Origin of the sequence: Ensifer sp. Root423, from assembly GCF_001426275.1 — a bacterium.
Lineage (GTDB): Bacteria > Pseudomonadota > Alphaproteobacteria > Rhizobiales > Rhizobiaceae > Ensifer > Ensifer adhaerens.
On record NZ_LMEG01000023.1, the window covers coordinates 1 to 114,480 of the forward strand.

The 114,480-nt window shown below is 63.4% G+C and carries 99 protein-coding genes and 1 pseudogene; 57 read left to right on the top strand and 43 right to left on the bottom strand.

The window, feature by feature from the left end:
• Together ASD01_RS36885 and ASD01_RS19490 are read right to left on the bottom strand one after the other, a co-directional pair.
• Positions 1 to 236 (bottom strand): annotated as a pseudogene (locus tag ASD01_RS36885) (molybdate ABC transporter permease subunit); the annotation flags it as partial.
• Positions 237 to 358: 122 nt separating this feature from the next.
• Positions 359 to 1,360, bottom strand: a complete 1,002-nt coding sequence (locus ASD01_RS19490) for a sulfate ABC transporter substrate-binding protein (protein WP_370689622.1) — start codon at positions 1,358 to 1,360, stop codon at positions 359 to 361.
• Positions 1,361 to 1,555: 195 nt separating this feature from the next.
• On the opposite strand from ASD01_RS19490, the gene ASD01_RS19495 reads away from it, so the two are divergent.
• Positions 1,556 to 2,071 (top strand): dihydrofolate reductase family protein, encoded by a 516-nt coding sequence (locus tag ASD01_RS19495; RefSeq protein WP_082584657.1) that lies wholly within the window; start codon positions 1,556 to 1,558, stop codon positions 2,069 to 2,071.
• Positions 2,072 to 2,128: 57 nt separating this feature from the next.
• Here ASD01_RS19495 and ASD01_RS19500 read toward each other — a convergent pair whose 3' ends face one another.
• Positions 2,129 to 3,187 carry a D-TA family PLP-dependent enzyme gene (locus ASD01_RS19500; protein ID WP_060644288.1) on the bottom strand — a complete coding sequence of 353 codons (1,059 nt, stop codon included), beginning with the start codon at positions 3,185 to 3,187 and terminating at the stop codon, positions 2,129 to 2,131.
• A gap of 162 nt (positions 3,188 to 3,349) precedes the next feature.
• On the opposite strand from ASD01_RS19500, the gene ASD01_RS19505 reads away from it, so the two are divergent.
• From ASD01_RS19505 to ASD01_RS19520, 4 genes are all read left to right on the top strand, one after another.
• The gene (locus tag ASD01_RS19505; protein ID WP_060521812.1) at positions 3,350 to 4,189 is read left to right on the top strand and encodes a transporter substrate-binding domain-containing protein; all 840 of its coding nucleotides are present in this window, start codon (positions 3,350 to 3,352) and stop codon (positions 4,187 to 4,189) included.
• A gap of 66 nt (positions 4,190 to 4,255) precedes the next feature.
• Positions 4,256 to 4,918 carry an amino acid ABC transporter permease gene (locus ASD01_RS19510; protein WP_060644289.1) on the top strand — a complete coding sequence of 221 codons (663 nt, stop codon included), beginning with the start codon at positions 4,256 to 4,258 and terminating at the stop codon, positions 4,916 to 4,918.
• 5 nt (positions 4,919 to 4,923) lie between these two features.
• Positions 4,924 to 5,586, top strand: coding sequence for an amino acid ABC transporter permease (locus ASD01_RS19515; protein WP_034799100.1), 663 nt, complete (start codon positions 4,924 to 4,926; stop codon positions 5,584 to 5,586).
• Positions 5,587 to 5,599: 13 nt separating this feature from the next.
• Entirely contained in the window at positions 5,600 to 6,370 is a 771-nt protein-coding gene (locus tag ASD01_RS19520) for an amino acid ABC transporter ATP-binding protein (protein WP_034799101.1), read from the top strand.
• A gap of 66 nt (positions 6,371 to 6,436) precedes the next feature.
• Here the strand turns inward: ASD01_RS19520 and ASD01_RS19525 are convergent, their stop codons facing one another.
• The 6 genes from ASD01_RS19525 to ASD01_RS19550 form a co-directional block, all read right to left on the bottom strand.
• The gene (locus tag ASD01_RS19525) at positions 6,437 to 7,522 is read right to left on the bottom strand and encodes an ABC transporter ATP-binding protein (protein ID WP_034799110.1); all 1,086 of its coding nucleotides are present in this window, start codon (positions 7,520 to 7,522) and stop codon (positions 6,437 to 6,439) included.
• Positions 7,519 to 8,454, bottom strand: a complete 936-nt coding sequence (locus ASD01_RS19530) for a carbohydrate kinase family protein (RefSeq protein WP_034799113.1) — start codon at positions 8,452 to 8,454, stop codon at positions 7,519 to 7,521. The genes ASD01_RS19525 and ASD01_RS19530 overlap by 4 nt, the downstream gene beginning before the upstream one ends.
• Positions 8,455 to 8,456: 2 nt before the next feature.
• Positions 8,457 to 9,473, bottom strand: a complete 1,017-nt coding sequence (locus ASD01_RS19535) for an SIS domain-containing protein (RefSeq protein ID WP_090426584.1) — start codon at positions 9,471 to 9,473, stop codon at positions 8,457 to 8,459.
• Positions 9,474 to 9,478: 5 nt separating this feature from the next.
• Positions 9,479 to 10,324, bottom strand: a complete 846-nt coding sequence (locus ASD01_RS19540) for a carbohydrate ABC transporter permease (RefSeq protein ID WP_034799119.1) — start codon at positions 10,322 to 10,324, stop codon at positions 9,479 to 9,481.
• Positions 10,324 to 11,205, bottom strand: a complete 882-nt coding sequence (locus ASD01_RS19545; protein ID WP_060601602.1) for a carbohydrate ABC transporter permease — start codon at positions 11,203 to 11,205, stop codon at positions 10,324 to 10,326. The genes ASD01_RS19540 and ASD01_RS19545 overlap by 1 nt, the downstream gene beginning before the upstream one ends.
• A 173-nt stretch (positions 11,206 to 11,378) precedes the next feature.
• Entirely contained in the window at positions 11,379 to 12,617 is a 1,239-nt protein-coding gene (locus ASD01_RS19550; protein ID WP_060521806.1) for an extracellular solute-binding protein, read from the bottom strand.
• A gap of 232 nt (positions 12,618 to 12,849) precedes the next feature.
• On the opposite strand from ASD01_RS19550, the gene ASD01_RS19555 reads away from it, so the two are divergent.
• A complete protein-coding gene (locus ASD01_RS19555; protein WP_060521805.1) occupies positions 12,850 to 14,079 on the top strand; it encodes an ROK family transcriptional regulator in 1,230 nt (409 codons plus the stop codon).
• A 17-nt stretch (positions 14,080 to 14,096) separates the two neighbouring features.
• Here the strand turns inward: ASD01_RS19555 and ASD01_RS19560 are convergent, their stop codons facing one another.
• The gene (locus tag ASD01_RS19560; protein ID WP_060530235.1) at positions 14,097 to 15,017 is read right to left on the bottom strand and encodes a LysR substrate-binding domain-containing protein; all 921 of its coding nucleotides are present in this window, start codon (positions 15,015 to 15,017) and stop codon (positions 14,097 to 14,099) included.
• A gap of 121 nt (positions 15,018 to 15,138) precedes the next feature.
• Between ASD01_RS19560 and ASD01_RS19565 the strand changes: the two genes are divergently transcribed.
• Complete coding sequence (locus tag ASD01_RS19565; protein WP_060521803.1) at positions 15,139 to 16,008, top strand: pirin family protein; 870 nt, start codon at positions 15,139 to 15,141, stop codon at positions 16,006 to 16,008.
• A gap of 165 nt (positions 16,009 to 16,173) precedes the next feature.
• The gene (locus ASD01_RS19570; RefSeq protein ID WP_034799134.1) at positions 16,174 to 16,851 is read left to right on the top strand and encodes an isochorismatase family protein; all 678 of its coding nucleotides are present in this window, start codon (positions 16,174 to 16,176) and stop codon (positions 16,849 to 16,851) included.
• Positions 16,852 to 16,920: 69 nt separating this feature from the next.
• On the opposite strand, the gene ASD01_RS19575 is transcribed toward ASD01_RS19570, so the two are convergent.
• From ASD01_RS19575 to ASD01_RS19620, 10 genes are all read right to left on the bottom strand, one after another.
• A complete protein-coding gene (locus ASD01_RS19575; protein ID WP_244495271.1) occupies positions 16,921 to 18,174 on the bottom strand; it encodes a Zn-dependent hydrolase in 1,254 nt (417 codons plus the stop codon).
• Entirely contained in the window at positions 18,171 to 18,701 is a 531-nt protein-coding gene (locus tag ASD01_RS19580; RefSeq protein ID WP_034799136.1) for an L-2-amino-thiazoline-4-carboxylic acid hydrolase, read from the bottom strand. The genes ASD01_RS19575 and ASD01_RS19580 overlap by 4 nt, the downstream gene beginning before the upstream one ends.
• A 204-nt stretch (positions 18,702 to 18,905) precedes the next feature.
• Entirely contained in the window at positions 18,906 to 19,886 is a 981-nt protein-coding gene (locus ASD01_RS37440) for a spermine/spermidine synthase domain-containing protein (protein WP_200954159.1), read from the bottom strand.
• Between the two features lie 1,645 nt (positions 19,887 to 21,531).
• Complete coding sequence (locus ASD01_RS19590; RefSeq protein WP_082566557.1) at positions 21,532 to 23,178, bottom strand: arylsulfatase; 1,647 nt, start codon at positions 23,176 to 23,178, stop codon at positions 21,532 to 21,534.
• 135 nt (positions 23,179 to 23,313) lie between these two features.
• Positions 23,314 to 24,702: a BatD family protein gene (locus ASD01_RS19595; protein WP_060601595.1), complete on the bottom strand. Its 1,389-nt coding sequence runs from the start codon at positions 24,700 to 24,702 to the stop codon at positions 23,314 to 23,316.
• The gene (locus ASD01_RS19600) at positions 24,699 to 26,270 is read right to left on the bottom strand and encodes a vWA domain-containing protein (protein ID WP_060644290.1); all 1,572 of its coding nucleotides are present in this window, start codon (positions 26,268 to 26,270) and stop codon (positions 24,699 to 24,701) included. Before ASD01_RS19600 ends, ASD01_RS19595 begins: the two co-directional genes overlap by 4 nt.
• Positions 26,267 to 27,271: a vWA domain-containing protein gene (locus ASD01_RS19605; RefSeq protein ID WP_034799141.1), complete on the bottom strand. Its 1,005-nt coding sequence runs from the start codon at positions 27,269 to 27,271 to the stop codon at positions 26,267 to 26,269. The genes ASD01_RS19600 and ASD01_RS19605 overlap by 4 nt, the downstream gene beginning before the upstream one ends.
• Positions 27,258 to 27,785, bottom strand: a complete 528-nt coding sequence (locus ASD01_RS19610; RefSeq protein ID WP_060521799.1) for a DUF4381 domain-containing protein — start codon at positions 27,783 to 27,785, stop codon at positions 27,258 to 27,260. The genes ASD01_RS19605 and ASD01_RS19610 overlap by 14 nt, the downstream gene beginning before the upstream one ends.
• Positions 27,785 to 28,780, bottom strand: a complete 996-nt coding sequence (locus ASD01_RS19615; protein WP_082566555.1) for a DUF58 domain-containing protein — start codon at positions 28,778 to 28,780, stop codon at positions 27,785 to 27,787. The genes ASD01_RS19610 and ASD01_RS19615 overlap by 1 nt, the downstream gene beginning before the upstream one ends.
• 16 nt (positions 28,781 to 28,796) lie before the next feature.
• Positions 28,797 to 29,768 (bottom strand): AAA family ATPase, encoded by a 972-nt coding sequence (locus tag ASD01_RS19620; RefSeq protein WP_060521798.1) that lies wholly within the window; start codon positions 29,766 to 29,768, stop codon positions 28,797 to 28,799.
• A gap of 277 nt (positions 29,769 to 30,045) precedes the next feature.
• On the opposite strand from ASD01_RS19620, the gene ASD01_RS19625 reads away from it, so the two are divergent.
• From ASD01_RS19625 to ASD01_RS19650, 4 genes are all read left to right on the top strand, one after another.
• Positions 30,046 to 31,011: a formylglycine-generating enzyme family protein gene (locus ASD01_RS19625; protein WP_082566554.1), complete on the top strand. Its 966-nt coding sequence runs from the start codon at positions 30,046 to 30,048 to the stop codon at positions 31,009 to 31,011.
• A 77-nt stretch (positions 31,012 to 31,088) separates the two neighbouring features.
• A complete protein-coding gene (locus ASD01_RS19630) occupies positions 31,089 to 32,120 on the top strand; it encodes an HAD family hydrolase (protein WP_082584670.1) in 1,032 nt (343 codons plus the stop codon).
• A gap of 446 nt (positions 32,121 to 32,566) precedes the next feature.
• Positions 32,567 to 32,827, top strand: a complete 261-nt coding sequence (locus ASD01_RS19640; RefSeq protein WP_060521795.1) for a hypothetical protein — start codon at positions 32,567 to 32,569, stop codon at positions 32,825 to 32,827.
• A gap of 233 nt (positions 32,828 to 33,060) precedes the next feature.
• Positions 33,061 to 34,827: a tetratricopeptide repeat protein gene (locus ASD01_RS19650; RefSeq protein WP_060601583.1), complete on the top strand. Its 1,767-nt coding sequence runs from the start codon at positions 33,061 to 33,063 to the stop codon at positions 34,825 to 34,827.
• Positions 34,828 to 34,846: 19 nt separating this feature from the next.
• Here the strand turns inward: ASD01_RS19650 and ASD01_RS19655 are convergent, their stop codons facing one another.
• From ASD01_RS19655 to ASD01_RS19695, 9 genes are all read right to left on the bottom strand, one after another.
• Complete coding sequence (locus tag ASD01_RS19655; RefSeq protein WP_034799157.1) at positions 34,847 to 35,872, bottom strand: NADP-dependent oxidoreductase; 1,026 nt, start codon at positions 35,870 to 35,872, stop codon at positions 34,847 to 34,849.
• A gap of 170 nt (positions 35,873 to 36,042) precedes the next feature.
• Positions 36,043 to 37,404, bottom strand: coding sequence for an O-acetylhomoserine aminocarboxypropyltransferase/cysteine synthase family protein (locus ASD01_RS19660; protein WP_082566553.1), 1,362 nt, complete (start codon positions 37,402 to 37,404; stop codon positions 36,043 to 36,045).
• Between the two features lie 45 nt (positions 37,405 to 37,449).
• Positions 37,450 to 38,487 (bottom strand): isopenicillin N synthase family dioxygenase, encoded by a 1,038-nt coding sequence (locus ASD01_RS19665; protein ID WP_034799159.1) that lies wholly within the window; start codon positions 38,485 to 38,487, stop codon positions 37,450 to 37,452.
• A 437-nt stretch (positions 38,488 to 38,924) separates the two neighbouring features.
• A complete protein-coding gene (locus ASD01_RS19670) occupies positions 38,925 to 39,161 on the bottom strand; it encodes a hypothetical protein (protein ID WP_034799160.1) in 237 nt (78 codons plus the stop codon).
• 119 nt (positions 39,162 to 39,280) lie between these two features.
• Positions 39,281 to 40,006, bottom strand: a complete 726-nt coding sequence (locus ASD01_RS19675; RefSeq protein WP_060521792.1) for a TfuA-like protein — start codon at positions 40,004 to 40,006, stop codon at positions 39,281 to 39,283.
• Positions 40,003 to 41,250 carry a YcaO-like family protein gene (locus tag ASD01_RS19680; protein WP_082566552.1) on the bottom strand — a complete coding sequence of 416 codons (1,248 nt, stop codon included), beginning with the start codon at positions 41,248 to 41,250 and terminating at the stop codon, positions 40,003 to 40,005. Before ASD01_RS19680 ends, ASD01_RS19675 begins: the two co-directional genes overlap by 4 nt.
• 7 nt (positions 41,251 to 41,257) lie before the next feature.
• Positions 41,258 to 41,479: a hypothetical protein gene (locus ASD01_RS19685; protein WP_034799164.1), complete on the bottom strand. Its 222-nt coding sequence runs from the start codon at positions 41,477 to 41,479 to the stop codon at positions 41,258 to 41,260.
• A gap of 32 nt (positions 41,480 to 41,511) precedes the next feature.
• Positions 41,512 to 43,383 (bottom strand): hypothetical protein, encoded by a 1,872-nt coding sequence (locus tag ASD01_RS19690; RefSeq protein ID WP_060521791.1) that lies wholly within the window; start codon positions 43,381 to 43,383, stop codon positions 41,512 to 41,514.
• A 27-nt stretch (positions 43,384 to 43,410) separates the two neighbouring features.
• Positions 43,411 to 43,860 carry a helix-turn-helix domain-containing protein gene (locus tag ASD01_RS19695; RefSeq protein ID WP_060521790.1) on the bottom strand — a complete coding sequence of 150 codons (450 nt, stop codon included), beginning with the start codon at positions 43,858 to 43,860 and terminating at the stop codon, positions 43,411 to 43,413.
• 427 nt (positions 43,861 to 44,287) lie between these two features.
• Here ASD01_RS19695 and ASD01_RS19700 point away from each other — a divergent pair, with 427 nt between their 5' ends.
• The 6 genes from ASD01_RS19700 (at position 44,288) to ASD01_RS19725 (ending at position 53,011) form a co-directional block, all read left to right on the top strand.
• Positions 44,288 to 46,885, top strand: coding sequence for an SH3 domain-containing protein (locus ASD01_RS19700; RefSeq protein WP_060644292.1), 2,598 nt, complete (start codon positions 44,288 to 44,290; stop codon positions 46,883 to 46,885).
• Positions 46,886 to 46,993: 108 nt separating this feature from the next.
• Entirely contained in the window at positions 46,994 to 49,129 is a 2,136-nt protein-coding gene (locus ASD01_RS19705; protein WP_082566551.1) for a mechanosensitive ion channel family protein, read from the top strand.
• Between the two features lie 36 nt (positions 49,130 to 49,165).
• Positions 49,166 to 50,620 carry an MltF family protein gene (locus ASD01_RS19710; RefSeq protein ID WP_060521787.1) on the top strand — a complete coding sequence of 485 codons (1,455 nt, stop codon included), beginning with the start codon at positions 49,166 to 49,168 and terminating at the stop codon, positions 50,618 to 50,620.
• 103 nt (positions 50,621 to 50,723) lie between these two features.
• Positions 50,724 to 51,005: a hypothetical protein gene (locus ASD01_RS19715; protein WP_034799172.1), complete on the top strand. Its 282-nt coding sequence runs from the start codon at positions 50,724 to 50,726 to the stop codon at positions 51,003 to 51,005.
• 147 nt (positions 51,006 to 51,152) lie between these two features.
• The gene (locus ASD01_RS19720; RefSeq protein ID WP_060644413.1) at positions 51,153 to 52,250 is read left to right on the top strand and encodes a glycosyltransferase family 4 protein; all 1,098 of its coding nucleotides are present in this window, start codon (positions 51,153 to 51,155) and stop codon (positions 52,248 to 52,250) included.
• Complete coding sequence (locus ASD01_RS19725; RefSeq protein ID WP_060644293.1) at positions 52,247 to 53,011, top strand: polysaccharide deacetylase family protein; 765 nt, start codon at positions 52,247 to 52,249, stop codon at positions 53,009 to 53,011. The genes ASD01_RS19720 and ASD01_RS19725 overlap by 4 nt, the downstream gene beginning before the upstream one ends.
• Positions 53,012 to 53,136: 125 nt before the next feature.
• Here the strand turns inward: ASD01_RS19725 and ASD01_RS19730 are convergent, their stop codons facing one another.
• The gene (locus tag ASD01_RS19730; protein WP_034799175.1) at positions 53,137 to 53,319 is read right to left on the bottom strand and encodes a hypothetical protein; all 183 of its coding nucleotides are present in this window, start codon (positions 53,317 to 53,319) and stop codon (positions 53,137 to 53,139) included.
• A gap of 96 nt (positions 53,320 to 53,415) precedes the next feature.
• Positions 53,416 to 54,249: an MBL fold metallo-hydrolase gene (locus ASD01_RS19735; protein ID WP_034799176.1), complete on the bottom strand. Its 834-nt coding sequence runs from the start codon at positions 54,247 to 54,249 to the stop codon at positions 53,416 to 53,418.
• Positions 54,250 to 54,528: 279 nt separating this feature from the next.
• Between ASD01_RS19735 and ASD01_RS19740 the strand changes: the two genes are divergently transcribed.
• On the top strand, positions 54,529 to 55,722 hold the full coding sequence (locus tag ASD01_RS19740) for a DUF3095 domain-containing protein (protein ID WP_060586103.1): 1,194 nt from the start codon (positions 54,529 to 54,531) through the stop codon (positions 55,720 to 55,722).
• A gap of 35 nt (positions 55,723 to 55,757) precedes the next feature.
• On the opposite strand, the gene ASD01_RS19745 is transcribed toward ASD01_RS19740, so the two are convergent.
• Positions 55,758 to 57,095: a nucleotide sugar dehydrogenase gene (locus ASD01_RS19745; RefSeq protein WP_034799179.1), complete on the bottom strand. Its 1,338-nt coding sequence runs from the start codon at positions 57,093 to 57,095 to the stop codon at positions 55,758 to 55,760.
• A gap of 382 nt (positions 57,096 to 57,477) precedes the next feature.
• Between ASD01_RS19745 and ASD01_RS19750 the strand changes: the two genes are divergently transcribed.
• From ASD01_RS19750 to ASD01_RS19795, 10 genes are all read left to right on the top strand, one after another.
• Positions 57,478 to 58,827, top strand: a complete 1,350-nt coding sequence (locus ASD01_RS19750) for an adenylate/guanylate cyclase domain-containing protein (RefSeq protein WP_060521782.1) — start codon at positions 57,478 to 57,480, stop codon at positions 58,825 to 58,827.
• 8 nt (positions 58,828 to 58,835) lie between these two features.
• The gene (locus tag ASD01_RS19755; protein WP_060521781.1) at positions 58,836 to 59,786 is read left to right on the top strand and encodes a polysaccharide lyase; all 951 of its coding nucleotides are present in this window, start codon (positions 58,836 to 58,838) and stop codon (positions 59,784 to 59,786) included.
• Positions 59,787 to 59,909: 123 nt separating this feature from the next.
• Positions 59,910 to 61,802, top strand: coding sequence for an ABC transporter ATP-binding protein (locus ASD01_RS19760; RefSeq protein WP_060644294.1), 1,893 nt, complete (start codon positions 59,910 to 59,912; stop codon positions 61,800 to 61,802).
• The gene (locus ASD01_RS19765; protein ID WP_060530248.1) at positions 61,799 to 63,700 is read left to right on the top strand and encodes an ABC transporter substrate-binding protein; all 1,902 of its coding nucleotides are present in this window, start codon (positions 61,799 to 61,801) and stop codon (positions 63,698 to 63,700) included. The genes ASD01_RS19760 and ASD01_RS19765 overlap by 4 nt, the downstream gene beginning before the upstream one ends.
• A 1-nt stretch (position 63,701) precedes the next feature.
• Entirely contained in the window at positions 63,702 to 64,700 is a 999-nt protein-coding gene (locus ASD01_RS19770; protein WP_034799190.1) for an ABC transporter permease, read from the top strand.
• Positions 64,697 to 65,872: an ABC transporter permease gene (locus ASD01_RS19775; RefSeq protein WP_090426408.1), complete on the top strand. Its 1,176-nt coding sequence runs from the start codon at positions 64,697 to 64,699 to the stop codon at positions 65,870 to 65,872. Before ASD01_RS19770 ends, ASD01_RS19775 begins: the two co-directional genes overlap by 4 nt.
• Before the next feature lie 70 nt (positions 65,873 to 65,942).
• Positions 65,943 to 67,160 carry a glycosyltransferase family protein gene (locus ASD01_RS19780; protein ID WP_060644295.1) on the top strand — a complete coding sequence of 406 codons (1,218 nt, stop codon included), beginning with the start codon at positions 65,943 to 65,945 and terminating at the stop codon, positions 67,158 to 67,160.
• A 4-nt stretch (positions 67,161 to 67,164) separates the two neighbouring features.
• The gene (locus tag ASD01_RS19785) at positions 67,165 to 68,409 is read left to right on the top strand and encodes a glycosyltransferase family 4 protein (RefSeq protein WP_060644296.1); all 1,245 of its coding nucleotides are present in this window, start codon (positions 67,165 to 67,167) and stop codon (positions 68,407 to 68,409) included.
• Entirely contained in the window at positions 68,409 to 69,545 is a 1,137-nt protein-coding gene (locus tag ASD01_RS19790; protein ID WP_177235716.1) for a glycosyltransferase family protein, read from the top strand. The genes ASD01_RS19785 and ASD01_RS19790 overlap by 1 nt, the downstream gene beginning before the upstream one ends.
• A 497-nt stretch (positions 69,546 to 70,042) precedes the next feature.
• Positions 70,043 to 71,209 carry an SGNH/GDSL hydrolase family protein gene (locus ASD01_RS19795; RefSeq protein ID WP_060644298.1) on the top strand — a complete coding sequence of 389 codons (1,167 nt, stop codon included), beginning with the start codon at positions 70,043 to 70,045 and terminating at the stop codon, positions 71,207 to 71,209.
• Positions 71,210 to 71,306: 97 nt separating this feature from the next.
• Here ASD01_RS19795 and ASD01_RS19800 read toward each other — a convergent pair whose 3' ends face one another.
• A complete protein-coding gene (locus tag ASD01_RS19800; RefSeq protein ID WP_060521771.1) occupies positions 71,307 to 71,981 on the bottom strand; it encodes a methyltransferase domain-containing protein in 675 nt (224 codons plus the stop codon).
• Between the two features lie 302 nt (positions 71,982 to 72,283).
• On the opposite strand from ASD01_RS19800, the gene ASD01_RS19805 reads away from it, so the two are divergent.
• The 8 genes from ASD01_RS19805 to nadE all read left to right on the top strand — a co-directional run bounded on the left by ASD01_RS19805 (position 72,284) and on the right by nadE (position 81,793).
• A complete protein-coding gene (locus ASD01_RS19805; RefSeq protein WP_034799202.1) occupies positions 72,284 to 74,974 on the top strand; it encodes an ABC transporter transmembrane domain-containing protein in 2,691 nt (896 codons plus the stop codon).
• Positions 74,975 to 75,065: 91 nt separating this feature from the next.
• The gene (locus tag ASD01_RS19810) at positions 75,066 to 75,530 is read left to right on the top strand and encodes a cyclic nucleotide-binding domain-containing protein (protein WP_034799203.1); all 465 of its coding nucleotides are present in this window, start codon (positions 75,066 to 75,068) and stop codon (positions 75,528 to 75,530) included.
• A 137-nt stretch (positions 75,531 to 75,667) separates the two neighbouring features.
• Positions 75,668 to 76,429, top strand: coding sequence for an FkbM family methyltransferase (locus ASD01_RS19815; RefSeq protein WP_034799205.1), 762 nt, complete (start codon positions 75,668 to 75,670; stop codon positions 76,427 to 76,429).
• A 208-nt stretch (positions 76,430 to 76,637) separates the two neighbouring features.
• Positions 76,638 to 76,841 (top strand): hypothetical protein, encoded by a 204-nt coding sequence (locus tag ASD01_RS19820; protein ID WP_034799207.1) that lies wholly within the window; start codon positions 76,638 to 76,640, stop codon positions 76,839 to 76,841.
• Positions 76,842 to 76,987: 146 nt separating this feature from the next.
• A complete protein-coding gene (gene asnB, locus ASD01_RS19825; RefSeq protein ID WP_060644299.1) occupies positions 76,988 to 78,925 on the top strand; it encodes an asparagine synthase (glutamine-hydrolyzing) in 1,938 nt (645 codons plus the stop codon).
• Positions 78,926 to 78,948: 23 nt separating this feature from the next.
• The gene (locus ASD01_RS19830) at positions 78,949 to 79,215 is read left to right on the top strand and encodes an acyl carrier protein (RefSeq protein ID WP_034799210.1); all 267 of its coding nucleotides are present in this window, start codon (positions 78,949 to 78,951) and stop codon (positions 79,213 to 79,215) included.
• Between the two features lie 20 nt (positions 79,216 to 79,235).
• Complete coding sequence (locus tag ASD01_RS19835) at positions 79,236 to 80,786, top strand: class I adenylate-forming enzyme family protein (protein WP_060644300.1); 1,551 nt, start codon at positions 79,236 to 79,238, stop codon at positions 80,784 to 80,786.
• Positions 80,783 to 81,793 carry an NAD(+) synthase gene (gene nadE, locus ASD01_RS19840; protein ID WP_034799213.1) on the top strand — a complete coding sequence of 337 codons (1,011 nt, stop codon included), beginning with the start codon at positions 80,783 to 80,785 and terminating at the stop codon, positions 81,791 to 81,793. The genes ASD01_RS19835 and nadE overlap by 4 nt, the downstream gene beginning before the upstream one ends.
• A 25-nt stretch (positions 81,794 to 81,818) precedes the next feature.
• On the opposite strand, the gene ASD01_RS19845 is transcribed toward nadE, so the two are convergent.
• Both ASD01_RS19845 and ASD01_RS19850 read right to left on the bottom strand, forming a co-directional pair.
• Positions 81,819 to 82,931 carry a hypothetical protein gene (locus tag ASD01_RS19845; protein ID WP_060644301.1) on the bottom strand — a complete coding sequence of 371 codons (1,113 nt, stop codon included), beginning with the start codon at positions 82,929 to 82,931 and terminating at the stop codon, positions 81,819 to 81,821.
• Complete coding sequence (locus tag ASD01_RS19850) at positions 82,928 to 83,593, bottom strand: N5-glutamine methyltransferase family protein (RefSeq protein ID WP_082584671.1); 666 nt, start codon at positions 83,591 to 83,593, stop codon at positions 82,928 to 82,930. Before ASD01_RS19850 ends, ASD01_RS19845 begins: the two co-directional genes overlap by 4 nt.
• Positions 83,594 to 83,876: 283 nt before the next feature.
• Here ASD01_RS19850 and ASD01_RS19855 point away from each other — a divergent pair, with 283 nt between their 5' ends.
• The 11 genes from ASD01_RS19855 to ASD01_RS19905 all read left to right on the top strand — a co-directional run bounded on the left by ASD01_RS19855 (position 83,877) and on the right by ASD01_RS19905 (position 97,191).
• Complete coding sequence (locus tag ASD01_RS19855; RefSeq protein ID WP_060530254.1) at positions 83,877 to 85,196, top strand: lipopolysaccharide biosynthesis protein; 1,320 nt, start codon at positions 83,877 to 83,879, stop codon at positions 85,194 to 85,196.
• A gap of 40 nt (positions 85,197 to 85,236) precedes the next feature.
• Positions 85,237 to 86,334: a hypothetical protein gene (locus tag ASD01_RS19860; RefSeq protein WP_060601528.1), complete on the top strand. Its 1,098-nt coding sequence runs from the start codon at positions 85,237 to 85,239 to the stop codon at positions 86,332 to 86,334.
• Positions 86,335 to 86,461: 127 nt separating this feature from the next.
• Entirely contained in the window at positions 86,462 to 88,102 is a 1,641-nt protein-coding gene (locus ASD01_RS19865; RefSeq protein ID WP_060644303.1) for a GumC family protein, read from the top strand.
• Between the two features lie 13 nt (positions 88,103 to 88,115).
• Positions 88,116 to 89,447 carry an O-antigen ligase family protein gene (locus ASD01_RS19870; protein ID WP_034799223.1) on the top strand — a complete coding sequence of 444 codons (1,332 nt, stop codon included), beginning with the start codon at positions 88,116 to 88,118 and terminating at the stop codon, positions 89,445 to 89,447.
• A complete protein-coding gene (locus ASD01_RS19875) occupies positions 89,440 to 90,210 on the top strand; it encodes a polysaccharide deacetylase family protein (RefSeq protein WP_060644304.1) in 771 nt (256 codons plus the stop codon). Before ASD01_RS19870 ends, ASD01_RS19875 begins: the two co-directional genes overlap by 8 nt.
• A gap of 8 nt (positions 90,211 to 90,218) precedes the next feature.
• Positions 90,219 to 91,463, top strand: a complete 1,245-nt coding sequence (locus tag ASD01_RS19880) for a glycosyltransferase family 4 protein (RefSeq protein ID WP_060644305.1) — start codon at positions 90,219 to 90,221, stop codon at positions 91,461 to 91,463.
• Positions 91,464 to 91,807: 344 nt separating this feature from the next.
• Entirely contained in the window at positions 91,808 to 92,908 is a 1,101-nt protein-coding gene (locus ASD01_RS19885) for a glycosyltransferase family 4 protein (protein ID WP_244495283.1), read from the top strand.
• A gap of 173 nt (positions 92,909 to 93,081) precedes the next feature.
• The gene (locus ASD01_RS19890) at positions 93,082 to 93,444 is read left to right on the top strand and encodes a VanZ family protein (RefSeq protein WP_034799228.1); all 363 of its coding nucleotides are present in this window, start codon (positions 93,082 to 93,084) and stop codon (positions 93,442 to 93,444) included.
• A gap of 77 nt (positions 93,445 to 93,521) precedes the next feature.
• A complete protein-coding gene (locus ASD01_RS19895; RefSeq protein WP_060644306.1) occupies positions 93,522 to 94,520 on the top strand; it encodes a glycosyltransferase family 2 protein in 999 nt (332 codons plus the stop codon).
• The gene (locus ASD01_RS19900; RefSeq protein WP_060644416.1) at positions 94,520 to 96,688 is read left to right on the top strand and encodes a hypothetical protein; all 2,169 of its coding nucleotides are present in this window, start codon (positions 94,520 to 94,522) and stop codon (positions 96,686 to 96,688) included. The genes ASD01_RS19895 and ASD01_RS19900 overlap by 1 nt, the downstream gene beginning before the upstream one ends.
• Positions 96,689 to 96,771: 83 nt before the next feature.
• Positions 96,772 to 97,191: a CBS domain-containing protein gene (locus tag ASD01_RS19905; RefSeq protein WP_034799235.1), complete on the top strand. Its 420-nt coding sequence runs from the start codon at positions 96,772 to 96,774 to the stop codon at positions 97,189 to 97,191.
• Between the two features lie 63 nt (positions 97,192 to 97,254).
• Here ASD01_RS19905 and ASD01_RS19910 read toward each other — a convergent pair whose 3' ends face one another.
• From ASD01_RS19910 to ASD01_RS19935, 6 genes are all read right to left on the bottom strand, one after another.
• Complete coding sequence (locus ASD01_RS19910) at positions 97,255 to 97,962, bottom strand: OmpW/AlkL family protein (RefSeq protein WP_060530260.1); 708 nt, start codon at positions 97,960 to 97,962, stop codon at positions 97,255 to 97,257.
• Positions 97,963 to 98,154: 192 nt separating this feature from the next.
• Positions 98,155 to 98,901, bottom strand: a complete 747-nt coding sequence (locus tag ASD01_RS19915; protein ID WP_060644307.1) for an ABC transporter ATP-binding protein — start codon at positions 98,899 to 98,901, stop codon at positions 98,155 to 98,157.
• A complete protein-coding gene (locus ASD01_RS19920) occupies positions 98,895 to 99,707 on the bottom strand; it encodes an ATP-binding cassette domain-containing protein (RefSeq protein WP_060530262.1) in 813 nt (270 codons plus the stop codon). The genes ASD01_RS19915 and ASD01_RS19920 overlap by 7 nt, the downstream gene beginning before the upstream one ends.
• Positions 99,704 to 100,555 (bottom strand): ABC transporter permease, encoded by an 852-nt coding sequence (locus ASD01_RS19925; protein WP_060521747.1) that lies wholly within the window; start codon positions 100,553 to 100,555, stop codon positions 99,704 to 99,706. The genes ASD01_RS19920 and ASD01_RS19925 overlap by 4 nt, the downstream gene beginning before the upstream one ends.
• Entirely contained in the window at positions 100,552 to 101,517 is a 966-nt protein-coding gene (locus ASD01_RS19930; protein ID WP_090426463.1) for an ABC transporter permease, read from the bottom strand. Before ASD01_RS19930 ends, ASD01_RS19925 begins: the two co-directional genes overlap by 4 nt.
• 219 nt (positions 101,518 to 101,736) lie before the next feature.
• Entirely contained in the window at positions 101,737 to 103,281 is a 1,545-nt protein-coding gene (locus tag ASD01_RS19935) for an ABC transporter substrate-binding protein (protein WP_060521741.1), read from the bottom strand.
• A gap of 434 nt (positions 103,282 to 103,715) precedes the next feature.
• On the opposite strand from ASD01_RS19935, the gene ASD01_RS19940 reads away from it, so the two are divergent.
• The 7 genes from ASD01_RS19940 to ASD01_RS19970 all read left to right on the top strand — a co-directional run bounded on the left by ASD01_RS19940 (position 103,716) and on the right by ASD01_RS19970 (position 111,254).
• Positions 103,716 to 104,795: a LacI family DNA-binding transcriptional regulator gene (locus tag ASD01_RS19940; RefSeq protein ID WP_060521740.1), complete on the top strand. Its 1,080-nt coding sequence runs from the start codon at positions 103,716 to 103,718 to the stop codon at positions 104,793 to 104,795.
• Positions 104,792 to 105,814, top strand: coding sequence for an ABC transporter substrate-binding protein (locus tag ASD01_RS19945; RefSeq protein WP_060586131.1), 1,023 nt, complete (start codon positions 104,792 to 104,794; stop codon positions 105,812 to 105,814). The genes ASD01_RS19940 and ASD01_RS19945 overlap by 4 nt, the downstream gene beginning before the upstream one ends.
• Positions 105,815 to 105,918: 104 nt before the next feature.
• Entirely contained in the window at positions 105,919 to 106,746 is an 828-nt protein-coding gene (locus tag ASD01_RS19950; protein WP_060586133.1) for an ABC transporter permease, read from the top strand.
• Entirely contained in the window at positions 106,743 to 107,522 is a 780-nt protein-coding gene (locus ASD01_RS19955; RefSeq protein WP_060586135.1) for an ABC transporter permease, read from the top strand. The genes ASD01_RS19950 and ASD01_RS19955 overlap by 4 nt, the downstream gene beginning before the upstream one ends.
• Positions 107,515 to 108,543: an ABC transporter ATP-binding protein gene (locus ASD01_RS19960; protein ID WP_060644308.1), complete on the top strand. Its 1,029-nt coding sequence runs from the start codon at positions 107,515 to 107,517 to the stop codon at positions 108,541 to 108,543. The genes ASD01_RS19955 and ASD01_RS19960 overlap by 8 nt, the downstream gene beginning before the upstream one ends.
• Positions 108,544 to 108,549: 6 nt before the next feature.
• Entirely contained in the window at positions 108,550 to 109,470 is a 921-nt protein-coding gene (locus ASD01_RS19965) for a nucleoside hydrolase (protein WP_060586137.1), read from the top strand.
• Between the two features lie 26 nt (positions 109,471 to 109,496).
• Complete coding sequence (locus ASD01_RS19970) at positions 109,497 to 111,254, top strand: adenine deaminase (protein WP_060644309.1); 1,758 nt, start codon at positions 109,497 to 109,499, stop codon at positions 111,252 to 111,254.
• A 136-nt stretch (positions 111,255 to 111,390) separates the two neighbouring features.
• Here ASD01_RS19970 and ASD01_RS19975 read toward each other — a convergent pair whose 3' ends face one another.
• Positions 111,391 to 112,566 carry a M20 aminoacylase family protein gene (locus tag ASD01_RS19975; RefSeq protein ID WP_060586142.1) on the bottom strand — a complete coding sequence of 392 codons (1,176 nt, stop codon included), beginning with the start codon at positions 112,564 to 112,566 and terminating at the stop codon, positions 111,391 to 111,393.
• Between the two features lie 156 nt (positions 112,567 to 112,722).
• Between ASD01_RS19975 and ASD01_RS19980 the strand changes: the two genes are divergently transcribed.
• Positions 112,723 to 113,439: a phosphoribosyltransferase gene (locus tag ASD01_RS19980; protein ID WP_280138786.1), complete on the top strand. Its 717-nt coding sequence runs from the start codon at positions 112,723 to 112,725 to the stop codon at positions 113,437 to 113,439.
• Positions 113,440 to 113,509: 70 nt separating this feature from the next.
• The gene (locus ASD01_RS19985; RefSeq protein WP_060644310.1) at positions 113,510 to 113,911 is read left to right on the top strand and encodes a VOC family protein; all 402 of its coding nucleotides are present in this window, start codon (positions 113,510 to 113,512) and stop codon (positions 113,909 to 113,911) included.
• A gap of 96 nt (positions 113,912 to 114,007) precedes the next feature.
• Here ASD01_RS19985 and ASD01_RS19990 read toward each other — a convergent pair whose 3' ends face one another.
• Positions 114,008 to 114,472 (bottom strand): DUF411 domain-containing protein, encoded by a 465-nt coding sequence (locus ASD01_RS19990; RefSeq protein WP_034799270.1) that lies wholly within the window; start codon positions 114,470 to 114,472, stop codon positions 114,008 to 114,010.
• Positions 114,473 to 114,480: the final 8 nt, after the last annotated feature.

Genomic DNA, 114,480 nt, shown 5'->3' on the forward strand with positions numbered 1-114,480 from the left:
GCGGCGATAAAGGCCGTGCCGAAGGAGATCTTCAAGGCATTGAGCGTGCGCGGATCAAGCGCCAGCGCCACGAACTGCGCCCAGCCGAGCCCGCTGGCGCGAAACACCAGACCCGACAGCGGGATCAACACGATCAGAACCAGCCAGCTCAGCGTGATCCCGAGCGACAATCCAAATCCAGGCAAAACACTCGGCTGGCGAAATCGCCAGGGTGCAGTCTTCGTCGCATCCGTCAATGGCACTACCTTTGCAGTCTTTACGCGGCACGATGAAACGCGCTTCGCTCGAGGGCTCGGCCCGGCGCGACGCGAAGCAGCGCGCGCAGCCGGGCTCGCCGGCTGCGCGCGCTGTTCAGGTTTTATTGGCCCGGCTTGTAGAGCGTGTCGAAGACACCGCCGTCGCCGAAGAATTTCGGCTGGGCTTCTTTCCAGCCGCCGAAGTCTTCGATGGTGACGAGCTTCAGTTCGCCGAACCGCTTGATATCGGCCGGGTCTGCCGCTGCCGGCTTGAACGGCCGGTAGTAGTGCTTGGCCGCGATCTTCTGGCCGGCATCGCTGTAGAGGTAGCCGAGATAGGCTTCCGCCACCTTGCGTGTACCCTTGGTGTCGACGTTGCCGTCGACGAGCGCTACGGGCGGCTCCGCCTTGATCGAGATCGACGGCGTGACGATCTCGAACTTGTCGGGGCCGAGTTCCTCGAGCGACAGGTAGGCTTCGTTTTCCCAGGCGAGCAGCACGTCGCCGAGGCCGCGCTGCACGAAGGTCGTCGTAGCGCCACGCGCGCCGGTATCGAGCACCGGCACGTGCTTGAAGAGCTCGGTCACATATTCCTGCGCCTTGGCGTCGTCACCGCCATTGGCGGAGCGGCCATAGGCCCAGGCAGCGAGGAAGTTCCAGCGCGCGCCGCCCGAGGTCTTCGGGTTTGGCGTGATCACCTGGATATCGGGCTTGACCAGATCGCCCCAGTCCTTGATGCCCTTGGGGTTGCCCTTGCGCACCAGGAACACGATCGTCGACGTGTAGGGCGCGCTGTTGTTTTCGAACTTCGTCTTCCAGTCTGCCGGGATCTTGCCGGTTTCCTTGGCGATCGCGTCGATGTCCGCTTCGAGCGCCAGCGTCACGACGTCGGCCTGCAGGCCGTCGATGACCGAGCGGGCCTGCTTGCCCGAACCGCCGTGCGACGTCTGGATCGTCACGGTCTCACCGGTGTCCGCCTTCCACTTCTCGGCAAAGGCAGCATTGAAGTCCTTGTAGAGTTCTCGTGTCGGATCATAAGACACGTTCAGGATCGTCGTGTCGGCAAACGCAACACTTGCAGCTCCCAGCTGCAGGCCTCCGAGCACGATTGCCAGTCCCACCATTCCGGTAATTCGTCCAAAGACCATTTCGACCTCCATTGGTTACCAGATAAAACTATCAATTTTGTCGACTGCTACAACGTAAACCGATGACGCCAGAAGCAGCTATGGGGAAATGTCCTATCGTTTTGTCGGGCTTTTCGGGAACGGTTTGCCTGCAACCGCCTCCGCGACCGCGCCAAACCAACGACAGAATACATGGAGAGCGCGAAGCGGCTGTCCAGAAAAAATGCGCGGCGGCGGAAATATTTGGCGCGCATCTGCGAGGAGGCGACGACGGCCGTGCTCGGCCGGCTGAACGCCGAAGACTTCCTCGGTTACTGGTCGGCGGTTGCCGGGGACGAAGCGGCCTGCTCTCGCGACCGCGGCTATGCGGACGGGCTGGTCGTGGCGGAAAAGGTGGTGTTTTCGAGGATGCTGACCGAAGCTCCCTGGGAGCGCACGCGGATCGCGAATGGATCGGTGATGGACGTCGTTTCAGACCTCAAGGCGTCCGGCGAAGGTGACATTCTCGTCAACAGCAGCGCCAGCCTCATCAAGTCGCTCCTTTCGGCCGACATGATCGACAGGCCCTATCTGCTGATCTGCCTGGAGATTGCAGGAGGTGGCGCGCGGCTCTTCGAGGACGGCCTGCCGGGCACGACGTGGCGCGTTGCGCACCAGGAGACGGGTGAGCGGGGCAAGATCGCGCTCGTTTATGACCGGGTCCGCTGAGCGCGGAGCGTCAAGAGTGGCGGCGCGGCAAACGCGCCGCTCAACTATGGCGACCGGCTAAAGCACGTGGCCGCGCGCCACTACCGGCCAGATATCCTTCAGCCTGTCGCCTTCGACGATATGGACGGCGTCGAACATGTTGGTCACGACGCAGGCGTGGTTCGGCACGATCCTCAGCTGCTCGCCGACCTTGAGCCCGATTGGCCCGTCGGTGACGAGGCGGCCGTGTTCCTCAGAGAGCTGGTCGATGCGGATGTCGTCGCGGCCGAGCACGTGGCCGTAGCCGGTGAGGCCGAGTAGATCCGAGGTCAGCACCTTGCTGCCGGCATCGATGATGGCGCGGTTCTCGGAGGGGACCGAGACGACGGTCGCAAGCACCGTCAGCGCGCACTCGTCCCAGCCGGCGACGCCGCGCGAAACCAGCGAGCGGTCGTTGTAGATATAGGTTCCGGGGCGGTATTCGCTGGCAACAGGCGCGCCGTCGGCATGCATCATGCTCGGCGTGCCGCCTGAGGTGATGGCGGGGACAGTGATGCCGTCGGCCTCGATCAACTGCTTCGCCTCGCTCATGAAGGCCTGGACCTTCGCCTGGCCGTTGACGGGCGGATAGGTCATCAGGCCGCCGAACACGAGCCCCTTTGCCTCTTCGATCCGGCGGGCGAGCTTGGCGGCCTCTGCCGGGGAGCCGACACCGCAGCGATCGGCGCCGGTGTTGCATTCGACAAGCACGTGCAGCGGCCTGTCCTTGTCGGCGAAATAGCCGGCGAGCCCGTCGATGACCGTTTCGCTGTCGGCGACGACCGAGAGCGAAACGCGGTCATTGAGCCGCTCCAGCCGCGCCATCTTGGCGTCGCCGAGAATGTTGTAGGTGATCAGCACGTCCTTGATCCGGTCGCTGCCCGCAACCATTGCCTCCGCCTCGGTGACCTTCTGGCAGGTGATGCCGATGGCGCCGGCTTGAAGTTGAAGCTCGGCCATCTGCGGCAGCTTGTGCGTCTTGATGTGGGGGCGCACGCGAATGCCGTGCTCATCCGCATAGGCCTGAAAGCGCTCGATGTTGCGCTTGGCAATTTCAAGATCGACGAGAACGGCCGGGGTTTCGATCGGCAGGGGCATCGCGACTCAACTCCTCTTGGGCGGCGCAGGATCGGGGCGAAACTACCTCAACTGCCCTTGACAAGATATGACCGCGGGCCTTTGATACGTCAATCCATTATTCAAGATTATGATGCATAGTAATAGAATAATGGTGGGGAGGCTAAAAAAGGGAGGAATGAAATGAGCAAGACCGTTTTTGCAGCGGCTGCCGTCGCAGTCATGGCTATGGCCGGCTCGGCCTTGGCCCAGGAGCCGGCGAGCAAGCTGGACGAAGTTATCGCCCGCGGCCATCTGGTCATGGGCACCGGCAGCACCAATGCGCCGTGGCATTTCAAGAGCGCCGACGACAAGCTGCAGGGCTTCGATGTCGACATGGGGCGCATCATCGCCAAGGCCCTCTTCGGCGATCCGGAGAAGATCGAGTTCGTCAACCAGTCGTCCGACGCCCGCATTCCGAACATCACCACGAACAAGGTGGACATCACCTGCCAGTTCATGACGGTGACCGGTGAGCGCGCGCAGCAGATCGCCTTCACCATTCCCTACTATCGCGAGGGCGTGGGCCTGATGCTGAAGGCCGACGGCAAATATGCTGACTACGCTGCGCTCAAGGCCGGCGGCTCGTCCGTCACCGTATCCGTCCTGCAAAACGTCTATGCCGAGGCCATGGTGCATGCCGCCTTGCCGGAAGCGACGGTCGACCAGTACGAGTCCGTCGACCTTATCTATCAGGCGCTGGAATCCGGTCGTGCCGACACGGTCGCCACCGACCAGTCGTCGCTCGCCTGGTACATGACGCAGAACCCCAACCGCTATAAGGATGCCGGCTACGGCTGGAACCCGCAGACCTATGCCTGCGGCGTCAAGCGCGGCGACCAGGACTGGCTGAACTTCGTCAACACCGCACTGCACGAGGCGATGACCGGCGTCGAGTTCGATTTCTATGCGAAGTCGTTCAAGACCTGGTTCGGCAAGGACCTTGCTCCGCCGCAGATCGGATTCCCGGTCGAGTACAAGTAAGCCTCTCCGGGGCGATCCCGCCGCCTGCGGGGTCGTCCTGCGTCCTTCGGCATGGGTGGCTGAAACATGGGCTATACTCTGAATTTTGCCGCCGTCTGGCGCTCTTTCGATCTTCTGCTCGAAGGGCTGGCGCTCAGTCTCGGCCTCGCCTTCGCGGCAATCCTTGCGGGTTGCCTGATCGGTCTCGTCACCGCTTTCGGGCTGGTGTCGAAAAACCTGTTCCTGCGCAAGCCGGCCGGTCTCTATGTGACCGTCATCCGCAACACGCCGATCCTGGTGCTGGTACTGTTCAGCTACTTCGCCTTGCCGCAGCTCGGCGTCAGGCTCGGCAAGATCGAGAGCTTCGTGCTGACGCTGGCGATCTATTCCGGCGCCTATCTCGCCGAAGTCTTCCGCGGTGGGCTGCTTTCAGTTCCGCCGGGGCAGCGCGAGGCGGGGCTGGCGATCGGGCTCACGGAAATGCAGATACGCACCTCGATCATCCTTCCCTTGATGCTGCGCAACGTCCTGCCATCCTTGAGCAGCACGATGATCTCGCTGTTCAAGGACACTTCGCTTGCAGCCGCGATCGCAGTACCCGAACTGACCTTCGAGGCGCGCAAGATCAATGTCGAGACCTTTCGGGTGATCGAAACTTGGATCGTTGCGAGCTGCCTCTATGTCGCCACCTGCTCGGTATTGGCCGCCTTGATGCGCGCGGTCGAGAGCCGTCTCTCCGTGCCGAGGTGATCGCCATGGATTTTCCAGCATTTCTCGACCAGCTCTGGCTCGCCCGCATTCCCTTGCTGAAGGGGCTTGGTGTCTCGATCTCGATCTCCTTCCTGTCGATCGTCGTCGGAACGGTGCTCGGCGTCTTCGTCGGCCTGGCGCTCACCTATGGCTATCGCCCGGTGCAATGGGTCGTGCGCGGCTATACGGATTTCATCCGTGGCACGCCGGTGCTGGTGCTCGTTCTGGCGAGCTACTATGTGCTTAGCACCGTCGGTATCGATCTCGGGCCCTTCCAGGCCGGCATCCTGGCGCTCTCGGTCTTCTGCAGTTCGCATGTCGGCGAGCTCGTCCGCGGCGCCCTGCAGGCGATCCCGAAGGGGCAGACGGAGGCGGCGAAAGCAATCGGCCTGACATTCTCGCAGACCTTCGTCTACGTGCTCGGGCCGCAGGCGTTGCGGCAGGCGCTGCCGGCCTGGGTCAATACGGCGGCCGAGATGGTCAAGGCCTCGACGCTTCTGTCGATCATCGGCGTCGCCGAGCTTCTGCTTCGCACCCAGGAGCAGATCTCCCGCAGCTTCATGAGCCTGGAGTTCTATTTCTTCGCCGGCTTCCTCTATTTCGTCATCAACTACAGCATCGAGCGTTTCGGCCGTTACGTCGAACGCAAGACCGCTGTCCCATCCTGAGGCTTCGGCTCCGATGACCCAGACACTGCTTGAAATCCGTGACCTCCACAAACGCTACGGCGCCGTCGAAGTGCTGAAGGGCGTCGACTGCACCATGGCACAAGGGGAGGTCATCTCCATCATCGGCTCCAGCGGCTCGGGCAAGACGACGATGCTGCGCTGTATCAACATGCTGGAGGAGTTCCAGGGCGGCTCGATCCGCATCGACGGCCAGGAGATCGGCTACGAGACCGTGGGCGGCCAACGCCGCCGCAAGAAGGAAAAGGAAATCGCCCGCCAGCGGGCGATGACCGGCATGGCCTTCCAGCAGTTCAACCTCTTCCCGCATATGACCGCGGCCAGAAACATCATGCTCGGCCTGATGAAGGTCCGCGGTATGGGACGCGATGAGGCGCGGGCGGTTGCCGAGAAATGGCTGGACCGTGTCGGGCTGCTCTCACGCATGGATCACTATCCCGGCCAGCTCTCCGGCGGCCAGCAGCAGCGCGTGGCGATCGCCCGGGCGATCGCAATGAACCCGAAGCTGATGCTGTTCGATGAAGTGACCTCGGCGCTCGATCCGGAACTCGTCAACGAGGTGCTGCAGGTGATCAAGGGGCTTGCCGAAGACGGCATGAGCATGCTGCTCGTCACCCACGAAATGCGCTTTGCCTATGAGGTCTCGACGCGCGTGATCTTCATGAACCAGGGCCGCATCGGCGAAGAGGGCAACCCGAAGCAAATGTTCGTGAAGCCGCAGACCGAGCGCCTGGCGGAGTTCCTGAAAAGCTCGTCGTTCAATTGATGTGGGGGCTATGATCGGGCCGGCCGCCGCGGCAGCGACGGTCGGCTCTTGTTCGTCGCGAAAGGCTCAGCCTTTCGCCAGCGACCGGCCGCTTTGCGGATCAAAGAGATGCAGCGCATCCGCCTCGATGCTAAAGGCGCGCTCGTCACCGGCCAGAAGCGAGCTGCGCGGTGGCAGGCAGGCGGTGATGCGCTGCTCACCGATCCGTGCCGTGGTGACAAGTTCTGGGCCTGTCAGTTCGACCACTTCGACGCGCGCCTTGAATTGCGGCCCAGTCTCGTCGCTGGAGGCCAGCCGCAGCGCTTCTGGGCGGATGCCGATCTTGACGCGCTGACCATCGGAGACCACACCGCGAAAATGGGACGGCAGGGCGATTGCCTGATCACCGCCGGCGATCGTCACCTGACCCTGAGCAACAGTCGCATCCAAGATGTTCATCGGCGGCGAGCCGACGAAGCCGGCGACATAGAGCGTGGCGGGCCGGTCGTAGATCTGTTCCGGCGTGCCCAGTTGCTCGATCCTCCCGTCGCGCATGACGGCGATACGGGTCGCAAGCGTCATCGCCTCGATCTGGTCGTGGGTGACGTAGACGACAGTCGTCTTCAGCATCTGGTGCAGGCGCTTGAGCTCGGTGCGCATTTCCATGCGCAGCTTGGCGTCGAGGTTGGAGAGCGGCTCGTCGAAGAGGAAGACCTGCGGATTGCGCACCAGTGCGCGGCCGATCGCGACGCGTTGGCGCTGGCCGCCGGAGAGCTGGCTTGGCTTGCGCTCGAGCAGGTTCTCGATTTGCAACAGCTTGGCGGTTTCTTTTACCGCCTTCTCGCGTTCGGCGACCGGAACCTTGCGCATCTCCAGGCCGAAGCCGATGTTCCGCGCAACGCTCATGTTCGGGTAGAGCGCATAGGACTGGAACACCATGGCGATGTCGCGATCCTTCGGATGCGCGCCAAGAATTGAGCGCTCGCCGATGCGGATGTCGCCGCCGCTTGGCTCCGCCAGTCCGGCGATGATGTTGAGAAGCGTGGACTTGCCGCAGCCGGATGAGCCGAGAAGGACCAGGAACTCGCCGCTTTCGAGCGCGATGTCGATGCCCTTCAGCGTCTCGACTTCGCCATAGCGCTTGTGAATGTTCTCAATCGCAAGTGCGCTCATGCGCCGGTCTCCTGAAGGTAGGACGAAAGCGGTTGGCCGTAGCTGCGCGGCAGGGTGGAGATCGCCTCGGAAGCGATGGCGACGCCGGTGCGCAGACAGGCTTCGAGCGGCATCTCGGCGGCAAGTGCCGCGAGGAAGCCTGCATTGAAGACGTCGCCGGCGCCGATCGTATCGACCACGGTGACGACGGGTGCTGGCGACGATGAAAGGCGGCCTTCCGCGTCAATGGCGATCGCGCCGTGTGGTCCGCGCTTGACGACGACGATCGCGCCTTCGGGCATATGTTTTCGGAGTTCGCGTGCCGCCTCGGCCGGGTCGGTGACACCTGTCAGCGTCGTCGTTTCGACCTCGTTGAACAGCGCGAGCCGGCAGCGCTTCATCCAGCCGATGGTCGCGGCGCAGTTCGCCTCCGTCCAGCCGTCGAGCGGCCAGCCAGTGTCGAGTGCCACCGCAATGTCGTGCGCATCGGCCCAGTCGAAGAAACGATCGTATTCGGCCGTCAATGCGTCCGTCAGGAACGAGCCGGTCAGAAGCGCGTAGCCGCCGCGCAGCTTCTTGCCGTCGAGCATCGCCCAGACTTCCTCGAAGGTGAGGAGCGGCAGATGTCCGCGCGTGGTGAAGAAGGTGCGCTCGCCGTCCGGATGGGTGATGCCGACGGAGAGCGTGGTGCCGACGCTTTCGACCGGCCAGGACACGGACCGCTCGGGAAAGGCCTGCCTCAGCCAGGTGCCGAACTGGTCGTTGCCGACATTGGCTGCGATTGCGTAGTCGACGCCGAGCGAATCCCAGGCGAGCGCGCTGTTGCCGGCGCAGCCGCCGACGCGCAACTCGTCATGGTCGACGATGATTTCGGTTCCGGCTTTCGGCCAGGGGGCCGCCGGCCCGAGGATGAGGTCGACATTGGCGTTGCCGACCACGGCAAGAGGACGCATCGTTATTCGCTCCGGGTAATCTTGGTCGAGCGCACCGGAGTGCCGGCATTCTCGACGCGGGCCGCCGCAAAGGCGATCATGAAGGACTGCGCGACCGGCAGCATGGCGAAGATTGCCGCGAGGCCAGTGGCCGGCGCAAAGGGAATGGTGGTGACACCATCGCTCGCCGCCTCGCCGGAAGCGTCGAAGACGATGACCGGCGAACCGGCTTCGGCGGCCGAGATCGCCATAGCGCGAACGAGCCCGGCGGTTGCATCCGCTCCACGGAAGAGAACGACGCCAACCGAAGGGCCGAGCATTTCCATAGGCCCATGCCGGAGCTGACCGCCTTCGAGCGAGAAACAGGGCAGGCGCGAGAGTTCGGTCAAGCCGAGACCGATCGCCTCTGCGAGGCCCTGCAGGCGACGGCCTGAGGTGACGACGGAGCGGACGTTGCTCAGGGCCGCAAGCGCTGCGGACGTATCCGGCGATTGCGGGTTTTCCAACGCGGAAAGCGCTTCGCCGGTGTCATCGCCGAGGGCTGCGAGGACGGAGAGGTGCAGGGCGAAGCTGATTGTCAGGCTGCGGGTAGCAGCAAAGGCCTTTTCGGTGCCGCCGACGCCGACCAGCGAAGGCGCGTTGCTTGCGAGGAAGGAGCCACCTTCCAGCGTCAACCCGAACGTGTGCGGCGTTCCGCCATCGGTCTCGGCGAACCAGCGCAGCACTTCGGCGCTTTCGCCGGACTGCGAAGTGATGAGGATCGTCTTGTCCTCGATCGACAGCGGCTGGCCGAGCTGCTCTGAAAGCGGCAGGGCGACGGCGTCGATGCCATGAGCGCGGTAGAGCGGTTCGACAGCGCGGCCGACCGCATGCGAGCCGCCCATGCCGAGCAGCAAGAGTTTGCCGGTCGCTTTCAGCGAGCGGGCGATCTCTGCGGCGCGCGGCGCTGCGCCGCGGACGGAGGCGACCGCATCGGCGGCCTGCCACGCCATTTCACGATCGATTGCGGCGAGCCCTGCGGGGCGTTCCGAAGTGGTCATGGCCGTCATCCCTTCACACCGCCGCTGGTAAGCCCGGAGATCAGGGCACGTTGCATGACGAGGCCGATCAGTACCGGGGGCAGGGCGGCCAGCACCCCGGCTGTGGCGATCAGCCCGTAATCGGAGACACGGCCGCCGGCGAGATCGGAAATGGCAACCGTAAGCGTCTTGGCGCGCAGGTCCGACGTGAAGAGCAGCGCGTAGAAGAATTCATCCCAGGCAAGCAGGAAGGCAAAGAGTGCCGATGTCGCCATGACGGGTGCTGCGAGCGGCAGGGTGATGAGCCTCAGGATCTGGTCGAGGCGGGCGCCGTCGATCATCGCGGCACTCTCGATCTCCTTGGGGATGGAATCAAAGCCGGATTTCAGCAGCCAGGTGGTGAAGGGCGCCAGAATGGTGAGGTAGACAAGGGCCAGGCCGAACACAGAATTCAGAAGCCCGAGATAGGCAAGCCCCATGTAGAGCGGCACTGCGAGCGCCACCGGCGGCAGCATGTAGGTGGCGATCACCGCATAGAGCGACCAGGAGACATTTGACGTGCGCGACACCGCCCAGGCGGCCGGAATGGCGACCGCGATCGCTGCCAGCGTCGCCATGCCGGCGACCTTCAGGCTGTTGAACAGCGAAGCGGTAAAGGCCGCACCCGCGCTGTTCTCGATCGTCGACAGAAGCAGCCGGTAGCGCGAGAGGTCGATTTCCTCCGGCCACCAGTTGAGCGGCTTCGCCGAGAGGTCGGCGGCCGACGAGATGCTCATGACGAAGAGCCAGAGGATGGGGGCGAGAATGATTGCCGCCAAGAGCAGCGCTGCCGCATAGACGAAAACGGTAAAGAGTGGGCTTTGGCGTTCCATCACGAGGCTCCCGCGGCTTTGCGCACCATGGCCGCGTAGGCAACGGCGAGCACGGTTACGAGCAGGGTGACGATCAGCGCCAGCGACGCGCCGGATCCCGCCCGCTGGAAGGAGAAGGCTTCCTGATAGACCAGGATCGACAGGGTGCGGGTGCTGTTGGCCGGACCACCGCGCGTCATCACCCAGATGAGGTCGAAGACCTTGAACGCCTCGATGGTGCGCAGCACCAGCGCAACCAGCAGCGGGCCTGCGAGATAGGGCATGATCACGTAGCGGAAACGGTTGAAGGGGCCCGCGCCATCGACGAGCGAGGCGGCGGTGATATCTCGCGGCACGGCCTGGAGGGCGGCAAGCGCGATCAGCGCGACCAGCGGAAAGTTCTTCCAGCAATCGGCGACGATCAATGCCGCCAGCGCCGAGCCGGGTTCGCCGAGCCAGGAGCGGTAGCTGTCGATCACTCCGAACTGCAACAGGGCGGCGTTGAGCGCGCCGTATTCCGGGTTGTAGATCAGCCGCCACAGCGTGGCATTGACCACGGTCGGCAGCGCCCAGGGCAGGATCATCAGGGCTCTGAGCGCCGTGCGGCCGCGGAATTGCTGGTTGAGCAGTAGGGCTGCGAGCACGCCCAGCACCATTTCCGCGGTAACGGAGACGACCGCGAACCAGGTCGTCGTGATGAACGCACGCTGGAAATTCGAGCCGCCAAGCATCTTGGCATAATTGTCGACGCCGACGAACGTGCCTTCGGTGCCGACGAGCTTGGCGTCGGTGAAGGAAAGCCTGATCGTGTCGATCAACGGCCAGCCGATGACGGCGATCATCACCGCCAGCAGTGGCAGCATGAGCAGCCATGCGCGCGTTGTTATCCAGGTGCCGGACATAGGATGGAAACCTTCTCGGGCCTAGGGAGCCCCGTCATGCTATCGTTTATTGCCCCGGACCGTAATCGACCCAAGCGAATGATGCGCCAAATCAAAGTGTTAAAGCGTTGCGGCGGCGCCGCCAATTCCCGCGGTCCCCGGGCGGTTTCCCGCCCGGGGCTTGGGAGGGCGGCTCAAAGGCCGCTGTTTTCGGCCGCCGTCTTCAGGGCGTCTTCGGCCGAGGCCTGGCCGAGAAGCGCTTCCTGGATCGCCTGTTGAAGGGCGGTCGAAAGTTCCTGGTACTTGGGGGTCGTCGGGCGCGGATACATGGCAGCGAGGCCAAGCTTGGCAGCACCGATCAGCTCTTCCTGGCCCTTGGTGACGCTGGCGTCCTCATAGGAGGAGGCCCAGATCGGCAGGCTGAGCTTGGCGTAGGCGTTCTGCGTCTGCTGCGAGGTCATGTAGACGATGTACTTCCAGGCATCGTCCGGGTTCTTGCTGGTCGAGGTGACGCCGAGGCCCATCGAGCCGTTGACGGCCGAGACTTCGCTCTTGCCGGCCACGCCCGGTGCCGGCACGACGCCGACCTTGCCCGCGACCTTGCTTTCCTTCGGATCGTTGGCGAGGTTGTACATGTAGGTCCAGTTGAGAGCGAAGGCGGCTTCGCCGTTCTGGAACACCTTGCGCACGTCCTCCTCCAGGAATTCCTTGGAGTTCGGGTTGGTCAGGCCCGAGGTGTAGCTCGTCACCATGTAGTTGAGCGCGTCGAGACCGCCGCCAGAGGTGAAGGCCGGCTTGCCGCCATCGATGAACTTGCCGCCATAGGCGCTGACAAGCGTGGTGTAGTCGCAGATCGCGGCTTCGGCCTGCGACCAGCTCCAGGCGATCGGGGTTGCGAGCAGACCCTTGTCCTTGATGACCTTGGCCTGTTCGGCAAGCTCGTCCCAGGTCTTCGGCGGTGCCTTGATGCCGGCCTTCTCCAGGATTTCCTTGTTGTAGAACAGGTACTTGGTGTCGAGGATCCAGGGCATGCCGTAGCGCTTGCCGTCATATTCGACCGTCGTCCAGGCGCCGGGCAGCACGCCGGACTTCATCTCGTCGGTGATGCGGTCGGTGACGTCGACGAGCACCTTGTTGGCGGCATATTCGGCCGGCCAGATCACGTCGAAGAGCACGACGTCGTAGCCGCCGCCGGAGCCCTGTGCCAGCACGGTCTTGTCGTGCAGGCCTTCATAGGGAACGAATTCGAGATTGACCTTCACATCCGGGTTGGCCTTGGTGAAGGCCTCGGTCATGGCGCGTACATCCGCCTCGCTATAGGCGGCCTGCGCCATGAACAGTGCGTTGAGCGTCGTTTCAGCATGCGCGTGGCCAGCGAATGAGACGCCGGCAAGGGTCGCGCAAAGCAGCGTCGTTCTTATGGATTTCAACATTCCTACCTCCCAATGACATAAGCGTTTCAGATTTCCCGGCATGCCTTATGCGGCACGCCGCATGCGAGAAGTCCGCTCTTCACAAAGCGGCTGTCGACATAACAATTGGAGCGCTCGCGGTCGGTCCTGCCGCCGCTGTCGTTCCCCCGAAGCTCTTTTCGGCTTCTATTAAGTCAATTGTCTTGACTTATTTTTTGTTCAATATTCTAACAGTGTCAAGAGGGGTTTTTGGATGAACGATATGCGCCTGATCCGGGCGAAGAGCGGCACCAATCAGGAGGGGACGAGCGCGCATAACCGCCGCGTCATGATCGACGCGTTGCGACTGAACGGCCAATTGTCCCGCGCGGAACTTGCCCGCGCGACGGCGCTGACGAAGCAGACCGTTTCCAACATCATCGAAGATCTGGAGCGCGACGGGCTGGTCGAGTCACTGCAAGCAGTGCGTAATGGCCGCGGGCAGCCTTCGACGCCCTACCGGCTGGTGCCGGAAGGCGCGTTCGCAATCGGGCTGCAGATCGACCGGCACGTGACGCGTACGATCGCGGTCGATCTCGTCGGCCGGGTGCTCGCCCGCGGCGAGGCCAACCTGCCGGCCGGCGGGCCGGCGACCGGGGTCAGGACCATCCTGGAGCTGATCGAAAAGACCCGCCGTGACCTGACGGCGCTTGCGCCGCATTCGGAGGATCGCCTGGTCGGGCTTGGCGCTGCCATGCCGGGTCCCTTCGGCGTGGAGGCCGATGCCGACGACCCCTGGATGATGGCCGCCTGGCAGAACTTTCCGTTGCTCGAAACGCTTGCGGCGGGCACCGGGCTCGATGTCGGCCTGCAGAACGACGCCGCTGCAGCCGCCACCGCCGAGCGTATGGTCGGGGCGGCGCATGGCGTCGATCATGCGATCTGCATTTACTTCGGCTATGGCCTCGGCGCAGGCCTGATCCTCAACGGCGAACTCTATCGCGGCGCGAACGGCAATGCCGGCGAGATCGGCATGATCCTCAGCTTGCCGCGCGGGGCCAGTTCCGACGAGCGCATGCCGCTCGAACACCGCGCCTCGATCGCTTCGCTGTGCAAGCTTCTGGACCTCGACCCCGCCGATCCGGACCTCTATGCACGCATCGATGCTGTGGCAGAGAGCCCGGACCAAAGGCTGCTGCGGTGGATCGATGCCGCTGCCTTTGAAATGCGCGCGGCTGTTCAGGCGCTGGAAACGATCTTCGACCCGCAGACGGTGATCCTCTGCGGTGGCCTTCCGCCGGGCCTTGCGCGCCTGTTGACCGACGCGATGATGCCGCTGCTTCCGTCGATAGCCGACCGGCGAGACCGTACACTTCCTCGGCTGCAGGTCGGCTTCACCGATCCTTGGGCGGTGGCGATCGGCGCTGCCGCCGAGCCGATCAGCCGGACCTTCGATCCGCGCTTTTCCGCGATCCTCAAGACCCGGGCTGGCGCCGCCATCTGACCGCCGGCTTTAGACGATCAGGTCCGGGGTTCGTCCAGACGGGCGAGTTCCGCAAACTCGGTGCCGAGAAAATCGAGCAGGGCGCGGACGGAGGGAAGCAGGCCGCGCCGCGACGGGAAGGCAGCATGAATGATGCCGGCCTTCGGCGCCCAATCGGGCAGCACGTCGACAAGCGTGCCGTCTTTCAGGTCCTGCCGCACGACCATGGTCGGCAGCTGGCAGATGCCGACGCCGTTGAGCGCGGCCAGCCGCAGGGCCACCATGTCTTCGGTTACGAGGCGTGGCCGATGTCGGACGATCGCGGTCGCGCCGTTGGGACCGTCGAGCCGCCAGTCGTGGCTTTGGCGGTCGGGGTTCCAGGCAAGGCTCGGCAGGCCGCCGAGATCCGCCGGTGCCGGCGGGTTGCTCAAACCGGCAAGCAGCCTGGGGCTGGCGACCAGCCTTTGTTTGCTCTCGGCGAACCGCTTGACGACGAGATCGCTTTCCTCGAGCGGCGGGAAGCGCACGCGGATGGCGACATCGATGCCTTCACGCAGAACGTCGACGCGGCGATTGGTGCTTTCGAGCACCACCTCGACCTTCGGGCATTCGGCCATGAAGCGCGCGATCATCTCGCCCACCTGGAAATAGACGACCGACGACGGGCAGCTGACATGAACCACGCCCTGCGGTTCGGAACGGGTGCGGTCGATCATTTCCTGCGCCGCCTCGGCCTCCACCAGCATGGCGACGCAGTGGCGGTAATATTCCCGTCCGATCTCGGTGATGACGAAGTGGCGCGTCGAGCGCTGCACCAGCCGCACCCCGAGGCGCTCTTCGAGAAGGCCGATGCGACGGCTCAGGCGCGAGCGCGGCATGTTCAGTTTCCGGGCCGCGGCAGCAAAGCCGTTCTGTTCGACGACGTCGACGAACAGCTTGAGATCGTTCAAATCCTGCATGGGCGTTTGTCCTGTTTTCAGGACACTGTAGACCGATAGGGCTGTCTAGCGCCAGATTTGGTGCAGGCATATCTTCCCTCCAACGCTCTCGCTGACATGGCGAGACCAAGGAGAAACAGCCATGAGAAAGATACTCGGCATCTTCGGGAATGCGCATCCGCATTGGGTTGGCGATGGCTTCCCGGTCCGTTCGCTGCTGGCGCGTGACCGCGCCGGCGATCATGTGAGCCCGTTCCTTCTGCTCGACTATGCTGGGCCGATGAATTTTGCCCCTGGTGTCACGCCGCGCGGCGTCGGTGTGCATCCGCACCGCGGCTTCGAGACGGTGACGATCGTCTACCAGGGCGAGGTCGACCATCGCGACTCCGCCGGCAATGGCGGCCATATCGGTCCGGGTGACGTGCAATGGATGACGGCTGCGGGTGGTATCCTGCATGAGGAGTTCCATTCGGAGCGCTTCACACGCGAAGGCGGCACGCTCGAAATGGTGCAGCTCTGGGTCAACCTGCCGGCCGCCCACAAGAGTGTCGATCCCGGCTACCAGACGCTGCTCGACCGCGACATTCCGACGGTCAGCCTGCCGGATGGTGCGGGATCGCTCAGGGTGATCGCCGGAAGCTACGCCGGAACGCAAGGGCCGGCGCGCACCTTCACGCCCGTCAACCTCTGGGACCTGCGCCTGAAGCAGCGAGGCTCGCTCAGCCTCGATCTGCCCGAGGGCCATTCGCTCGGACTGGCGGTCCTGCGCGGTAATGTGCTCGTCAACGGTAGCGATCTTGTCGGAGAGGCGCAATTCGTTCTCTTCGGCCGCGACGGTGGCGGCATTACGCTGGACGCCAATTCGGATGCGACGGCGCTCATCTTGACCGGCGAGCCGATCGACGAACCGGTCGCCATGTACGGCCCCTTCGTCATGAACACCGAACAGGAAATCAGGCAGGCGATGACGGACTTCCAGTCCGGTCGATTCGGCAAGATCGCGAGCGTTTAGCCGCGCGAGACCGCATCGCGAACACGGAATGAACCACGACTGAACAGGAGACCGGGCGGTACCGCCCCTCAATCCCAACGCCGAAGCGCATGCGCTTCGGGGAACCCGAACGCATGCCTGCTTCCCGAATGCAGCCATGCAATCAAGCCAGCAAGGAGCAAGACCATGACACCTGCAAACTTCAACGGACAGCGCCCGGTTATCGATCCCGATGATGCGGTGATGCTTTTGATCGACCACCAGAGCGGCCTGTTCCAGACCGTCAACGACATGCCGATGCCGAAGCTTCGGGCCCATGCGGCAGCGCTTGCCAGCATGGCGACGCTGACGAAAATGCCGGTCATCACCACGGCCTCCGTGCCGCAGGGCCCGAACGGCCCGTTGATCCCGGAAATCCATGCCAATGCCCCGCATGCCAAGTATGTCGCCCGCCGCGGCGAGATCAACGCCTGGGACAATCCGGACTTCGTCGCCGCCGTCAAGGAAACCGGCCGCAAGACCCTGATCATCGCCGGCACGATCACCAGCGTCTGCATGGCCTTCCCGGCGATCAGCGCCGTGCATGACGGCTACAAGGTCTTCGTGGTCGTCGACGCTTCGGGCACCTATTCGAAGATGGCTGAGGAGATCACCCTTGCCCGTGTCGTTCAGGCCGGCGTGGTGCCGATGGATACGGCAGCGGTCGCCTCCGAACTGCAGCGCACATGGCACCGCGACGACGCCCAGCAGTGGGCCGAGATCTACACCAAGATTTTCCCGGAATATCAGCTGCTGATCGAAAGCTACCTCAAGGCCCAGCAGGTCGAGAAGGATCAGGAACAGCTCGACTCGCAGCGCGGCTAAGGCCCGCGTCGGGCAAGAGAATGAAACACCCACGGCAGATATCCTGCCGTGGGTGTTTTGTCTTGATGATTAGCGGCGGTCGATTTCCAGAATGGTCTGGAACAGCACTTCTGCGCCGCGGGCGCATTCCTCGGGCGCGGTATATTCCGCCTCGTTGTGCGAGAGCCCGTCCTTGGATGGCACAAAGATCATGGCAGTCGGGGTGATTGTCGCGATATGGGCGGCATCATGCCCGGCGCCGGAGACCATGTCGGTCGCCGAATAGCCGAGCGCTTCCGTGCTGGCGCGCACGGCGTCGATGATTACGGGATCGAAAACGACAGGCGCCTTCGACCAGATGTGGTTCAAGGCGACACCTGGCCCAGTCTTGCGGACAGCCTCTTCAAGGGCCGCTTGCATCTGATTGAGCCCCGTCTCGGAAGGATGGCGCATGTCGATCTGGAGCCGAACGGAACCGGGCACGACATTGCGCGAATTCGGCCCCACCTCGACGAAGCCGACGGTGCCCACACCCGGCGGGTTTTGACGGGCGATGTCGCGGACGGCAAGGACGATCTCGGCCGCCGCAACAAGTGCATCGTCGCGCTGCGCCATCGGCGTGCTGCCCGCATGCGCCTCCGTGCCCGTGATAGTGACATCGAACCAGCGCAGCCCTTGGATGCCCGTGACGACACCGACCTCGGTCGCCGACGCTTCGAGCAGCGGCCCCTGCTCGATATGGAGCTCGACATAGGCGGCAAAGGAAGCTGGATCGATCTTGGCCTCGCCGCGATAGCCGATCGCATCGAGCGCCGCACCGACCGTGATACCTTCGCGGTCGGTGCGCGCCTGGGCGTCATCGAGCGCCAGCGCGCCGGCAAAGACGCCGGAGCCCAGCATTGCCGGCGAGAAGCGGGAGCCTTCCTCGTTCGTCCAGTTGACGACCACGAGCGGATGGCGAAGCCGGGTGGCGCCTTCCTTGAGGGTGCGCAGGATTTCGACACCGGCGAGCACGCCGAGGATGCCGTCGAAGCGGCCGCCCTGCGGCTGGGTATCGAGATGGCTGCCGACGGCGATCGCCGGCAGCGACATGTCCTCGCCGGCATAGGTCGCAAAGATGTTGCCGATGGGGTCAATCTCGACCGTGCAGCCGAGCGCGCGGCATTCCGCGACATACCAGTCGCGGACTTCACGATCCTCCTCGGTCAATGTCAGCCGCGTGACCCCGCCCTTGTCCGCAGCACCGAAGCGCGCGGTCGAGACGATGTCGGCCCACAGCCGGTCGCCGCTTGTCGCCGGCGTGTTGATGCGGCTGGTTTCGCTGCGCATGGCTTCGGCGCTCATTTCTGCTGCTCCGGCGCGTCCTTGTTGAGCCGATAGCGGAAATCGCAATGGGAGGCGCCCTGCATTACAGTCTGGGTGCGCTCCAGCGTGATGCGCGGGTCGTAGCCGGTGCAGAAGACGCCGTCGCGGTTGCAGGACAGCAGGTGTCCGATATGGCCGAGGCCCATCTCGCGATAGGTCTCGGCGTAGCGACAGCGCTTGACGTTGTAGTGGAATTCCTCGTCCGTCGCCTTGGTGACCTCGATGACCAGCGCGTCGTCCTGGGTCCAGAGATCCTGAAGTTCCTGGAAGGTGCGCAGGTTGGTGCCGCCGGGTGTCTTGGCGGCAAAGGTCCGGCCCGCCTCGATCGCGGCCTTGGTGATCGCCTTGTCGAGGATCGCCTGGGCGCGCTCCTCGCCGATCTCCTCGCGCATCGCCTCATAGATTGGCGCGATGATGCCGGCCTCGATGCGGCGGCGCGCGAGAATTCCGATCTCGCCATCCATCGCGACGCGCGAGTCGGCGTTTTGATTGTCCGTCTTTTCCATGCAATGCCTCCCTGTCTGCCTAAGGGCAGAAGAACAGGGGCAGTTTACTACGCTGTCGATGCTTCCGTGTTGCAAATCCGTACCGGAACGATCGAATGCTGTGCAAATATTTTGCGCCAATCTCCGACCGCGCAGGAATCATTCCCGCTTTTTGGGGAATATGCATAGCCGCGTGGTGTAGCGCCCGGAATCGGCGCTGTGCCGTCAGCGCTCGCTGCTTGAAACGAACCAGCGGTAATAGGGATTGGTCGGCTCTACGCGCATCAGCAATTCCATGTCGCGCGCCCACTCGTCGCGGTAGCCGGCATAGGCATTCAGCGAGGCCTGGTAGAACAGCATCAGCCGGTTGTGGGCATCCGTCACGGATTTGTCGAACGCCGGGTCCGCGCCGAGAAGCGGAGCCTTGCTGCGGAGGGCAACCAGGGCCGGCAGCGTGCGCTGCAACTCGTCGGGGCGAACCCAGCTTGCATATTCGATCCGCGGTTGGTCGTCGGTGACCGGCAGGGCCGAACCGGCATAGCGCTCCAACCCGGTGCGATCGGACATCCAGGTCGCGAGCAGGTCGGCCGGTCCGGAAATGCCGACGTCGCGAAGCGCTGCTGCAAGCGTCGGGTCGGCGAGCCGGGCGGCAATGCGGGAAGCGTCAAGCTCCTGCGGCTCGACGGAGCCAATGAGCAGCATCTCGTGCAGTTCGGTCGACCAGAGTGTCGCATGCGGGAAACTGTCGAGGAAGCTGCGCACGAGCGCGCGGGTGTCCTCGTCGTTCTGAGTGGCGATCGGCAGCCATTGGGCGACAAGCCCGTTCGGCGCGAGGCGCTCACGCGCCAGGCGATAGAAGTCGGACGAGTAGAGGTTGACCACGCTGGCGGCCGAGGGCGGCGGCGGTTCGAGCGTGATCAGATCGTAGCGGGATTGGCTCCGCATCAGTTCGCGCCGGCCGTCGGCTACGCGCACGTCGAGACGGCTATCGCCAGCCGCATTGAAGTTGCCGGCAAAGAGCGCCGAGGCGCGGGCGACCGAGGGCAGGAGTTCGGCGGCAACGCGCCGGTCGAGGCCGGGATAGGCGAGAAGCGACCCGGCGGTGATGCCGGTACCGAGACCGATGACCAGAGCCGATTTCGGTTCGCCCTTGTGGATGACGAGCGGCAGCAGCGCCTGCAGCCGCATGTAGCGCAGCGACGGCATGGCATCGCCGGTGTTGGAAACGCCCTGGATGTAAAGGCGGCGGAAACGGCGGTCGGGCTGCCCCTGTTCGATGACGGCGACGGTGGCGCCGAGACCCTCTTCATATAAACGATCGTGCCATTGCCGCGCGAAAGGTTGAGCAGGCTCGCCAGCCGATCCGACGGCACGATGACGGCGATCAACACGGTGAGGGTGCCGAGAGCCGGTGCGAGTAGCCGCCGGCCCATCCAGCCGCCCTGTCCGCGACTGACGGCGACGAGCCCGATTGCTGCTGCGGCAATGGCGAGGACGGAAAAACTTCTGACGATACCGAGAGACGGGATCAGCACAAAGCCGGTCAGAAGCGTGCCGAAAATGCCGCCGAGCGTGTTCAAGGCAAGAACCCGGCCGGTGTCGCGGCCGGCGTGTTCAGGGTCGACGGCGAGCCTGAGGGCGACCGGGAAGGCGGCGCCGAGGATCAGCGTCGGGATAAAGACGATCGTCAGCGCGGCAACCAGGAAGCGCGCGCACATGCCGGCAAAGATGCTACCGGTGACGTCGGCGACGGCGGCCTCAGCGCTGGTCTGCAGCGCCGTCAGCCAGGGGCCAAGCAGCGCAAGCTCGGCCAGCGCGACCAGGCCGGCGAGCGTGATCAACAAGCCGAAGGCGCCCCAGGGGTCGGACAGGCGCTCGCTCCGGCGCGCAAAAAGGGCGGCGCCGAGGGCAAGGCCAGAAAGATAGGTGGCAAGCACCACGGAAAAGGCGAAGGAGCGGGTGGAGATGAACTGCACGATCGCCTGCGACCAGGCCACTTCATAGCCAAGGGCGATACCGCCGGCGATGGCATAGAGGACAAGCGCCAGCCGCGAACCGTTAGCGCTACGCGTTTCCCCAGGGAGTGTCCCTTGAACAGGTTCCCGGGCGATAGGCACATTCAGGGAAAGCGCGATCGCTGCGGCGACAAGGCCGAGCCCTGCTGCCGCAAGCCCTGTCGCCTGAACGCCGAGGGTGGGAATAAGGACGAAAGAGACCGCCAGGCACCCGGCGATCGCGCCGAGCGTATTGGCGGCATAGAGCCTGCCGCCCTTTGCGGCGACGCTGCCTGCTGCGGCGTTTAGCGCCCGCAGCAGGACCGGCAGGGTGCCGCCCATCAGGAAGGCTGGCGTTGCCACGATCAGGACCAGCAGGGCCCAGGCGGCCATCGGGCTGGTGCCCTCAATCGCGACGAAGACCGGCGCGATTCTGGAAAGGATGAAGGTGACGCCGGCGCCGAGCATGGCGACCCCGGTTTCAAGCAGGGCATAGAGGCGGAGCGGCTGGCGGGAACGGTCGCCGGCACGGCCAAGGACAAAACTGCCGAGCGCAAGGCCGAGGAAGAAGGCGCTGACCCCGGTGCTGACCGCATAGACATCGACGCCGGTGACCAGCGAAAGCTGCTTGATCCAGAGAACCTGAAAGACCAGGGCGGCGGTGCCGGAGAGGAAGAGCATGAAGGCGGCGATTGCCGGCCGGAAGGCCTGAATCCGTTGCCCGGTCATCGGGCCTCCAGTCGTCTCGCCAAGAGCGATCGGTCGCATGGGCGGGCTGTTCTTCGTCGTCATCGCGTCATGCCATTGTTAGGAAAGGCAAGATAGAAAAGGCGGCGCTTCAGCGCCGCCTTCGCGCATTACTGGGCAGCCGGGGTCTTCGCCAGGATAGCATTGATCTTGGCATGCACGCCTTCTTCCACCTGGTCGACCGAGAAGCTGGCGGGCTTCTGGCTTGGCGGATACTCGATGAAGGTCTCCAGGAAGGTTGCGGCCTTCATGGTAGCAATCCCGACAAGATAGACATTCTTCGTTCTCCAGTCGTTGTACTGATCGGAGACGATATCGGCCCTCTCATAGGGGTCCATGCGCAGGTTGAACATCTTCGGCACGCGCAAGCAGACAAAGGGGTCCTGCCAGACGTCGAAGCCACCGGGCTTGCGCATCTCGCAGAAGACCGCCTTCCAGTTGTCAAAGCGCATGCCGACGAGCTTGGCATCGTCGTTGAAATAGTAGAACTCGTTGCGTGCGCCCTTCGGCTGCTCGCCAAGCAGGTAGGGAAGTTGGTTGTAGCCGTCGAGGTGCACCTTGAAGTCCTTGTCTCCGAGCTTGGTACCCTTCAACAGCCGATCCTTGATGTCGTTGTCGCCGGCTGCGGCAAGCAGCGTCGGGAACCAGTCGAGGCCGGAGACCATTTCGTTGGAAACACCCGGCTTGATCTTGCCCGGCCAGCGAATGATGGCGGGAACACGGAAGGCGCCTTCCCAGTTCGAGTCCTTTTCGCTGCGGAACGGTGTGGTTGCCGCGTCCGGCCAGGAGAACTGGTTGGGACCATTGTCGGTCGCGTAGATGACGATGGTGTTGTCGGCGATCTTCAGGTCGTCGATCGCCTTCAGGAGCTTGCCCACGTCATTGTCATGCTCGACCATGCCGTCGGCATAGTCGTTGCCCGGCATCCCACTCTGGCCCTTGTACTGATCGCGCACGTGGGTGAAGAGGTGCATGCGCGTGGTGTTCATCCAGGTGAAGAACGGTTTACCTTCCTTGACCTGCTTTTCCATGAAGCCGATGGCTGCCGACGTCGTCTCGTCGTCGATCGTTTCCATGCGCTTGGAGTTCAGTGCGCCTGTATCCTCAATCTTGCCATCGGCAAAAGAGTGCAGCACGCCGCGAGGTGTGGCCGCCTTGACGAAGGGATCATTGGGATCCTTCGGCCAGTATGGGCGCTCCGGTTCTTCTTCGGCATTGAGGTGATAGAGATTGCCGAAAAACTCATCGAAGCCGTGTGCCGTCGGCAGGAAGCGGTCCTGGTCGCCAAGGTGGTTCTTGCCGAACTGGCCGGTGGCGTAGCCGAGAGGCTTCAGCGCCTGCGCAATGGTCACGTCGCGGTCCTGGAGTCCGACCGGAGCGCCGGGCACGCCGACCTTGGACATGCCTGTGCGCAGCACTGACTGCCCGGTGATGAAGGTCGAGCGACCGGCTGTACAGCTATTCTCCGCATAGTAATCCGTGAACATCACGCCTTCTCTTGCGAGCCGGTCGATGTTCGGGGTCTTGTATCCGACAACGCCGAAGGAGTAGGCGCTGATATTGGTCTGGCCGATATCGTCGCCAAAGATGACGAGGATGTTGGGCCTGGCGGCATCCTGCGCGAAGGCCGGCAGCACGGAGGCGGAAATCGACGACATTAGCACGGCGCCGGCGAGCGCCAGCGCTTTCGGTTTCGCGGCATGCCCGATGGTACACGCGGCGAGCCGGCCAAGCCTGTTCTTCAGATCGATACTCATCTCATGTCTCCCTGAGGCAGCAAGCAAACACTCTCGGAATGCAGCCAAAGTTTCGGATTTACCGATGCAACTTCTACCGGCGGGCGTCCGCGGGTAAGTACGTAACAGTTACGAAGACCGGCGACGGCGGGTAAATCAAGTCCGGCTGACGGCTCCGAAGCGCCTTGGCGGCGCGGCCTCCAGACCGGGATTAAGATCGGGCAAGTCCGATGTCGGGCCGCCGCTATCAGCGGAGGTTTCGGCCAGCCAGCGCTGTCTCGCCACGTTCAGACCGCTGCGTAACCGCAGGAGATCTGGCCCGCCCTGATGGGAGCTGCTGCTGCCATAGCGGCTGCGGCGATAATCGGCAAAAGCGTTTGCCGTCGCCGGGTCGGCGAAGCTGTCGAGCCAGCGCGAGACCGGCGTGTTGCCAGTCCGGCGTGACCAATGGTCGACCGCCGTCTCCAGCCGCGTGGGGTCGTGATCCCGACAGGCGTCGAGCACGTGGCGAAATGCCGTGGCCTCGGATTGCGCCCTCTGCTCGAGCGCGGTTTCCAGCCAGGTTTCGAGGCGGCCGAACAGATTGGCGGCCAGCTGGATAAGCGCCGCGAGAGCGGCGATCGATGTCGCGATGCCGAGCCACCACAACCAGTCGAAAGGTTCCTCAGCGGGCGGCGGCGCAGGCGGGGCGAGTGCGGGCGCAGCCGCTGGGGCAGCGTTGACGCTGACGGTCACTCTGGCCGCCTCGGCCGTCTGCATCGATCCGCTCGCCGGGTCGAACCAGGGCAGGCTGATCGCTGGAAGCGCGTAGGTGCCGGGCTTTGCAAAGACGTAGGTTGCCACGTCCTTGCGCAGTCCCGCCGTGATATCCCCGCGTGACGTGCGCTCCTCCGAAAGCACCGGATCGTGCCGGTAAAGCTGCACGTCCGCGGGGGCGTCGAAGGTCGGTTCGGGGATCATCATCGGCGCCAGGCCGGCGGCGCGGATGGTGATGGTCCGCACCAGGGCATCGCCTGCCTTTAGCCCCGCGGGATCCCGGTCGAAAGACTGGGTGAGGGTGATTTCTCCGGCGGTGACGCCGGCCTCTCCACCTGCGCCTTGCGGAACGGCTTCGACCGTGAACTTGAGCGAAGGCAACGTCACCTGACCCTTGCTCATCTGGCCGGGTACGGCGGCATAGCCGAACGGAATGATGGCGGGCGGCAGCACGTAGTCGCCTGCCGCCTGTGGGTTGATCGCGTAGGTTTTGCGGATGCCTGAGAAGGCCTCGCCGTTGACGGTCTCGTTGAGGTTCATGCCGCGTTCGTCGGGCATGGTGACGACAGTGCCGGGAAGATCGAACAGAGGAAACTGCGGCGGCGAAAGGAAGTAGTTCGGCACGAAGACGTCGACGTCGACCTCGATCTGCTGGCCGGCATAAATCGGCGCCTTGGTCGTGAGCGTCGCGCGGGCAAAGGGATCGGCGGCGAAGGCCGTGCCTGCAAGCCAAAGCGACAGGCCGAGGAGCCAGATGATCAGCCGCGGCAGGGCGGCGAGGGCTGTCACGGGGCCGCCTCCTTTGCTTCGATCGCAAATTTTCGTGCCAGCAGTTCGGCCGGCGACACCTGGATGTTGCGCATCCACATGTCGGCCGTCTGCGGTCCGCCCTGAACGGTCGCTTCCGTTCCCTTCTTGCCCTTGTCGTCGAACTGGACCTGGTCCGGGTCAATGCCCGCCTGTTCCTGCTGTGCGTCCTGTTCCTGCTTGTCCTTGTCGGCCTTGCGCTTTTTGGCGATCTCGAGGTTCTTTTGGGCGTCGGTCCAGTCGGGGCGGCGCTTTAGCGCCTGCTCGTAGGCGGCGATCGCCTCCTCGGCCTTGTCGAGGTGCAGGAGGGCATTGCCCTGATTGTAGTAGCTTTCCGCCGTATCGCTCTCGGCAAAGGTGTCGATCGCATCCTGGAAACGGCCGGCGCGGTAGAGCGCTGCGCCGCGCCAGGCGGGATCCGCGAACGTTTCAGAGGCCCCCTGGAAATCGCCCTGTTCGAAGGCGCGACGGCCCTGCTGGTCCGGAGTGAGCCAGAGGTCGATAAAGCGATTGTCCGCCGCCTCCACCCGTTCGCTGCCCATGAGCGAAGTGGCCGCGAGCAGATAGACCGCCCAGCGTATGGTCCAGCCGCGTCGGAACCAGAAGAGGCCGAAGACGGCGATCGGAATCGTCAGCCACCAGCCGAGATCGTACCAGCGCGTCAGCCCTTCGGCCGTCTTCGCTGCAAAATTCGTCTGGATGCGCCTGATGATCCAGCTGACGTCGGCGTCGTCGGATGTGACCGACGCCACCTCGGCCTTGGATGCGGACTGCAGCGCCTTGAGGCCGTCGACATCGAGCTTCGCCCTGACATGCGCGCCGGTGGCGTCGGTCAGGAACCCGCCGTCCGCCGTCTTGACCGGACCGCCTTCTGCCGTGCCGATGCCGAGCACCATCAGCGAGTTGCGCCCCTGATACCCACCGAAGGCCGGGAAGGCGGAACGCTCGACGCCGTCGGTCATGAACAGGATGGTGCCAGGCACCGTTTCGTTGGCGAGCGCTTTTTCGACCTCCTGGAGGGCCTTGGCTGTGTCCTTACCCTCGACGGGCATGATCTGCGGCGACAGCGCGGCGAGGTAGGATTTGACCAGCGCGGCATCGTCGCTGAGCGGCAGCACCATGTGGGCGGAGCCGGCATAGGCGAACAAGGCGGTGCGCGAGCCTTTCCTCCTGTCGAGAATGTCCTGGACCTTCAATTTGGCGCGTTCGAGCCGCGTCGGCGAAACATCGGTCGCGTTCATCGTCGGGTTGAGGTCGATGGCGATTGCCAGAGGTGCGGTGTCCTCGACGAAGGGCGGCCGTTCACGCTGCCAGGTCGGGCCAGCGGCTGCGATCGCCGCAACGGCGATCAGTGCGGCGGTGACGTGCACCGGCTGGAAGCGCCGTTTCCCGCCCTTGTCGATCAGCAGGTGATCGAGCAGATGCGGTGCGATCATGTCCTGCCACTGCGAGCGGACATCGCCGCGCCGGGTGACGAGGTAGATCAGCAGCGGGACGGCGGCGAGCGCCAGCAGCCACAGCGGCCGCAGAAAGTGAAAATCGGCGATCATGGCGCTGCCTCCCGGCGCTGACGCCGGTCACCGAGCGAGGATAGGAGCCACATGACGGCGTGATAGGCGAGCACCAGCAGGAGTGCCGCACCCAGCGGATAGTAGAACAGCTCGATGCGCGGCCGCCAGGAGAGCGTCTTCTGGTTTGCCGGCGTCAACTGGTCGAGCAATTGGTAGATGTTCTGCAGACCGGCCTGATCCTGGCCGAAGAAGTAGCGCCCCTTCGTCGCTTCGGCGATCTGCTGGAGTGCCGCGGTGTCGAGCTTTTGCTCTCCTTGGGCATTGGGATCGCCGATGCCGACCGTGTGGATCACCACCTTTCGCTCGGCGGCGATGCCGGCGGCCTTGTCGGGCGGCATCTTGCTGGCGGTGTCGTTGCCGTCGGTCAAGAGGATCATCACCTTGTCCGGCGCGGTGCTGGCGTCGAACATTTTGATCGCCAGCCCGATCGCATCGCCGACGGCGGTGCGGGGACCGGCCATGCCCGGCAGGCTGTCGGCCAGCATCAGCTTGACGGTCTTGTGGTCGAGCGTGAACGGTACCAGCGGATAGGGCGCATCGCCAAAGGCGATCAGGCCCAACCGGTCATTGGGCCGCCGGTCGATGAAGTCGGCGACCACCGCGTGCACCGCTTCGGCGCGGGTCTGCAGGTTGCCGGCGGGATCGCGAAAGTCGCGCGTGTCCATCGACTGTGACAGATCGATCGCCAACATCAGGTCGCGCTGCGGTTCGACCTTTTCGATCGGCGGCTCGACATATTGCGGCCGCGCCAGCGCCAGCACGATCAGCGTCCAGCAGATGGGTGCGATCACCTTCTGGCCGAGATTGGTTCTCGGAACGACGGAGCCTTCGGTCGGACCGAGATTGGCCGCCGCGGTGATGTCCTTGAAGAACGGCACCCTGACGGCGGCCGACTGCTCGCGGTATGGCGGAAGCAGCCACCAGACAAGGAAGGGCAACGGCAGAAGGATCAGTGCCCAGGCGTGGTCAAGCACGTACATGATGCGCCTCGATCCAGTGCCGCGCTGCCGCGATGTAGGCCTTTGCCTCAGCCTCCGGAACCGCGGCGAGCGCCTGGCTGCCACGATACTCGGCTTCCTCGAAAAAACGCGCAGAGGCGATCGGAAAGACGGGGCCGCCGGAATGAGCGTCGAGATATTTGGTCCAGCCGGTGCCGTGCAGGCCGGCAATGGCTTCGCGTGGCCAGACCGAGAGCGCGGTCCGCTTCAAAAGGACAGGCAGGGCCGCGAGCGCCTCGCCACGCGATCCGGTGGCGGTCAATCCGGCTTCTATCTTTCTGAGGTCGGCGAGCGCCTCGCGGCGGTAGCTGTTGGCCTCCCAGCGCCGGTACCAGCGCCAGCAGGCAAAGGCCGCCATGAGGAGGACAATGCAGCCGAGCACCACCCATGCCGGGGTCTGGGGCATCATCGAGACAGGCTGCGGCAAGGCGATATCCGCGAGCTGCCGAAGGGCGGCGTCGAGTATCGGATCTTTCGCAGGTGCCGCTGTCGCCATCATCGCCTCCGCTGCCGGCTGGCGAGCTGGCCGAGCATGGTGCGCAGCTGCGGCGCCACCTCTTCCGCCGCAGAGATCGGCAGCATGGGCAGGCCGAGCTCCTCCTGCCAGGCGCGCAGCGCTCGCCCGCGCTTGCGGGCAAAGCTGTCGATCGCCTCGCGCACATTGCCGTGGCCGAACTGCACTTCGGCCTGAAGCAGCCCGCCGCTAAAGACGATATCGCCCTTGCGCGGCAGTTCGAGCAGGAAGGGATCGTAGATCAGAACGCAGATCACATCGTTGTGGGCCGAAAGCTTCAAAAGCATGTCGCGGGTTTCGAGGCTGTAGCCGTCGAAGTCGCTGACGACGATGATCAGGTGATCGTGCCGGGCGATGTTGGCGACGGTCGTCAGCACGACGTCGAGCTGCTCGGCTCCATGCGGCGCCTGCGAACCGGCCTGCAGTGCGGTATTGTGGCGAACGATGCTGTCGGCGAGCCGGATCACCGCTTCGCGGCTGCGGTATGGGCGCGTTTCGGTCACCTCCTCGTCGCCGAAGACGAAGCCGCCGACACGGTCGCCAAGGGCCAGCACGCGCCAGGCGGAGAGCGCTGCCACTTCCGCCGCGGCGACCGACTTCATCGCGCGGCGGCTGCCGAAGAACATGTTGATGCGCTGGTCGACGAGGATGAGGGCCGGCCGGTCCTTCTCTTCGTCATAAACGCGGACGACCGGCTTGCCGGTGCGCGCCGTCACGCGCCAGTCGATGGCGCGGATGTCGTCGCCGGGCAGGTAGTTGCGTAGTTCCTCGAAGGAAAGTCCGCGGCCGCGCATGCGTGATTCGTGACGGCCGGCAAGCAGGCGGCGCACCGGCGCCTTGCGCAGGAACGTCAGGTCGCGGGCCATGGCTTCGAGGCCGACAAGTGCGTCCACCGAGGTGTAGACGCCGGTGGTGTCGGCGGTGCGGGGCTTTATGATGCCGCGTGAGCGGGCGAGGGCCGGCAGGGATATGGCCATCGGCGAACCTCCATCCTCAGGCGACCGCGACGAGCTCGACGATGCGGTCGATCACCTGGTTGGCGGTGGTGCCGCCGGCATGCGCTTCGTAAGAGAGCACCAGGCGATGGCGAAAGACATCGTGCACGGTCGCCTGCACATCGTCGGGCGTGACGAAATCGCGGCCGTTCAACCAGGCGTGCGCCCGCGAAACCTTATCGAGGCCGATGACGCCGCGCGGGCTCACGCCGACCTGAAGCCACTTGGCCAGATCCTTGTCGACCTTGTCGGGATAACGTGTCGCCATCACCAGCGCGACGATGTAGTTCTCGATCGCTTCGGAAACGGTGATCGCCGATATTTCCTTGCGTGCGGCAAAGACCGCGTCCTGGGCAAGCTTCTCCGTCGCATGATTGTTGGACTTGGCGTTGGTTTCCTCCGAGCGCACGAGCCGCATGATGTCTGCCTCTGAGGCTGCGTCCGGATAATCCACCTGGATGTGCATGAGGAAGCGATCCAGTTGCGCTTCGGGAAGCGGATAGGTGCCTTCCTGCTCGATCGGGTTCTGGGTCGCCATGACCAAAAAGAGATCGGGCAGCACATGGCTCTTGCCGCCGATCGTGACCTGGCGTTCCTCCATCGCCTCGAGCAGCGCCGATTGCACCTTGGCCGGCGCCCGGTTCACCTCGTCGGCGAGGATGAGATTGGCGAAGATCGGCCCTTCCTGGAACTGGAACGCGCCCTTGCCGCCCTCGGAAAAATAGATCTCGGACCCCGTGATGTCGGCGGGCAAGAGGTCGGGTGTGAACTGGATGCGCGAAAGCTCCGCATCGAGGTTTTTGGCCATGCTCTTGATCGCTCGGGTTTTCGCAAGTCCGGGCAGGCCCTCGACCAGCAGATGGCCGTTGCTGAGCAGCCCCAGCAGCAAGCGCTCGATCATGCCCTCCTGGCCGATGATCGCTTCGCCGATGCGCTTGCCGAGTTGTTGGATATCGTCGCGTGCACCCATGAAGTCCTGCTCCCTTGCCCCGCCGGCAACATCAGTCGTCATGAACTTTCGCGAGAGCTTATTGTTAAATCAGGCCAATTGGAAAGAACGTAACAGTAACGAAGGCCTGAGCGGCGATGGCGGATACCTCTTGTGGCACGCGGCCTGCGCCCCGAGGGCTTTGGGCGATTGCGTAACGGTTACGTACTTTGGGCAGCGGTCATTTGGCGCTAACGTGTGCAGACCGTCCGCGCGCGTGCTAGCCGACGGTGCCAAGGGAGATCAGAGCCACATGCAAATGTCCCCGAAAATGCCCCTTGTCGACGAAACGCCGGCGGCGATCAGCGCCCGCGAGCAAATCTGGATCGAGGGCGGGACCTTTCTCATGGGTTCGGACAAGCACTATCCGGAGGAAGCGCCGGCCCATCCGGTGAAAGTTGACGGCTTCTGGATCGACGTCACGCCCGTTACCAACCGGCAGTTCGCCGCCTTCGTCGAGGCGACCGGCTACGTGACCGAGGCGGAGAAGACGCCCGATCCGAAGGACTATCCGGGCGCGCTTCCGGAAATGATGCGGGCGGGTTCAGTGATCTTCGACCCGCCGAAGCGGGTGACCAGCAACAGTCCGTCGCAATGGTGGAACTTCAAGTTCGGCGCCGACTGGCGGCGGCCCTATGGGCGGCAGAGCAACATCCGCGGCAAACTCGACCATCCGGTGGTGCAGGTCTCCTACCTCGACGCCAAGGCCTATGCCGCCTGGGCGGGAAAGGACCTGCCGACGGAGGCCGAATGGGAGTTCGCCGCGAAAGGCGGGCTCGAAGGCGCGGAATTTGCCTGGGGGGACGAACTGGTGCCCGAGGGACGTTTCATGGCAAACACCTGGCACGGCATATTTCCGACGGAAAACCTGAAGCCCGACGGCTTCGAGCGGACCTCGCCGGTCGCGAGCTTTCCCGCCAATGGCTACGGCCTCTACGACATGATCGGCAATACCTGGGAATGGACCAGCGACTACTGGTCCACCCGCCACCCTGCGCCGGCGCAAAAGAGCTGCTGCATACCCGCCAATCCGCGGGGCGGGGACCGGGAAGCGAGTTTCGATCCGCGGCAGCCGACGATCCATATCGCCCGTCGCGTCGTGAAAGGCGGATCCCATCTCTGCGCGCCTAACTATTGCCGTCGGTATCGTCCGGCGGCGCGTCACGCGCACGAGGAAAACGCGGCGACGACCCATATTGGGTTCCGTTGCATTCGGCGGCCCTGATCCGGCCGGAGGACTTGAAAACCGTTCCGCCAGGAGGATGGATGATGACGGCAACAGCGATGCGTCTGGGGTTCGTGATGGACGAAAGGGCTTGCAAACCGCGGCGTCGCGCAAGGCTCGCTGGCCTGCTGCTCGCGTTCGTTGCGGCCTTCGCCTCACCTGTTGCCCTTGTGGCGGCCGATGCGCCGGCCGACATTCTGCCTTCGTGGAACGATGGCGAGGCGAAAACCGAGATCGTCGATTTCGTCACACGGGTCACCAGCGAGGGCAGCGCCGATTTCGTGTCGCCGGCAGAGCGGATCGCCGTCTTCGACAATGACGGCACGCTGTGGACCGAGCAGCCGAACTATTTCCAGGGCATGTTCGCCATCGACCGCGTCAAGGCGATGGCGCCCGAGCACCCCGAATGGAAGGACAAGGAGCCTTTCGCATCGCTGCTGAAGGGGGACATGGCAGGCGTTGCCGCCGCCGGCGAAAAAGGCATCGTCGAGTTGGTCATGGCGACCCATGCCGGCATGACGACGGACGCGTTCACGAAAACGGTCACGGATTGGTTTGCAACCGCCCGGCATCCGCGCTTCGATCGCCCCTATAACGAGGTCACCTTTCTGCCGATGCGCGAGTTGCTCGATTATCTCAGGGCAAACGGCTTCAAGACCTATATCGTCTCGGGCGGCGGCATCGAATTCATGCGGCCGATGACCGAACAGATGTATGGGATCCCACCCGAGCAGGTGGTCGGCAGCAGCATCACGACGAAGTACGAACTCGACGGCGACGCGCCGGTGCTGATGCGGGAGCCCAAGATCGACTTCATCGACGACGGTGCCGGCAAGCCGGTCGGGATCAACACCTTTATCGGTCGCCGCCCGATCTTCGCCGCCGGTAATTCCGATGGCGACTATGAGATGCTGCGTTGGGTAACGGCGGGCTCCGGCCCGCGTTTCGGCATGATCGTGCACCATACGGACGGGGAGCGCGAATGGGCCTATGATCGGCAATCCCCTGTCGGCAAGCTGGACAAGGCGATGACCGAGGCCGAGCAGCGAAACTGGCTTCTGGTCGATATGAAGAACGACTGGCGCAAGATCTACGCCTTCGAAAAATAGGTGGCTGCACGGCTGGCGCCGTGCGCCTCAGCTATCGATGTCGGGGCGAGGGCCGAGTGCCAAGTGCGACTTTAGCGCGGGGCCGTGGTCGACTATCGTCGCGCGGACGATGGTGCTCTTGCTCGTCTTTCCCGCCGCGGAACATCTCTCAACATCGATCGCGATATCGCGTGTGCCGCCTGTGCGGCTGCTGACGGCCGGAATCATGGGATTCCAGGCGAAGATTGCCAAGGCGCCGGCAATCCGGGCCAATGTTACTGTTACGTACTTCCGAAAATCGGCGTTCGTGCCACTTTTCGCTCAGGGGAGAGGTAAGCGAGGGCCGGATTGGCCACAAGCACCGACCGGCGAGCCGGCCCCCGCCCGCAACGGTGTCTGGTCGTCGCTGACACCTTGGGGAATGCAAAGGCATGAGCATCGATTGTCGTTCAAACGGATGGTAACCCATGCCCAGCGCAGCCTCTCAACGGGGACTACTGAAGCTTATGCTCAGGCTGCCGGCTCTGCGCGGCCAGTTGCAATTGCTCTGTGCCAAGAACCAGTCCCTGGCAAGCCTCTGCGAAGCCTATGAGGAAGCGAGCTCTATGCTTGACCGGCAAAGGCGTCTCGCCCCTCTGGATCATCCGATGATCTCGGAGTATGAATTGATCTGTCGCGAGATCGAAGAAGAGGTCATTTCCGTCTGTATCGCCGATACGGGGACGTGAGCGTAGTCCGTTGTGATTAACAAATAGCTCGCTTGAGCTTGTCAGAGCGACGAAAACCCCACAAGAATTCTATGGGAATGATCGAGCGTTCCTGTTCCAACTTAAAATGATTCAATTCTTCGATGAAAATATTTTGTGACGCTGCGATATTCTTCTTTCCGCCACGGAAGCTCTCGTCTAGAGTTCGCCTCGCGTTGCACTCTCTTTGGGGTTGTGGCAGTTGGGAGCGCATCATGGAAGCCAGCAGAAATGCGGGTCATACGAACTGCATTGCCGTTGCAGAATGCGAGGCGCGAGCCGCCCTTGAGCGCATTCTTGCCGACAGCCAGTTTCACGCGACCGAGCGTCATCGCAAGCTGTTGCGGTACCTGGTTGACGAGTTTTTCGCTGGCCGTTCGGGCCAGGTGAAAGCCTACACGATCGCCATTGACGTCTTCGGACGGCCCGCCTCCTTCGATCCTGCGACCGATCCGATCGTGCGTGTGGAAGCGTCGCGCCTGCGCGCGGCCCTGGCGCAGTATTACGAGGCGCTCGGCGAAAGAGCGGAGCTTCGCATCGAGCTGCCGAAAGGCAATTACGTTCCGCAATTCGTGATCAGCGGTGAGCCTTTGAGAGGGGTGCTCGAGAGCACGACGCCGGTTGCTGAGGCGGCAGCCGAGCAGCCCATCGAGCTCGCGATTGCGCCTGCCGTTCTTGCCCGCAAATGGCGCCCGCTTGCGGGCTTCGCGGCACTTGGAGCCGGCGTGGCGGTCATGGCCGGGGCCTTCTACGTGTCCGTTGCCGACCACCTTCCCTGGCAGCCGGTTTTCTCGGCCAAGCCGACGATCGTCGTTGACGTGCCGACGCGGCTCGGGGCTGACGACGAGGTGCAGAAGAAGGCGGGAGACTATCTGGTCCACGCACTCTCGCAGTTTTCCGCCGTCCGCACTCTTGCGCCGGTCTCGCCCGCGGGTGTCGACGTGGCGTCGATAACCGGGTGGGTTTCGTCCGCGCCGCCGGTCAAGCTGCAGGGCAGCAAGGAGTACAGGCTTTCCATCGCCTACAGCACCGACGAGCGCCGGCATGAGGTCTCCTGGCAGGTGATCGATGTGCAAAGCAACGAGGCGCTGAGGTCCGGCAGCTCTAAGGTGGCGCTCGATAGCGGCGATGCGCAGGAAATACAGGAAAAGCTGCTTTCTCGTCTGGCCCTTTCGCTTGCCGGCGAAGAGGGCGTCATTGTCAGTCTGGAGGCTGCGCGGCAACTGGTGACGCCGTCGATCGGCTTCGGCTGCGTGCTTCAGGCGGATGTGGCACTGGCGCGGATCGACCCTGAGGGACTGGTTTCGGCCCACGGCTGCCTTGAAAAATCCGTCGCCTACCAGGCCGCCGACGCCGATGTTTTGGCGAGCTTGGCGATGGTGTTGGTGGCAACCGGTGAAGCGAGCGCCGCGCCGACGGTGGCTGAGCGTGCGCTGAAGCTCGCCGACAAGGCCGTTGCGCTGGCACCGCAATCGAGCCAGAGCTACGTCGCCCAGATGCAAGCGCGCTTTGCAGCCGGCGACAGGGAAGCGGCGTTCATTTCCGGTCGGCGCGCGGCGGCACTCAATCCGCTCGACGACGCCATTCCGGCACGGCTAGGCCTGCTGCTTTTCGTCAGCGGCGCCTATTCGCAAGGGGTGAATCTGGCCCGTGTGGCGGATGCCGGCAGCGAGTATCTTCACCACGATGCCGCGCTGACCCTGGCGCTGGAAGACTACCGCAGCGGGCGCTACCGCGAAGCGCTGAGGCGCGCACGCGAGCTTGCCAATCCGGCGGACATGGCGGTCAATCTCCTGCGCGTGGCAGCGGCAGGCCAACTCGGCCTGACGCGGGAAGCGACCAGCGCCTTGGACGGATTGCGCCTGAACGAAACGCGCGCGTCGCAGCCGTACGATACGGAACTGGTCGCTCGCGGCTACGCGCCGGACCTGATCGCGTTGCTTGATGACGGTCTCGCCAAGGCCGGCTTCGCCCAGCAGTAACGCCGGGCCCGAGCCCCTTTTAGTTTTCGGCGGCGACCCGGATCACCAGCTTGCCGAAATTGCGGCCGTCCAGCAGACCGATGAAGGCTTCCGGCGCATTCTCGAGCCCGTCGACGATGTCTTCGCGGTAGCGGACTTCGCCGCTTTTGATCCAGCCGGCCATCTCCTGATAGAAGAGCGGCCTCTGATCGGCAAACTCGCGCTGGATGAAACCCCGGATGAGCAGGCTCCGGCTGAGCACTTCGCGCATGACGCCGGGCAACCGGTCGCTCCCGGCTTGCGCGCCTGCGGGCTGGTTGTAGTGCGCAATCAGGCCGCAGACGGGCACGCGAGCGAAGTCGTTCAACAGCGGGAACACCGCATCCCAGACATGACCGCCGACATTCTCGAAATAGACGTCGATGCCTTTGGGGCAGGCGGCGGCGAGCTGTTCGGCGAAATCAGGCGCGCGGTGATCGATCACCGCGTCGAAGCCGAGCGTGTCGCGAACGAAGGCGCATTTGTCCGCCCCGCCGGCAATCCCGACTGCGCGCGCACCCTTGATGCGGGCAATCTGCCCGACCGCCGAGCCGACGGCGCCGCTTGCAGCCGCCACGACGACCGTTTCGCCCGGCAGCGGTTTGCCGATCGTCAGCAGCCCCGCATAGGCGGTGAAACCGGGCATGCCGAGAATGCCGAGTGCCGTCGAAAGAGGTGCGGCCGCCGGATCGAGCTTGCGCAAGTCAGTACCACGCGACAGCGCATAGCTTTGCCAGCCGGAGTGGGAAAGAACGAAATCGCCGTCGCTGAAATCCGGGTGACGCGAGCGGAGGACGCGGGCGACCGTGCCGCCCTCCATGACAGCACCGATCTCCACCGGCTTGGCATAGGAGCGGCCGGCATTCATGCGGCCGCGCATATAGGGGTCGAGCGAAAGGTAGAGGATCTTCAGGAGAACCTCGCCTTCCGCCGGCTCCGGGATAGCCGTTTCGACGACGCGGAAATCGCTCGGCACCGGTTTTTCGGATGGCCGCGCGGCAAGCAGGACCTGGGTATTCTTGCTCATAGTCTTTTCCTCCTGTGCGTGTCCCGATGCCCCGCGACGGCTGACGCGCGACGAGAAGCTCTTTTCGCATGAAACGAAACAAAGGCCTACAGACGTGTTTTGAGCCGCAAACGGCTCCGCGGGCTCGCCCCTGTGGACGAGCCCGCGGAAAATGCGAAAGCGTCTTACGCTCAGGCGGCGTCGATCGCTTGTCTGAGATCGCCGATGATGTCGTCCGGATGTTCGATGCCGATCGAAAGCCTGACATAGCCGGGCGTCACCCCGGTCTTTAGCTGGTCGATCTCCGACAGCTGCGAGTGCGTCGTCGTGGCGGGATGAATGGCCAGTGAGCGGGCGTCGCCGATATTGGCGACATGGTAGAGCAGTTTCAGCCCGTCGATGAAACGCCGTCCCGCCTCGCGACCGTCCTTCAGCTCGAAGCCCACGAGCGCGCCATAGTGGCCGTTCAGCAGATATTTCCCGCCGCGCGCTTTTGCCTCGCCATCCTGGAACTTCGGGAAGATCACCCGCGCCACCTTCGGGTGGGTGCGGAGGAACTCGGCCACCTTGATGGCATTCTCGTTGTGCTGCCGGATCCGGAGCGGCAGCGTTTCCAGACCCTGGATGAACTGGAATGCGTTTAGCGGGCTGATCGCGGCGCCGAGGTCGCGCAACAGCACCGCGCGGGCGCGCAGGATATAGGGATGAAACGCGATCGCGGCCGCTTTTTCGAGCCAAGTCTTGCCCTGGTAGCTCGGGTCAGGCTCGTGCAGGTTCGGATGGCGCGCCTCATGCTCGTGCCAGGGAAACTGGCCGCTGTCGATGATCGCGCCGCCGATCGAGGTACCGTGCCCGCCGATGTATTTTGTCGTCGAATAGACGACTACCGCAGCGCCGTGGTCGAAGGGCCGGATCGTCAGCGGGGCCGCCGTGTTGTCGACGACCAGCGGAATGCCGAAGCGCTTGCCGATCTCGGCGACCTCGGCGATCGGAAAGACCTCGAGCTTCGGATTCGGCAGGGACTCGGCATAATAGGCACGTGTCCGGTCGTCCGTCGCCCGGGCAAACGCCTCGGGATCAGCCGCATCGACGAAACGAACCTCGATGCCGAAACTTTTCAGGGTGGCGGCAAACAGCGCCCAGGTGCCGCCATAAAGGCCGGCGGCGCTGACGACGTTGTCGCCGGAGCGCGCAAGGTTCAGGAGCGCGAAGGCTGATGCCGCCTGGCCGGAGCCAAGTGCCAGCGCGGCTGCTCCCCCTTCGATCTCCGCCAGCCGCTGCTCAAACGCGTCTTGCGTCGGGTTGGAAACGCGGGTGTAGAGATGCCCCGGCGCCTCCAGCGCAAAGAGCTTGTCGGCGCCGTCGGTGCCGGGCAGTTGATAGGAGGTCGTCTGGTAGATCGGCACGGCGACGGCGCCGCTTGCCGGATCGAAGCGATAGCTGCCGCCGTGGAGCGCCAGCGTTTCGGGATGCAACCGCCCGCCGGCTTCGCGCAGGCCGTTCGGCGTCTTGATCTCGACTGCCGGTTCTTCCGGCTTCTGATGGATCGTCATGCCATTTCTCCTTGGCTCTCAGGTTGATCGGCGCTGTCCGGTTGATCAGGCGGGCACAGCCGCCTTTGGCTGTTCCAGCAGGTCTGCGTGGTGCGCGGCGGCGACATCGGGGTGCGAGCGCAGCCGGGATTTCAGCACGTTGCGGCCGACCTCGTGGAAGAGCGGGTTCTGCGGATCCTGGGTGACGCCGCGGACCTCGGCTGCAAGCTGTGGCGGGAGATCGAGCACCGGGATGGTCGAGGCGAGATTGGCGCCGAGGAAGAAGGCGACCGAGAGCCGATCGCCGCCAGCTGGCGGCGTTACCACCCGGTGGATGTTGGCGAGCAGATAGCCGTTCGATGCCAGTTCCAGGAGTTCGCCGACATTGATGACGAAGGTGCCGCGCTTCGGCGGTGCGTCGATCCAGCCGCCCTTGCCGTCGTCGACCTGCAGTCCGCCGACCACGTCCTGCAACAGGATGGTGACGAAGCCGCCGTCCTTGTGGGCGCCGACGCCCTGATCGCTTTCGGTCTTGTCGCGGCCGGGATAGCGGATGATCTTCAGCAACTGGTTGGGGCCATCGCGATAGATCGGCCCGAAGACATCGGGCTTCTGCCCGAGCGCTTCGGAGAAAATCTCGATCAGCCGGATACCGAGCCCGGTGACGGCTTCGATATAGCCAAGGATCGCAGGCTTCAGTTCCGGCAAGGCGTCCGGAAACTGGTTCGGGCCGACAAGCCGCTTCCACGGCGCATCGCCGGACGCGATATTGAGGCTCTGGCGCTCGGGACCAAAGTCGACCTGTTCGCGCCAGTCCTGCGTGCCGCGCGTGTATTCGAGGCCGGCGCGATTGTAGCCGCGGAAGTGCGGCGACTTGCGCATCTCGATCGCCAGCTTGTCGTCCTCCGGCAGCGCGAAGAAGCGGCGCGAAAGCGAGAGAATGCCGTCGATTTCGTCCTGCGGGATCCCGTGGCCCTCGAGATAAAAGAAGCCCACCGAGCGGGCAACGCTGCGCAACTCGTCGAGCGCTGCGGCCCGCTCGGGGTGGCCCGCCGCAAAGCGCGAAAGGTCAAGGACGGGCAGGGTTGGATTTGTCTGGCTCAAGCTGGTCTCCCTTTGTCGTTCAGGCGGTGGGCCAGTCGATAAGGGCCCTGCGCCGGTTCGCACATGATGGGAGAAGCCTAACCGGAGGTGGCTCGCTCACTCAATATTGTCTATGGAAATTATGGACTAAATTTCAACGAAAGCGCGAAGCGGGCTTTCGAACGGAACTGGTTTGCGGGGAATATCCGTCCCGGCCGTCTGTTTTACGGATTCCCTGAGCTGTCTCATGCGGTGCGAGAGCAACGATCGTTCGGCGACGAAATCCGCTTGCGGCGAAACGCGGGGAGCGGCAGACGCTATGCCTAACAACGACCAAAACCCCGCTTCGCCTTCGGCCAAACGGGGCTATCTTCGTGTCATCGCTCAATCGCAAAGCCACCGGTCCGCGCAGGCGGACCAATCGCGGGATGACCGCAATCCCAAAAGCGGCGTGGAACTCAGCAGCGGCCGAGGCTCGGGCGCGTCAGCAACTCGTTGGTCAGATGCGCTCTCTGGCTGCCGCAGTCCTCGGCCTCCTTGAGCAGCGATGCGAGCGCGAGTTCGAGACAGTATTGCACGCCTTCGACGTTGAGGGTCTTGGCGGAGTCGCGCGCATAGGTGACAAGACGAGCCAGTGCCAAGAGCTCCTTTTCCTTGTCTTCCGGTTCTACTGGCACAGCAAATGAAGATAGCATGATTTTCCCCAGCTTCCTTTGGATCCGCAGATCCAGCCCACCGTGGCCAATCATAGCGTGACTTCGCGGCATTGCGCGTGACATGAGCGTGACACACGTTGTATGTGAAAACCACATCCTTAAGATGAAGCGTCAGGTTGACCGAACAACCTCTTCCACATGCTGGTAGAATTGAATTTCCAGCCTTGCGTTGCAACCGTCCGTTGGGTTGGCGTGTGTCGCAGTGCGTCCAGTAAATGTCGCGCGTCGATGCCCTTCTGGTCGACATATTCGCTCGCGAGCAGCGCGGTGAGACGGGCGGGGTTCGTCCCCGCCGGCAGTGCAACGCGCGCGACGATGCCCGCCCAGTTGCGCTCCTTGTAGAACATGGCGGACGCCGTCGCGCCCATCAATGCGATGAGCGCTGGGGCAAGGGCTTGGGTCTGCGAGAGGCGCTTGAGCGTCGCATCGACGTTGACCAGCGGGAGTGTCAGCGGCAGATAGCCGAGTTCGGCCGGGCCGTGGATCAGCGCAACATCGGCGTCGTCCACGCGGGCTCCTTCGGCGTATTGCCGGTAGATCTCGCCAATGCCGACCATGCCGAAGGGCGCGCATTCCGCCGCGCGCAGCGCGCCCATGCTGGCCGCGCCGAAGACCTGCACGCCCAGCGACAGCGCATAAAGGATTTCCTTGTGCCAGACGGGCGCAGCATTTTCGAAGTTGCCGTCGATAAGCCCGATCGCGGTTGCACCGCCCTCAACTTCGCGCAGGACGTCGCCCTGAACGGCAGGCGGGAGGATTAGGACGCTCTTGTCCGCCGCGTTTCGTGCGTCCGGCAGCGTCGGGCCAACAAAGACAACGTTCATCCGGCCTCCAGAGCACGGGCGAGCGCGCGTTCTCCGAAGCGACGCTTGCGCAGGCCGTCGGGATTTTCGAGGGCCGGAACGATGACCTTGACCACCGAGAAAGGTGCAACGCCTTCCATCAGCGGAACGACGACAACCGTCCGGACGCCAGCCACTTCAAGCCGCCGCAGTACGTAATCGAGCTGCGCCTGAGGCCCGGCCGGGACATCGGGGGCCGCCACGCTTGTCCGGAGCGGCACGGCGGCAAACAGGCCTCGCGTTTCCTCGGGAAGGTCGCGGGTGAAGGTTTCCGGGAACACATCGTCGCGGGCGCCGCTGATATAGGTAAGCCGCGACTGGGCGGCCTCGGTCACGGCACGGATGGCGGCGCGCCGCGCCACGGGGTGGGCACCGTGGCCGATCGTGACGTCGTGATAACGCGGCTGCCTGGCCGAGAGAATGCCCGCTTCGGCGAGGGTTGCGGCATAGCAGGGGATGCCGATGTCGCTGGTCATGTCGAACAGGCGCAACTCCAGACCTGAAGAGGCGATCCGTTCCGTAAGGGCATCGAGGACAGGATCCTCCAAACTTCCCGGATCGATGCAGCCTCGGTGCTTGCCGTTCAGCGGCAGCATTCGCCACAGCGTTTCGGCGTCGCGCTCGATGCGCTCGAGCAAGCCGTGCAGGGTCGCCTCGGTCTCGGTGTTGCCCGAGGCCAGGCCATCGGAGGACTGCCAGTAACGACAATCGACGATCGTCCGGTCGAGGATTGTCGCTTCGCGCGGGACCCAGGTGGTTGCGCCGTCAAAGAGGTCGAAGCCACGGAGCCAGTCGATCGTTTCGTCGTTCTGAAGGTCCGCTTGCCCCGCCGAGATGAGCCCCGGCAGATGCAGCGTTCGATCGCCCGTTTCGGAAAGAGCCCGGCTGGTGGCCGTTCTTGTCGCGGCCGACGGCGCGCAGGCCACTGCCCGCTCGATCGCCTCCATGGCCGCCGAAACCTTGGCGTCAACGTCGGTGATGCCTTTTCCCTGGTTGATGACGATCGATCGGGCGTTGGGCGACACGGCGCTCCACACGGGAATGCCGAGCCGGTCGAGGCCGGTCAGCCGCGCGAGCCGGGTGACGCCGAGCGCCGGCAGGAATGCCTCGATCCGCCGGAACGTTTCTTCTGGCGGGCAGGCGCGATCGCTGTAGGAAAGCGGCTCGGCCGCCGGACGGCTGGAATGCTCGTCCGACGGCCGGCCAGTTTCAGCGGCTTGTGCCACGCGTGGACTAGCCGTCCATGAACCCGCCGGAAACGGAGCCGGACGAGGCCGCAACCACGGCGAGATTGACGCCCTTGTGCACCATTGCCCCGCTGTTGTTACGCAGGTCGTTGGCCGCAGCCAGCGGCCCCTGCGTCGGCGTTGCGATCTGCGAGACCGTGCCCGCATCCAGATCCGCAACCCAAAGCCGGTTGTCACCCGCCAAACCGATCACCACTACTTTTGCCATTTTCCCCTCCTGGCCGTTGCTGATGTGAGAAATTAGAAGCCCGCCTTGCGCAGGCCCTCGCAATAATGAACGCGCTGCCATTCTTCCCTAAAGGGAACGATGGTCATCCACTTGTCGAGATCAAAGTCCGGATGCACGTCGAAAGTCTTACGGACGAACTGGCGCGCTTTTTTCCGGTTGCCGAGCATGCCCCAACTTGCCGCCGACAGCCGGTCGGCAGGGGTCGGATCGCGCATGCGCTCGATATAGGCGATCGCCTGCTCATACTGGCCAAGCGAGTAGCTGGCGCCGGCCGCGGTCCAGAAATATTCGTCCGGCGCAATCGGGTTGAGATCGATTGCTGCCTGGATCTTGCGCAGGCCACCCTCGGGGCGCGAAGCTTGCACCAGCGTGTCGGCGTAGCTCGCAATCACGTTGGCGTGCTGAGGGCTCAGCGCCTCCGCCTTGTCATGGTATTCCATGCTCTCGTCGAACTGTCTCAAGTAGAGCTTGACGACGCCAAGCTCGCGATAGCCCGTTGCCAGCGTGTCGTCGGCCACCACCGCATCGCGCGCATGCCGTTCCGCAAGCGCCAGCAGCTCTGCGTCGCCGCGGGCTGTCAGCAGCCACTCGAAAAAATAGCTGCGGGCGAGCCCGCTCATCGCCGGCGCAAAGCCGGAGTTCTCATAGAGCGACTGGCGGAAACTCTTGCGCGCGCGCCGCAGCTCCGGAAGGTTGAGCTGCTTGAGATAGCGCTGCCCGAGGAGGAAGCTGCGGTACGAGCCGACATTGGTCTCGTAGGTCTGGCGATGGGTCTCGTTGCGCTCCACCTGGTTGGCGATCGCCAGCGCGATCTGGCGGGCGATTTCCCGCCGTGAGGCCATCAGCCCGTCGCCATCGAGATTGAAACGGTCGGCCCAGATCACTTCGTCATTGGCAAAGAAGATCAGTTGCGTGAAGAGCGTCAGCCGGCTGCCTTCGTCGGTCAGGCGCGTGTCGAGAATGTAGCTGATGGCGTGCTTCTGGTAGGTGCTGGCCTTGTCTGCCTGCAGGCTGATCTGTGCGGCCGTGTAGGGCGCGATCACCGAAACCGAGCGAAGCGCGCAAAGCCCGATCGTCACGTCCTCGATCAATGCGCTTGCAAATTGTGTTGCCGGACTGTCGTTCGCGCCGTTGTTCGGCGGCAGAAGCACGACGCGCGGCGGGCGCGAGTCGGCTGCCGGCTCCGACGTCGGCGCGATTATCGTCGAGACCGATCGCAATTCCGGCCTGTTGATCGCGATCGCGCCGCCGCCATTCGAGACAGCCCGTGCCTCCAGATGGTTGCCCTCAAGCTGAAACGCCTGGGTCAGGATCTTGCGCACGTCCTCGTCGAGCGGGTTGCGCTCGAGCAGCCGGGTCGCTGCCGCCTTGACCAGCTTGCGATGATTGTTCGTCGCCTCCGCTGCCGCAAGAAGCAGGCTTTCGCGCAGCAGCGCCATATGCTCGCCACGCTGCCGCTCGATCCAGCCATGCAGCGCCTGGCCCTGGGACTTCAAGTCCTTGAGGAAGTCTTCCTGGAAGGTTTCGACGGCCCACTGGAGACGGGAAAGTGGATCGCCCGCCTCACGCCCGATGGTATCGAGGTCGCTCTTGAGCCGGCTGGCGTCGAAGCGCACGGCCGACGGCGAGAAACTCAGGAAGTGACAGCCGAGTTCTTCCTGGCGCGCGCTGATGCGGGAGACCGTCTTGCGCAGATTGACGAAGGCCTGGCTCGGGACGATCTCGTCCCAAAGGAGCTTGGCGACATCGTTTCTTGACTGCTCGCTGTGGCCGCCGACGATCAGATGACACAGGATCAGCAGACCCTTTTCGGGAAACGCTACCTCACGCCCGCCGTTATCGACGAGCCGCAAGCGCCCGAGGGTCTGCAGTCTGAATGTCATCCGGTCATTCCTGTCGGGCGCGGGTGCTTAGCCGTGCAGGTCCTGAGCGTGGCTCGTGCTTGAGCGGGCGGTCTCGGTCTCCGGCGTCTGGGCAACGGCGGCGACCAGCGAGATGATCTTCTTGCGCAGCACCGGGTCCGTGATCTTCAGGAAAGCGCGGTTGAGCGCGATGCCTTCCTTCGACGAAACGAAGGACGAGATTTCGCTCGGCTCGCGCGTTGTGTCGCCGTTGCGTGCGCCGGCAGGGTCTTCACCCTCCTGGAAGAAGAAGCTCGGGTGCACGCCGAGGATATCGGCGATCGCCTGCAGACGGCTCGCGCCGATGCGGTTGGTGCCTTTTTCGTACTTCTGTACCTGCTGGAATGTGATCCCGAGACCGTCGGCCAGCTTCTCCTGGCTCAGTCCGGCCATCAACCGACGCATCCTGACGCGGGAACCGACAAAGACATCGATCTGGCTGGGGGCTTTCGTGTTCACTTGTATTTCCTCCGCACGTAGGAGTGGTCAAATCATACATATGAGTTTGCTTGAATAAATGACTCTATGCAATCACTACGGGCTAAAACACAAAGATTTGCGACGCTTTAATGATTTTACCCGGGGAGACGGGATAGCGACCGTCGCGATCGGGACAGAAGCGGGCAACCTGAAGGACCGGGGAGGGGTGGTGAAACGACATGCGCCCCTGCGGCGCTCCGAATCGTTCCGGTATCCGGCGTTTGCTGCGGCACGCTCCGCTCCGTTGCGTCTAACTTCTCGGCGACCCGTTACGGTCGCCGTTACTGTTACGTACTTGCGCTTTGGCGATGGGCAAAGATGTCTATGGCTCAACCAGTTCCGGTGCCAGCTTCGGCTTCAGTCGTTGCGGGCGCGGGTCGGCCGCCCGGGATCTCGGAGAACCGTAATGCGCAGACTGACACTCGCCTTCACCCTCCTCGCGATTGCCGCGGTTCCGGCGCGGGCCGGGCCGGCAACGACGAGCGCCTCAGTCAATTTCCGGGAAGGACCGGGAACCGCCTCCAACAGTCTGGGGACGATCGCCGAGGGAACCGAGGTCGATGTCAAGGAATGCGACGATGCGGGCACCTGGTGCGCGGTAAGCTTCAATGGCCAGAACGGCTTCGTGAGCGGCAAGTACCTGAACGATGCCGATCCCAAGGGGCTCGGTTGGCCGCGCGCCTACAAGACCGATAGTGGCGCGACCATCACGCTCTATCAGCCGCACATCAACGCCTGGAAGGATTTCACCGAACTCGATGCGCTGATCGCCGCCGAATACAAGCAGTCCGACGACGCCAAGCCGATCTTCGGCGTGGTTGGCGTTACTGGCAAGACCGATGCCGACAGCGCCTCCGGCCAGGTCGTCGTTTCTGATATCAAGATGACCGAGATCAACTTCTCCGTCCTCGACCGGAAGGAACTGGCGGATCTGACGCTCGAGGTCGGCAAGCTGATGCCGGTCGGGACGATCACCATTTCGGAGGACAAGCTGACGGCGAGCCTCGCCGACTACCAGCGGCTCGGCAATGTCGAGGGGTTGAAGGCCGACGCGCCGCCGATCTTTATCAGCAAGAAGCCGGCGATCCTGGTGCAGACCGACGGCAAGGCCGTGTTTGCCCCGGTCAAGGGCGTCGAGGGGCTCTCCTTCACGGTCAACACCAATTGGGATCTGTTCAAGGTCGAGGCTGACGCCACTTATTACCTGCGCAACGACAAGTCATGGCTGCAATCGAAGGATCTCGCCTCGGGATGGCAGTCCGCCTCGTCGCTTCCCGACATACTCAGCAAACTGCCGGACGACGACAACTGGAAGGATGCCAAGGCGGCGATCCCGCCGCAGGCGGACAAGGTGATCGTGCCCGACGTCATCTATTCGGACAAGCCGTCGGAACTGCTCGCCTTCGACGGTGAGCCGAAACTCGAACAGGTGCCGGGCACCGGTCTCAAGGTTGCGACCAACACCGAGAGCGACGCCTTTTACCGTGACGTTGACTCAAGCTGGTACATCCTCGTATCCGGTCGCTGGTTCGCGAGTACCGCGCTCGACGGCCCCTGGACCTTCGCGACGCCCAAGCTGCCGCAGGACTTCCAGAACATTCCGCAGGATGCCGCCTATTACACGGTGCGCGCGTCCGTTCCCGGTACCTCCGAAAACGCAGAGGCGCGGCTGAAGGCGAGCATTCCCGAAAAGGCGCGTGTCTCGCTCGATGGCTCCGTCACGGTGGACGTCGCCTATAGCGGCGACCCGAAGTTCGAAACGATCGACGGGACGTCCCTGACCTACGCGGTCAACACCAACGAGACCGTCATCAAGGTCGGCGACAAGTATTTCGTGCTCAAGGACGGGGTCTGGTTCGTCGGCGATGCACCGACCGGGCCGTTCGCTGTGGCAAAGGCGGTGCCGGACGAGATCTATACCATCCCGCCGTCGTCGCCGATCTACAATGCCACCTATGTGCGCATCTACGATACCGAGCCCGACGCGGTCTGGTTCGGCTATACGATGGGTTACCTGGGTGCCTATCTCGCCTGGGACACCTTCGTCTACGGCACCGGCTGGTACTATGACGACTATTGGGATTACGGCTGGGCCGGTGGCGGTTACTGGCCCTATTATCCACGCCCGGTAACCTATGGGGTCGGCGCCTTCTATAATCCGGCCATCGGTACGTTCGGCCGCTATGGATATGCCTACGGGCCCTATCGCGGCATTGCTGCCGGTGCGGCCTACAATCCGCGCACGGGCACCTACGTTCGCGGCGCGGCCGGCTACGGACCGAACGGAGACCGCGGCTTCGTCGCCGCCTACAATCCGCGCACCGGCAACGCGGCGATGGCCCGCGGCGGACATAACGTCTACGGAAGCTGGGGCACCGCGGCCGTCAAGCACGGGTCCGATTTTGCCCGCATCAGCGGCGGCTCGACCGCCAATGGCGCCGGCGTCAATTGGCGCACGTCGGACGGGAACCATGGCTTTGTCGCCGGCGGCAAGGGCGGCGACGTCTATGCCGGCCGTGACGGAAACGTGTATCGTCGTGACGACGGACAATGGCAAAAGCGTACGCCCGACGGTTGGCAGCCAGTCCAGAAGCCTTTGATCCAGGATAGGACCAAGGTGGGCGAGCAATTCTCCGCCAATCATCCGGATGCGGCGGCGAACCTCAACCAGCGGATCGACACGCGCCAGCAAGCCGGTCAAGGCGCGGACCGCGCTCGTGCCCCCGATCATCTGGCGATCGACAATATCGGACGTCAACTTGGCAACCAGCGCTCCTTCGAACGACAGTCTTTCGATCAGCGGCCGTTGAATTTCCCGAGCAGTGGCGGAGGCGGCTTTGACCGACCCGGTGGCTTTGGTGGCGGCGGCTTTGATGGCGGTGGTTTCCACGGTGGCGGCGGCTTCCACGGCGGTGGTGGCTTTGGTGGTGGCGGTGGATTTAGCGGAGGTGGCTTCCATGGAGGCGGTGGGTTCCATGGCGGTGGTGGATTCCGTCGCCGTTGACCGCGACGCTCTTGACGTTGGCGCAACAGCCCGGTGGTATGTTAGCCTTTGTAATGATTGAGAGTCGTGCCGGTCGGGGGACGGGCATGTTCGTCGGGGGTGCTGAGAATGGGCTGTGTCGGGTCGTCGGGTCGCTTGCTTGTGGGGCCGGTCTTCGGTCTCGTGGCTTTTCTTTCCGTTGTTTTTGGGCTGGTTTCGCCAGGGCTGGCGCAGGAAGCCGCGCCGGCGGCTCCGCCCGCAAAGGTCCAGCAGCTGATCCAGCTTCTCGATGATCCGGAAGTGAAACAGTGGCTGTCGACGAAACAGGCCCCGCCCGCCACTGCGGCCGAAGCTCCGGCCGGAACGCCCGCAACCGGTGTCGTGGCGCGTTGGACCGCCGAAATCAGGCGTCATCTGACCGGCATCGGCAACGCCGTGCCGCGTGTCCTTCCGGAAATGCAGGCGGCGCGCCAGCGCCTTTCCGGCGACATGGAGAGCCATGGCGCCGCTCCCATCCTCAAAGGGTTTTTCCTGATCCTGGCGATCGGCTACGGCGCCGAATATCTCCTGCGCTGGCTGCTCGGACGCAGCCTGAAGGGGGCGGTGCTGACGGGGCCGGCCCGCACCATGCTCACACGGCTTCTGCCGCTTATCGTTTTTGCGGCTGCCAGCATGTCGGTGCTGGCGATCGCCGACTGGCCGACGCGGCTGGAAACGACGATCGCGCCGCTGCTCGGCGCCTGGATCGGAGCACGCCTTTTGATGATCATCGCCTCGGCGGTCCTGACGGGGGGACCGGTCAACGAGGGGAATGCGGACGGGCGAGGCGGTTACCTCTCGCTCACGCCCGATGAGGCCAGCTTCTGGCACCGGCATGCCCTATGGCTGATCGGTGGCGGGGCGCTCGTCTGGGGTGTCGGCGACGCGATGAGCGCGTTGTCGATTTCCGCGGACGTGCGCAATCTCATCACCGCGCTTCTTGGGCTCGTGGTCCTCGCGCTCGGGATCCTCACAGTCGTGCGGCGTCCGGTGGGGGCCGTCGTCGGTTCGCGCCGTATCGTCGGCAACGTGTTCCTGGTTGCCTTCCTGATCGTGCTTTGGCTGCTTTGGGTCGCCGGCATGGACGTGCTGTTCTGGATCGGCCTTTACGTGATCGGCTTGCCGCCGCTGCTGCGTTTCACGAGCGCCTTTACCAAGACGATGCTGGATAGCTCGGCAGAGGACGATCCGCGCGTGGTGCGCAACATCTTCATCGAGCGCGGGGCACGGCTGCTGGTCATCGCGCTTGCCGCCGGCTGGCTGGCGCTCGTCTTCAAGGTCAGCGCCACGTCGATGATGCAGGACGACGCCTTCAATCGGGTGTTCCGCGGCGTCCTGGCGGGTATCGTCATCCTGCTGGCTGCAGATCTGGTCTGGCAGCTCGTCAAGGGTTTCATCAACCTGCGCGTCAAGCAGGCCAATCACGCGACCGAAGACCCGGCCGAGCGCGCCCGCAACACCCGCCTGATGACGTTGCTGCCGATCCTGCGTAACTTTCTGGCAGCCTTCATCGCGATCGTGGCCGTGCTGATGGTGCTCTCCGGCCTTGGGGTGGAAATCGGCCCGCTGATTGCCGGCGCCGGTGTCTTCGGCGTGGCGATTGGCTTCGGCTCGCAGACGCTGGTCAAGGACGTCATCAGCGGCATCTTCTACATGATGGACGATGCCTTCCGCATCGGCGAATACATCCAGAGCGGCAGCTACAAGGGCACGGTCGAATCCTTCAGCATTCGCTCGGTCAAGCTCCGGCATCATCGCGGTCCCGTGTTCACGGTGCCTTTCGGCTCGCTCGGCGCGGTGCAGAACATGAGCCGCGACTGGGTGATCGACAAGTTCCTGATCAACGTTTCCTTCGATGCCGACGTCGCCAAGGTGAAGAAACTGGTGAAGGGCATCGGCGCCAAGCTGCTCGAAGATCCGGATATCGGGCCGCTGATCCTGGAAACGGTCAAGATGAAGGGTGTCGAGAACTTTGGCGACTACGGCATGACCTTGAGTTTCGCCATGAAGACGAAGCCGGGGGCACAGACCCAGGTCCGGCGCCGGGCGCAGGTGATGATCAAGGAATCCTTCAAGGAAAACGGCATCAACTTCGCCTCGCCGACCGTGCAGGTGGCGGGCGACGAGCAGCAGCAATCCGTCGCCGCGGCCGCCGCGACCCGCGACGCCATCGCCAAGAAGAATGCGGCCGCCGCGCTTGGCGAAGGCGGTCCGCCGCAGGAATAGCATTTCGGCAACAGGGTTCTCGGGCTGGGGGCTGACATGAAACGCGTTCTCTTGGGGCTGCTGCTTCTCGTGTTCTTCACGGGAAGCGGCGCCTTGGCACAGTCGAATGAGCAATTCCTTCGCTCGATGTTCGTCCCCCACAAGGACGACTTCGACGGAATGGAAAAGCGGCGCGTGATCCGCATCATCGTGCCTTTCAGCAAGACCATCTATTTCCTCGATCGCGGCCAGCAATTGGGCACGGCCGTCGACTTCGGAACGGCGCTCGAACACGAACTCAACAAGGGGAGGAAGAAGCAGATCGACAAGATCCGCGTCGGGTTCCTGCCGATGCCGCGGGCGCGTCTGCTCTCGGCGCTCGAAGAAGGGCTTGGCGATATCGTCATGGCCAATCTGACGATAACCGAGACGCGGCTTGCAAAGGTCGATTTCACCGCGCCGCTGTTCGACGAAGCCAAGGAGGTGCTGGTCACCGGCCCTTCGGCGCCGGCGATCACAAGCGTCGACGATTTGAGCGGGCAGGAACTGCATGTGCGCCGATCGAGCAGCTATTACGAGCACCTGGCGGCGCTCAGCGCCGGCTTCGAAAAGGCCGGTCGCGCGCCGATCACGCTGAAGGACATGGATGAGAACCTCGAGGACGAAGACGTCCTGGAGATGATCAATGCCGGCCTGCTGCCCTGGACGGTCGTCGACAAATACAAGGCGGACATCTGGGTGAAGGTGTTCACCGACCTCAAGGTGCGCGACGACATCGTCGTTTCCGACCACGGGGAGATCGCCTGGGCGATCCGCAAGGACAGCCCCAAGCTTAAAGGTGTGCTCGACGACTTCGTCAAGACCCACAAGGTCGGGACGACCTTCGGCAACATCCTGAGGAGCACCTATTACAAGGGCGACAAGATGCTGAAGCGCGCCTATGCGCCAGCCGATGTCGAACGTTTCAAGCAACTCGTGGAAATCTTCCGCACGCACGGGAAGACCTATTCCTTCGACCACCTGATGCTGATGGCGCAGGGCTACCAGGAATCGCAGCTCGATCAGTCCCGCCGCAGCCACAGGGGCGCGGTCGGCATCATGCAGTTGCTGCCATCGACCGCTGCGGACAAGGCCGTCAACATTCGCGGCATCGATAAGGACGAGAACCTCAACGTCGAAGCGGGCTCGAAATATCTGCGCTACCTTGTCGATACCTACATCGACGACCCGGCCGTCACGCCGAAAAACCAGATGCTGTTTGCCTTCGCGGCCTACAATGCCGGACCGGGAAACCTGCGCAAGTTCAGGGCCAAGGCCAAGGATATGGGGCTCGACCCGAACCTCTGGTTCGGCAATGTCGAGAATGCGGCGGCGGCGATCGTCGGGCGCGAGACGGTGCAATACGTCAGCAATATCTACAAATACTATGTCGCCTATAGCCTGCTCTCGGAGCATGATACGGAAACCACGGTCGAGAAGGCCGGCAGCACAGGGGTGGCTGCAACGCCTTAGCGAACGCGGCGGCGCGATCTGGCCGCGCTGGAAGAAGAGAAACGAAACAAGGAGTGGCAGGCACGGAGCGGTCCACGGACGGCGATGGGGCTGCCAGGTGATCATGGTGAAAAACATCCGCAGCCTTGGCGGGCTGTTTGGTCTGCTTGCTCTGTCCGCGGTGACGCTTGCGGGCTGCACGACGCCGGACCTGGAGCCGATCCCCGGCAGCATCACCTATGGCGGGCAGCCGCGCACGAAGCTGACGAAGGCGCCCGTCGGCAGCATCGTCCCGCACCGCTTCACGAGCGGCAACAGCTTCGTTCAGGAAACCTATGTCATCGAGCCGGACCGTTCGCTGAAACTGATCCGCCGGGACTACTACGATTTGCCGATCGACCGATGAACCGCTGGCGGTCGGGCCTGGTATCCCCTTGGCTGCAGACGGCGGCGCGGACGCATGCTTTCCTCTCCCGCGATCCCACCGGAAAGCGGCAAGCTCCCGGCGCGGTCGGTTGACAGGCCGCCGCGGAGAAACGATAGCTCGCTGCGGATGAAGATCGCCTTTTACGCACCGCTGAAATCCCCAGACCATCCCGTTCCTTCGGGTGATCGCCTGATGGCGCGCATGCTGGTTGCAGCACTCCGTGCGGGAGGGCACGAGGTCGCGGTCGTCTCGGACCTGCGCAGCTTCATGGCGGCCGCGTCGGACGTAGATTTTCGTGAACTGGAGCAAGCGGCGGCAGGCGAGATCAGTCGCCTCCGGCAGGGGTGGATGCGCGACGGCGCCCCCGATCTGTGGTTCTGCTACCATCCCTACTACAAGGCGCCGGACCTGCTCGGTCCTTCGCTTGCCGCCGAATTCACCATCCCCTACGTGACGGCAGAGGCCTCCTACTCGGCGCGGCGAAACGAGGGCGTGCGCGCGATCGCCCAACGCCACGTGCTCCAGGCCATCGAGCAGGCGGCAGTCAACATCTGCCTGACGCGCCGGGACCGGGATGGCCTGCTGGAGGCCGCGCCCGACTGCCGCCACGCGATGCTTGCACCCTTTATCGATGCGGCCCCTTTCGTGCCGGGCGGCGGAAGCACGGATGACCTCTGCCGCATGGTCGCTGTCGCCATGATGCGCAGCGGCGACAAGCTGGACAGCTACCGCATGCTGGCGCAATCGCTGACACACATCGCCGATAGCCGCTGGACCCTGACGATCGTTGGCGACGGACCGTGCCGCGACGAGGTGCAACACGCCCTCTCGGCCTTGCCGTCCGACCGGCTGGACTGGCTCGGCGAAAGGAGCGCTGCCGATCTGCCGGCTATTCTTGCCGGCAGCGACCTCTACGTTTGGCCGGGCTGCGGCGAGGCCTATGGGCTTGCCTATCTCGAAGCTCAGGCGGCGGGCCTGCCAGTCGTTGCGCAGAATACCGCCGGCGTGCCGGAAGTGGTCAGGGACGGCGAGACAGGGATCCTTACGCCCGACGGCGATGCCACCGCCTTTGCGGCGGCGATGCGCGCGCTGATAGAGGATCCGGTCCTTCGGCGGAGATTGGGTACGGCTGCCGGACGGTTCGTCCACGACGAACGTTCCTTCCCTGCCGCGGCGCGGCGGCTGCGCACGATATTTGACGAGCATCTGGAGGCGACGGCATGAGACGACCCCATTGGCAGCAGCTTGCCGTCGCGCTCGACCGCGTGGCCGCGTCCGGTCGACAGGTTGATTTCTGGCTGCGGGACGACGACGCCGCCGAGCCGACGGCAGCACTCGACCGCCTGTTGTCGCTGGTTGACAAGCACCTGGTTCCGGTGGTCATCGCCGTGCCGCCCGCGCTGACGGGCGAGGCGCTTGCGCGCCGCCTCGATGGACATGCCGGCGTCAGCGTCGCGGTGCACGGCTGGGCGCACCGCAACCATGCTCCGCCCGAGGAAAAGAAACAGGAACTCGGCGCGCACCGGCCACGCTCAACGGTTCTCGATGAACTCACGGAGGGTTGCGCGCGTCTCCAGGCGCTGTTTCCGCGCAGCTTCGTGCCGATGCTGGTGCCGCCGTGGAACCGGATCGACGGCGCGCTTCTGGATGACCTGCCCGGGGTCGGTTTTGCGGCGCTGTCGGTCTTCGGTCCGGAAAAACCCTCGCTCTTCAAGCTCGTCAACACCCATGCCGATGTGATGGATTGGCAGGGAACACGCGGCTGCCGCGAGCACGCGTCGATTGTAGCAGACATCATCGCCAGGCTAAGGCAGATCTGCGGTGACGATGAAAAGAGGCGGGATCAGGCCGGGCGAACCATCGGAGTGCTCACCCATCATCTGGTTCACGACGCCGGCGTTTGGTCCTTCATGGAGGAGCTCTTCACGCTTACGGCCGCGCATCCGGCCTGTCGCTGGCGGACCGGAGCCGATCTCATAGCTTAATGATCCTTTCGCTGGCGGAAGCGTAGTTTGGCCAGCTGCCGCGACAAACAGTAGGGACGCTTGCCGCCATGTCAGGGAGGCGCGGCCGTCGGATGCGACGGCCCATGTTTCGCTAGAACACCACCTCAGCCGCTACCGGGTACGACAGTGTCGTCATCGTTGTCCGGCAGCAACCCTGAGCCGGGGGTCTTGGTCTTGTCGGTCAGTCGATCCTTTGCATGAGGACCTGCGGTTGGAAGATGCTGCCCACCCGAGGGATCCTTGCCGGTTTCCTCGATCGCCTGCTGGGCCTTCTTGTCCTTGCTCATGCGGTACTCCTTCTTTGGAAAGAAGGAATCCACGAGGCGTGAAATAGTTCCGGCCCGAATTTCGGGTAAAGGACATCCCGACGCGATTTCAGATGCTCAATCGAGCTCGACGATCTGTCCGTCGCGGGCGGCAAAGGCGCCGGGGAATGTCGCCTGGACATCGCGTTCCATGGCGGCCAACGCCTCATCGGTGCGCGACGGATCGTGGTGGAACATGGCGAGCTGCTTGACGCCGGCGGCCATCGCCAGTCGTGCGCCATGCATGCCGGTCGAGTGTCCGTAACCCTGAAAATGCTCCATCTCGCTTTCGAGATAGGTGCAGTCGTAGACGAACAGGTCGGCCCCGGCGATCAGTTCGAGCACGCCGGGATCGAGGACGCCCGGCTCGTGCTCGGTATCGTAGACGAGAGCGACGGCGCGGCCGTTCCATTCGATCCGATAGCCGACGCAGCCACCGGGATGGTTGAGGCTCGTCGTGCGGATGGTGACGCCGGCACGCGGGGTCAGCACGTCACCGGGTTTGAAGTCCATGCCGTCGAGGCTCGCTTGACAGATGTCGGGATCGACCGGGAACCATGGTGGGCGCATGAAATCGCGGATCATCTCCCGCGTGGTCATGGTGCCGTGCAGATGGCCAGACCAGAAGCGCACCGAATTGCGACATTTGTAGATGGGTTTGAAATAGGGAAGACCGATAATGTGGTCGTAGTGGCTGTGAGTGAAGAACAGATCGAACTCTTCGACGCCTTCGTCGATCAGCGCATAGCCAGCCTCGCGCAGGCCAGAGCCGGCATCGAACAGCAATACGTCCTTGCCGCATCGAATTTCGATGCAGGATGTATTTCCCCCATAGGCGACGTATTGTTGGCCGGAGACCGGCAAACTTCCTCTTACGCCCCAGAACCGCACTCGAAAGTTGTCGTCACGCATTCAGTTTCGGCTTCACTACGCACGCTTGGACCATTTTGATCCTTGTGTGACTGTTAAACAAGCACAGATGGCCACACCCCTGCAATGCCATGGGTTATTATTTGGAAACTAACCATCGCGTCGCCAAGTCCCCCTCCGGCCAAATCCGCTCCTCGCCTATCTTCTAGGCTGCAGAAACGGACTGAGGTGTCTCCTTGGTAACAGCCAATGAAACTTTTTGTTGCGCTCCCGCGTGAATTATCTGACGAACGTTAAGGGCGAGCGAAGATCGAGGCGCTGATGGTTGAGGCAATGGAAGGCCGATTTTACGATAGCGTGCCGTTGTTCGACGCCTTCGAAGGCGTCGCGGACGAAGCGAATTACCGGCCGTTGCCGGACGGCTGGCTGCTGGCCGTGGCCGATATCGTCAACTCGACCGGTGCGATTGCCGACGGCCGCTACAAGACGGTCAACATGGCCGGCGCCAGCGTCATATCCGCCCTGATGAACGTGCTCGAAGAAAAGACGATGCCCTTCGTATTCGGGGGGGATGGCGCCTTGGCGGCGCTGCCGGCATCAATGGCCGACAGGGCCCGCGACGCGCTGGCCGCGGTGAAGACCTGGGTGGCGGAGGAACTTGACCTTGAGTTGCGGACCGCGCTCGTTCCGGTCAGTGACATCCGCCAGCACGGGCTCGACATGCGCGTCGCCCGCTTCAAGGCCAGCGACGAGGTTTCCTACGCGATGTTTGCAGGCGGCGGCGCAAGCTGGGCCGAGGCGGCGATGAAGGCCGGGCGCTATCACGTCGCGGCGGCGCCTGCCGGCAGCCGGCCGGACCTGACCGGCCTTTCCTGTCGCTGGAACCCGATCGAGTCCCGCCACGGCACGATTGCCTCGATCATCGCGGTGCCGGGCGCGAAGGGCAACGGACCGGAATTCCAGGCGCTGATCGCCGACATCGTCGCGCTTGCCGACGAGGAAGGTCGCGGCGGTCACCCCGTTCCCGAGCTTGGTCCGACCGCGCGGTTCTCCTTCCAGGGGATCGACACCGAGACGCGCGCGGCCGCTCCGCGAGGGCGACGTTTCCTGAAGCGTTGCGTTATCACCGTGCAGACGCTGGCACTTTTCGTCTGCCTTCGGATGGGCTGGAACCTTGGGCCCTTCGATACGAACCGATACCGCCGCGACCTTGCCGACAACACCGACTTCCGTAAATTCGACGACGGCCTGAAAATGACGATCGATATCAGTGCCCCGTGCCTCGAACGGATCGAGGCGCGGCTGCAGCGGGCAGAGGCAGAGGGCGTCGGACACTATGGCCTGCACCGGCAGGATTCGGCGCTGATGACCTGCATCGTGCCGACGCCGATGACCCGCGACCACATACACTTCGTCGACGGCGCCTCTGGAGGCTATGCGGTGGCGGCGAGCAATCTCAAGGCCGCGCTGGCGCGCAACAAGGCTACTCAACCCTTTGCGGGTGGCGCCGGCTAGCTGTTGTGGCCACAGGGATGCGCACGACCGTTGCGCTATGCCTTGATAATGTGGCTGCCCGTCAGGCCGTTTCGATGGAAGACGTTGCGGGTATCGACGACGAGCGGCGCCCACTTGGCGAGGGCTGCGTAGTCCACCTGGTCGTGGTCGGTGGCGATCAGCACGGCGTCGAACGCCGCCACCGTGGGCTCGTCGAGCGTCACTGAACTCCGGCCCTTCAGAGCGGCATATTCGCGCGTCGGCGGGATCTCGGTAACGTAGGGGTCGTGATAGGCGGTGTGGCCGCCGCGCTCCTCGATCAGTTCGATCAGGCGCAACGATGGGCTCTCGCGAATATCGGGAACGTTCTTCTTGTAGGCGAGGCCGATGACGAGAACGGTGGAGCGGCTGAGCGCCTTGCCGGCGTGCCGGTCCAGCGCCTCGGCCAGTCGGCTGACGACGTGGCGCGGCATGGCCGAGTTGATCTCGCCGGCAAGCTCGATGAAACGCGTCGGCAGTTCGTATTCGCGCGACTTCCAGGTGAGGTAAAAAGGGTCGATCGGAATACAGTGGCCGCCGAGGCCGGGGCCGGGATAGAACGGCATATAGCCGAACGGCTTGGTTTTGGCGGCCTCGATCACTTCCCAGACGTCGATGCCCATCGCCTCGTAGACAATCTTCAATTCGTTGACGAGCGCGATGTTGACCGAGCGGAAGATGTTTTCGGTGAGTTTCACGGCTTCCGCCGTGGCGTTGGACGAGACCGGAACGACCGTCTTGACCACGGAAGCGTAGAACGCCTCCATCAGCTTTGCCGCCTCGGGGCCGTCGCCGGCGACGACCTTCGGAATGCTCACGGTCTCATAGACCGGGTTGCCCGGGTCTTCGCGCTCGGGTGAAAAGCCGACGAAAAATTCGGCGCCGGACTTGAACCCGGTTTCCTCGAGGATGCTGCGCACGATGCCATCGGTCGTACCGGGGTAGGTGGTCGATTCCAGGACGATGAGCTGCGCGGGACGCAGGGTTGCGGCGATCGCGCGCGACGTCTTTTCGACAAAGGAAAGGTCCGGGTCGCGATATTTGGTCAGGGGCGTCGGCACGCAGATGATGATGACGTCGCAGCCGGACAGTTCGAGGAAATCCGTCGTGGAACGGAAACGGCCAGCACCGCTCTCCCGGGCAAGGACAGCGTCCGAGACCGCCCCGATGTAGGACTTGCCCGCATCGAGCGCGACGATCTTGCCGGGATCGATGTCGAAACCGATGACGGAATAGCCCGCGCGCGCTGCCGCAATCGCCAATGGCAGGCCGACATAGCCGAGCCCGATGACGCCGGCCTTGGCGCTCCGGGCGGAGATGGACGACAGCAGGCTTTCGAAATGAGGTGAGGTCAAGTTTCGGTTCCGGATCTCGTGGACAGACAGGCGCGGCGCGCGAACATGTCGTGGTTTGTTGGAGAGAAACAAGCCCCAAGTCAAGCGAGGCCCGGCACCAGGGCCGCTGGCAGGCCGTTGAGCCGGCTATCAAATCTTCATGCTGCAACAGGTCGGAAAAATCTTCGTTCGCCTCTGGAAATTGGCGGCGCGCGTGAATATCTCCAACATATAAGTGCCGCATTCCGGGTGCCTGCACGTCATCGACGCCGGAATCGGTTGGAGCATTTTCTTAACGGGCACGGCTCATCATCATCCACCGCGAACATGAACCGGCAAATTGCCGGGGCGTTCGCCGTCTCCGGATGCTGACGCGGGACGGTCTGTCATGCGAGGACGCGAAATGGGCCCGACGAACGACAACGTATCCGAAATCCTCATCGACAAGGTCGCCGACTGGCTGATGCGCACATCGCTGAGCGACGCGCCGCTGGAGACGATCGTCAAAGGCTTCTGCGAGCGGCTGGCGGCCGCCGGCTTGCCGCTGATGCGCGTCCATCTTTCCTTCTCGATGCTGCACCCGCTTTACGATGCTCTGGGCTTCACCTGGGTGCGCGGCAAGGGCGTGGAGGTCAGCGGCCTTCGGCACGAGGAACTGGCGCTTAATCCCGAGCGGTTCCTGCAGAGCCCCTACTATTACCTGCTCAACAACAATCTCGAGCATGTCCGCCGGCGCATCTACCAGGATACCCCGTCCGAATTTCCGATCTTCGACGATCTGAAGGAGCAGGGTGCGACGGACTATCTCGCCTTCATGCAGTCTCTCGGCGCCGATTCCGGCCACGGCATGGTCGGATCCTGGACGACCGATCGGCACGGCGGCTTCACGGACGATGTCATTGGCGCGCTTTTGAAGCTGCAATACCATCTGGCAGTCGCCGCGAAGATGGCGGTGCTCGGTAAACTCGCCGACAACATGCTGACCACCTATCTCGGCTCCAGCGCTGGCCGGCGTGTGATGAGCGGCCAGGTTCGCCGCGGCGACGGCGAGACCGTGCGCGCCGTCCTCGTCATGGGCGACATGCGCCGCTCGACGATGCTGGCAGAAAAGGAAGGGCGTCAGTCCTATATCGAGACCCTGAACACCTATTTCGATGCGATCGCAGCCCCCTTCAATCGCAACGGTGGCCATATTCTGAGCTTCGTCGGTGACGGCTTCATCGCCGTCTATCCCTGTGGGCGCCACAAGGAGCCCTCGGAATTTGCCGCCCGCGAGGCCTTTGCCGCCGTGCGCGCGGCAACCGCACGCATGGACATGCTGAACGGCGAGCGGCGCAAGCAGGCACGCGATCCGATCGGCTACGGCATCGGTCTGCATGTAGGCAACGTGATGTTCGGCAATGTGGGCCTGCGCGACCGGCTGACGTTCTCGGCCTTCGGCTCGGCCGTCAACGAAGTCCAGAGGTTGCAGAACCTGACCAAGAAATACGCCCACAGCGTCGTCGCGAGCGAAGCCTTCGTCAATTATTGCGGCGGCGACTGGACGGCCCTCGGCCAGGAAAAGCTCCGCGGCGTGCGGCAGAAATTCACGATCCTCTACCCCAACGACGCTGCCTTGCTCGCAAGGGCCGATGAACGCTTCGACGACGTGTTGCAGGATGGACTTTCCGAGGCGGAGCATGTCATGCTGCTTCATCGCAATACGCGTCCGCTCCAGCCGCCGCGCGGCCTTATCGACAAGATGCTTCAATAGGGGGAAGAATGTTTCGCACCGTCCTTTTCGTCGCTTCCATCGTCATGGCCGGGAGCGCGATGGCGCAGCCATGGGAAACCAAGCTTTCCGACGACTTCGAGGGGCGGGATTTTGCGCCTGAGGGCGGGCTCTACTATCGCGAGAACTTCGAGCAGACCGCCGGCACGGTGGAGTTTCAGAACGAGGTCAAGCATAACGGTAATGGCGCGCTCAAGCTGAGCGTCGTTCCGACCTGTCCCGATTCGCTCGACGGTTGCAGCGAGCGGGCAGAGATCTGGGAAAAGACGGCGCTGCGCGTGCCATACGACCAGGGCGTCTGGTATGGTTTCGCGGTCAAGTTTGCCGACCCGATCCCGAATGAGGACCATCGTTATCTGATCGCCCAGTGGAAGCGCGAGATCGATCCGGGTGCCGAGGGCGATTTCAGCCCGTTCCTTGCCTTGAGGCTCGAGGCCGGCAAACTTTTCGCCACTGTGGAAACGAACTATATCGCGCCGCTCTGGGCCGGTCCTGAGGGGAAGCCGGCGAGCTGCAAACCGGGCGAGATCCCCGTATGGGGGCGGCCGGGCGTCAACCAGATGCGCATGCTGGTCGCCGCAGACAGCAACTGGGAGCTGATCGACGGCAGTCTCTTCAATGCATGCACCGATGCGATCAAGGTGACGAACCACGGCAATCCGTTGCCCGACCCGAAGTCCGGCTGGATCGATTTCGCGATCTACACGCTGCCGGGAGCCAATGGCACGGGTCGCATCGAACTCTTCGCCAACGACAAGCCGATCATCACGGTGACGGGCCATATCGGTCACGACGACAAGGGGCTCGGCAAGAACCAGTACTTCAAGTTCGGCCCCTACCGGGCGGCCGATAAAACCGACTGGACACTGTTTTACGACGACTTCCGACGCTCGGCCAATTGCGCCGACGTGTTGAAGGGCGGTGCCTGCCCTTCGTTCTAACCATCTGAAGATGCAGGTGGGTATAGCCTCGTCTGCAACCGGGTGTGCTGGACAGCCCTTGGAAGCTGCGCTAGTCTTTTTTTAGAGGCGGCGGATAAAAAGCAATGAGGGAAGCGTGCTGCTATGACATCTGGGGCGGACCTGCTTCGAGTTGAAGGTCTGCGGATCACATTCTCGGTGCTCGGCGGCGAAGTTCAAGCCGTCAATAACGCGAATTTCAGAATTTTGCCCGGCAAGGTGACGGCGCTCGTCGGCGAGTCCGGATCGGGGAAATCCGCAATCAGCCAGGCGGTGATGGGCATCTTGCCCAACGTCGCCAAGGTTGGTGGCAAAATTTTGTTCAACGACCCGACGACGGCTGCAAAGCCGATCGACCTGCTCTCGCTGGAGCGGGAAGGGGAGGAGATCCGCAGCCTGCGCGGCACGCGCATCAGCAAGATCTTCCAGGAGCCGATGACATCGCTGTCGCCGCTCCACACGATCGGAAACCAGATTTCCGAAGTGCTGAAGATCCACACCGACGCGGAAAAGGCGGAACGTCGGGCGCGAACGGAAGAGCTGCTCGGCTATGTGGGCTTTGCCAATCCGAAGCGCGCCTACGACATGTATCCGTTCGAGCTTTCCGGCGGCATGCGGCAACGCGCGATGATTGCCATGGCATTGATCTGCCGGCCGGCGCTGTTGATCGCCGACGAGCCGACGACAGCGCTCGACGTGACCGTTCAGGCGCAGATCCTGAAACTCCTGCGCGAGCTTCAGGTCAAGCTCAACATGGCCATGCTGCTGATCACCCATGACCTTGGCGTCGTCGCCAACATGGCCGACGAGGTTGTGGTGATCTATCACGGCCAGATCGTCGAGGCGGGTCCGGTCGAGGCGATCTTCCGCAACCCGCAGCATCCCTATCTCAAGGGCCTGATGGCCGCGGTTCCGCATTTCGACATGAAGCCCGGCGAGCGGCTGAAGGCACTGCGCGAAGTGCCGGTCAAGGCCGGAACGCTGCTCGGGACCTCGGCCGCCGACCGGCGCACCGGTCCCGACGTGCTTTTGTCCGTCCGCAATGTCTCGAAGACCTATGGAACGCGCAAATCGTCCTGGTTCGGCAGTGGCGAAGATACGCTGCATCGCGCCGTCGACGATGTCAGCTTCGATATCCGCCGTGGCGAGTGCCTCGGCCTCGTCGGGGAAAGCGGCTGCGGCAAGACCACCGTCAGCAAGATCCTGATGCGGGCCGTCACGCCCGACCAGGGCTCGGTGATCTTCGACAATGGCGAGGGGCCGGTCGATGTGCTGAAAGTGCAGGGCGACGACCTTAAGGCCATGCGGTCCAAGATCCAGATGGTCTTCCAGGATCCGGTCTCCTCGCTCTCGCCGCGCATGACGGTCAAGAACATCCTCAGCGAGCCGCTCGAGATCCACGGGCGCGGAACGGGCAAATCGCGCGAAGAAACGGTGCGTTCGCTGCTGCAGGCCGTCGGTCTCGACCAGCGCTTCATTAATCGGTACCCGCACAGCTTCTCCGGTGGTCAACGCCAGCGCATCGGGATCGCGCGGGCTCTCGCGCTGGTGCCGGAGCTGCTGATCTGCGACGAGCCGGTTTCCGCGCTCGACGTCTCCGTCCAGGCGCAGATCCTCAACCTGCTGAAGGACCTGCAGAAGGAACTGGGACTGACCTGCCTGTTCATCTCGCACAATCTGGCTGTCGTCGACTATATGGCCGACCGCATCGCCGTGATGTGCGCCGGGCGTATCGTCGAGCTGGCGCCGCGCGAGGTGCTGATGCGCAATCCTGTTCATCCCTATACCAAGTCGCTGCTGGCGGCGGTTCCTTATCCGGATCTCGACCGGCCGCTGGATTTCGAACTGCTGAAGGACAGCGAAGGTTCGGACATGCGGCGCTGGGGACCGCAGTTCCGGGACGATGATGCCGGCGACGCGCTGATCCCCGCGGATCTCGGTGGTGACCACATCGTGCTGGCGCGCCGATCCGTGGATGCAAGGGAGTTGCGGCCATGATCACCCGCCGAACTGTACTGGCATTGCTTGCGACCGTGGCTCTGCCGACGCGGCTCTTTGCAGCTGCAGGCGAGCCCGCATTCTGGGAAAAGCAGATTGCCGACGGCAAGCTGCCGCCGCTTGCCGAGCGCCTGCCGAAGACGCCGCGTGTCATCAACGTCGCGGCCATGGGGCGCCAGCCCGGCAAGTACGGCGGCGAGGTGCGGATGCTGATCGGCAGCGCCAAGGACATCCGCCTGATGACGATCTACGGCTATGCCCGTCTGGTCGGCTTCGACGAAGCGCTGAAGATCGAAGCGGACGTTCTCGAAAGCTTCGAAACGGTCGAGGACCGCATCTTCACCTTCCACATCCGTGAAGGCCACAAGTGGTCCGACGGCACGCCGCTGACGTCGGAGGATTTCCGCTATTGCTGGGACGACGTTCTCAATAACGAGAAGCTGAGCCCGGCCGGGCTGCCGACGGCGCTGGTCATGGATGGCGAGGCCGCCAAGTTCGAGATCATCGACGAACGCACGGTGCGCTATTCCTGGTCGACACCCAATCCTGACTTCCTGCAGAAGCTCGCCGGCGCCCAGCCGATGGTGGTGGTGATGCCGTCGACCTACCTGAAACAGTTCCATGAGAAATATCAGGAAGAAGACAAGCTCAAGGCCCTGATGAAGGAGGAGCGGGTCAAGAAATGGAGCCAGCTGCACATGCGCATGGCCCGTTCCTACCGCCCGGAAAACCCGGACCTGCCGACGCTGGACCCCTGGCGCAACACGACGCCGCTTCCGGCCGAACAATTCGTCTTCGAGCGCAATCCCTACTATCATCGCGTCGACGAGAACGGCCTGCAGTTACCCTATATCGACAAGTTCGTGCTCAGCGTCAGCTCGTCTGCGCTAATCCCGGCCAAGACCGGCACCGGCGAAAGCGACCTGCAGGCGACCGGTATCGACTTCGTCGACTACACCTTCCTCAAGGATTCCGAGAAGCGCTATCCGGCGAAAGTGCTGCTGTGGAAGAAGACGCAGGGCTCGCGCCTGGCGCTGCTTCCCAACCTCAACTGCTCGGATGCGGTCTGGCGGGCACTGCTGCAGGATGTGCGCGTTCGCCGCGCCCTGTCGCTTGCCATCGACCGCACCGAAATCAACAAGGCGGTGTTCTACGGGCTGACGAAGGAGAGCGCCGACACGGTGCTGCCCGAGAGCCCGCTCTTCCGGCCCGAGTTCGCCAATGCCTGGGTCGCCCACGATCCGGAACAGGCCAATGCGCTGCTCGACGAAGCGGGCCTGACCAAGAAGGACAGCGACGGCATCCGCATTCTCTCCGACGGCCGCGCGGCGCAGATCGTCGTGGAAACGGCCGGGGAAAGCACACTCGAGACGGACGTGCTGCAGCTCATCACCGACTACTGGCAGAAGGTCGGGATATCGCTCTTCATCCGGACCTCGCAACGCGACACGTTCCGCAGCCGCGCCGTCGGTGGCGAGATCATCATGTCGATGTGGTTCGGCATAGACAACGGCGTGCCGACGGCCAGCATGAACCCCGGCCAGCTTGCGCCGACCGCGGACGACCAGCTGCAATGGCCGGTCTGGGGGCTGAATTATCTTTCCCACGGCGAAATGGGCCAGGCCCCGGACCTTCCGGCAGCCGTGGAACTGACGGAACTGCTGAAGCGCTGGCGGCATTCGGCCGAAGACGCCGAGCGGACGGAGATTTGGAGCCGGATGCTCTCGATCTACACCGACCAGGTGTTCTCGATCGGCATCGTCAACGCCTCGCTCCAGCCGATCCTCGTGGCAAAGAAGCTGAGGAACGTGCCCGACACTGCGCTCTACGGCTTCGACCCCACGTGCTATTTCGGTGTCTACAAACCCGACACCTTCTGGATCGAACAGGAAGCCTGACATGCTGCGATATATTCTCTGGCGTATCGCGGCGATGGCTCCGACCCTCCTCATCATTTCCGCTCTTGTCTTCACCATCATCGAACTGCCGCCAGGAGATTACTTCGAGAGCTATGTCGCCGAGATCAAGGCGCAGGGCGAAGGCGTCGACATGGAGCAGATCGAGGCGCTCAGGAAGGAGTACGGCTTCGATCAGCCGCCGGTCCTGCGCTACGTCTATTGGCTCGGCGGCATGCTGCAGGGCGATTTCGGCTATTCGTTCGAGTACGAGCTTCCGGTGAGCGCCGTCGTCGGCGACCGCCTGTGGCTGACGATCCTCGTTTCCTTCGTCACCATCATCTTCACCTGGTTGATCGCTTTCCCGATCGGCATCTACTCGGCGACCCATCAGTACAGCTGGGGCGACTATGGCCTGTCGCTGATGGGCCTGATCGGCATCGCCATCCCCAACTTCATGCTGGCGCTGATCCTGATGTATTTCGCCAATATCTGGTTCGGGATTTCGATCGGCCATTTGATGGACCAGAAGTATCTCGCTGAACCTATGAGTTGGGAAAAGGCGAAATCGATCCTCGAACACATCTGGATACCGGTCATCATCGTTGGCGCGGCGGGAACCGCCGGCATGATCCGGCGCCTGAGGGCCAACCTGCTTGACGAGCTGCAGAAGCAGTATGTGGTGACGGCACGCGCCAAGGGCCTTTCGCCGATGCGCACGCTGGTGAAATATCCGCTGCGCATGGCGCTGAACTTCTTCATCTCGGATATAGGTTCGATCCTGCCGGCGATCATCTCCGGCGCGGAAATCACCGCGATCGTGCTTTCGCTCGAGACCACCGGCCCGATGTTGATCAAGGCGTTGCAGAGCCAGGACATGTATCTTGCCGGGTCTTTCTTGATGTTCCTGGCCTTCCTGACGGTGATCGGCGTGTTGATCTCCGACATCGCGCTCGCCATTCTTGATCCTCGAATTCGGCTGCAAGGCAGGAGCACCAAGTGACGTCATTTCTTCCGGCGCCCGGCGAGCCCATGCCGCACTACGTATCTACGGCTCCGTTCGACCCCTATTCCGTCGAGGCGATGACGGACGAGCAGGTGCGCGTCAACCAGGCTTCGCAGCTGCGGCTGATGTGGTGGAAATTCCGCCGTCACAAGCTGGCGCTTGCGTCCGGCGTTTTTCTCGTCGTGCTCTACCTGATGATCGTCGTCTGCGAGTTTCTGGCGCCCTATAACCTGCATACCCGGAATATGGACTATATCTATGCGCCGCCGCAGGCGGTGCATCTCTTCCATGAGGGCAAGTTCGTCGGTCCCTTCGTCTACGGCCGCACGATGACGCTGGACATGGATACGCTGAAGCGCAACTACGCCGACGATACCAACGATGTGCAGCCGCTTCGCTTCTTCTGCCGCGGCGACGGCTATCGCTTCTGGGGGCTGTTTGAAAGCAACGTGCATTTCGTCTGCCCGGCAACGGGCGGCGAGGCCTTCTTCCTCGGAACGGACCGCCTCGGGCGCGACGTGCTGTCGCGCATCATCTATGGCGCGCGGATTTCGCTGACGATCGGCCTTCTCGGCATTACCGTCAGCTTCGTGCTGGGCATCGTCATCGGCGGCCTTGCCGGCTACCACGGCGGCGTCTTCGACCTCATCGTCCAGCGTGTCATCGAGGTGCTGCAATCGATCCCGAGTATCCCGCTCTGGCTGTCGCTGGCGGCGATCATGCCGGCGACCTGGAGTCCGATCTTCATCTATCTGGCGATCACGATCATCCTCGGCCTGCTCGATTGGACCGGGCTTGCGCGCGCTGTCCGCTCGAAGCTGCTGGCCTTGCGCGAAGAAGACTATGTGCTTGCGGCCCAGCTTATGGGTGCAAGGAGCAGCCGCATCATCGGCCGGCACCTCGTGCCCGGTTTCATGTCGCATCTGATCGCCACCGCGACCATCTCTATTCCCGGCATGATCCTCGGGGAAACGGCGCTCAGCTTCCTTGGCCTCGGTCTCAGGCCGCCGATCACCAGCTGGGGCATTCTGCTGACGGAGGCGAAAAGCGTCAGCGTCATTGCCTTCTATCCCTGGCTCCTATTTCCCACAATTCCGGTCATTCTTGTGATTTTGGCGTTCAACTTCTTGGGAGATGGGTTGCGTGACGCGGCGGATCCCTACAAATGAAGCCCGGTTTGACGCAGCCATACGGCCCGCGTGAAACGGTTCATCTTACCCTGAGTGAAAGGTTTCTTGCATGATGCGGCGTTTTGAAGATGCCCGGATCCTCATGTATAGCCATGACACGTTCGGGCTCGGACACCTCAGGCGCTGCCGCACGATCGCGCATTCGCTGGTGGAAGACTATCGCGGCTTGAACATCCTGATCATTTCCGGGGCGACGATTGCCGGCGCGTTCGACTATCGCGCGCGCGTGGATTTCGTGAAGATCCCGAGCGTGATCAAGCTGCATAATGGCGACTACACCTCGCTCGACCGCCATATCGAACTCGATGAAACGCTGAAGATGCGCCAGGCGATCATTCGCCATACGGCAGAGACCTTCAAGCCGGACATCTTCATCGTCGACAAGGAGCCGATGGGCCTGCGCGGCGAGGTCGAGGAAACGCTGACCTATCTGAAAGCGCACGGCACGACGCTCGTCCTCGGCCTGCGTGAGGTCATGGATGCGCCGCACCTGCTCGAGGCAGAGTGGAAGCGGCGCGATACCATGCGCAAGATCGAGCAGTACTACGACACGATCTGGGTCTACGGCCCGCCTGATTTCTACGACCCCCTGACCGAACTCGACGTGCCGCCCGCGGTGCGCGAGCGCATGAACTTCGTCGGTTTTCTGCAGCGCAGCGTCCCGCGCGAGGAATTGCCGGGTCATAAGCCTCAGGGCGACTACATCCTCGTCACCACCGGCGGCGGCGGAGATGGGGCGGACCTGATCCACGACGTCATCCATGCCTATCAGCAGGATCCGGGGCTCACGCACAAGGCGCTGATCGTGCTAGGACCCTACATGCCGGTCAAGAAGCGGGAAAAGCTGATCCGCAAGGGCAGCAAGATCCCCTATATCAAGATCATCGAGTTCGACAATCGCATGGAAGAGCTCATTGCCGGCGCCAAGGGCGTCGTCGCCATGGGCGGCTACAACACCTATTGCGAAATCCTCTCCTTCGACAAGCCGGCGCTGATCGTGCCGCGCATCCAGCCGCGCGAGGAGCAACTGATCCGCGCGCGCCGGGCTGCCGAGCTGGGGCTGATCGAGATGCTCTTGCCGGACGAGGCGGAGGATCCGTTACGGCTGGCGGCGGCGCTGAGGGCGCTGCCTTATCGTGAGCCACCGTCGAAAAGCAGCGCCAATGGCCTGCGGCTGGAAGGCCTCGTACACATCTCCGAGATCGTCGGCAGATGGCTCGATCGGCCGTCGAGCGACCACCTGAACATCGTGAAGAAATCGAGCTGAAGCATTGCCGACAGACCGCAAGATTGCAGTCGTGCTGAAGGGCTACCCGCGTCTTTCGGAAACATTCATCGCCCAGGAACTGCTTGGCCTCGAGCGCGCCGGGATCGAACTCGTCCTGATCTCGCTTCGGCGTCCGACGGACGGCAAGCGCCACCCGGTACATGACGAAATCCGCGCCGACGTCCACTACCTGCCGGAATATCTGCATGAGGAGCCGCTAAGGGTTCTGCGCGGGCTCGTGCGCTGTCTGCCGAAACCCGGTTTCTGGCGCGCCTTGGGTCTGTTCCTCAAGGACCTGCCGCGCGACTTCAGCCGCAACCGCTTTCGCCGGCTCGGCCAGGCGCTGGTGCTCGCCTCCGAATGGCCTGGACAGCCGCGCTGGCTGCACGCGCATTTCATCCATACTCCTGCCTCGGTGACGGCCTATGCCAGCGTGATTGCCGGCACGCCCTGGACCTGTTCGGCGCATGCAAAGGACATCTGGACCTCGCCCGACTGGGAACTGTCCGAAAAGCTCGGCCTTGCGCGCTGGACCGTGACCTGCACACGCATGGGATACGAGCATCTCCGCAGCCTTGCCAGCGACAAATCGAGAGTACATCTGAGCTATCATGGCCTCGACCTCGACCGTTTCCCGCATTTCGACGGCACGCATTCCAATCGCACCGGTTCCGATCCGGCCGATCCCGTCCGCATCGTCAGCGTCGGCCGTGCCGTTGGAAAAAAGGGCTACGACGTGTTGCTGAAGGCGCTGGCCAAGCTGCCGGCAGAGCTTCATTGGCGGTTCGAGCATATCGGCGCCGGCGAACTGACCGGCCAGTTGAAGACGCTCGCCACGGAGCTCGGCGTCTCCGACCGCATTGTCTGGAAGGGCGCGCTCGACCAGACCGATGTGCTTGCGCACTATCGGGCAAGCGACATCTTCGCGCTCGCCTGCCGGATCACCGCGGACGGCGATCGGGACGGGCTGCCGAACGTGCTTGTCGAAGCATCGAGCCAGCGGCTGGCCTGCGTCTCGACGGCCATATCCGGCGTTCCGGAACTCCTTGAGGACGGCGAGAACGGCCGTGTCGTTCCGTCGGAGGATCCGCAGGCGCTTGCGGTCGCACTTGAGGAACTGATCCGCAATCCGGCACTTCGCCACAGGTTCGGCGATGCGGCCGAGCGGAAGGTTCGCGGCCAGTTCGACCACCACACCAGCATCGAACAACTCGCCGGCCTGTTCGCCAGCGAATGGAGAGGCGCCTGATGTCCGCACGTCGCGTCTTCTTCTACGTACAGCACCTGCTCGGCATCGGTCATCTGGCGCGAGCAAGCCGGATCGCGAGCGCCTTGGCGGCCAAAGGCTATGACGTGACCGTCGTGACGGGCGGCAGCCCGGTGCCGGGGTTCCCCGCAAACGATGTGAAACACGTGGCCCTGCCGCCGGTGCTGGCTGGCGACAAGGGGTTTAGCGGACTTGCCGACGGCGAGGGAAACCCCGTCAGCGAGGCTTTCAAGCAAGAGCGCCGGGACCTGCTGATCGAGGCATTTCTTGCCTGCAAGCCTGACATCGTCATCTTCGAAGCCTTCCCCTTTGGCCGCCGCCAGATGCGTTTCGAGTTGATGCCGCTGCTGGAGGTGATCGAGAAGCAGGAGCCGCGGCCCCTCGTTGCCGCATCGCTGCGCGATATCCTGCAGGAGCGGACGAAGCCCGGGCGCGCCGAAGAAACCCTCGACGTTGTCAGGGCGCATTTCGACCTCGTGCTCGTGCATGGCGATCCTGCCTTTGCGCGGCTCGAGGAGACCTATCCGTATACGGCGGAGATCGAAGACAAGATCGTCTATACCGGTCTTGTCGCCGGCCATGCCCCTGAACCTCCGGCTGAAAGGTTCGACGTACTTGTTTCGGCTGGCGGTGGCGCGGTCGGCAAGGAGCTGATCGGCGCGGCACTACAGGCGGCCGGGCTGCTTGCGGGCGACCTGAAATGGTGCCTGATCACCGGGCCGAACCTGCCGCAGGACGACTATGACGGCTTTGCCGCCGCAGCGCCCGCAAACGTGCATCTGTTCCGCTTCCGCAAGGATTTCGCGAGCCTTCTGTCGGGTGCGCGGCTCTCGGTTTCCCAGGCCGGCTACAACACCGTCTGCGATATCTTCCGTGCCGGCTGTGCGTCGCTGCTCATTCCCTTCGTCGCCGGCGGCGAGACCGAGCAGTCGACCCGCGCCGAAAGGCTCGAAAAGCTCGGCCTTGCCGGCGTTCTGCCAGAAGCGGACGTAACACCGGAGAGGCTGGCCCGCGACGTCGAGACGATGCTGGCGCGGCCAAGGCCGGAGATCCCACCGCTCGACCTGAACGGCGCCGCTAGAACGGCGGAGATACTGGGGCTTCAGACGGTTCGCTAGCCGTAGTCGGTGGTGCCCATCGGTCTCCGCTGAAGTCCGCCCTTGAGCGGAACCACCGAAATAGAAAAGTCGCTCGGCAAACCAATGGTCGGGCGACCATTCGTCTATCTGCCAGTATGTACGGAGCCTGGATATTTTCCTCGCGTTCTGCGTGTCCCGGCTGGCTGTCTCCGGAATGGTATGTTAGTGAAATCAACAATACTGATTCTGAATATACGCAGTGCATTTCCACCGAACGATAACCTGGGTTCCTGTGTGCACTAAACTCAAGGTCTTGCCAGGACTGGGTCATACTCTTGGCGAAGAGTTTCCCGTACGGCTTTCCTGCCTTGTCTACCTCTCCAACATCCGCTGGCCTCTCGCGCACGGCATCGCCTGTGCGCTGCAGCGGCGCCGGCTGGCGAGCGTGGAGGCAGCGGGGCACCCGCGGTGAACGGCGGCCGCAGAGCAATGCCAGGGGATTTCGGCGCGTCGAGCGCGTAAGGCAGGAGGGGCAGTTGAGAAATCTGATCGCGCTGTTGATCTCAGTGACCTTGGCATTGGGGGCCGGGGAGGTAATGCTGCGCATGTTCACGCCCTTTCCGATCGGAACGCAGTCGCATCGAAGCATTGACGAGAAGTATGGCTATCGTCTCGATCCCACCCTTTCCGGCGTTGACGAGGACGGCTTCCGCGACCCGGCAGGCGCACGGCAGGGCTTGCAAGTCGCCGCAATCGGCGACTCGATGACCTATGGCAACAACGTCGAAAGCGGCCAGGCCTGGCCGGCCGTCTTCCAGGCCATCACCGGCGAACACACCTACAATTTCGGTGTCGGAAGTTACGGCATCTACACCTACCACGCGATCGTCCACGACGCGCTGGCAAATGGAGCCAAAGGCGCGATCGTCGCCATTTTCCCAGGCAACGACTTCGCGATCGTTTTTTCGGCATGCGATATCATGAACGCGCGTTCCGACTTCTGGCTTGCAGAGCAGGCGCGGCTTCACCTGCAGGCTCTCTTCAGTCCGACCGGAAGCCATACGCAATGCACCAAGGCGCGATCGGCGAGCATCAAGACGAAGCTGTTCGAGAACGTCGCGCTTCTGAGCGCTTATCAATATGCGATAAAGGACCGTGTGACGAGCTTGTATGCGCGCTTCCTTGGCACGGGCAGCGATGAAGCGTCCGAATATTACCGGTTCCCGGACGGGATCCCACCCGTGTCGAGGCGCTATGTGGATGATGCCGGTCGCATGAGCGATTTGGCCTCGTCCGAGACAGCGGCGATGCTTGCGGACTTTGAACGCTTTGCGGCCGACTGGGCCGCGCAGGGACGGGGACGGGTAGGACTGTTGCTGATTCCGTCCAAGGAGCGTGTGGTTTTCGAACATCTTCGGCGCGGTGGCCAGCTGGCGGTTGCCGATCCCGCCTTCATCCGCAGTGTCGAGCGTCAGATCGCACTCGAGGACAAAATTCGGGAGGTCGCCAGCCGGCTTGATCTGCCGTATCGCAGTGCGGTGGATGCAACGACCGACGCCTTGCGGGATGCGATCCTGGCCGGGCAGCGCTTTTATCCTGACAACGACGGACATCCGTTTGAGGCAGGCTACAAGGCCTTCGCGGGAACCGCGTCGTCGCTCTGGAACGAGATGAAATCAAGGGTCGCCGAGACGCATGACTGAACGTCGGGGGGCGGCGGTACCCGTGGAGGCCGAAGACAGACAGCGGTGCCGGAGCGCACGGGTGCTGTCCCGGCAAACAAGTGCGATCTCGATCGGTTCAGACCGTGCCGATCAGCATGAAGCGGGTGTATTTTTTGGTCGGCAGCGCGCCGGCGAACTCCACGGTCGTCAGTGCCGCCTGCTTGGCGAATTCTTCGACCGAGGCCACGCAGTTGATATGCGTCGGCTCGCTGAAATAGTCGTTGGACTGGAGCAGCACCCGCGTACCGGCCGGAATGCGATCGAGCCATGCCTTGAGGTCTGCGATATGCTCGCAGCTCGTATTGATCACCACGTCTGCCGCGAGCGCCGCGTAGTCGATCGCATACATGTCCGCCGTCACGGCATGAAACTTGTCCGGAAAGGCCGCGTTCAGCGTCCGCGCCACCGCTTCGACGTCCGGATCGATGTCGAAGCTGTCGACTGCGGCCACATCGAAGCGCTGGTCTTCCAGCAGCATGGCGCCGAGAATGCCGTACCAGCCGCCGAGGATGGCGATCTTGCCGTAGGAGGGGCCGGCCACCTCAAAGAGCGTATCGCGCGCCCAGACCTTGCAGGCAACCTGCTTGTGGTTGAAGGCATTGGCGATGTGGGCGTCGGGATGTTTGGCGATCACCCGGCCGATCCCTTCGATCAGCGGACTGCGCGTATAGGCGGCGATGCCACGCGCGAGATCGAAGGCATGCTCGTACCAATCGCTGGTTTGGCAGGGGGGATGGCTAGTTTGTTTCATGCGGTCGTTGTAAGCTGCGCATCGAGCGAGTGCAATAACGGCGTGTGCTTTCGGGAGCGTCGACCTCTGCCGGTTGACTTCAAGGCCGCCTGTTGGAAACCGCGTCCATTGCAGATTTCCCTCGCACCTGCATAATCGATCAACCGGATTCGGCGCCGGGCGGAATATGCAGGCGTCCCTTCAGGAGCGTGCCGTAGGGTACCCGTCCGGAGGTGTCGCCGAAGAGTGATGCGTGCTGGGGACATATGGCAACCCGGCCCGCCAGCAGCAGTCGTGTTCAATAAGGTCCTATCGCCAGTAACATGGAACCACGCCTTTCCCGCTATATCTGGACCCACACGCGCAAGGACCAGCTTTGGATCCTGGTTGTCGTCGCGCTGTCGATGATCCCTTATTTCCTGTCGTTCGATCTGCCGAAGCAGATCGTCAACGGGCCGATCCAGGGCGATGGCTTCGACAGTCCGGAGGCCACTCAGGCCTTCCTGCCGATATCCTTCGACCTGCCGTATTTGGGCACGTTCAACGTCTTTGACGGCTTCCAGCTCGGCCGCGAAGGCATGCTGCTCGCCCTCAGCCTGGTGTTCCTGGCGCTGGTGGTGGTCAACGGCCTCTTCAAATTCTACATCAACACGTTCAAGGGCCGGCTCGGCGAGCGGCTCTTGCGCCGCATCCGTTTCGAACTCGTCGACCGGGTCCTGCGTTTTCCGCCCAGCCATTTCAAGCGGGTGAAGCCCGCCGAAATCGCGACGATGATCAAGGACGAGGTTGAGCCGCTCGGTGGTTTCACCGGTGATGCCTTCGTCTCGCCCGCCTTGCTCGGCGGCCAGGCCTTGACGGCGCTCGTGTTCATCCTGCTGCAGAGCTTCTGGCTTGGGCTGATCGCAACGCTGATCGTCGCGGTTCAGGCGGTCATCATTCCGCGCATGCGCAAGCGGCTCCTCGTCCTTGGGCGCGAGCGGCAGTTGACGGCGCGCGAGCTTTCCGGCCGCGTCAGCGAAATCGTCGACGGCATCGGCGCGATCCGTGGCCACGATACGTCGAACTACGAGCGCGCCGACATCGCGGCGCGGCTCGGCCGGATCTTCAAGATCCGCTACGACCTCTACCAGTGGAAATTCCTCGTCAAGTTCATCAACAACTTCCTCGCACAGGTCACGCCCTTCCTGTTCTACGCGATCGGCGGCTATTTCGCCCTGCAGGGTCGCCTCGACATCGGCCAGCTCGTCGCCGTCATCGGCGCCTACAAGGACCTGCCGGGTCCGCTGAAGGAACTGATCGACTGGGACCAGGCCCGTCAGGACGTCCAGGTGAAATATGCGCAGGTGGTCGAGCAGTTCAGCGTCGACACGCTGCTCGATCCCAAGGTCCAGGCGGTGGCAACCACCGCTGCCGTGCCGCTCGCGGGCCCGCTTGCCGCCGTCAATCTGACGGTGATCGACGATGGCGGCTCGACGCTGCTCGACCACGTCTCGCTGCAGGTCCAGCCCGGCGAGAAGGTGGCGCTGATGGGGGGTGGCGAAGTGCTCGCCGAGGCCTTCGGCCGGCTCGTCTGGCCGGCAAGCGGCAAGGTGCTCGTCGGGGGGCAGGACATCCTGGAGCTGCCGGAATCGGTGACCGGCCGACGGATCGCCTACGCCTCGTCCGACGTCTACGTCTTCCAGGGCAGCCTCGGTGACAACATCCTTTACGGGCTGAAGCATGCGCCGCTCACGGACGAGATCTATGAGGGCGAGCGTGCGACGCACCGCAAGTGGGAGGTGACCGAAGCCCGGCTGGCCGGAAACCCGTATCTCGACGTCAACAGCGACTGGATCGACTATGGATCCGCAGGGGCAAACGGGCCGGACGATCTGCTCGTGCAGATCCGGCCGGTTCTCGATGCGGTGCTTTTGACCAACGACGTCATGGCGCTGGCCGTGCGCTCGACCATCGATCCCCACGAGCATGCGGAGTTCGCCGCCGGCATCGTCGAGATGCGCAGCGCGCTCCGGCAGCGTCTCGAAAAGGAAAAGCTCAGCGACCTCGTCGTGTTCTTCGAGCCCGGGACCTACAATGTCGAGGCGACGATCGGCGAAAACATGCTCTTCGGCACCATCACCGATCAGGTGATGTGGGCAGATGCGCTGGAGAACCATCCGTTCTTCAAGACGATCCTGCAGCGGGTCGGCCTGCGCGACACCTTTTATGAGATGGGCATCGAGATCGCCGAGAACGTCGTCGAACTGTTCCGCGACTTGCCGCCGGATCACCCGTTCTTCCAACAGTTGACCTTCATGACCGCCGAGGAAATCCCGGTCTATGAGGCCATCCTCCAGAAGGTACGCACGAAGGGCAAGGGCGAGGTCTCTGAGGACGACCAGATCAAGGTGATCAGGCTGTGCTTCGATTACATCGAGCCGCGGCACCGTTTCGGTCTTTTGACCGATGAGGTCATGGCGAAGATCGTCGCCGCCCGGCGCGAGTTCGACGAAGGCCTGCCGGCCGATCTCGCCGGGATGATCGAGCACTACCGCCCGAACCGCTTCATCGCGTCCGGCAGCATTATCGACAACGTGCTCTTTGGACGTATCGGTCACAAACATGCCGACGGCTCGGAGAAAATCCGCGCGATCGTCCGGGATCTCTTCGAGGCGGGCGGTCTCTACAACGAAGTGCTTGCTTTCGGCTTCGACTTCAATGTCGGCGCCGGCGGCAAGCGGCTGACGGCCGCGCAGCGGCAGAAGCTCGACCTTGCGCGCGCGCTGATCCGCAATTGCGATTACTATATATTCAATCAACCGCTCCTGGCGCTCGACCAGCGCGTCCAGGAACAGGTCGTCCGCAACGTCTTTGCGATGCTCGATCAGGGCGGGCGTGATCCTGCGGTCATCTGGGTTCTCGCCAATCCGGCGTTGGCGGACCTCTTCGATCGCGTCGCCCGGTTCGAAAACGGGCGCCTGCTGCACGACGCCAATGTGGATGAACGACCTGACTACAAGGAAATGGCATCTTGATGTAATATTAATGTCAGGGCACGAGCATATGGTCCCGCCGCGATGCGGGAGGCAAGTTGCCCCCGACGGGAACTCGGAGACACGGATTGTGATGTTGCTCAAAGATGAAGTCGAAATGCTGCGCCGAATAACCCTGTTCTCGGGATTGCCGCCGGCAAAGCTGAAACTTCTGGCCTTCACGTCCGACAGGGTCATGTACAGCGCCGGCGAAGCGCTGTTCTATCAGGGTGACATCGGCGACGCGGCCTATGTCATTCTTTCCGGCAAGGCGGAGGTGCTCATCAATACGGCGGGTGGGCCTTTCAAGATCGCCGAAGTCGAGCAGAATTCGATCGTCGGCGAAATCGCCATTCTCTGCAACACGCCACGCACCGCGACGGTGCGCACCAGCACGCCGCTCGAGGCCCTGCGCATCCGCAAGGACGATTTCCTCAAGCTTCTGGCCGATTTCCCCGAGATGGCGGTGGAAATCATGCGCGTTCTCGCCGACCGCCTCGCGCAAACGACGGCGGAGCTCAGCGAGGCCCGCGGCTCGATGGAGCCGGTGGACGCCTGACGGCGGCACCTCTCTTGTACGGGCGAACCTTCCCGAAAATGCAGGCGGCGATGTGCCAGGGCAGCCATTCGCCTCGGTCATATGAGCCCTTCGCAAAATCCATTCCGCTTCGTCCGGATATGGGTTAGAGAAACGCCATGCGTTCGATCACCTATTTCCACAAGACCGTTCAGTTTCCCGACAAGCCGGAAAAGAAGCGCTTTTTCGCGCGGCTGCAGAACGGCGACTGGGAGCCTTGCACGTTCCAGAACATCGCGCGCCTGGTCGACGCCAAGACGACTTTCATCGACATCGGCGGCTGGATCGGCGTGACGCCCTATTGGGCGGCGCAGATTGCCGACAACGTCATCACGGTCGAGCCCGATCCTGTCTGTTTCGGCATCCTCAAGGAAATGCAGCCGGAGAATTGCGGCGAAGTGCGGGTCATCAATGCCGCGCTATCGGAGGATGACGTTCTCGTGCTGCATTCCGTCGGTGGCGGTTTCGGAAGCTCCGAAACATCGGCCCTGATCGCCGACGACGACGGCGAGGCGATCCGTGCGCGCACCGTGACGATCGCAGCCCTTCAGGACATGGCGCGGACCGAAAGGCTCTGTTTCAAGATCGACATCGAAGGTTACGAGTATCGCGCGCTGGACCAGTTCCGCACGATCGATCGGATGCGGACGGCCGGCGTGCTGCTGGCAGTTCATCCGCAGATCCTGTTTGCGTCGCTGACGGGCTCCAGGCTGTCGCGCGTCCTTCGCACCATGACCGCCACTATCGGATTGATCCGTAGCCTGAAGGGCTTCCGCCTCGACAATCCCTCGGCAATCTGGACGGCGCTACGCAAATCGATCGCGCGCCGGGAGTTTCGCGGTTTCGACCTGCTGTTCGTGGCGCGCGAGGGTAGCCGCTAAGGAGCCTTTGGCGGCTCAAGTCCTTTCATGCATGAGGACAAGGACGGTAATGTCCGGGCATCCGCCGAGAACCGAAACGATCCTCGGTTCGGTTAACCATGCCCCCGCTTAAAGTTAACTCTTCGTTTCAAAATGTTACTTCCGGTGGTATAGCTTCGCTGCTGCTATTTCCTGGTTTTGGTTGTGGCGCGTCGCGGAGGGCGGTTGCATGTCCTGGTTATACGTTGCCGGTGTCGCCTATGGCCTGACGGCGTTTTTTCTCGTGGGGATGACCTACCTTGAAGGATTGCAGGCGCATGCACCTTGGAACATGTACCGCGTGGCCGGGCTTCTGGTCTGCGTTTTCTGGCCGATTCTGTTTCTGTATCTGATGCTCAGGATGGCATCGAAAAGACGAATTCCGGAGCGCTGACGGCAAGGGCCAGCGGCGCTTATCCTCAACGCGGCGCCTGAACGGCGGTATTTACCATACAACTAGAAAATGCCGGAGATTAACCCATGATTCCGTCATGCGGTTTATGGTCCGGCAGTGATCGAACGGTGTGAAAGTATCTCGGCATGTGCGGTTACGGTGGCTATTTCGGGTCGGTCCCGGATGCGGAAATCCTTCTCAAAAGGATGGCCTCTGCGATCGCGCATCGTGGCCCGGACGAAAACGGCGTTCTTGCCGCACCGGAGGCCGGGCTCGCCCATGTAAGGCTGTCGATCGTCGGTCTCGGCGACGGCCAGCAGCCGATGTCCGACGAAACCGGCGACCTTTCGATCGCCTTCAACGGCGAGATCTTCAACTACGTCGAATTGCGCGAGGAACTGCGCGCCAAGGGGCGGCGGTTCCGCACCGCGAGCGACACCGAGGTCATCCTGCATCTCTACGCCGTGATGGGTGAGGACTGCCTGTCCGTCCTCAACGGCGATTTCTCCTTCGCGATCTGGGATAGACGCCGTCAGCGCATGGTGTTGGCGCGCGACCGCATGGGCGTGCGCCCGTTGTTTTACACGACCCATGCCGGGACATTCTATTTCGCCTCCGAAATCAAGGCGCTGCTCCAGGTTCCCGGCATTTCCGCCGAACTCGATCCCGTTGCGCTCGACCAGATTTTTACCCTTTGGGCGCCGATCGCGCCGCGGACCGGCTTTCGTGGCATTCACGAGCTCGAGCCGGCTCACCTGATGATCGTCGAGAAGGGCAAGACGTCGATCCGCCCCTATTGGCAACTCGACTATCCGGACCACGACGCGCCGCCGCTGTTTGCCGATGAGCGCAGCGCGGCCGAGGAACTACGCGCGCTTCTTACCGATGCGACCCGGATCCGCATGCGGGCCGACGTGACCGTCGGATCCTATCTCTCGGGCGGGCTCGACAGCTCCATCGTCTCGGCGCTTGCAGCCGGAATGGCGCCGCAGGGTCTGCGCACGTTTTCCGTGACGTTTGATAGCGTCGAACACGACGAGAGCGCCTTCCAGATGGAAATGGCAAAGGCGCTCGGCACGCATCATAGCGCGGTCGCCTGTCGCGCCGGCGACATCGCGAAGGTCTTTCCGCAGGTCGTCCGTTTCGCCGAACGTCCGATTATCCGCACGGCGCCTGCCCCGCTCTACCAGCTCTCGGGTCTCGTGCGCGAGCAGGGATTGAAGGTCGTGCTGACGGGCGAGGGCGCCGACGAGGTCTTCGCCGGATACGATATCTTCAAGGAGGCGCGGGTGCGCCGCTTCTGCGGCCGCCAGCCCGGCTCGCGAATCCGGCCGCACCTGTTCCGCAAGCTCTACCCCTATCTGCCGGGCCTGCAGCAGCAATCGGCGGAATATCTCGCCGCTTTCTTCGGCGCCGGCGACGTGCCGCTCGACGACCCGCTGTTCTCGCACCGCCCGCGGTTCAAAAGCACGGCCGCGACCAAGATCTTCTTTTCTCCCGACCTGCGCGCCACGCTGAAGGACTACGACGCGGCCGGGGATCTGGCGAGCCGGCTTCCTGCTGCCTTCGGTCGCTGGCATCCGCTGCACCAGGCGCAGTATCTCGAAAGCCGCTTCCTTCTGCCCGGCTACATTCTCTCCAGCCAGGGCGACCGCATGGCCATGGCGCATGGGATCGAAGGACGCTTCCCGTTCCTGGACCACCGCCTCGTCGAGTTCGCGACGCGCCTGCCGCCGGAAATGAAACTGAAGGGGCTGGTGGAAAAACACATCCTGCGCGAGGCGACGAAGGATCTGCTTCCGCCGACCATCGGCCAGCGCACCAAGCAGCCCTATCGCGCGCCCGACAGCCATTCCTTCACCGGCGCCGGCGAACTGGAATACGTTCGCGATGCCATGAGCGAGACACGCATCGGCGACAGCGGTCTGTTCAATGCCAAGGCCGTGAGCAAGCTCTACGAGAAATGCCAGTCGCAACCGACTACCGGCTTTAGGGACAATGCCGCCTTCGTCGGCATCCTGTCGACGCAGCTCTGGCTCCAGACCTTTACCGGCACCAGCATCCGCGCCGCTCAAGCGGCCTGAAACCCATTGGGAAAGGAAATGAAATGACGGAAACCATCAAGGACAAGGTCAGGGCCTTTGTCATCGAGAACTTCCTGTTTGGCGATACCTCGTACGATCTCGCCGACGGCGCCTCTCTGATCGAGAACGATATCATCGACTCGACCGGCGTTCTCGAACTCGTCGCCTTCATCGAAGACCAGTTCGGCATCGCCATGGCCGACGCAGACATCGTGCCGGCCAACCTCGATTCGCTCGCGCGCATCTCGGCCTTCATCGAGGCAAAGGCCGGAGTGCCGGCCACGGCCTAACCAAGACCCGAGGGCGTTCCATGCGGTTCGAGCAGTTTCTCATCGGCAATGCGGCAAGGCATGCGGCCAAGACGGCGCTGGTCACCGATCGCAAGCGCCTCAGCTATGGCGAGTTCGACGATCTGTCGAGCCGGCTGGCGGCCGCGCTGGCAAAGGCAGGCGTCAAGCGCAACGACCGCGTCCTCGTGTTCATGGACAATTGCTGGGAGGCGGCCGTTTCGATCTTTGCGATCCTGAAGGCGGGCGCGACCTTCAGTCCGATCAACGCCTCGACCAAGGCCGACAAGCTCGCCTACATCATCGACGACTGCGAGGCGGCTGCGATCCTGACGCAGGCCAAGTTGATGCCGGTGGTGGCTGACGCCCGGGCGCAGAGCGGCGGCAAGGCGGATATCTTCGTCGCATCGACCGCGGCGCCCAATGGCCAGTCGCCTGCCGGCGCGGTGCCCTTCGAGGGCTGCCTGTCGGCGGAGGCGACGCCGGTGCCGCATGGCGGCATTGACGTCGACCTGGCGATGCTCATCTATACGTCGGGCTCGACCGGCCGCCCGAAGGGCGTGATGATGACCCACCGCAACATCGATGCGGCGTCGGAATCGATCACCACCTATCTGCGCAACGAGCACGACGATATCATCCTCAACGTGCTGCCGCTCGCCTTCGACTATGGCCTCTATCAGTTGCTGATGGCGATCAGGCTCGGGGCGACGCTGGTGCTCGAAAAGTCCTTCGCGTTCCCGCATGCGATCTTCGAGCGTATTCGCGAGGAGGGCGTCACCGGCTTCCCGCTGGTGCCGACGATGGCGGCGATGATCCTGCAGATGCGCGACCTGGAGCCGGGTTTCCTGCCGAGCCTGCGCTACCTCTCCAACACCGCCGCCGCCCTGCCGCCGCCGCATATCGCCCGCCTGCGCGAGCTTTTCCCGGGCGCACGGCTCTATTCGATGTACGGGCTTACGGAGTGCAAGCGCTGCACCTACCTGCCGCCGGAGGAACTGGATCGCCGGCCGGGCTCCGTCGGCATTGCCATCCCCAACACGGAAGCCTTCGTCGTCGACGACGAGGGCCGCCGCGTGCCGCCGGGCGTTCCCGGCGAACTCGTCATCCGCGGGCCGCATGTAATGCAGGGCTACTGGCGCAACGACGTGGCGACCGAGCGCATGCTGCGGCCCGGGCCGAACCCTTGGGAGAAGGTGCTCTATACGGGCGACCTTTTCCAGACGGACGAAGAGGGCTTTCTCTATTTCGTCGGCCGCAAGGACGATATCATCAAGACCCGCGGCGAGAAGGTCGCGCCCAAGGAAGTCGAGACCGTGCTCCATGCCCATCCCGGCATTGCCGAGGCCGTCGTCATCGGCATGCCGGATCCGGTTCTCGGCCACGCGATCGCTGCCCTTGTGGTGCGCACGGATCCTGACTTGACCGACAAGGACATCATCCGCCACTGCACCCGCCACCTCGAAGATTTCATGGTGCCGAAGATCATCGAATTCCGCACCGAACTGCCGAAGACGGATACCGGCAAGGTCAGCCGCCGACTTGCCGCCGAGACGATGGAGCCTGCACAATGAACATCAGAACAACCGGGGGCAATGGCCCGTTTTCGGCCGAAACCCTGACAATCGACCACGCGGCCGAGACCGATCGCATCGTTTCCGCCTTGCGCGGACAGTTGCGCTCCATGAAGAAGCGCGGTCTGGTGCTCGGGCTTTCGGGCGGCATCGACTCCAGCGTTTCCGTGGCGCTTGCGGTGCGCGCGGTCGGCGCCAAGAACGTCTTCTGCCTGTTCATGCCGGAAAACGATTCCGATCCGGAAAGCCTGCGCTTCGGCCGGCTGGTCGCTGAAACCTTCGGCGTCGAGGCGATCGTCGAAGACATCGGGCCGATCCTCAAGGCCATGGGCTGCTACGAGCGCCGCGACGCCTTCATCCGGGAACTGGTTCCGGACTATGGCGACGGGTGGGCCTCGAAGGTCGTCATCGCCAACGCGCTTGAGGGAGAAGGCTACAACATCTCCTCGCTGGTCGTTCAGAGCCCGGAAGGCGTGCAATCGAAACATCGCATGCCGCCCTCGGTCTATCTCGGCGTCGTTGCGGCCACCAACATGAAGCAACGCACTCGCAAGCAGGTCGAGTACTATCATGCCGACCGGTTGAACTTTGCCGTACTCGGCACGCCCAACCGGCTGGAATACGACCAGGGATTCTTCGTCAAGAACGGCGACGGCGCCGCCGACGTAAAGCCGATCGCCCATCTCTATAAGTCGCAGGTCTATGCGCTTGCCGCCCATCTCGGCGTTCCCGCGGAAGTTTGCCGTCGCCCGCCGACGACCGACACCTATTCGCTGGAACAGACGCAGGAGGAGTTCTATTTCTCCCTGCCTTACGACCGCATGGACCTCTGCCTTTATGGCCTCAATCACGGGATCGAGATCGAGGCCGTCGCCAAGGCGGCCGGCTTGACCGTGGTCCAGGTCGAAAGGGTCTGGGCGGATATCGCCGCCAAGCGCAAGGCGACGCGCTACCTGCATCTCGGGCCGCAACTGGTGCAGCCCGTGGAGGAAATTGCCGGCTATTGAGGCCTGGCCGCACCGCCGCCCATCGTCAATCGAAGCTGCCGCCGATCAGCCGGCTCCAATATTCGCCGGAAATGCCGTTGAAGAAGCCCTGTCCGTCGCGGCAGGCTTCGACGATGGTCTGGTCGCGCGAATGCACAACGGTCGAGGCGACGTGCACGAAGGCGATGCGTCGGCCGAGCATGGCTTCCATCAGCGCCGGTTGCGTGCGCCCGCGCAAACCCGCAAGCCCACGTCTCGACGCCTCGTCGACCAGGCAGTCAATGACCGGCCCGGCCTGCCCTGGCCGCGCCAGGATCTGCAGTACCCGACCGATTTCACCGGCTTTGACGTAGTAGGCGAATGCACCGACCACGGCGCCCGTGCGCGCCGTCACCAGCGCGTAGGCGAGTTCGCCCTGCTCGGGCTTCTTTTCGGCATCGGCAAGGATGTGGTCGAGCTGCCCGTCGCTCCATTCGGGGCGAAGCGGAAACGGCGCGGTGAACTGGTCGACGACGGCGGCAAAGCCGCTGCGGTCCGTCTCGGTCGCGGTGAAGCCGGCCGGTGCCGCCCCCGCCTCGGGCAGGGCGGACCAGCGCTGCTCGCCCTGGCCCATGCGCTTGCGATAGAACCTGTCGAGTGCGCGCGCGAAGGGGGCGGCGAGCCGGGCGGGCTTGATGCGGTTCGAGGCGACGCTCAGGCTAAAGGTCGCCGGACGGATGACGCGCACCCAGTCGAGGCTGTATTGCGGCAGGACCACGCCGCGAAGCCGCGTCCACATCTGCACAGAGACTTCGCTTGCTGTCTCACTGAAGGATAGATCCTGCGGACCGGCGAGGAAGGCCTTCATGAGGCGCGCTCCGGCCAAGGGGTCGCTTTCCCGGTCTTCCGCCATCAGCGATCCGCAGATCGCGGCGCGCAAGTGCCGGCCGTTCAGTGTCATCGGCAGCGCATTGACGCCGACGAAGCCGGTAATCCGACCCTCGTCGTTCACATGCACGAGAGGTCTGATTCCCGGATCGCAGCCTGGCCCGTGGAGATAGAGTTGCCGCATATAGTCGGCAAGTGCTGGCGAAGCGGTCCGCTCGTCACGGAACACCCGCTGGAACATTCCGGCGACCGCTGGAACGTCCGCGTGGTCTAGCGAACGGATTTCGCTCATCGGGCCTGCACTCCGGCGCCGGCCTCTACCGGGCCGGCGATTTTCTGAACGATGGCGACGCGCGGCTTGCCGTCACGGTCGGATGCGAAGGTGACCGGTGCATAGGCTTTCGCCCGTGAGAGAAGTGCAGCCGCCTGCCGCTCCTGGCCCTCGCCGAACTCGAACAACAGCCAGCCTCCTGGTTTCAGGAAGGCAAGCGCGTCCCGGATCAGGCGCTGGTGTATGGAAATGCCGTAGGGGCCTCCGTCGAAGGCCTCGCGCGGCTCGTTGTCGAGCAGATGCGCGCGGTCCCCCTCCAGCCGGCCGGTCGAGATATAGGGTGGATTGCAGACCACCATGTCGATCTTGCCCTGGAGATCGTCGCCTTCGAGCGCCGCAAAAAGATCGCCCTGCCGGACAAAGACGCGCGAGCCGAGGCCGAGCCGATCGACGTTACGGCGGGCAAGCGCCACGGTGCTGTCCGTCAGGTCAGCGCCCCAGACACGCGCCGACGGGATCTCGCTGGCGATACCAACGGCGAGGTTGCCGGAACCGCAGCACATGTCGATGATGGTGACGTCGAGGGGCCCGCCTTCAAGGATCGATACGGCTCTTTTTCCAAGAAGCTCTGTTTCTTCCCGTGGAACCAGGACGTCGGGCGCAAGTTCCAGTTCGACACCCATGAAGCGGTGCAGTGTTGCGGCCTGGTCTTCGGTCGGTCGGTCGGTCTGATTGCTGTCGTTTTGCGCCACGGCCACTCCTCATGTCGCTGGAAAACTCTGTAGACGTGCGGACCGCAGCCTAGTGCAATTGAGTAAACGGAAGCTGAAATACAATTGCCGCGAGCACGTTAACCGCGCAATCATTTCTGCCTGTTACCGTGCGCGTGATCAGAGGCGGGTGCTCGCTGTCATTGAACGCATCTTGCGCGTAACAATGACGGGTTGAGATCAAGGGCAGATCGGAATGGCTTCGGAAGGTGTGAAGGAACGCGCGCACAAACCGTTCCTCTCGATGATCATATCCTATGCTGCATCCGGCGGCAGCCTTGTCATTGGCTCGGCTGCGCAGCTTCTGACATTTGCGATCCTCGCGCGCTTTCTCGGCGTGCATGAATTCAGTGTCTTCGTCGCAATCACGGCCGTTGCCAACATCGCGGTTCACCTTTGTGGTCTCGGCGCGATGGAGTGCCTGGTGCGCCGCGTCGCGCGCGACCGGGGCATGTACCCGCAGATGCTCGGCCACAACATCATTCTGACCTCGATCAGCGGCGTGCTGCTGGTGTTGCTCGGCGCAGCGGTGTTGCCGTTCTTCTTCACGCTTTCGCCCGATCCCGCGGCCAATGTCGCGGTGATCACCTTGATGCTCGTGACCAACATCATCTTCGTGCGGGTCATCGTGCTTGCGGAGCAGATCTTTCTTGCGCATTCGAATTTTGCCTCGGCCAACAAGGTGGTCGTCGGTTTCGCCCTGGCGCGCACCATAGCTGCAGCGCTCGCCTGCATCGCCTTCGGGGTCGCGACGGTGGCCTCCTGGGCTGTGTGGCAGTTCGTATGCCATGTAATCGTGGCCTTCGGCTGCTGGCGAGCGGTCAAGGGGTTGGGACGCCCGACCTATGGCATCGTGCGGGAAGAGCTGCCGCTCGGGCTGTATTTCAGCATCCCGTTCATCCTGCGCGCGGTCCGGCAGAACGCCGACCTTCTGGTCCTGAGCCTCGTGGCGAGCGCCGAGGTCATGTCCAGCTACAGCGTCGCGCGGCGCATGCTGGAGAGCAGCTATCTGTCGGTTGAGGCCTTGAACCGGCTGATCTATCCGGGTTCGGCAAAGGCGACGGCAGCCGGCCTGCACCACGCCTTCGAGCGCGTGCGCAAGGTTCTGTTCGCGGCCACCTCGATCAGCATTGCCGCGGCCGTTGCCGTTTTCGTGCTGGCGCCGGTGCTGCCCTATCTCTTCGGCAAGGACTACGTCTCCCTCGTTTCCTTCGTTCGCATCCTGTGCTGGGTCGTGGTGCCGCTCGCCATGTGGTCGGTGGCGATGGAGGCCCTTGGTGCGTCCGGCCACCATCCGGCGCGCGCTTCGGTCATGGGTCTTGGCAGCGTGCTTGGTGCGGCACTCACCGCCTGGGCGACCTGGTACGCACCGCCGACGGGCACGTTTATTTCCTTCTACGTGATCGAGACCGCGATGGTGATCGTCTCATGGGCGGTCTTCCTGCGCTTCGTGCGGCGCGATCGGGAACAGGCCGGCGCGGCCTCCCTGTCGACGGGGGTGGTGCATGGAGGTTGAGCTCGGGAAGATCCAGGCCGCACGGTCGTCCGGACGGGAAATGCCCCGGATGGGCAATGTGCGCGCCATGGAACCCCGGGATATCCCAGCCGTCAGCAGCATGTTCACCCGGATCTTTCGCAAGCGGGAGCAAGAGGCGAGCGCGGAGCTTCAGAACTATGTCGAGACCATCTTCTTCGGCAGCCCGCTTTATGCGCCGGAACACGGCAGCATCGTCTACGACGACGGGACCGGCGGCATCGGCAGCGCCATTCTAGCGATTCCCATGGAGTTCACGGTCAACGGCCGCCGAACGGTGGCGAAACTTCTCTGCGCCTTCATGTCCGAGGGCAAGGCCGGTGCGGTCGGCGCCGCCTGCCTGGCGCGCGCCATGCGGGCGACACGGCAAGACATGTGTTTTTCCGACAACTCGTCTCCGGTCAGCGCCGATCACTGGGTCGCTGGTGGTGGCGTCGTGCTGCCGATCCAGAGCCTCGACTGGCGCCGCTCCTTCCGGCCGTTCAGAGCCTGGGGGCTGACGGTTGGCAGGCAAGTGCGCCTGCTCAGATCCCCGATGCTCTCCGAGCCGCTTGCGCTTGCGGACCGGCTTTTGCGCCGCCGCCGCCCGCGCACCAAGCCCGATCCCGTTGCCGGCTGCACGACGCACGCCATTGATCCCGCTGCCTTCGTCGATCTCGCAGAACCCATGCTGCAGCGATTTTCCGTTAGGCCGGTCTGGTCGCGCAGCGAATTCGACTGGCTGGTGATGGTCGCGCGACTGAACACGCCGCTCGGCGAGCTTCTCTGCCGCGAGGTCCGGGATGAAAGCGGGCGCGTCATCGGCGCTTATCTCTACTTCGGCAAGGCCGGCGAGCGGGCAACGGTGCTCAACGTCGTCTGCGAGGCCGGCCGTGAGTTCGCCGTCACCGCACAGATGTTCCATGCGCTTGACGCCGAGGGTTACGCGCTCGCCGTCGGCAGCTCGCAGCCGTTCCTCATGAATGCGATCTCGCGCCAGAGATGGCTGTCCTTCCACCATCGCGGCTATTTCTGCATGGTGACGCGGCATGCGGATCTGAAAGACGCGGCCCAGCGCAATGATATCTATGTGGGCGGTCTGGCATCGGAGAGCTGGAGCCGGTTGTTGACCGACTTCTGAAGCGATGGGTTAAGCGGCAATCCTGCCGTTTAACGGAATATTCACCGTACAACCTTAATTCTGCGCTAGAAGGCGGCTCGCGGGGTCACGATCTTCGCGTCTTGATGGGCGTGCGTGAGGGATGCTTATGTATAGGCCGGACGAGGCCGGAAAACAGGGGGCCAGCCAACCGGCACGCGAGCAGCGTGCACCGGTCGAAAGAGGCTCGCTGCTCGATCTGCTCTCGTCAGACGTTCACGAAGCGAAGTCTGGCGCTGACGATTCGGCAACAGACTGGCCCGCCGAAGTCCAGCATCAATCCAGAGATATTCCGAAAGCCTCGCCCCATCCGGCTGACTTGGTACCGCCCGTGTCCAGTGCGGCCGGCGCGCCTCGCGACAGCTATTTTCCCGGGTTGAGCGGCCTCAGCCGGATCGGCGTCGACGATATCATCGGCTGGTTGCGCGACGGGCTCATCTGGATCGTGCTGGCGCTCGTCCTGTGTGTGGGGGCCGCGCTCGCCTATGCGATGACGGCGACGCCCCGCTATACGGTCTACACCGATATCGTCGTCGATCCGTCCAACCTCAATGTCGTCAGCGATGACGTCTTCACCACCAATCCGCAGCGCGATGCGCAGTTGCTGGAAGTGGAAAGCAAGCTGCGTATCCTGACGTCGCGCAATGTGCTGTCGCGGGTGATCACCCAGATGCGCCTCACCGAGGACCCGGAATTCGTGAAGCCCTCGGCCTTCAGTTCGCTGAAGAACCTCTTCTCGACGAAGGCGGAGCAGCAGGCCGGAAACGAGCTTGCTGCCATGCGGGCCTTGTCGGAGCGGGTGGAAGCCCGGCGCGAAGAGCGGTCCTTCGTGGTGGTGATGAAGGTCTGGAGCGAAGAGCCTGCGAAAGCGGTGACGCTGTCGGATGCGATCGTCGCGGCTTTCGAGCAGGAGCTGTTTCAGTCCGCCGCCGAGAGCGCCGGTCGCGTCGCGCAGAGCCTCAACGCCCGGCTCGACGAGTTGCGCCACAACGTCACCGAATCCGAACGCGCGGTCGAGGATTTCCGCCGCAAGAACGGGCTGCAGTCGACCAATGACGGCCAGCTCGTGAGCAATCAGCTTTCGAACGAACTCAACACCCAGGTTCTCGACGCCCAACAGCGCTTCATCCAGGCCGATACCCGCTACCGGCAGATGAACGACGCGATAACACAGGGGCGGACCGCAAGTGCATCCGAGTTTGAATCCGTCAACATGACGAACCTGCGAGAGCAGTATAACGTGCTGCAGCAGCAGATCGCCTCCATGCAGCGCACCTATGGGGAGCGCCATCCCCGCCTCGTCAATGCGCGCTCGGAGCGTGCGAACCTGGAATCGGCCATGGCCGACGAGGCGCGCCGCATCCTCGATCGCGCCAAGGCGGACATGGACCGGGAGCAGCAGGCCTTTTCGGCCTTGCGCGCCAAGGCGAGCGACGAGAAGTCGAACGTGTTCTCCGACAACGAAGCCCAGGTGCAGCTGCGAGACCTCGAAAGGGACGCGCGCGCCAAGGCTGCCATCTATGAGACCCACCTGGCGCGCGCCCAGCAGATCACCGAACGCCAGCAGATCGACACGACCAATGTTCGCGTGATCTCGCGCGCCTTGCCGCCGAATGCGCGCAGCTGGCCGCCGCGCACCGTGGTTCTGGTTGCCGGCGGCGGTTTCCTGGGGATTATTCTCGGCATATCCCTCGCGCTTGCCCTCGGTCTGTGGAGATACATCCGTCGTCCGCAGCCCCTGGCGCCGTGAGAGGACGGCCATCGTGCCCGATCTCAGCGGCAGCCCGGCCAATTCTGCAGAAACCTTGAGGGTCCGCGTCGGGACCTTCCTGTTCCTGGCCATTTCCATCTACTACTGGATCCCCTTTCATTCCTTCGTCGACCTGACCAAGGAAAGTCTGCTGGAACCGGGCGGCGACAATTCCAGCCGGCTGAACCAGATCGTGGCACTGCTGCTGTTTGCAGGCGCCTCCTGCTACGGTGTGCTGCATCCGATGCGGCGTGGGCTTATGCAGCCGCGGGTGCTGCTTGCGATCCTGCTTTTGTGGGTGCTCTTTGCCTGCCTGGTCTCCGCTCATCCGGCCAACGGCATCAAGGCGATCATCCTGACGACGATGGTTGCGGTCAACGCCAACGTCTATCTGCTGCTGCCGGCCAACGAGCGGCACTTCGCCAAGATGCTGGCGGTCTCGACGCTCGTCATGCTCGCGGTTGCCTATTACGGCGTCCTGTTCAAGCCGCTTCTGTCCATTCACCAGGCCAACGAAGTGCTGGAGCCGATGCATGCAGGGCTGTGGCGCGGCCATTTCCGTCACAAGAACGAAGCCGCGGTCGCCATGGTGCTTGCCTCGTTTCTCGGCCTGTACGTCCTGCGCCGGTGGTCGAAGCTTGTCGGCCTGACCATCGTTAGTCTGGCCTTCTTCTTCCTCATCCATACGGGAGGAAAGACCTCGACGGCGATGTTGCCGGGCATTCTGCTTCTGGCGTGGCTCTTCGAACATGTGCGCTTGCTGCGCATCCCGATCGCGATCGGCGGCGTGGCCCTGTTCAACCTTTTCGCCGTCGGGTCGGCCGTCTTCCGGCCGCTCGGCGAATTCGTCTCGTCGCTCGGCATCGACGCGACCTTCACGAACCGGGCCGATGTCTGGCGCTTCGCCTTTTCGGTGATCGCCGAACAGCCGTTTATCGGGCGAGGCTTCAAGGCCTTCTGGCAGACCGAGGAAGTGGTGTTCAGCGGCGGCGGCATCGAGACCTGGGCGGTTCGCGCGGCCCATGCGCACAATTCCTATCTCGAGACGCTTCTCGTCATCGGCATTCCGGGGTTGATCCTGACGCTGCTTTGGCTGGTGGTGCTCCCGCTCTATCATATCTCGCGCATTCCACCGGCCCGGCAGCACAGCGACCTCACGCGGCTGTTCCTGCGGATCTGGCTCTATTCGATCTACAGCGCCAGCCTTGAGGCCTTCTTCTTCGATGGTCCGAACGTGCTGTGGTTTACCTTGCTTTTCGCGATTTGCGGTTTGCGCCTGCAGTCCTCGGCAGCGCTTGCAACCGAACCACGCCCGCTTGCACAAAGGATGGTGGCGCATGCCTAGTTTTTCACAGGCTCTGTCGAGGGTCGACGGCCTTGTCGACCGCGTCGCCAACCGGCTGATCTGGCGTCTCGCGTCGAAGCCCCGTGATGTCATAACCGACGCGCCGCTCGTGTCCTTCACCTTCGACGACGTGCCGGACACAGCACTTCACAATGGCGCCGCTATTCTCGAACGTCACGGCGTGCGCGGAACGTTCTACATCGCCGGGGGGCTTGCGGGGCGCGTCGAAACGGATCGCACCCTGATCTCGCCCGAGGGCTGCGCGGATCTCGCCCACCGGGGTCACGAGGTCGGCTGCCACACCTATTCCCATAGCAAGATCAGGCGATTGGGCGGAAGTGGGCTTGCCCGGGATCTCGACCGCAATGCCGCCTATCTCAGGCAAAGCGGCGTCGGCCCGGCCGCGACCAATTTTGCCTTTCCCTACAACGCCGCCTGGCCGCTGGCGCGCCGGGAGTTGGCGCGCCGCTACCGCACCTGCCGCGGGGCAGGCGAGGGCATCAACCGCACGGCCGTCGATCCGCTGATGCTGAAGGCCGTCGAGATCCGGCAGCCAGAGACGGACGCGCAGGCGCTCACGGGCTGGATCGACGATGTCGTCGATCGGCCTGGCTGGCTCGTGTTTTTCACCCACGACATCGCCGCGCGCCCGACGCCCTATGGCTGCACGCCCGAGACCTTCGAGAACCTGGTTCGCTACGCGGTTGAGAAGGGCTGTGTCGTGTTGCCGGTCGAGCAGGCGCTCGACAGGCTCGGGTGGTAGGAGGACGCATGTCGCGGCAGGGAAACGGCGGCAACAGGCTGCTCGCCATCAACAATTACTTCTATCGCCGTGGCGGCGCGGAGGCGGTCTTTTTCGACCACATGAAGATGTTCTCGGACATCGGCTGGGACGTGGTGCCCTTCGCCATGCAGCACGAGGATAACGAAGCCTCGCCATGGTCCGAGTATTTCGTCTCCGAGATCGAGTATGGTCGGCGTACCAACCTCCTGCGCAAGGTGGTACAGGCGGCGAGCGTCATCTACTCGCGCGAAGCGCAGAAGAACGTCAGCCGGCTGATCGAGCGCGCTCGGCCCTCCGTCGCCCATGCGCACAACGTCTACCATCATCTTTCGCCCGCGATCTTCTCGACGCTGAAGGCGGCCGGCATTCCGGTCGTCATGACCGCCCATGATCTGAAGCTCGCATGTCCCTCCTACAAGATGCTGCGTGACGGTGCCGTCTGCGAGGACTGTCGCGGCGGGCATATTTACAACGTCTTTCGTCATCGCTGCATCAAGGGGGAGACGACGCTGAGCGCGGTCGTGCTCGCTGAAACCATGGTCCACCGTGCGCTCGGTCTCTACCGCAACAAGGTGGACCGCATCGTCGTGCCGAGCAAATTCTATGTCGAGAAGCTGGTCGAGTGGGGCTGGCCGCGCGAACAGATGGTCCATATCCCGAACTTCGTCGATGTCGACGTCTATTCGGCCGACTGGGTCGAGGGCGACTATTTCGTCTTTGCCGGACGCCTGGCCCCGGAGAAGGGGTTGGCGACGCTGATCCGTGCGGCGGCCACATCGGGCCAACGGCTGGTGATCGCCGGAACCGGCCCCGAGGAAGCGATGCTGCGCCAGTTGGTTGCGCAAACCGGCGCCGACGTGACCTTTGCCGGCTATCTCTCAGGCCAGTCCCTGCATCGTCTGATCGGAGAATCCCGGGCGCTGGTTCTGCCTTCCGAATGGTACGAGAACGCGCCGATCAGCGTGCTTGAAGCCTATGCTTTGGGGCGACCGGTAATCGGCGCCTCGATCGGCGGCATTCCTGAAATGATCCGCGAAGGCGAGACGGGCATGACCGCGATTTCGGGCGACGCCGATGATCTCGCCCGCGTGCTCTCGACGATGGCCGGTCAGCCAGCTGCCGAACGCGCTGCGATGGGTGCTTCGGGCCGACGCTGGATCGCCAGCGAGTTCTCCGCCGCCGCCTATCGTGAAAGAACGATCGACCTCTACTCCAGGCTGGGAGCGGTCTGATCTCGTCCGGCATTAACGTTACGATACAATTTGTAGTAACCTGGGCTCGCCCTATGGTTTTCGGTCATTTATATAAGGGGTGAATGAAATATCTTGGCGATGATTAAGTATATCGCCCTAGTAAACGGAACGGGCAACCTTCGAGGCGACACATGAGCAGAAAGCCTGATGTTTCGCGAAGTCATCGCCAGCAACAGCCGGTGATTGCGCAGGAGATGGTGCAGACCGGACTGTCGGACGGAGCCGGCCGGTTGCCTCGGCATAGCGCCGCGCTCGCAGGCCGGCAGCATGGCCACCCCGTTCAGAGCGGCGCGCTGGCCGCGCGCGGCGAGCGCAAGCGCGTGATGATGCTGGGCTTGCGCGGCATCCCCAACGTTCAGGGCGGCGTCGAGAAACACGTCGAAATGCTGGCGAGCAAGCTGCTCGGATACGGCTGGGACGTCGAGGTGGTCGGACGTCGTCGCTATCTGGAGGATCGCAACGCCTACGCCTGGAACGGCGTCGACGTCGTCCCTCTCTGGGCACCGCGCCGGATGGCGTTGGAAGCCATTGTACATACCTTCCTCGGTGTCTGGCTCGCCGCCTGGCGGCGCCCGGATGTCCTGCACATTCATGCCATCGGCCCCGCGCTGATGACGCCGCTTGCGCGCATGCTTGGGCTCAAGGTCGTGGTGACCCACCATGGCTACGACTATGACCGGCAGAAATGGGGCGGTTTCGCCAGGCGCACGCTGAAGCTCGGAGAGCGCCTCGGCATGCGGTTCTCGAACGGACGCGTGGCGATCTCGAAGGACATCGCCGAGACGATGCATGCCCGGCACCATGTCTCCATGACGCTGGTCCCGAACGGCGTCCAGGTCACTCCGCCGACCGGCGAGGCCGGCATTCTCGCGGAGTTCGGCCTGGAACGGCGGCGCTATATCCTGCTCGCTGCCCGGCTGGTTCCGGAAAAGCGACAGCTTGATCTCATCCGCGCTTTTGCCAGGTGCGACTTGGCCGATATGAAGCTCGTTATTGCCGGCGGCGCTGAATTCGAAACGCCCTACGTCAAGGAGGTGAGGGCGCTTGCGCGCGACGTGCCGGGCGTCGTGCTCACCGGCTTTCAGACAGGCGACAGGCTGGCGGAACTCTTCGACAATGCCGCCCTTTTTGTTCTGCCGTCCAGCCACGAAGGCATGCCCATTGCGCTGCTTGAGGCGATGGCCTACGGGCTGCCGGTCCTCGCAAGCGATATCGTCGCCAATCAGGAGATGGAACTGGCGCCCGACGAGTATTTCCCGTTGGGCGACATCGACGCGTTGGCGTCCGGTATCGTGGAAAAACTCGCAGCCCCGCTCAGCGACGAGGAGGTGCGCGAGCGTGCGGCGCACGCGGAAGCCGCCTATAGCTGGACAAATGTGGCACAAAGGACCGCGGCGGTGTATAGCGCGTTGCTGGCGAAATAGCCGGACGTTCGCGTCCGCCGTGTCGCCGGCCGGAGCTTGCCCCGTGCGTTCACCACGCACCGCTCTCCTCAAAAATGCGGCCGCGCCCCCGCAACGCGATGAACGCGCAGGCGCCGTCGCCGATCGTTCGATGATTGCCGTGCCTCGCACGCCTCCTGGAAGACAAGCCGACAATGACTATCAAACGCGCCGCCAGCCTCTTCGCATGGATCCTCTTTGCCGTGATCGCCTATTCGACGATGTCGCCGCTCGACCTGCGGCCCCGCATCGGGCACCTGGTCCATCTCGAACGGTTCGGTGCCTTCGGCCTGCTGGGCCTGCTGTTCGCGATCGCCTATCCGAGGCGGCTGGGGCTCGTGCTGGTTCTGGTCTTTGCGACGGCCATCGGCTTCGAGCTGCTTCAGATGGTTTCGGCCGATCGCCACGCACGCGTAACGGATGTGATGGTCAAGCTTCTTGGCGGCGCCTGCGGCGTCTTTGGCGGCTGGTTCCTTCATCGCTTTCGCTTGCCGCTGCTGCGACTGCTGGGGCGGTAAACCAAAACGCAAAATATCGCCGATAAGATCGGCGGCAACCGGAGCAGGCCTGCGCTCCGTCGAGACTGGGGGATCGCGTGGCAGTATCCGTCATCATCAAGACGCTGAACGAAGAAAAGCGCATCGCCGCGACCATTGAAAGCGCGCTGAAGGCGCTCGAAACCGTTGGCGGCGAGGTCATCGTCGCCGACAGCGGCTCCAGGGACAGGACGGTGGAGATCGCCTCGCGCTATCCGGTCGTGATTGCACAGATCAGCCCGCCGGCACTTCCGAGCTGCGGCATCGGCCCGCAACTCGGCTTCCAATACTCGCGCCACGCGCATATCTGCCTGCTCGATGGCGACATGTTGCTGGACGACGATTTCCTCGAAGTGGCGGAAGCGTTCCTCGCCGACGACCCCGATGTGGCTGGTGTTACCGGCCATGTCCAGGAGATGCTGACCTCAAACCTTGAATTTTCCCGCCGGGTCACACGCAATTCCCCAGAAAACCGGATCGGCGCGATCGACCGCATGAATGGCGGCGGCCTCTATCGCCGGGCGGCGATCGAGGCGGTCGGTTACCTGTCGGACCGTAATCTGCACGGCTATGAGGAGTTCGACCTCGGCATCCGGCTCAGAAGTGCCGGCTTTAAGCTGCATCGCCTCGACCGACGCTTCGTCCAGCATTTCGGCCACACCGACAATTCCTATCGCCTGCTCGTGCGCCGCTGGAAGAGCAAGTATCTGTTCGGCATCGGAGAACTGCTGCGCGCCTCGCTCGGCCAGCCCTATTTCCTCCAGCTCGTCAGAGAGCTGCCGGAGCTCAAGCTTTGGGCGCTGGTCTATCTCTGGTGGGCGGCGTCGCTTGCGATCCTGCTGTTCGTGCCCGATAAACTCCTTGCGCTCGGCATCGTTCTTGCGATCCTTGCCGGCGTGGTCGGGCTGATGAGCCTGCGCAAAGGCGGTTTCAGCATGGGGCTTTATACCGTCGTCGCCTGGTTCTTCCATGCAGCGGCGCTGCCGGTCGGCTTCTTCCGGGCGCGCCGAAAGCCTGACGCGCCGATCGAAAGCAAGCTGCTCGGGGCCCCGGCATGATGCGGCGGCCATTGCTGGTAGCCGCGGCAGCGCTTGCTGCTGTCTGCTCGCCGGCGCAGGCATCGGACCAGTGGCTTGCCGTGCGGGAAATTTCCCTCGAGTTCGAGGCTGGCAGCCCTCTCGATTTTTCGTCTTTCCTGCCGAACGGCACGATCGATGCGGATCACCGCCTGGTCGCCGGTGCCGGCGGGCGGCTTGCCTTCGCGAAGTCGCCGGACAAGCCGGAGCGCATGCTCTGCGCATCGCTTGCCTGGAGCCCAGCCTCCGGCGGGTTTCCAGATCACGAAACGGCTGACCGCTACGCCCGGCAGCTGGCGATGCGCGGCTACAATCTCGCCCGGCTGCATTTCGTTGATGGCAGCCTGATGTTCGGCCGGGACCGCGACTTCGATTTCGACCCCGAGACGCTCGACCGTGTCCACTACCTGCTGGCGGCGCTGAAGAAGAACGGCATCTACTGGATGATGGATGGCCTGTCGTCGCTGCGCGGCGTTTATGGCGGTTTTGACGATCGCTGGGACGATGGCGGAAACCTCAAGCTCGAGCTGTTTATCGACGAGCGGGCGTTCGATCACTGGAAGCGCATGCAGGAGACGATCCTCGGGCGCGTGAACCCCTATACGGGCGTGGCACCGATCCGCGACGATGCGCTCGCAGTCGTCATTCTCGCCAACGAGAACGGCATGGAGTTCGACACCGTCGTGCACGATCGGCCGGGCAAGCCGCCCTATGATCCGCAGCTTGCCAAGCCGTTCAACGTGTGGCTTGCCAAACGCTACGGATCGACCGAGACGCTGGCCAGGGCGTGGCCTGACCTACGCCCGGACGAGACGATCGAGGCGAGATCCGTGGCGCTGCCGGCGGACCGCTACGTCCCTGCTCCGCGGCTGCGCGACCTGCAGGCCTTCTTCACCGAGACGGAAGAGGCCACGACCGCGCGCATGAGCGAGGTGCTCCGCAGGCTCGGCTACCGCGGCTTGATCAGCAACTACAACAACTGGCCGACGGTGCAGGCGTCGCTCAGCCGCCGCGGCCTCGAAGCCGTGACCATGAATACATATCACGACTGGGTCAGCGGCTACGCCCCGGGAAGCAAGACGACGCAGGTCAGCTCCATCGCCGACGGTGTTAATTATATCCGCATGATCGCGGCAACGCGCTGGCTCGACCGGCCGTTCCTCGTCAGCGAATACGATCATCTGTTCTGGAACCGCTACCGCTACGAGGCCGGGCTGGCGATGCCGGCCTATGCGGCGCTGCAAGGCTGGGACGCGCTTTGCCGACATGGCCATGGCCCGATCGTTCTTTCCTATGGCGAGCCGTTCCCGCACAAGAAGGCGATGCTGCCTTATGCCATCGCGCTCGATCCCGTCGCGCGCGCCGGCGAGACGCTGTCGGCGCTTCTCTACCGGCGCGGCGACGTGGCGACCTCAGCCGTCACCGTCCCGTTTGCGGTACGTGGTGAGGAGGATCTTTCCGACGACATGCAGGCCCGCGAACCGGAACGCCTGACGGACCTGGCGTTGGTCGGGCGGATCGGTCTTGAAGACGTGAACCGGCTCGGCGATGTGCCTGCGGTGAAGCAACCGCGCCAGCAAGACAGCGAAGGGATACTCGGCAGCCTGCGCCAAAGCGGCGCGCTTTCTGATGAAAACGGTACCAGCATCGATACCGGCATTTACCAGAGCAGCACCGGCGAGATCCTGTTGAACCGCTTTGCCGGACAATTGCGCGTCGTCACCGACAAAACGGAGGCAGCCGCCTTCTCGACGCTGCGAGAGCCGATCGATCTCGGCCTGCTCAGGGTCGAGCGGGCCGATGGCAATGGGCTCGTTGCGCTCTCGACGCTCGATGCGGATGGAGGGCTCGCAAGGGGCCGGCGCCTACTGCTGATCTTTGCGACGGATGCACAAAACACCGGCATGGCGTTTCGCGACACCGAGGAGAAGGTGATCGAGGACTTTGGGCGGCTGCCGGTTCGGCTGCGTGAAGGCTATGTCGATCTAACGTTGGCGCGAACCGCAAAGAACTGGAGCGTTTCGCCCGTGGGCCTCGACGGCGGCAAGGTGCATGCGCCGGTAGCGCAAGGCACGGGCGACGTCGCCTTCCGGCTCTCCAACAATGGGCCCTTCGGCCCAACCACCTATTTCCTCCTCGAATTGCGGTAAGGAGTGGCGCGGCACATCGCTGGATCAATGAATGGCCACGATGTCAGTCTATGCTCCGCCCCTTTCACGTACAGGAGGTTGAGATGAGAATATCGGAAGCCATGCATCCCGGCGCTCGCTGGATCTCTCCCGAAACCGATCTGAAGACAATCGCGCGTATCATGCGCGACGAGGACATCGGTGCGCTGCCGGTCGGCGAAAACGACCGCCTGATCGGCATGGTCACGGACCGCGACATTGCCTTGCGCGCCTTTGCCAACGGGCGGGACCCGGCGTCGATGACGGCGCGGGACGTGATGACGAGGGATATCGTCTATTGCCGCACGGACGAGACGATCGAACATGCCGTTCATCTGATGGAGGCCAAGCAGGTGCGGCGTCTGCCGGTGATCGACCAGGACAAGCGCATGGTCGGTATGCTGTCGCTGGGGGACGTCTCCCATGCGGGCAGCCAGCAATTGTCGGGCGAACTCGCCAGAGCCGTCACGGCCCACCACGTCTAAGGTCGGGCTCTACAGGGTGCGGCGCCTTTAAGAGGGCGCCGCAAGCCGTTTCGTTTGGGGCGATCAGAACCGGTAGCTGATACCGGTGCCGATCAGCCACGGATCGAGCTTGACCTTGCCGCTGACAGCACCGGCGCCGGGCAGGGTGGCGTTGACCTCCGGTTCCAGGAACAGCTTCTTCACGTCGAAGTTCAGGCCCCAGTGGTCGTCGAGCTTGATGTCGACGCCCGCCTGCAGCGCCACGCCAAAGGTGTTCTTCAGGTTGAAGCTGGAGAAATCGCCGCGGGGCTTCTCGTTGTAGAACATCGTGTAGTTCACGCCTGCGCCGACATAGGGCTTGATCTCGTCGGTGACGTTGAAGTGGTACTGTAGCGTGAGCGTCGGTGGCAGCAGCCAGGCCTTGCCGATCTCGCCGAGGCCGGCGATCGAGCCGCTGCCGCGTGCCGTGTGTGGCGTCGTGCCGAGGATCAGTTCGGCGGCGATGTTGTCGGTGAAGAAATAGGTGATGTCGAGTTCCGGCACCACGGAATTGCTGACGCCGACCTTTTCGCCGTCGAGCGCGCTGCCGTTGAGATAGAGCGTGCCCTTGTCGTCAGGCAGGACAGCCAGTGCGCGGCCGCGGATCATCCACGGGCCTGGCTCGCTTGCGAGAGGCATTTCTGGTGCCGCGACCGCGCCCGGCTCGGAGAGATCTGCCGCCGTCGCGAGCGCGAGCGGCGCCGCAAGCGCGGCGAAAAGGACGGCAGATGGCAGAATGGCGCGAGTAGGCATGATTTTCCGGACCCCCAGAAGAAGTTGAACATCGCCGGTCAGGGCGTTGGCGGCAGGGATTCTGCGGCCGACGGCACTATGCTCAACAGGGCGTCTCAGCGGTTGTCTTGGATCAATGCGCGCGCGAATCACCAAGCCCTTGGGGATAAAGGTGGATTCGGCTGAAGATGCGATATCCGCGCCAATCCCCTGTCAGGCGGGCATGCGCGGAATGCTGGCAAGAAGACGCTGTGTGTATGGGTGCTTCGGGGCGGCCAAAATGTCGCGGGTCTTGCCGCTCTCGACCACCTTGCCGCGCTCCAGAATGACCATCTCCTCGCAGAGGGCCGCGACGACGCCGAGATCGTGCGAGACGAAAACCAGCGTCAGCTTCTCGGCGAGTGTCTTGAACAGCTCGACGATGCGGATGCGGGTGGAAAGGTCGAGCGCGCTGACCGCCTCGTCGGCGAGTACGATCTGCGGTCGCGCGACGATGGCGCGGGCAATGGCAATGCGCTGGCGCTGGCCGCCGGAAAACTCGTGCGGGTAGCGGTGGAGTGCATCGGCAGGAAGCCCGACCGCTTCGAGCGCCGCGGTGACCGCCTGCGTCCGGTCACCCGGGATCCGCAGCGACCGCAGCGGCTCGCCGATAATGTCGATCACTCGCTGGCGCGGGTCGAGAGAGGAATAGGGGTCCTGGAAAACCGGCTGCACGGCACGACGATAGCGCCGCATGAAGGCGCTGCTGGCGGTGTCGAGGATCTCCTCGCCGAAGCGAATGCTACCGCTCGTCGGGCGAATGAGCCCGAGCATCAGTCGCAGCAGCGTCGTCTTGCCCGATCCGGATTCGCCGACGAGACCGACGCTCACTCCCGGTCGCACCGATATCGAGACGTTGTCGAGGGTGGTCTGCTGGCGGGAATAGCCGAAGCTGACGTTTTGAAGATCGAGCATCATGATCCGGTTGCTCCCAGCGCTTCGTCGAAGAGACGGGCGGCCTCGACCAGCGTCCTGGTATAGTCGTGCTGCGGCTTGCCGAAGACCGAGCCGACCAGTCCCTCCTCGACAGCGATACCGTTCTTCAGCACGAGGACGCGCTCCACCACCTGGGCAACCACGGGCAGGTCGTGGCTGATGAACAGAAGCGCCATGCCGGTCTCGCGCACCAGCTGGTCCAGCAGCTTCAGGATCTCCGCCTGCGTCGTGACGTCGAGCGCGGTCGTCGGCTCGTCGGCAATCAGGAGCTTCGGGCGGCAGGCGAGCGCCATGGCGATGGCGACGCGCTGGCGCTGGCCGCCGGACACTTCGTGCGGGTAGGAATTGATGATGCGGTCGGGTTGCGGCAACGCCACCTTGTCGATGAGGTCGCGGACTTCGCGTTGGACCGCCTCCTTCGTTGCCTTGCCGCCGTCCCGTTCCAGACGCCGGCGAACGGGCTCGGCGATCTGTCGGCCAATCTTCATCAGCGGATCGAGCGCGGTCAGCGGCTCCTGGAAGACGACCGCTGCGGCCACGCCGCGCAGCCGGTTCATCACCCGATCTGTGGCGCCGACCACCTGTTGCCCGTCGAGCGTGATCGAGCCGGCGACAGTGATCGACGGCGGCAGCAGGCCGGTCGCTGCCATTGCCGTCATCGATTTGCCGGAACCGGACTCACCGATCAGGCCGATGCGTTCGCCGGGCCGGATTGAGAGGGAAAGGTCAGAGACCAGCGGCTTGTCGCCGGCGCGGATGTCGAGACCCTTGATGTCGAGAAGCGGCGTCATCGCGATCTCCCCCGTGTCGGATCGGCGATATCGCGCAGGCCGTCGGCTAGGAGGTTCATGCCGATGACGAGTGCAACGAGGGCGATGCCCGGCGCGATCGCGCCGATCGGCGCCGTATAGACGGTCCCTTGCGCTTCCTGCAGCAGCCGTCCCCAGGAGGCGTTCGGCGGCGGCGCACCGAGCCCGAGATAGGAGAGCGACGCCTCGGCGATAACGGCCAGGCCGAACTGCAGGGCGAAGTTGACCGAGAGCGTCGGCCAGATGTTGGGAAGCACATGGCGGAAGACGACTCCGGCCCAGGAGGTTCCCGATGTGCGCGAGGCGACGATGTAATCCTGCCGCAGCACCCGCTTGGCAAGGATGCGGGTCAGCCGCGCGACGATCGCCGAGATGGCAAGCCCGAGCGCCAGGATCGCCGACCAGAGACTGGCGCTGTCGCTTGCCGCCACCACCAGCATGGCAAGCAGCAGGGTCGGAAAGGCGATCAGGATATCGAGCGTCGCGGCCATCACGTCGTCGGCAAGGCGCGTGGCGAAGGCTGCGAGAACGCCGAGGCTGACGCCGATCGCAGCCCCGATCACAACCGCACCCGTGCCGACCAGCAGCGCTGTGCGGGCGCCGATCATCAACTGGGTAAGCAGGTCGCGGCCCAAGCGGTCAGTGCCGAGCCAGTGCAAAAGCGACGGCGCTTCCAGCCGTCCGCCCGAGGCGTTCAATGGATCATAGGGCGTCCAGAAGAGCGTCAGTACCGCAACGGCGACGTTGAGGCCGACGAGCGCAAGGCCGACGGTAAGCGCCAGCGAGCGCCGGCGTTTCGGCGCAGAAACGGATGTACCGATCGAGGTCATGTGTCGCCTCCGACGGCCCGTTCGCGCAGGCGTGGATCGATCAGCCGTTGGGTGAGGTCGGCGGCAAAGCCGATCAGCAGCACCAGCAGGGTGGAGATGAACAGCACGCCCTGAACGTTCGGATAGTCGCGCTGCTCGATCGCAAGCAGCAGCATCGAGCCAAGGCCTGGCAGCGCGAAGACGCGCTCGACGACGACCGCGCCGAGCAAGGTCGTCGCAAGCTCGATGCCGAGGATGGAAACGATCGGCACGGCGCCATTGCGGATGCCGTGGCGAATGAGCGCTTCGGGGAAGCTGGCGCCGAGGGCGCGCGCCGTTCGCAAGTAATCGCTACCGAGAACGTCCTGCGTCGCCGAGCGCACATAGCGCAGCAGTGACGCGCCCATGACGAGGCCGATCGTCATGACGGGCAGGGCGAGCGCATAGAGCACCTGCCCCTCATTCTGCCAGCCGCGGCGGGGAAAGCCGCCCGAAGGGAACAGCCGGAAGGTGACGGCGAACAGCGTGACCAGCAGAATGCCGACCCAGAAGACGGGGATGGCGATGCCGAGCTGCGAAACTGTCGAGATCAGTCCGCCATACCAGCGATCGGCCTTGACGGCTGAGAGGATGCCGAGCGGAACGGCGATCAGGATAGCGAGCACAAAACCCATCAGCGCCAACGGCACGGTGACCGTCAACCGCGCGGCGATCTCCTCGATCACCGGCTTGCCGCTGACGAAGGACGTGCCGAGATCGAAGCGGGCGAGGCTGCCGGCAAAGCGCAGAAACTGCTGCCAGAGCGGCAGGTTCGAGCCGACCTGTTCGCGCGCCTTCTCGATCTGCACGGCATCGGCGCCGACGGAGAGAAGCGCATTGGCGGGGTCGCCCGGCAAAAGGCGCAACAGCACGAACAGCACCACCGCTGCGATCAGCAGCGACAGAAGCAGAATGGCAAAGCGGCGGACGAGATAGGTGAGAATGGCTGCATTCCTTTCCTCTCACGGGATCCGTGATCAGAGAGCTGGCTTTTGCACCAAAAAGAAGAGGGAGGCTAGAGCGTCTCTCTTCTTTGGGAGTGCCTGTGGAAGGCCTGAGAGGTGCTCGGACGAATTGGCGCGAAACGCAATCAGCCCCCGGAACGGATCCAGGGGCTGTCGTTTACGCATCCGGCGCGGATGCGCGCCGGATGGCGATGCCGCTTACTGCTCGCTCTTCTTGATGCCGAAGGCGAAGAACTGCGAGTTCAGGCCGTTCACGGGATAACCGGTGACGGCCGAGCTCGAGACGACGATCTGCGGGTAGAGGTAGAGCCAGTTGCTGGCGGCATCCTCGGCGATGATCGTGTTGGCTTCCTTGAGCTTGGCGGTCTGCTCGTCGGTGTTGGCCGCTGCCTCCGACGCTTTGATCAGGTCGACGACTTTGGGATTGTTGTAGCCCCAGTAGAAGTCCGGATTGCCGTAGAAGACGATGTCGCGGTGATTGACGTGCTCCTGCAAAGTCGCCTGGAAGTCATGCGCCTTGTAGACCTTCGTGTACCACTCGTTGGCGGTGATCACGTTGATCTCGACCTTGATGTTGACCTTGGCGAGTTCGCTCTGGATGAACTGGGCGACGATCGGATGAGGGTCGTAGTTCGGCGTGTCGAGCTTGAAGGTGAAGCCATCGGCAAAGCCCGCTTCCTTCAGCAGCGCCTTGGCGCTCTCGACGTCATAGGCATCGACGGCGGTGAGGTCCACGTACCAGGGGTCCGTCGGCGGAACGAACGAGCCGATCAGCGTGCCGTATTCGCCCCAGATCGACGTCAGCAGCTTCTTGTCGTCGATGGCGCGGGCGATCGCTTTGCGGACCTTGACGTTGTCGAAGGGGGCGACGCGGTCGTTGAAGGCGAGCAGTTCCTTGGTCGTCGACTGGCCGGCGGTGACGGTGAAGTCAGGATTGTCCTTGAACTGAGCGATCGAGTCCGGGCTCTGGACGCTGGTGATGATGTCGACGGCGCCGGTCAGGAGCGCATTGTTGAGCGCGGTCGCGTCGGTGAAGTACTGGAAGACGACTTCGCCATTGGTCGGCGCAGTGCCCCAGTATTTGTCGTTGCGGATCAGGGCCAGCGACGAGCCGCGGCGCCATTCGTCGAGGCGGTAGGGGCCGGTGCCATCTTCGCTGGCGTTCAGGTCCTTGGCCGCATCGTTGACGATCCAGACATAGCTCAGATTGTAGGGCAGCGAAATCGAGCGGGCAGACAGCTTGACGACCACCGTCTGGTCATCGGGCGCCTCGATGGCGCTGATGGTTGCAAGGCTCTTCTTGCGCGAGCTCTTGGATTGCTCTGCCGTCACGCGTTCGATGCTGTACTTGACGTCTGTCGCCGTCAGCGGATCGCCGGAGTGGAAGGTGACGCCGGGGCGAAGCTTGAAAGTGTAGGTGAGGCCATCGTCGCTGACGCTCTGCTCGGCCACGAGACCCGGCTGAACGTCCCCGGCATCGGTCAGCGTGAACAGCGCTTCATAGACATTGCCGTTGAAGGCTTCGTTGATGCCCTGGCCGGCGCCGGCGGTGTTGTCGAGGTTCTGCGGCTCATAGAGCGAGCCGATGGTGATCGAGGCGTTGGGATCGAACTTCGCGTCCTCGGCAAAAACGGCCGTGCTCGACGAAAGAGCCAGCGCCAGCGTGGTGGCTGCCAAGGTTGCACCGCGCGCCCGGCGGGTTTGTCCCGCGGTCTTGCCAAAGCCGATGATAGTGCCAGTCATGTCCCAAACTCCTGCTTATGCCTGTTGTGCGGATCGCACCGCCGCCCGAATTCTAGCCATCGGACGATTGCCGTGCATCATACTTATTCCCTAGTAATTTAGTGGGAAAATTGATTTCTTTTGTCAGGCGAAGTTGAAATTTGTACCCGCGATTGCGGCGGTTGGGCAGATGCGTGTTTCGCTTTTCACCGCCCGATGTGGATAGAGATATATCAGGCAGGTCTTGATCGGCCCATTGGCGCTTGAGGAATTGACGTGAACTCCTTCCGCTGATTGTGAACGCCAGGCGCCAAGCGGAAATCGATTGTCGTTCGCAAATCTTTTCCCTCGAAAATTGCAAAATGCAACGAGTCGACAAAAGGATTCGACAGTCGGGAGATTCTGATATATCGGCTGATTAATCGTTTAATCACGCGATAGCGGAAACCACTGACTTGGCGCGTTCCGGACCAAAACTGACGAGGATTGCCAGAACGCTGGGCGTCTCCGCGGCGACGGTTTCAAACGCGCTCTCGGGCAAGGGGCGCGTCTCCGCCGAGATGGTGGAAAAGATCCGCGCGACCGCTGCCGAGCTCGGCTATGTGCCGAGCCAGGCGGGCAGGGCGCTGCGCACCGGCCGCACCGGTGTTCTCGGCCTCGTGCTTCCCGATATCGCCAATCCGCTCTTCCCACAGATCGCCCAGGCAATCGAGCTTGCGGCTTCGTCCTCGGGCTATGGCGTGCTGATCGCCGACTCGCGCGGCGACGTCTCGACCCAGACCAAGGCGATCGAGCGCCTGATCGATCGCGACGTTGATGGCCTCGTGATCGTGCCCAGGCGCGGCACGCGCATTGCCGATGTCGGCTGTCCGGTCGCCGTCATCGATACGCCCTCGACGCCGGGCAACACGGTCGCCGCCGACCATTGGGGTGGCGGCCGGCAGATTGGCGAACACCTTAAGGCTCTCGGCCACCGCCGCGTGATGATCATCGGCAACAATCCCGCCTCGAACGTGCAGAACGACCGCGCCGGCGGTATTCGCTCGGTCTTCGGCGAGGGCACCCATACCGATACGCTCTGGATCGAGCCGTTGGAAAAGGCGGCCGGCAAGGGCTGTCCGCTCGGCCTCGCCGACAAGGTGGCGGAAGGCTACACGGCCTTTGCTTGCATCTCCGATCTCCATGCGCTGCGGGCGCTGACCGAGCTGCAGCGCGCCGGTATCAACGTGCCGGAAAAGGCGAGCGTCACCGGTTTCGACGACCTGATCTGGTCGCCGGTCATCACGCCGGCGCTGACGACCGCGCGCATGGACATGACCGAGATCGCGGCGATCGCCGTCGCAGCGCTCGTGAAGGCGATCAGCGAGCGCGACCCGTCCGATCCGGCGATCGGCGCACCGGTTACGGCGGCGACCTCCAAGGTGCCGATGCATCTGGTCGTCCGGCAATCGGCCGCGGCACCGCCCGCGTCTCAACCCGTTCTTACCACTGCCACCGCAGCTACATCCGTCACCGAAGGAGGACACCAGCCATGAAGAAGTTCTTGCTTGCCTCGAGCGCGCTCTTGCTCGTTACCGCCCCTGTCGCATCCGCTCAGGAAAAGACGCTCACCATTTCCGTCTACGGCTTTGCCCAGGACGCATTCAAGGAACTGGTCTACACCCCGTTCGAACAGAAGTGCGGCTGCAAGCTCGTCGTCGAAACCGGCAACAGCGTCGAGCGCCTCGCCAAGATGGAAGCCAACAAGGCGAGCCCGGTCGTCGACATGGCCGTCGTCTCGATGGCCGACGCGCTTTCGGCCACCCGCGCCGATCTCATCGAAAAGATCGACACCTCGAAGCTCCAGAACTTCAACAAGCTCTACGACCTCGCCAAGGACCCGAACGGCGACGGCATGAGCGTCGGCTACACCTTCTATGCCACCTCGATCGTCTATCGCTCGGACAAGATGGAAGTGAACTCCTGGGCCGATCTCCTGAGCGACAAGAACGCCAGCCACGTCGCCTTCCCGAACGTCACCACCAACCAAGGCCCGCCGGCGCTCTACATGGTCGGCGAAGCCATCGGCAAGAACACGCCTGACCTCAAGGAAGCGATCGCCGCCGTCGGCGCCAAGAAGGACGATATCGTCACCTTCTACGTCAAGTCCTCCCAGCTCGTTCAGCTGATGCAGCAGGAAGAAATCTGGGCCGCTCCGATCGGTCGCTTCTCCTGGGAAGGTTTCACCAAGCTCGGCCTGCCGATCAAGTGGGCAACGCCCAAGGAAGGCCAGACCGGCGGCATGAACGTCATGGTGCTGACCAAGGGCAGCAAGAACCAGGATCTGGCGCTTCAGTTCATGGACTTCTGGCTCTCGACCGAAATTCAGACCGCGCTTGCCGAAAAGCTGGTCGACAGCCCGGCCAACAAGGACGTGAAGGTTTCGCCTGAGATCGCCGAAAACCTCACCTACGGCGAAGAGACCGTGAAGAATCTGAAGCTGATCCCGTCGGCCGTTGCCCTCGACAACCGCGAAGCGTGGCTGTCGGAGTGGAACGCCCAGGTCGGCCAGTAAGACCAAGCCATTGCGACCTCCACCGGCGGATCGTGATCGCCGGTGGAGACCTGATGCGACGGGCGCGATGAGACGCGCCCCGGAATGCCTTGAAAGGAAGAAGGATGTTCCAGAACCGCGCCGAAGCCCTGGCGCTCGCTCTGCCCGCAGCGGTCTTTGCGGCGATCGTCTTTCTGGCGCCGGTGGTGATCCTGCTGGCGGAAGGCTTTCGCAGCGCCGACAGCTGGTCGCTGTCGGCCTATACGACCTTCTTTTCCGATCCGCTGAACCGCACCGTCTTCCTGCGCACCTTCCGGCTCGGCCTGATGGTTACCGTCGTTTCGGCGGTCATCGGCTATGCCGCCGCCTTTGCGATCGTCAATCTGACGCCGCGCAACAAGGGACAGATGATCGGCCTTGTCGTGCTGCCGCTGATGATCTCGTCGGTTGCCCGCACCTATGCCTGGATCGTCATTCTCGGCCGCACCGGCATCGTCAACCAGGCGCTCCAGCTTGTCGGCCTCTCGGATGAGCCGATCCGCTTCCTCTTTACCGAGACCGCCGTGTTCATCGGTCTCTTGCAGCTTTTCCTGCCGCTGATGATCCTGTCGCTGATCAGCGCGCTTGAAAACATGCCGAAGGATGCGATCCCGGCTGCCCGCGTACTCGGCGCCAACTGGTTCCAGGTGTTTTTCAAGGTGATCCTGCCGCTGACCAAGGAAGGCCTGGTGATCGGCGGCACGCTGGTCTTCACCGGCTCGCTCACGGCCTACATCACACCGGCGATCCTCGGTGGCTCCAAGGTGCTGATGCTCGAAACGCTGCTCTATCAGCGCGTCACCGTCGCCAACGATTTCGTCGCGGCCAGCGTCATCGCCTTCATCCTGATCGTCATGAGCTTTGCCGCCAATCTTCTTTTGAAACGGCTTGCCACCGCGAGGAACAAGCGATGACACCTCGTATCTTTACTCCGCTCGTCCTCTTCCTGGTGATCGGCTTCCTGATCGGGCCGTTCTTCATCATCGTCGCCGCGTCGCTCTCCGGCGGCGAGACGCTGGCCTTCCCGCCACAGGGCTTCTCGCTCAAGTGGGTCGCCAAGGTGTTCACGGTCGAGAGCTTCCAGGAAAGTTTCGCGATCTCGATGCTGCTGGCGATCGGCGGAACGGCGGCCGCTCTCGTGCTCGGCGTTCCCGCCTCCTACGCCCTCTCGCGCTACAAGCTGCCTTTTGGCGAAACTATCCGCACGATCGTGTCGCTGCCAATCATCGTGCCCGGTATCATCGTCGGCCTGGCGCTCTTGCGTTACATCGTCGTGCCCTTTGGCCTCAACATCACGCTGACGCTGTTCCTCGCCCACACCGCGCTGGTTCTGCCCTATGCGGTCCGGGTCGTCTCGGCGAGCCTCAACAACCTGCGCTCCGATATCGAGGAGGCAGCTGTGCTGCTCGGCTCCTCGCGCGCCGGCGCCTTCTTCCGCGTGGTGATGCCGAACATCCGCAGCGGCATCCTCGCCGCCTTCATCCTCGGCTTCGTCACGAGCTTCAACCAGGTGCCGGTATCGCTCTTCCTCTCCGGTCCGGGTGTGCGCACCCTGCCGATCGACATGCTCTCCTACATGGAGATCACCTACGATCCGTCGGTCGCCGCCCTCTCCGCGCTGCTCGCCTTCATGTCCATCGGCATCGTCTTCCTTGCCGAACGCTTCCTGGGATTCTCTCGCTATGTCTGACGCCCCCTTCCTCAGCCTTGAAAAACTGACGCTCGCCTATGGCGATACCGTTGCGGTGAAGGACCTCGACCTTTCGATCCGCAAGGGCGAACTGGTGGCCTTCCTTGGGCCCTCCGGTTGCGGCAAGACGACGACGATGCGCTCGATCGCCGGCCTGCTGTCGCCCGCGTCCGGCGCGATCAAGCTCGATGGTGCCGACATCACCCGCGTGTCCGCCAACAAGCGCTCGGTCGGCCTGGTCTTTCAGTCCTATGCGCTGTTTCCGCACCTGACTGTGTTCGAAAACGTCGCCTTCGGCCTGCGGCTGAAGAAGCTGCCGGCCAACGAGATCGAGAGCAAGGTGACCGCCGGTCTCAAGTCGGTCGGGCTTTCGAAGTTTTCCGCCCGCAAGCCGGGCGAACTCTCCGGTGGCCAGCAGCAGCGTGTCGCGCTGGCGCGTTCCATGGTCATGGAGCCGAAGGTGCTGCTGCTCGACGAGCCGCTGTCGAACCTCGACGCTCGTCTGCGCCTCGAAATGCGCACGGAACTGCAGCGGGTGCAGAAGGAAACCGGCGTCACGATGATCTTCGTCACCCACGACCAGGGCGAGGCCCTGTCGCTGGCGGACCGCATCGTCGTCATGCTGAACGGCGCGATCGAGCAGATCGGCACGCCCGAGGATATCTACAACCGCCCGATCTCGCGCTTCGTCGCCGACTTCGTCGGTTTCGAAAACATCTTTGCCGTCGAGGGCGGCAAGCTGAAGGCCGAGAACGGCCCGATCGATCTCTCCGGATCCCTGCCGCCTGACACGGCAGGGCTTGCGTGGCGTCCGCGCATGGTGACCCTTGGTTCAGGTCCTTTCCAAGGCACCGTGCGCGGAGCCTCTTTCTCCGGCAGCACGCGCGAGTACCTGCTCGATACGCCGCTCGGCGCCATCAAGGCGGAACAGGATGCAGCACTTGCAGCCCGTGAAACCGGTTCTGCCATTGCCTTCGACCTGCCGGTCGAGAAGGCCGCACGCCTCAAGAAGTTCGGGTAAGGTCCGATGGGTGTCTGGATCGATACGGACATGGGGTTCGACGACATTGCCGCAGTGCTTGTCGTCCTTCATGCCGGTGAAGAGATCGACGGCGTTTCGCTGGTTTTCGGTAACACGCCGCTTGACCAGGTGAAGCGCAACGCTGCCGGCGCCGCGCGCGCTTTCGGCTGGGCTTTCCCCATCCATGAGGGGCGCGCCCTGCCGGTGCTCGGCAAGCTCGAAACTGCCGAACGCATCCTTGGCGAAGCCGGCATGCCGACAGCGGGATTGACGCTGCCGGAGGCCGACGCCTTGCCGGTAAGCGAAGCCTTTGCGGCACTTTGCGCCTGGCTGGAGCAGGAGGGGCCGAAGCGGATTCTGGCGCTCGGGCCGCTCACCAATCTCGCTGCCCTTTGCCTTGCCCGTCCGGACTTGGCGAGCCGGATCACCGACCTCACCTGGATGGGGGGCGGCGTCACCAGCGGCAACCATACGGCATCTGCCGAATTCAACGCCTTCGCCGATCCGGAAGCGCTGGCGATCGTGATCGCTCATGGCCTGCCGCTGCGCATGGTCGATCTCGATCTCTGCCGCAAGGTCTTTGCCTACCCCGATGACGTCGCGCCGATCCGCTCGGCGGGTGGCGTCCATGCCGCCCTCATCGCCGATCTGCTTGCCGGCTTCATTTCGATCGGCACCAGTCGCGGCCGGCCGGGCATGGCGATCTACGACCCTTGCGCTGCCGTTGCCTTCGTCAATCCGGGCGCAATCTCGTTTCGCAAGGCGCGCATCGATGTCGAACTCGGAGGGACGCTGGCCCGGGGGCGCACCGTCGTCGAAACGCGCGAAAGCCATGCGATCTTCAATGCCGAATATGCCGTCGATGCCCATGTCGAGACGACCAGGGCTCAGATCCTGGGCGCTTTGATGAAGGAAGCGCAGAAGTGAGTTCCATAGAGCAGCCTCAGGACTTGATGGATGCGGCGCTCCGTAGCCGGGCAGTGGCGGCAGCGCGTGGTGCTGAACCGTTCGACGTTCTGATTTCGGCCGGTACGCTCGTCGACGTGGTGACGGGCGAGCTTCGCCCGGCTGATATCGGCCTTGTTGGATCGTTGATCGCAAGTGTCCACGAACCGGGCACGCGCTCCGATGCGGCAACCATGATCGATGCGACGGGCGCTTACGTTTCGCCCGGTCTGATCGACACCCATATGCACGTCGAAAGCTCGATGGTGACGCCGGCGACCTATGCCAATGCGGTGCTGCCGCGTGGCGTGACGACCGTCGTCTGGGATCCGCATGAGTTTGGTAATGTCAACGGTGTGGCCGGCGTGCGCTGGGCCGCAAACGCCAGTCGCGATCTGCCGCTGCGCACGGTGCTGCTGGCACCGTCGAGCGTGCCGTCAGCACCCGGCCTGGAGCTGGCCGGTGCCGATTTCGACGCTGATGTGATCGCCGACATTTTGAGCTGGCCGGAAATCGGCGGCATCGCCGAAATGATGAACATGCGCGGCGTCATCGACGGTGAGGCGCGCATCACCGGGATCGTTCAGGCGGGGCTTGCCGCCGGCAAGCCAGTCAATGGCCATGCGCGCAGCCTTGCGGGGCCTGATCTCCAGGCCTTCGTGACCGCCGGCGTCAGCTCCGACCATGAACTCGTTTCCGGCGACGATCTGCTGGCAAAACTCAGGGCAGGGCTTTCGATCGAACTGCGCGGTTCGCACGATCACCTGCTGCCGGAATTCGTCAAAACGATCAAGGCTCTGGGCCATCTTCCTCAGACGGTAACGCTCTGCACCGACGACGTTTTCCCGGACGATCTTGCCCATGCCGGCGGTCTCGACGATGTCGTTCGCCGGCTGGTGCGCTATGGCCTGCCCGCCGAATGGGCGCTTCGGGCGGCAACGCTGAATGGCGCGGTCCGCCTGGGCCGGCATGATCTTGGACTTGTGGCGCCAGGGCGTCGGGCGGACATCGTGGTCTTCGAAGATCTCGCTGATTTCCGTGCGCGCACGGTCATCGTCGACGGCAAGACGATTGCAGACGCCGGACGGATGATCGAGCCGCTCAGCGGCATTGCCGCCGAGACCCTGCACGGAACGATGAAGATCGCGCCGCTGTCGGAGAACGACTTCCGCATTCCAGCAGATGGCACGAAGGTCCGCGTCGCGACCATCGACCGGCCGCGTTTTACCCAATGGGGCGATGCCGTTGCCGCGGTTGAGGGCGGCTTCGTCGTTCCGCCCGAGGGGACGACTCTGATCGCCGTGGCGCATCGTCACGGGCGCGCCGATAGCCGACCGGCTGTGGGTCTGCTGTCGAGTTGGGGCGCCTGGCGCGGCGCCTTTGCAACCACGGTATCGCATGACAGCCACAACCTCACGGTTTTCGGCGGCAATGCGCAGGATATGGCGGTCGCTGCAAATGCGGTGATTGCTGCCGGTGGCGGCATGGCCGCTGTGTCCGGCGGCAAGGTCAATGCACTCCTGCCTCTGCCACTCGCGGGGCTGGTTTCCGAGGAGCCGCTGGAAGAGGTGGCGGATAGCTTTGCAGCACTCCGCGAAGCAGTCGGCCGCATCGTCGATTGGCAGCCGCCTTACCTGGTCTTCAAGGCCTGCTTCGGCGCGACGCTCGCCTGCAACGCCGGACCGCACCAGACCGATCGCGGCATTGCCGACGTGGCGACGGGCAAGGTCATGGAAAGCCCGATCCTGGAGATCCTTGAAGCCTGACATTCAAAGGCCGCTAAGGCAGAGCGGCCGTTGAAGTCCGACGTCATTTCCGTATGACAGCTTGCCTCGCCCTTCAAGCGCAGGTTCTAAATCCTTGAGATCGCACGCTCCCGCCTGCTTCTTCGCGATCAAAGCGTTACTCGGCGCGTGCCAGTTCCTGTTCCACGAGGGTCGACCAGAAGGTGGCGCCCGGACCGATCGCGTCGTCGTTGAAATCATAGGCAGTGTTGTGGTGCAGCGCGCCGTCGACGGCGGGGCCGTTGCCGAGCCAGACGTAACAGCCGGGCGCTTCCAGCCCGAAGAAGGCGAAATCGTCGCCGGCGGTCGACGGCGGAAATGACGTCCGGGTCTTCTTGCCGAACACCGCCTGAGCGGCGCTCAACGCCCGGGCAGTGGCATCGGCGTCGTTGACGACGGGCGGAATGCGGCGTTCGAATTCGTAGTCGACGGAAATCCCATACATCTCGGCGGTACCACGCGCGAGCCGGCCGATCTCGGTTTCGAGCTGATCGCGCACTTCGGGCGTATAGGCGCGGGCGGTGCCGCCGATTTCCACCGTATCGGGGATGACGTTGAGCGCCTTCGGGTCGCCGGCGCGCACGGAGCAGGCGCTGACGACGGCTGGCTGTAAGGGATCGACGACGCGGCCGACGATCGACTGCAGCGAGGCAAGGAAGGTGCCGGCGGCCGTCACCGGATCGCGGCCGAGATGCGGCTTGGCGCCATGGGTGCCGACGCCGCGAAAGGTGAGCCGCCAGCTATCCGAAGAGGCAAGCTGCGGACCGGCGACGACGGCCATCTCGTCCGGGTCAAGGCCCGGCATGTTGTGCAGGCCGTAAACCGCGTCGCAAGGGAACAGCTCAAAGAGGCCGTCTTCGACCATACGTTTCGCACCGCCACGCCCTTCCTCGGCCGGCTGGAAGATGAAGTGCACCGTGCCGGAGAAATTACGGGTCTTCGACAGATGGCGGGCGGCGCCGAGCAACATGGTGGTGTGACCATCATGGCCGCAGGCATGCATCTTGCCGGCCTCGCGGGATTTGTAGGGACGGTCGGCGATCTCCGGCATGGCGAGCGCGTCCATATCGGCGCGAAGGCCGATCGAGCGTGTGCCGTTGCCGACCTGCAGCGTGCCGACGACGCCGGTTTTTCCCAAGCCTCGGTGGACCTTTAGACCCGCTTCCTCAAGCCACTTGGCAACGAGATCGCTGGTGCGTACCTCCTCGAAGCCGAGTTCCGGATGGGCATGCAGGTCGCGACGGAAGTCGGTGAGGAAGGTGAGGTCGTCGGCTATTCCGTCTGGCAGGCGCATCGTCAGGCATTCCCATGTTTCATTGCGCGAAGGGCTTGTGAATTCCGCGTGCTTTGCTTGAGCCGCAGCGCCCTTTCGGTTTGATCGAAGTCGCAAACGGTATAGACGAAAACGGCCGGAACCAGAACAGCAAGCCGGCCTTTTTGATCGCCTTTCATTTCGGGCGAAAGCGCGCAGACGAGGACCGGACCGATGCAGCCCCACGACTTCTGGCAGGAAATCTACCCGCCGAAAAGCTTCGATATTCAGGCGGGTTATCGCGATTTCTTCCCGGCGTCCCTCGGCGATGGCAGGCAGATTCTCCTGCCGATCCGTCAACTCGCCGACGGCAAACATGCGCTGGCCTCGCTGATCGTCAATCAGGCGAGCTTTGCTGTTGAGGACGCACTGGCAACGGAACTTGCGGCGAAGCTCGCACCCTATGAGCCCGAAGTCGTCGCCGGTCTGCCGACGCTCGGCCTCACGCTTGCGTCTGCCGTTGCCCGCAAGCTCGGCCATAGCCGCTACGTGCCACTCGGAACGTCCAAGAAGTTCTGGTATGTCGACGATCTCTCCGTGCCGCTCTCCTCGATCACCACGCCCGACCAGAAGAAGCGTCTCTACGTCGATCCGCGCATGTTGCCGTTGCTTGAGGGTAAGCGCGTGGCTCTGATCGATGACGTCATTTCCAGCGGTACGTCGATCCTTGCCGGGCTGACGCTGATGGAAGCCTGCGGCATCGAGCCGGTCGCGATCGGCGCGGCCATGCTGCAGACCGAGCGCTGGCACCAGCCGCTTGCGGACCGTGCACCGCATTGGCCGGAGCGTGTCGTCGGAGTGTTTCAAACGCCCTTGCTTCAGCGGGGTGAAGACGACAGCTGGCGCGCCGCCTGAATTTCTTGGCTTCCGCGCGGCAGCGAAGATAGATTTGTCTATCTGCTCGGGACGTTACGAAAGGACTTGCATGCGGTTCATCAATCCGATCCCTTTCGTCCGCGACATCGATCACTCCCGGGAATTCTACGAGAAGATTGTTGGCCTGACGGTTCGCGAGGATTTCGGAAACTTCGTCCTCTTCGAAGGCGGCTTCGCGATCCATGAAGGACGTTCGCTGGAGCGGACCGTCTGGCGAACAGAGTTTGGTTCGGATGAGCCTTACGGGCGGCGAAATCTGCTGCATTATTTCGAGCACGAGGATGTCGATGCGGCCTTCGCGCGCATTGCGCCGCATGTGGACCTGATCCATCCGGTCGAGCGTCAGGCATGGGGCCAGCGTGTGTTCCGCTTCAGTGACCTGGACGGGCATGCGGTTGAGATCGGAGAGCCGCAGGTGCTGGAATCGCCAATCGACCCGGAGAACCCCTAACTTATTCAGGCGCTGGCTTCATTGAAAGCCAAGGCGCCCTCGCCGTCGCGAAGGCGTCTTGGATTGTGTGCTCTCCTTTAGAGGGCGAAGCGCGGCTTAGTTCGCCGGCCTGACCTGATAATAAACCGTCGACTTCGCGCCGCCCGCCTTGGCGATGGTGTAGACATCGTACGAGGCCTGCGGATCGTTGCCCATGCCGAGCGAGCCTGAAGGCATGCCGGGAACCGCGATGCCGGCGACATCCGGCTTTTCGGCCAGCAGCTTCTTTACCGCTTCGAGCGGTACATGGCCCTCGATGACATAGCCGTCGATGACGGCGGTATGGCAGCCCTCCATGTCGGCCGGAACCGCAAAGCGCGTCTTGATCACCGACATGTCGGCCTCATCGCGCACCTCGACCTTGTAGCCGGCCGCTTCCATTGCGTCGGCCCATTGTTCGCAGCAGCCGCATTGCGGATCCTTGTAGACGGCCATGGTGCCGGTTGCCGCGACGGCGCCCGTCGCAAAGAGGGTGATGCCCGCGATCGTGCCCGCCACGAAATGCCTGCGTAATACGTTCATCGAACATT

Excerpts from the sequence above, each read along its gene's own strand:
- ASD01_RS19810 (WP_034799203.1), top strand. The coding sequence starts at position 75,066 with ATGTTGCTCAAAGATGAAGTCGAAATGCTGCGCCGAATAACCCTGTTC.
- ASD01_RS19550 (WP_060521806.1), bottom strand. The coding sequence starts at position 12,617 with ATGTTGAAATCCATAAGAACGACGCTGCTTTGCGCGACCCTTGCCGGC.
- ASD01_RS19565 (WP_060521803.1), top strand. The coding sequence starts at position 15,139 with ATGAGAAAGATACTCGGCATCTTCGGGAATGCGCATCCGCATTGGGTT.
- ASD01_RS19750 (WP_060521782.1), top strand. The coding sequence starts at position 57,478 with ATGGGCCCGACGAACGACAACGTATCCGAAATCCTCATCGACAAGGTC.
- ASD01_RS19570 (WP_034799134.1), top strand. The coding sequence starts at position 16,174 with ATGACACCTGCAAACTTCAACGGACAGCGCCCGGTTATCGATCCCGAT.
- ASD01_RS19965 (WP_060586137.1), top strand. The coding sequence starts at position 108,550 with ATGGGTGTCTGGATCGATACGGACATGGGGTTCGACGACATTGCCGCA.
- ASD01_RS19855 (WP_060530254.1), top strand. The coding sequence starts at position 83,877 with ATGGCTTCGGAAGGTGTGAAGGAACGCGCGCACAAACCGTTCCTCTCG.
- ASD01_RS19650 (WP_060601583.1), top strand. The coding sequence starts at position 33,061 with ATGGAAGCCAGCAGAAATGCGGGTCATACGAACTGCATTGCCGTTGCA.
- ASD01_RS19640 (WP_060521795.1), top strand. The coding sequence starts at position 32,567 with ATGCCCAGCGCAGCCTCTCAACGGGGACTACTGAAGCTTATGCTCAGG.
- ASD01_RS19970 (WP_060644309.1), top strand. The coding sequence starts at position 109,497 with ATGGATGCGGCGCTCCGTAGCCGGGCAGTGGCGGCAGCGCGTGGTGCT.
- ASD01_RS19790 (WP_177235716.1), top strand. The coding sequence starts at position 68,409 with ATGTCCGCACGTCGCGTCTTCTTCTACGTACAGCACCTGCTCGGCATC.
- ASD01_RS19705 (WP_082566551.1), top strand. The coding sequence starts at position 46,994 with ATGGGCTGTGTCGGGTCGTCGGGTCGCTTGCTTGTGGGGCCGGTCTTC.
- ASD01_RS19865 (WP_060644303.1), top strand. The coding sequence starts at position 86,462 with ATGTATAGGCCGGACGAGGCCGGAAAACAGGGGGCCAGCCAACCGGCA.
- ASD01_RS19975 (WP_060586142.1), bottom strand. The coding sequence starts at position 112,566 with ATGCGCCTGCCAGACGGAATAGCCGACGACCTCACCTTCCTCACCGAC.
- ASD01_RS19670 (WP_034799160.1), bottom strand. The coding sequence starts at position 39,161 with ATGCTATCTTCATTTGCTGTGCCAGTAGAACCGGAAGACAAGGAAAAG.
- ASD01_RS19935 (WP_060521741.1), bottom strand. The coding sequence starts at position 103,281 with ATGACTGGCACTATCATCGGCTTTGGCAAGACCGCGGGACAAACCCGC.
- ASD01_RS19510 (WP_060644289.1), top strand. The coding sequence starts at position 4,256 with ATGGGCTATACTCTGAATTTTGCCGCCGTCTGGCGCTCTTTCGATCTT.
- ASD01_RS19605 (WP_034799141.1), bottom strand. The coding sequence starts at position 27,271 with ATGTACGTGCTTGACCACGCCTGGGCACTGATCCTTCTGCCGTTGCCC.
- ASD01_RS19710 (WP_060521787.1), top strand. The coding sequence starts at position 49,166 with ATGAAACGCGTTCTCTTGGGGCTGCTGCTTCTCGTGTTCTTCACGGGA.
- ASD01_RS19860 (WP_060601528.1), top strand. The coding sequence starts at position 85,237 with ATGCCCCGGATGGGCAATGTGCGCGCCATGGAACCCCGGGATATCCCA.
- ASD01_RS19985 (WP_060644310.1), top strand. The coding sequence starts at position 113,510 with ATGCGGTTCATCAATCCGATCCCTTTCGTCCGCGACATCGATCACTCC.
- ASD01_RS19955 (WP_060586135.1), top strand. The coding sequence starts at position 106,743 with ATGACACCTCGTATCTTTACTCCGCTCGTCCTCTTCCTGGTGATCGGC.
- ASD01_RS19880 (WP_060644305.1), top strand. The coding sequence starts at position 90,219 with ATGTCGCGGCAGGGAAACGGCGGCAACAGGCTGCTCGCCATCAACAAT.
- ASD01_RS19805 (WP_034799202.1), top strand. The coding sequence starts at position 72,284 with ATGGAACCACGCCTTTCCCGCTATATCTGGACCCACACGCGCAAGGAC.
- ASD01_RS19725 (WP_060644293.1), top strand. The coding sequence starts at position 52,247 with ATGAGACGACCCCATTGGCAGCAGCTTGCCGTCGCGCTCGACCGCGTG.
- ASD01_RS19500 (WP_060644288.1), bottom strand. The coding sequence starts at position 3,187 with ATGCCCCTGCCGATCGAAACCCCGGCCGTTCTCGTCGATCTTGAAATT.
- ASD01_RS19685 (WP_034799164.1), bottom strand. The coding sequence starts at position 41,479 with ATGGCAAAAGTAGTGGTGATCGGTTTGGCGGGTGACAACCGGCTTTGG.
- ASD01_RS19530 (WP_034799113.1), bottom strand. The coding sequence starts at position 8,454 with ATGCGTCCTCTTGCCGTGGTCGGCAACGCCAATGTCGACCTCATCCTC.
- ASD01_RS19490 (WP_370689622.1), bottom strand. The coding sequence starts at position 1,360 with ATGGTGGGACTGGCAATCGTGCTCGGAGGCCTGCAGCTGGGAGCTGCA.
- ASD01_RS19620 (WP_060521798.1), bottom strand. The coding sequence starts at position 29,768 with ATGGGTGCACGCGACGATATCCAACAACTCGGCAAGCGCATCGGCGAA.
- ASD01_RS19525 (WP_034799110.1), bottom strand. The coding sequence starts at position 7,522 with ATGAGCGCACTTGCGATTGAGAACATTCACAAGCGCTATGGCGAAGTC.
- ASD01_RS19660 (WP_082566553.1), bottom strand. The coding sequence starts at position 37,404 with ATGACGATCCATCAGAAGCCGGAAGAACCGGCAGTCGAGATCAAGACG.
- ASD01_RS19760 (WP_060644294.1), top strand. The coding sequence starts at position 59,910 with ATGACATCTGGGGCGGACCTGCTTCGAGTTGAAGGTCTGCGGATCACA.
- ASD01_RS19580 (WP_034799136.1), bottom strand. The coding sequence starts at position 18,701 with ATGGAAAAGACGGACAATCAAAACGCCGACTCGCGCGTCGCGATGGAT.
- ASD01_RS19765 (WP_060530248.1), top strand. The coding sequence starts at position 61,799 with ATGATCACCCGCCGAACTGTACTGGCATTGCTTGCGACCGTGGCTCTG.
- ASD01_RS19800 (WP_060521771.1), bottom strand. The coding sequence starts at position 71,981 with ATGAAACAAACTAGCCATCCCCCCTGCCAAACCAGCGATTGGTACGAG.
- ASD01_RS19780 (WP_060644295.1), top strand. The coding sequence starts at position 65,943 with ATGATGCGGCGTTTTGAAGATGCCCGGATCCTCATGTATAGCCATGAC.
- ASD01_RS19735 (WP_034799176.1), bottom strand. The coding sequence starts at position 54,249 with ATGCGTGACGACAACTTTCGAGTGCGGTTCTGGGGCGTAAGAGGAAGT.
- ASD01_RS19830 (WP_034799210.1), top strand. The coding sequence starts at position 78,949 with ATGACGGAAACCATCAAGGACAAGGTCAGGGCCTTTGTCATCGAGAAC.
- ASD01_RS19540 (WP_034799119.1), bottom strand. The coding sequence starts at position 10,324 with ATGGAACGCCAAAGCCCACTCTTTACCGTTTTCGTCTATGCGGCAGCG.
- ASD01_RS19575 (WP_244495271.1), bottom strand. The coding sequence starts at position 18,174 with ATGAGCGCCGAAGCCATGCGCAGCGAAACCAGCCGCATCAACACGCCG.
- ASD01_RS19590 (WP_082566557.1), bottom strand. The coding sequence starts at position 23,178 with ATGAGTATCGATCTGAAGAACAGGCTTGGCCGGCTCGCCGCGTGTACC.
- ASD01_RS19720 (WP_060644413.1), top strand. The coding sequence starts at position 51,153 with ATGAAGATCGCCTTTTACGCACCGCTGAAATCCCCAGACCATCCCGTT.
- ASD01_RS19545 (WP_060601602.1), bottom strand. The coding sequence starts at position 11,205 with ATGTCCGGCACCTGGATAACAACGCGCGCATGGCTGCTCATGCTGCCA.
- ASD01_RS19910 (WP_060530260.1), bottom strand. The coding sequence starts at position 97,962 with ATGCCTACTCGCGCCATTCTGCCATCTGCCGTCCTTTTCGCCGCGCTT.
- ASD01_RS19655 (WP_034799157.1), bottom strand. The coding sequence starts at position 35,872 with ATGAGCAAGAATACCCAGGTCCTGCTTGCCGCGCGGCCATCCGAAAAA.
- ASD01_RS19950 (WP_060586133.1), top strand. The coding sequence starts at position 105,919 with ATGTTCCAGAACCGCGCCGAAGCCCTGGCGCTCGCTCTGCCCGCAGCG.
- ASD01_RS19730 (WP_034799175.1), bottom strand. The coding sequence starts at position 53,319 with ATGAGCAAGGACAAGAAGGCCCAGCAGGCGATCGAGGAAACCGGCAAG.
- ASD01_RS19560 (WP_060530235.1), bottom strand. The coding sequence starts at position 15,017 with ATGCAGGATTTGAACGATCTCAAGCTGTTCGTCGACGTCGTCGAACAG.
- ASD01_RS19925 (WP_060521747.1), bottom strand. The coding sequence starts at position 100,555 with ATGACCTCGATCGGTACATCCGTTTCTGCGCCGAAACGCCGGCGCTCG.
- ASD01_RS19770 (WP_034799190.1), top strand. The coding sequence starts at position 63,702 with ATGCTGCGATATATTCTCTGGCGTATCGCGGCGATGGCTCCGACCCTC.
- ASD01_RS19885 (WP_244495283.1), top strand. The coding sequence starts at position 91,808 with ATGATGCTGGGCTTGCGCGGCATCCCCAACGTTCAGGGCGGCGTCGAG.
- ASD01_RS19600 (WP_060644290.1), bottom strand. The coding sequence starts at position 26,270 with ATGATCGCCGATTTTCACTTTCTGCGGCCGCTGTGGCTGCTGGCGCTC.
- ASD01_RS19610 (WP_060521799.1), bottom strand. The coding sequence starts at position 27,785 with ATGGCGACAGCGGCACCTGCGAAAGATCCGATACTCGACGCCGCCCTT.
- ASD01_RS19850 (WP_082584671.1), bottom strand. The coding sequence starts at position 83,593 with ATGGGTGTCGAACTGGAACTTGCGCCCGACGTCCTGGTTCCACGGGAA.
- ASD01_RS19890 (WP_034799228.1), top strand. The coding sequence starts at position 93,082 with ATGACTATCAAACGCGCCGCCAGCCTCTTCGCATGGATCCTCTTTGCC.
- ASD01_RS19815 (WP_034799205.1), top strand. The coding sequence starts at position 75,668 with ATGCGTTCGATCACCTATTTCCACAAGACCGTTCAGTTTCCCGACAAG.
- ASD01_RS19700 (WP_060644292.1), top strand. The coding sequence starts at position 44,288 with ATGCGCAGACTGACACTCGCCTTCACCCTCCTCGCGATTGCCGCGGTT.
- ASD01_RS19615 (WP_082566555.1), bottom strand. The coding sequence starts at position 28,780 with ATGGCCATATCCCTGCCGGCCCTCGCCCGCTCACGCGGCATCATAAAG.
- ASD01_RS19920 (WP_060530262.1), bottom strand. The coding sequence starts at position 99,707 with ATGACGCCGCTTCTCGACATCAAGGGTCTCGACATCCGCGCCGGCGAC.
- ASD01_RS19740 (WP_060586103.1), top strand. The coding sequence starts at position 54,529 with ATGGTTGAGGCAATGGAAGGCCGATTTTACGATAGCGTGCCGTTGTTC.
- ASD01_RS19495 (WP_082584657.1), top strand. The coding sequence starts at position 1,556 with ATGGAGAGCGCGAAGCGGCTGTCCAGAAAAAATGCGCGGCGGCGGAAA.
- ASD01_RS19875 (WP_060644304.1), top strand. The coding sequence starts at position 89,440 with ATGCCTAGTTTTTCACAGGCTCTGTCGAGGGTCGACGGCCTTGTCGAC.
- ASD01_RS19515 (WP_034799100.1), top strand. The coding sequence starts at position 4,924 with ATGGATTTTCCAGCATTTCTCGACCAGCTCTGGCTCGCCCGCATTCCC.
- ASD01_RS19675 (WP_060521792.1), bottom strand. The coding sequence starts at position 40,006 with ATGAACGTTGTCTTTGTTGGCCCGACGCTGCCGGACGCACGAAACGCG.
- asnB (WP_060644299.1), top strand. The coding sequence starts at position 76,988 with ATGTGCGGTTACGGTGGCTATTTCGGGTCGGTCCCGGATGCGGAAATC.
- ASD01_RS19625 (WP_082566554.1), top strand. The coding sequence starts at position 30,046 with ATGTCCCCGAAAATGCCCCTTGTCGACGAAACGCCGGCGGCGATCAGC.
- ASD01_RS19835 (WP_060644300.1), top strand. The coding sequence starts at position 79,236 with ATGCGGTTCGAGCAGTTTCTCATCGGCAATGCGGCAAGGCATGCGGCC.
- ASD01_RS19945 (WP_060586131.1), top strand. The coding sequence starts at position 104,792 with ATGAAGAAGTTCTTGCTTGCCTCGAGCGCGCTCTTGCTCGTTACCGCC.
- nadE (WP_034799213.1), top strand. The coding sequence starts at position 80,783 with ATGAACATCAGAACAACCGGGGGCAATGGCCCGTTTTCGGCCGAAACC.
- ASD01_RS19900 (WP_060644416.1), top strand. The coding sequence starts at position 94,520 with ATGCGGCGGCCATTGCTGGTAGCCGCGGCAGCGCTTGCTGCTGTCTGC.
- ASD01_RS19535 (WP_090426584.1), bottom strand. The coding sequence starts at position 9,473 with ATGACCACTTCGGAACGCCCCGCAGGGCTCGCCGCAATCGATCGTGAA.
- ASD01_RS19990 (WP_034799270.1), bottom strand. The coding sequence starts at position 114,472 with ATGAACGTATTACGCAGGCATTTCGTGGCGGGCACGATCGCGGGCATC.
- ASD01_RS19820 (WP_034799207.1), top strand. The coding sequence starts at position 76,638 with ATGTCCTGGTTATACGTTGCCGGTGTCGCCTATGGCCTGACGGCGTTT.
- ASD01_RS19690 (WP_060521791.1), bottom strand. The coding sequence starts at position 43,383 with ATGACATTCAGACTGCAGACCCTCGGGCGCTTGCGGCTCGTCGATAAC.
- ASD01_RS19520 (WP_034799101.1), top strand. The coding sequence starts at position 5,600 with ATGACCCAGACACTGCTTGAAATCCGTGACCTCCACAAACGCTACGGC.
- ASD01_RS19715 (WP_034799172.1), top strand. The coding sequence starts at position 50,724 with ATGGTGAAAAACATCCGCAGCCTTGGCGGGCTGTTTGGTCTGCTTGCT.
- ASD01_RS19845 (WP_060644301.1), bottom strand. The coding sequence starts at position 82,931 with ATGAGCGAAATCCGTTCGCTAGACCACGCGGACGTTCCAGCGGTCGCC.
- ASD01_RS19755 (WP_060521781.1), top strand. The coding sequence starts at position 58,836 with ATGTTTCGCACCGTCCTTTTCGTCGCTTCCATCGTCATGGCCGGGAGC.
- ASD01_RS19630 (WP_082584670.1), top strand. The coding sequence starts at position 31,089 with ATGGACGAAAGGGCTTGCAAACCGCGGCGTCGCGCAAGGCTCGCTGGC.
- ASD01_RS19555 (WP_060521805.1), top strand. The coding sequence starts at position 12,850 with ATGAACGATATGCGCCTGATCCGGGCGAAGAGCGGCACCAATCAGGAG.
- ASD01_RS37440 (WP_200954159.1), bottom strand. The coding sequence starts at position 19,886 with ATGCCGTCGCTGCGCTACATGCGGCTGCAGGCGCTGCTGCCGCTCGTC.
- ASD01_RS19905 (WP_034799235.1), top strand. The coding sequence starts at position 96,772 with ATGAGAATATCGGAAGCCATGCATCCCGGCGCTCGCTGGATCTCTCCC.
- ASD01_RS19960 (WP_060644308.1), top strand. The coding sequence starts at position 107,515 with ATGTCTGACGCCCCCTTCCTCAGCCTTGAAAAACTGACGCTCGCCTAT.
- ASD01_RS19505 (WP_060521812.1), top strand. The coding sequence starts at position 3,350 with ATGAGCAAGACCGTTTTTGCAGCGGCTGCCGTCGCAGTCATGGCTATG.